Raw genomic sequence first — 111,142 nt, forward strand, 5'->3', positions numbered from 1 at the left:
CGAATGGGAGTTTCCTGTTCAACATGGCCTGGGGAGATGCGGTCATCGTTGCGCCGGAGAGCATTGATGGCATCAAGACCAACCCGGTCGGGACCGGGGCTTTCGCGTTTGGTGAATGGGTTCAGGGCGACAGCATCACGTTGAACCGGAACCCCAACTATTGGGGCAATGAGCCCGCGTTAGAGACTGCGACATTCAAGTTCATCTCGGATCCAACCGCTGCCTTTGCGGCCATGATGGCCGAGGATGTGGATGCGTTCGACAACTTCCCGGCGCCGGAAAACCTGCCTCAGTTCGAGGCTGACCCGCGTTTTAAAGTTCTTGTCGGTTCGACCGAGGGTGAGACGATTCTGTCCACCAACAACAAGCAGCCGCCATTTGACGACATTCGTGTACGTCAGGCGCTGGCCCATGCCATCGACCGGCAGGCAATCATTGATGGGGCGATGTTTGGGTATGGCACACCGATTGGATCCCATTTCGCACCACATAACCCGGCTTACGTCGATCTGACGGGCAATTCAGCCTACGACCTGGAAAAGGCCAAAGCGCTGCTGGCTGAGGCAGGTTTTGCCGATGGGTTCGAAACCACTCTGCATCTGCCGCCGCCGTCTTACGCCCGTCGTGGCGGAGAGATCATCGCCGCACAGCTGGCCGAGATTGGGATCACCGCCGAGATCATCAATGTCGAATGGGCGCAATGGCTGGAATCGGTATTCAACGGCAAAGACTTTGGACTGACCATCGTCAGCCATACCGAGCCGATGGATATCGGAATCTACGCCCGGCCTGAATATTATTTCCAGTATGAGAGTACGGACTTCCAAACCTTGATGGCGACGCTGAATTCGACCACGGCCCCTGAAGAACGGGCAAAGATTCTGGGAGAGGCGCAGCGATTGATCGCAAATGACTATGTAAACGGTTATCTCTTCCAACTGGCTAAACTGGGCGTCGCCAAGGCCGGTGTCCAAGGACTTTGGGAAAATGCCCCTACCGCTGCAATAGATTTGACGGCAATAAGCTGGAATGAATAAAAGCATCTAGCACTGAAGAGGGTCAGCGCATGTTTAGAATAGTTGTTGCTGCCCTTTTCATTGTGGCTCAGGCTGTGATCGGCTCAGCCGTTTCGGCGCAAACACCGCTTGAGAGGGCCGTTGCGCTTTGGCTGGATGGTGATGACGCAAGGGCTTTGCCGATGCTGGCTGAATTGGCGGCTAAGGGCGATGCCGAGGCCCGCTTGCTGTTGGCACGGATCGAAACCACGGATCTGGGTCCGTCACCGTTTCGGCTTGGGCTTGAGCCTGCGCAGTCTCGTGCGCTGTTCCGACAGAAGGATCTTTCGGCGTTCGGACGGTCCTGGTTGGTGGTCGAGGCGGCGGCCGGCAACGAATTGGCGCAAGCCTTGCTGCGCGCTAAACGCCCCGAACCAGATCTCGCTCTGATCTCTCGCCTGAATGCACTGGGCGAACACCAGGCGACGGACTATCCAACCAGGATAATAGCGCTGTACGGCAATGAAGACATGCGCCTTAGCCTGCTGGAAGATGATGGGCTTATGGATGACCTCAAACCGTATCTGTCCTACCTCACCCTTGATCCTGAACCGCGGGGAGACGGCCTTGCCGCCCTGCGTCACATTCAATCGGACGGCGTTGAGGCAGGTTCTGCACCTGCGCTGGGTATGGCTGGAACCTTGGCGCTTGGGCTGGGATACGGGGACCTTTCACCAGACAATCCATGGCGGCCTGCTGTAGAAAGCTGGCTGATGACCGCCCGGTCAACCGTGCCGATTGCGCAACTCTGCTCGACAAGCTGCGGAACCGAGGCACCTGCTTGCGCCTTTGCGTTCATGGCGTTGTCCGGCGGGTATTTTGAGGTCATCCGAACCGACAGCCCGCTTGAGACGGTTATTCCTCAGGACAGGTTTCTGAACAGCCCGCGCGCGCGACTAATGGTGCTGCGCCGGGCGGTTCTGGCCCGAACCGAGACCAATGTTGAATGGCTTGCCGAATCCGCACCCGTAGCAGAGTTGTCGGCCTGCGCCATAGGTCTGATCCAGGCAGAACGTCAGGCGTACCAGTAGCCGCTGGACCCGGGCGGCAAGCGCACTTAACCTGTTGCCAATGCTACGCTATGCCCTCAAACGTCTGCTCTCGCTTATCCTGAGTCTTGCCGTTGCCTCGGTTGTCATTTTCGCGGTGATCGAGATCGCGCCGGGGGATCCGGCGTCTTTCATGCTTGGGGTGAATGCGCAGGCTGACACGCTGGCCGCTTTGCGCGCCGAACTTGGCTTGGATGTGTCCAAGGTGCAGCGATACTTCAACTGGGTCAGCGGGATGCTGGTTGGCGATTTCGGCACGTCCTACACCTATCGCACCCCAGTGTCGCAGATGATTGCCGACCGTCTTTGGGTGTCGCTGCCGTTGGCCCTTTATGCGCTGACCCTGTCCACCCTGATTGCCTTTCCGGCGGGCATTTACGCGGCAGCACGTCGGGGCAAGCCCGGTGATTTGGCGGTGATGGGCGCCACCCAATTGGGTGTTGCTGTGCCCAACTTCTGGTTCGCAATGATGCTGGTGCTGATCTTTGCCATCAATCTGCGATGGTTCAATGCCGGCGGGTTTTCGGGTTGGGACACAGGGATTTTGGCAGGGCTGCATTCTCTTACGTTGCCGGCCATTGCGCTGGCCTTGCCACAAGCGGCAATTCTGGCACGTGTCATGCGGTCGGCCTTGCTAGACATTCTGGGCGAAGATTTCATGCGGACGGCGCGCGCCAAAGGGCTTAACCCCCGACAGGCGCTCTGGCGTCATGGGGTGAGGAATGCGCTGATCCCGGTTCTGACCATCATCGGGCTGCAGTTTTCCTTCCTTCTGGCCGGATCTATCATAATCGAGCAGGTCTTCTACCTGCCGGGTTTGGGGCGGTTGGTGTTCCAGGCGATTTCTGCCCGTGACCTGATCGTGGTCGAATCCGTCGTCATGCTGCTGGTTTTCGCGGTGATCACCGTGAACTTTCTTGTCGATCTCGCCTATGCCGCCGTTGACCCAAGGCTAAGGAGCAGGACATGAGCCGCAACCTGGTCCTTGGCGCATGTTTGTCTTCGCTGGTTCTTTTGGCGGCTTTGGTGTCTTTTGTCTGGACGCCATACAACTATGCTGCGCTGAACATTCCCGACAAACTGCAATCGCCCAATACGCAGCATTGGTTCGGCACGGATCATTTCGGGCGCGACATATTCTCGATGATCATGGTTGGGGCGCGGACGTCGATTGCCGTCGCGTTGGTCGCCGTCGGCATCGGTATGGCGCTGGGCGTGCCCCTTGGCTTGGCAGCGGCGGCGCGAAAGGGATCTTGGCTGGACGAAGTGATCATGCGCGGCAACGATTTGGTCTTTGCCTTCCCGTCTTTGGTGATCGCCATCCTGATCACAGCGGTGTTTGGCGCAGGCGCGGTCAATGCCATTATAGCGATCGGTATCTTCAACATCCCCGTTTTCGCGCGCATTACCCGCGGCGCCGCGTTGTCCTTGTGGGAGCGTGAGTTCATCCTTGCCGCCCGCGTCGCTGGCAAGGGCGCCGCGCGTATTTCAATCGAGCATATCCTACCAAATGTTGCCAACCTGCTGATCGTTCAGGGCACGATCCAGTTCAGCCTTGGTATTCTTGCCGAGGCGGGCTTGTCCTATGTTGGGTTGGGGGCACAACCTCCGACGCCCAGTTGGGGGCGGATGCTGGCCGATGCGCAGACAATGGTCAGTTTTGCCCCGCATTTGGCTCTAATTCCAGGGTTCGCCATCATCGTAACGGTGTTAGGCCTGAACCTGCTGGGGGATGGGTTGCGCGACTGGCTGGACCCTCGGATTCGGGTGGCGCGCGTATGACGTTGTTGCAGGTCAAAGATCTCACGCTGGGGATCCACGGGACGAACATCCTGAGCCATATCAACCTGTCCATTGCGCCAGGGGAAATCGTGGCGGTGACCGGCGAAAGTGGCTCGGGCAAGTCGATGACTGCTTTGGCTGTGATGCAATTGTTGCCAAATGGCGCCAGAGCCGAAGGGTCCATTTTGCTGGACGGGCAAGAGGTATTGAACCGTCCCGAACCAGAGATGTGTCAACTGCGCGGATCCTCCATCGGTATGGTGTTTCAGGAACCGATGACGGCCCTGAACCCGGTGAAAACAATCGGTGATCAGGTGATGGAAACCATCCTGATCCACAAAGCCATGCCCCCTGCTGGCGCGCGCGAACGGGCAAAGGAGGTTTTGAACCGGGTTGGTTTACCGCCCGATAAATTTCCCCTGTCGCGCTATCCGCACGAGCTATCCGGCGGCCAGCGGCAAAGGGTTGTGATCGCCATGGCCATCGCCTTGCGCCCCCGACTGCTGATTGCAGATGAACCGACAACAGCGCTGGATGTCACGACGCAAGCTCAAATTCTCGACCTGCTTAAGGGGTTGGTCAAGGAATACGATATGGGCCTACTGATGATCACCCACGATCTGGCCGTTGTCGCCGATCTGGCCGACCAGATTGTGGTGATGCGCCAGGGTAAGGTGGTGGAAACCGGTGCAACCGGGCATTTGTTAGAACACATGCAGCACCCGTATACCCGAATGCTGTTCGACGCGTCTGGCCATAAGGTGACGCTGCCTGAACCAGTGTCATCGACGCCGCTGCTTGAGGTTACAGATGTGGTTCGAGAATACCGTCTGCCACGGCATCATCTGTTCGCGGCTCCGGCGCAGCAGCGTGCTGTGGATCACGTGAGTTTCACGCTGAACAAAGGGGAGCGATTGGGGCTTGTAGGCGAATCCGGTTGCGGAAAATCGACCCTAACACGGGCGATTTTGGGTCTTGAACAGGTGCAACAGGGGCAAATTCTGCTAGATGGCCAACCTGTTTTTGCAGGCCACAAACCCAATTTGGCGGTGCGTCGGAAGATGCAGGTGGTGTTTCAGGACCCTTATGGCAGTTTCAATCCCCGTCACCGCGTCGCCCGATTGATCACGGAGCCGCTTCATTTACTGGATCATCCTCCTGCCGGATCCGAGCGGCAGGATCGTATTGCGGAGATCCTGACGGCCGTTGGCCTCGGCCCCGATGACGCAAACAAGTATGTACACGAGTTCTCTGGCGGCCAGCGACAGCGCATTGCGATTGCCCGAGCCTTGATCATCCGGCCCGCGCTGATCGTGTTTGACGAGGCTGTCTCGGCGCTCGACGTTTCGGTCCGGGCGCAGATTCTGGATCTTCTGGCCGAGCTTTGTGCGGCCTATGACCTGACCTATTTGTTCATCAGCCACGATCTGAGCGTCGTTCGGACAATCACAACTAGGGTGATGGTGATGCGTGCGGGTAAAATCGTGGAGCAGGGTGAGACAGAATCTGTCTTTGCGGATCCGCAGCATGGCTATACCCAAAAATTGATCGCGGCAGCACCGCGACTGCCTGAACTGAGTATCACATGAAGTCCCCTAGTTAGAGCCTAAATTGGAGTCCGACATGACCCTTCCCCTCTGGTTCGATCCCAGCCTTTGCCTGATTGGTGGGGTCTGGAGCACCCCAACGTCCCGAGATACTTTGCCTCTGATCAACCCATCGGATGGGTCCGAGATTTGCCGGATTGCGCGCGGGACGTCAGCAGACATTGATAAGGCTGTAATGGCTGCACGGACTGCGCGAGACGGGGCGTGGGGTCGGATGACAGCATTGGAGCGTGGCCGTATCCTAAACCGGTTGGGGCGACTGGTGTTGGACCGGGTCGAAGACCTGACTCTGCTCGAGGCCATGGATGTTGGCAAACCGCTGACTCAGGCACGCGCAGATGCGGTGGCTCTGGCACGATATTGCGAGTTCTATGGGGGCGCAGCAGACAAGGTGATGGGTGAGACCATCCCGTATCTGGATGGCTATACCGTATACACTTTGCGCGAACCGTACGGTGTCACAGGCCATATCGTGCCGTGGAACTACCCGATGCAGATCATCGGGCGATCTGTTGGCGCGGCATTGGCAATGGGCAATGCCTGTGTGCTGAAGCCAGCAGAAGAGGCCTGTTTGACCGCCCTGGCCTTTGCCCATTTGGCGCAAGAGGCAGGTTTGCCAGACGGGGCGCTGAATGTGGTTCCGGGGCTGGGCGCCGAGGCAGGTGCGGCTTTGTCGGAACATCCGGGCATCAATCACATCTCGTTCACCGGATCGGTGGCGACGGGCGCGTTGGTACAGCAGACGGCTGGGCGAAACGTTGTACCAGTCACACTGGAGCTGGGCGGGAAATCTCCGCAACTTGTCTTTGATGATGCTGATCTTGATGCGGCGCTGCCCTTTCTGGTGAACGCGGGCATTCAGAATGCGGGTCAGACCTGCTCGGCCTCGTCGCGTATTCTGGTACAGCGTGGCGTCTATAGTCAGGTGAAAGAACGCATGGCAGACGCCTATGCGCAGCTGAGTGTTGGCCCGGCGCAAGACGATTTGCGAGTCGGACCGTTGATCTCTGCGCGCCAGAAAGAGGTTGTGACCGGGTTTCTGGCCAAGGGCGCAGATCTTAGCATCGCGGCGCAAGGCAATATCGTCGATACGGCGCCGAAAGGCGGGGCTTATGTGCGACCCACCGTGTTCTCGGATGTGCCGCCTGACCACGTTCTGGCGCAGCAGGAAATTTTCGGTCCGGTTCAGGTTCTGATCCCGTTTGACACGGAGAGTGAGGCTCTAACTATAGCAAACAGTACCGATTATGGCCTTGTTGCCAGCGTCTGGACCCGCGATGGCGCGCGCCAGATGCGTCTGGCCAAGCGGCTAAACTCGGGGCAGGTGTTCATCAACAATTACGGGGCCGGAGGCGGGGTTGAGTTGCCCTTCGGAGGGGTCGGAAAATCGGGCCACGGCCGCGAAAAGGGGTTCGAAGCCCTGTATGGGTTTTCGCAGCTTAAGACGGTGGCGGCCTTTCACGGTTAGACGATCACCTCGATGGGCTGTTGAGCACCAACACCAAAAACGCGCTTGTAGCGGTCGATCTGATCCGCTGGGCCCATTGCCTTTTCCGGGTTGTCCGACAGCTTCACCGTCGGTCGACCATTGGCCGAGACCGCTTTGCAAACCAGCGAAAACGGGGCAAGCGCGTCATTGGGCACAAGCCCACGGAAGTCATTGGTCAGTAACGTTCCCCAGCCAAAGGACACCGTTGTGCGATGGGCAAACTGGCTGTGCAATTCCTGAATTTTGTCCACGTCCAGTCCGTCGGAGAATATGATGCGCTTTTCTTGTGGATCCTCACCCCGTGACTGCCACCAGTCTATTGCGATATCAGCGCCGGCCGCAGGGTCGCCGCTGTCAATGCGAATTCCGGTCCAGCCAGCCAGCCAGTCAGGCGCGCGATCCAGAAAGCCCTTGGTTCCATAGGTGTCCGGCAAGATGATGCGTAGGTTTCCATCATGTTCATCATGCCAATCGCTCAGCACGTCATACGGGGCCTGGGCCAGGTCGTCATCTGTGTCGGCCAAAGCGGAATACACCATCGGAAGTTCATGGGCGTTGGTCCCAATCGCCTCAACCTCGCGCCGCATTGCGATCAGACAGTTCGAGGTTCCGGTAAAGGAGTCGCCCAGTCCCTCCATCATTGCCTGAACACACCAATCCTGCCAAAGGAATGAATGCCTGCGGCGGGTTCCGAAATCTGCGATGCTCAGCCCGTTGATCGCGCTGAGCGGTTCGATCTTTTCCCAAACACGGGTCATTGCGCGAGCATAAAGCACCTGCAATTCAAACCGGCGCATGCTGTTCAGAACGGCGCGGGACCGCAGCTCCATCAACACGGCTAGCGCAGGGATTTCCCACAACATGACCTCGTGCCATTTGCCTTCGAAGGTCAGCTCGTATTGGTCGCCCTTGCGTTCCAGATGATAAGGCGGCAAGCGCAGGTTCTCGAACCATTCCATGAAATCCGAACGGAACATCTGGCGTTTGCCATAGAACATATTGCCCCGCAGCCATGTGCTTTCACCACGGCTAAGGCTAAGTGAGCGGATATGATCCAGCTGCTCGCGCAGCTCTCCTTCGTCGATCAGCCGGGCCAGCGGCACATGAAGCGATCGGTTGATCAGCGAGAACGTGACATCTGTTTGTGGTTTGTTACGAAATACGGATTGGCACATCAGAAGTTTGTAGAAATCCGTATCGATCAAAGACCGCACAATCGGGTCGATCTGCCATTTGTGATTGTAGACACGGGTCGCGATGTCGACCATGGGGAACTCCTGCGATTTCCGTTGTTAGATCAATCGTCACGCTGATTGGCAAGAGTCGCTGATTTGATGACAATGCCCGTATGACGTCACAATGCGGGCATATTCTGCGTTGTTTTCACCGATTAGTGAGGGGTCGAAACAAACTCAGAAGGCTGAACTTGGTGAATGGGTCTTAAGTACGACTTTGATATTGTCAAAAAGGCATCGGACGATTTTGATCCTGAACTGAACACCGCAGGCAGTAATCAAGGCGCCAAGGTGCGTGCGCTGTTTCGGGATATCAAAACGACAGATGCCTTGCGTGGCGCGTCCCCCAAGATCCGCGGCATGTTTTTGGACGCGGGGTTCGGGCTTGAAGCCCATGACAGCGGGATTGCGCCCGACGTTTACCCGCCTGCCGATGAGCTTGATCGGGAACGCATTCTGCGTGATCTGTTCGCAAACATCAAATCCAGAGGGATTCAGGGCGAGTATTCTGGGGAATTCGATTTCCGGCAGTTTCTGCATCATGTCAGACATGCACAACCGGTGAGCGGCGTCATCAGCGCCTCAGCTGTGTCGCAGGGCAAAGCGCATAATCCGCCTGCCGAAGTTCAAAGACGCAGTGTGCCGGGGCGAATTGGCCTGGCCCTTGGCCTGTCAGTAATTCTGATCGCTTTGTTAAAATACTTGGCCGCCGCTGGCGCGTCGCCCTAAGCCAGCACAACGCCCGACGCGCGCATTGCGTTCTCGGCCGCCGCCCGTGACCCGTCCATGTCTATTGCTTTGCAGGCTTTCATCAACACCGTGACGTCAAACCCCAGTTTCGCTGCATCCACTGCCGAGTAGTGAACGCAGAAATCTGTGGCGAGTCCCACCAGTGTCAGCCGGTCGATCCCGCGTGTGTCCAAATACCCTTTCAACCCCGTTGGCGTTTTGTGATCATTCTCAAAAAAGGCAGAATAGCTATCGATTGCAGGGCGGAACCCTTTGCGCAGGATCAGATCACCATCTGTCCGCAATGCGGGATGGAAGGCTGCGCCATGCGATCCCTGAATGCAATGATCGGGCCACAGAACCTGAGGGCCATAAGGCATCTCGATCATCTCGAACGGTGCTTTGCCCGTGTGCGAGCTTGCGAACGAAGAATGCGCGGCCGAGTGCCAGTCCTGTGTGAGGATCACGGCGTCAAATTCATCCATCATGGCATTGATCGGCGCGACGATCTCATCCCCTCCGGCCACAGCCAAAGCCCCGCCCGGGCAAAAGTCGTTCTGGACGTCTATTACGATCAGGGCATGGGTCATGGTGGCCTCCGTTGACTGCAATATGGGTAAGGGGCCATGTGCGGGGCGTCAATCCGATCCCTTGCGACTCCGGCCCAGCGGGTTTAGACCGCGCGCATGTACACGATCGCTGCCCTATACCACTTTACCCGTTTCGCTGATCACGCCGCTCTGCGTGACCCATTGGCAGAGCTGTGCCGTGCCAAATCGGTCAAAGGCACTCTGTTGCTGGCACGCGAAGGGATTAACGGCACCATCGCCGGACCCCGTGACGGCATCGACGCGGTGCTGGCCCACATCAAGGCTTTGCCGGGTTGCGCCGATCTGGAGTGGAAAGAGGCCGCTGCCGATCACCCGCCGTTTGGCAAAATGAAGGTGCGTCTTAAAAAGGAGATCGTCACCATGGGGCAGCCGGATGTGGACCCGCGCGCCCGCGTCGGTAACTATGTTGAACCAGACGAGTGGAACGATCTGATCCGTTCCGACGACGTGGTCGTGATCGACACCCGCAACGACTACGAAGTAGCGATTGGTACGTTTGAAGGAGCAATAGACCCTGAAACGACCAGTTTTCGTGAATTTCCAGCCTGGTGGGAAGAGAATAAGGAACGGTTCCACAACAAACGGGTCGCGATGTTCTGTACCGGCGGCATCCGCTGCGAGAAATCCACCAACTATCTGCTGGGTCAGGGGTTAGAGGATGTCTATCACCTGAAAGGTGGCATCCTGCGTTATCTTGAGGAAATGCCAGCGGAAGACAGTACCTGGCAGGGCGATTGTTTTGTTTTCGACAACCGTGTCTCAGTTGGGCACGGGCTGGTTGAAGGCCCACATAAATTGTGCCACGGGTGTCGGCGACCAATCCTGCCCGAAGACGTGAAACGCCCAGAATACGAGCACGGGGTGTCTTGCCATCGATGCATCAACGAGACGTCTGAGGCGGACAAGATGCGCTTTCGCGAGCGGCAAAAGCAGATTGGTTTGGCCCGAGCGCGCGGCGTTGAACATTTGGGTGCGGACTGAATTCGGGTTGCGTCGGCCGGTGTGACGCCGGATGGTTGTTTGACTGTCATCAAAGCGGAGTGGCTATGTCCCGCGAACCCAAAACTCTGGATGAATGGAAATCGACACTGTTTGCGGCGGCGGGGCTGGTGGTTGCAAGCTTTCTGGCCTGGTACGGGCTGTCCCGCCTCAGCGAATCTGCTGCGGGTGACACGATTGGTACATTTGCCTCGATAGGCCTTGTCATCTGGCTGATTTCGCAATCCTGGTTCTACATGACGCAGGTTAAATCGCCCCGCAGGCTTTTGTTTCTGATGGGCGTGTCGTTTATCCAGGTGGTGCCGTTCCTTTTTGCTGCCGTTTATGGCGCGTTTGGATACAGCGATCTATGCGTCGTCGGCGCCAAAGGACCTGCGGATGTGCTGTATTTCTCCTACGTGACCTTTACCACAGTCGGATACGGCGATCTGTCCCCGGCAGGGCTGTGCCGGGGTCTGGCTGCGGCCGAGGCCGTCACAGGGTATATCCTGTTGGGCCTGTTTGTCGCAGCAGCAGTCACCATATACTCACATAACCACAGCCGTAGTTGATCAACTTATTTGTTCTCGTCGATCCAGCGGGACATCCGGTGTTTATCGCGGAAACACTCGGATGGGATCGGGCGGCGTTTGCTGCGTGAAATCCGCTCGGCAAAGGCGACCTGCTTTCCGGTCGGGTAGTTGTCAAAAGGGGATGCAGCCCGGGGTTTATGTGTCGAGATCCAATCAGAAAGCATCCGCCGGTCGCGCTGCGCCTCAACAGGAATTTCAAGCGCCGATTGTTCGGCAATCGCGCGGGCGTAGCGCATCTGGCGGTCTGTTACCGGCAGCAGGTGGTAATCATTAGTCGGGCCGCTAGGCGCTAAAGTTCGAGCAGACTGTGCCATCGGTGTATCCTCTGACTGTGTAGAACATATATAGAACATTTGGTTAATTTTTCAAGCCTGCCCACACTGCCGAGCCCGCACTTCAGGCTGTTTGGTGAGGTTATTGACTGACCAATCAATAACCGGTAGGGGCGAATTAAGCTGCCCTTTGTGACCGAACCAGGGGCCGCGCTTGCAAAAAAGAGGACTCGGTTATGAAGTTTCAGCCCAAGGCCAGCCATTTCATCGACGGCGCCTATGTCGAAGATACCAGCGGCGCACCCATCGACGTGATCTATCCCGCAACCGGAGAAGTGATCGCACGGCTGCATTCGGCGACGCCTGCGATCGTTGATCAGGCTCTAAACAGCGCAAAAACTGCTCAGAAGGCCTGGGCTGCCATGTCTGGAACCGAGCGCGGCCGCATCCTGCGCCGTGCGTCAGACATCATGCGTGATCGCAATCGCGAGCTGTCGATCCTGGAAACCCATGACACCGGAAAACCCTTGCAGGAAACGCTGGTGGCAGACGCGACCAGCGGCGCGGACGCGTTGGAATACTTCGGAGGATTGGCCGCATCCCTGACCGGGGAACACATTCCTCTGGGCGGTGGCGATTTCGTCTATACCATCCGCGAGGCGTTGGGCGTGTGTGTTGGTATCGGTGCGTGGAACTACCCGACCCAGATCGCTTGCTGGAAAGGGGCCCCGGCGCTGGCCTGTGGCAATACGATGATCTTCAAGCCATCTGAAACCACGCCGTTGTCGGCGCTGCAGGTTGCCGAGATTCTTATCGAAGCCGGGGCGCCCAAGGGGGTCTACAATGTGATCCAAGGCTACGGTGACGTGGGCGCATCGTTGGTCACCGATCCGCGCGTTGCCAAAGTGTCGCTGACCGGATCGGTTCCGACGGGTCGTAAGGTCTATGCCGCGGCAGCAGATGGCATGAAGCACGTGACGATGGAATTGGGCGGCAAGTCCCCGATGATCGTGTTCGACGATGCTGACATTGAAAACGCGGTATCCGGTTCGATTTTGGGCAACTTCTATTCCTCGGGGCAGGTCTGTTCGAATGGCACCCGTGTTTTCGTTCAGAAAGGCATCAAAGAGGCGTTCTTGAACCGACTGTCTGAACGTCTGGCTACGACAAAAATCGGCGATCCACTGGATGAGCAAGTCAACTTTGGCCCGATGGTCAGCGAAAACCAAATGAACATCGCGTTGAGCTATGTCGAAAAAGGCAAATCCGAAGGCGCACGGCTGGTCTATGGCGGGGCACAGATTGAAGGCGACGGCTACTACATGCAGCCAACGGTCTTTGCCGATGTCACCGACGATATGGCCATCGCGCGCGAGGAAATCTTTGGCCCGGTCATGTCAGTTCTGGATTTCGACACCGAAGAAGAGGTTTTAGCGCGCGCCAATGACACCGAGTTCGGCTTGGCAGCGGGCGTGTTCACCAACGATCTGACCCGTGCCCATCGCATCGTCGCAGGGTTTGAAGCCGGTACGTGCTATATCAACACCTACAACCTTGCCCCGGTCGAAGCGCCCTTTGGTGGATCGAAAATGTCCGGTGTCGGGCGCGAGAATTCCAAGCTGGCGATCAACCATTTCAGCGAGATGAAGACGGTTTACGTTTCGATGAACGACGTCGACGCACCATACTGATTCAACTCTGGTTGAGAATTATTCGAGCCATGAGATATCTGTTCCCGACATTTCGCGTCGGGAACAGAGCATAAGCCCATCCCGACCTGTGGCTGACTTTCCTGCAACGGAGCCGATCTGGCGGCGCCCGAAACGCAGGAGACTATCCCATGAAAACCCACGCGCAGGCCGTCGTTATCGGAGGGGGCCTTGTCGGTTGTTCGATTCTTTACCATTTGGCCAAGCTCGGTTGGACCGACGTGGTCCTGCTGGAACGGGATGAGTTGACCAGCGGTTCAACCTGGCACGCGGCGGCGAATATTCACGGGCTGCACGACAACAACAATATCACCCGCATCCAGCATTATACGATGAATCTGTATAAAGAGCTGGAGAAGGAAACCGGGCAAGGCTGTGGTGTGTTCCAATCCGGGTCGCTCTACCTCGCGCAGACCGAAGACCGGGAACACCAATTGCGACTGCAAGAGGCCAAAGCCAAGTTCTACGGTCTGAATTTTCACGAAATCAGCCGCGAACAGGCGATGGAACTGCACCCGTTGGCGCAATTTGACGATGTTCGGTGCATCATGTTCGAACCCGATGGCGGCAATGTCGATCCCTCGGGCGTGACCCATGCCTATGCTGCTGGCGCGCGGGCAATGGGCGCTACGATCGAGCGGTTTTGCCCCGTAACAGGCACTGAACAGCAACCAGATGGGTCCTGGGTCGTGCGCACCAAAAAGGGTGATATCCATACACAATGGGTGGTCAATGCCGGTGGTCTTTGGGGGCGCGAAGTCGCAGCGCTTGCGGGTGTAGAGCTGCCCTTGCAACCGACTGAGCATCAGTATTTTGTAACCGAGGCGATTGATGAGGTTGCCGAGCTGGGCCGCCGCCTACCGTCCATCGCCGACCGGGATGGCGAGTATTACTTCCGTCAGGAAGGCAATGGCCTGCTGATCGGCGCCTATGAGAAAGACATGCGGTTCTGGGCGGAAGACGGCACGCCATTGGATTTTGCCCACGAGCTGTTCCCCGATGATCTGGACCGGATCATGGAGAATGTGATTCGCGCGACGGAACGTGTTCCCGTCGCCGCCACCGCAGGGGTCAAACGAGTAATCAACGGGCCAATGATTTGGTCTCCGGATGCCAATGCGATCTGGGGGCCGGTGCCCGAGTTGCAGAATTATTTCTGCTGTACCGGGATTATCCCTGGCTTCTCTCAGTCCGGCGGGCTGGGGCTGTTGTCCGCGCAATGGATGATCGACGGGGAGCCACAATACGACATGTTCGCCTGGGACTTGGCCCGTTTCGGCGATTGGGCGGACAAGACATTCACTAAAGCGCGGGTTGAGGACCAGTATTCGCATCGTTTCGCGATCCATTTCCCAAACGAAGAGCGCAGCGCCGGTCGTCCTGCCCGCACCCGTCCTGCGAATAAGATGCAACAAGAGATGGGCTGCTTCTTTGGCCTCAATTGTGGCTGGGAGCACCCGCTGTGGTTCGCGGATCAGCCGGGAGCCATCGAAACTAACGGCTTCACCCGTCAAAACTGGTGGGAGCCGGTCGGTCGCGAAGCGAGGATGCTACGTGAGACTGTCGGTGTGATCGATATCTCGAACTTCGCCAATTACGTGATCAAAGGTCCAGGGGCCTACGATTGGCTGGACCGCCTGGTGGCCAACCGGGTCCCGACTGACGTAGGGCGGTCGTGTCTGACTCCACTGATCTCGGTTCGGGGCGGCGTCGCTGGCGATTTCACAATCACAAAAGTCTCAGATGATGAGTACATGATGATCGGCTCTGGCATGGCCGAGCGCTACCACCAGCGTTTCTTCAACATGGTCGATCTGCCTGAGGGCACCACGCTCGAGGTTGCAACAGATCGTATCGCGGGTTTCAACGTGGCGGGACCAAAGTCGCGCGACATGCTGCAGCGCCTGACAAATGCGGATCTGTCAAACGAGGCCTTCCGGTTCATGCGCTCGCAGACCGTTGACGTGGCAGGGGTTACATGTCTGGCCATTCGCGTCAGCTTTACTGGCGATCTAGGGTGGGAGCTGCATTGCGCGGAAGAGGATCAAATCAGGCTCTATTCAGCGCTTTTGGAAATGGCAAAAGAAATGGATGGCGGCCCGGTGGGCGGCCGTGCGTTGGGCTCTCTGCGCATCGAAAAAGGTTATGGTTCGTGGGGTCGGGAGTATTCTCAGGAATACTGGCCACAAGAGGTCGGGCTGGCAGGGTTGATCAAGCTGGACAAGGAGTTTTTGCACAAAGACGCCTACCTGGCCGTCAAGGACAACGCCCCGCGTGAGGTGCTCTCGATTTTTGAGGTTGATGCGGTCGACGCCGACGCAGCGGGAGGTGAGCCGATCTTTACCCCCGATGGGAGACCAGTAGGTCGTGTGACGTCCGGCGCTTACGGCTATTCGGTCGGCAAATCACTGGCGCTCGGGTATGCCGATCCGAGTGTGGCGCGGCCCGGCGAAACGGTTGAGATCTTTATCCTCGGCAAACCTCATACTGCCCAGTTGTTGGCGAAACCGCCATTCGATCCCGACGGCCTGCGCCTGCGTGGTGATAGACCGCTCGTGATGGAAGCGGTCAAATGACAGACACCTTCGCCTGCGTTGCCAAATTTGCCCTGGGCCGTTCGGCACAGGACATGCCCATCAGCGCGCGCGAGGCTGCCGCGTTGTTGATGCTGGACACGATGGGCATTCTGATCGCATCGGGCCCAATGGAGGCTGGAGTGATCGCGCGCGATACGGCGGCGTTGCTCTATGCCAGTTCAGACCCGTCCTACAGCGCGCGCATGATGTTTGACGGGCGACAGGTCAGTATGGCCGGGGCCACCTATGCCGCTGCAACCCATACCGACAATCTGGACGGTCATGACGGCTATAACCCGGTCAAAGGCCATATAGGCGTCGTCGTTTTGCCTGCCCTCGCGGCCCTTGCGGAACACTGTCCAGATCTGACGGGACCCGAGGCTTTGGCCGCGGTGATTACCGGTTACGAGGTCGCGGGACGTGCCGGTTTGTCGCTGCACGCAAGTGTCAGCGACTATCACACCTCTGGGGCCTGGAATGCGCTGGGCGTAGCGGCAATGGCTGCGCGCTTGCGCAGGCATACACCCGAACAATTGCGACAAGCGATGGGGATCGCTGAATTCCACGGCCCCCGCAGCCAGATGATGCGCGAGATTGCAAACCCTACGATGTTACATGACGGATCAGGCTGGGGCGCGATGGTAGGAATGTCAGCAGCAATCCTGGCCGAGCGTGGCTTTACCGGCGCCCCTGCGATCACAATCGAAGCAGCCGTGGCCGCGCCGCATTGGGCGGATCTGGGCGCGTTCTGGGTGGTCGAAAATCAATACATAAAACCTTACCCGATCTGCCGATGGGCCCATGCCGCAATCGACGGGGTAAGAGCGATACTGTCCGAGCATGATCTGACCCATGAGCAAATCAAAAGGTTGGACATCCGTAGTTTCCACGAAGCGGTTTGCCTGTTTTCCGGCCTGCCTGAAACGACGTCACAGGCGCAGTATTCGCTGGCATTTGCAGTGGCTAGCTACGCGGTGCATGGTCAGATTGGAGTGGAACAGATCACAGGCACCAGTTTGTCCGATCCGGGTGTCGCCGCTTTGATGGCGCGTATTCATGTGGCCGAAAGCGATCATCACAACGCAGGTTTCCCGCAAGGTCGCAGCGCCGATGTCCGTATCACCACCACAGACGGGCGCGTCCTGATGTCAGGCCACATTGACGCCCGCGGAGGCACCGAAGCACCGCTGACCAAGACTGAAGTGATCGAAAAGTTCATGCAATTCGCCTCTCCCGTCGTTGGGCGTGCGCGTGCCGAGGCCATTCGCCAGGCTGTTTTGGGCTGGACCAACTCAGAGACTTCCTACGCGGATGTGGCGGACCTTATCTATGACCCGCCGACGACCTGAGACCAACTGTCGAGCGCGGCCATAGCCCCTCAGGCGAACAAACTGGTTGGGCCTAAGATGGCTGCCACAACCGACGCGCTATTCGTTCTTTACCGAGTCGAGAAGCTCAGCGATCTGCTGACGCGCCTTTGCGCTGTCATCCAGTAAATTGGCCGCATCCGCCAGTGGTCTGGCTGGCAATCTGATTGGCGGTTCGGACAATGCTGTTGCCGCTGCATTTATGTTCGCGAATTTCCCTGCCGGCTCTGAACCGACCGCGGGCGGTAGTCCGGCCAGCCACAAATAGCGGTTCGCCATCATTATTTCTCCGAGTTCCCGCGACATCTCGCCAGCTGCCGCATAGTCTTCAACGGCGCTCATGGCCTGAACCCGCAGCGCAACTGCATTTCTCGATGCATCACTTTCCAACTCTAGCATCGCCTGATGTGGGCGACCATCCATCAGGGCAGCGCGGGCCCGTAACCGCGCCCGTTCAGATCGTCTGATGCTGTCTTGTTGTCTGTTGGCCAAAGCAAAACTCTGTGCCGCAAACCCAAGCGAAGCGAGGCGATTCGATAGGATTATAGCGGTATCTGTCGACAACAGATCGGTGAACTCTGATGGCATAGCTAATGCTTGGCGCAGAAAAGTCACATCGTCCGATCGCTCTGCGAGCAATTGAAGGTGCCGATTCAAGGTGACTGGCACCTCTTCTCCATCTGGCAAAGTCTTGATCAGATCCAGTGCGCTGTCGAATTCATGGCTCAAGCCAAGAGCGACTGCATGAGTTCGCGCCATCATAGGTCCAATCTCGGATCGTCGGAATTCCATCGCATAAGACGCGGCAAGCCCAAGCTCTTGCGATGTTACCGCTCCCCGATCAACCCAGCGTTTGTCAACCAACCGGGCCAGTGCCAATGGTGCTTCCGTCAAAGCGCCCGGGCTGGAGGCGACCTCGCTGAGCAAGGTTTCAGCGCGCTCGTCGTCACCTGCTGCCTCGGCGACCTTGGCCTTTACTCGTGTCACGCTGGAGTGTTCGGTCAGTTCGATGCGATTAACCGAGCGCAACACGCGCCGCGCGGCCTCTAGCTCCTGAGCATCGAGCAAGATGGACGACACCCTTGGCCCGAGCGTGCGACGAAGATGTTCAGGCAGCCTGGCAAAGGCTTGTTCAATCGCCTCAACATCGGCTTCGGATGCCAGCTCACTTTCCGATAGAACCGCCCATAGCGCCGCGTCGCTGTCACATCGCTGTAGTTTTCTGAATGGGTTTGGTCCGGACATCTGTCGATCGTCCATGATATATGCGATGGCGGAAACCCTCGTCAGTTCGGGGGTTTGCGTCTCCATCAACCCCAATACTCTGATCGCCTCTGCCCCAAATCCATAAAACGCGTAGAGCTTGGCGAGACTGACAGCGCGCTCGTCGTCCAGATGATCAAACTCCTGATACAGCCCAACCCTTAGGTCCGCCAACTGGCTGTGGAATGGGCGCGCTTCAGACCAGTGATCAAAGCCCAATTCGGTGGTCGAGAAACAGGTCGGCCTATCCCCGATCTGCAGCAATTCTGCACCAAGCAACCCGTTCAGATCGTCAAGTACACTCGACAGATGAATATTCGAACTCAGACTGGGCGGCACTGCCGTTCTCGAAACACTGGACGAATTACGAGGCCCGACAGGTGCCAGGTTCAGGTCAAGCAGGCTCCTATCCGCGCCTTGCAGCAGACGCGCAGACAACTGGTCCCTAAACTCCTGCTCGTTCATGTTCAGAGGCGGCAGCTTCAAATCCACTTTCAGACCCAGTCTTTTGGGGTGAGATTCACGGTCTGGTTCGCGCGTCAAAACTGGCGGAGGGATGTAAGTGGTCAGCGGTGGCAATGAAATGCCAGGTGCGATGTCGACCACGATCATCGAGTTTCTAAACAAAAAGGCCGACGCGACGCAATCGCATCCGAACTCCATGTTCAATGCGGCCCCGGGCTGGGATTGCGACAGGGACGACAGACGATTGGTTGTCAGGCGTCCAAAGACCGATCTGGTTTGAAAGGTGACGTCATCCACCTCCACGGTCAGCGTTGCGCCATTTTTCTGCTGCGCCAAAACCCAACCGGTGTCTGGGGGCACGTTGAACACAAGGCGTGTGTACCCGTCATGCTCGCCAGATCGTACCGTCACTTCCTTCGACGCTGCGCCCGATGCGACCGCAATCAGGATGGAAACCACTGCACAAAATCGTGTCATGCCGCCGCCTGCTTAAGTTCCTTCAGCGCGTCCTCAAGCTCGGTAAAGCCGGGGCGGTTGTGGGTCGGTGTGTTTTGACGCCCGACTTCAATGCACATCGCCGCGTTGTGATTGTGCAGGTTGGCAACCAGAACCTCTTTGATCAGCTGGTAAAAGTGGTTGTCCTCCTCCACCACGGATTTCAACTTACCTGAAAATGGGCCGACCAACCCATACGCCAAAAAAACCCCCAGGAATGTACCGACCAAAGCGCCACCGATCAGTTTTCCCAAAACTTCGGGCGGCTGATCGATCGACCCCATTGTCTTGATCACACCCAGAACCGCGGCAACAATCCCCAGCGCAGGCAGGCCGTCTGCCACGGTCTGCAGCGCGTGGCTGGAGTGCATCGCATGGTGAAAATTAGCCTCCATCCGTTTCTCCAGAACCTCTTCGACCTGATGCGGATCGTCATAGTTCATCGAAGCCGATCGCATGGTGTCGCAAATAAGATCAACAGCTTCCTTATCAGCCTGTATCTTGGGGTACGCGGAAAAGATGCTGGAACTTTCGGGCTCTTCAATATGTTGTTCAACCTCTACCGGATTTGCACGCGCGATGCGGATTAACGAAAACAAAAGGCACAACAGGTCGCGATAATCCTCCGGTTTCCATTTTGGCCCTTTGAAGACTTTTCCCATGTCTTTGAGTGTGTGTTTTACGCCGCTCATATCGTTACTGATCAGGAACGCACCGATTGCGGCGCCGCCGATCATCATCATCTCAAACGGTAGGGACTTCATAATGATGGTCATCTTGCCGCCTGCGGCGAGATAACCGCCGAACACCATCACGAAAATGACGACAATTCCAACAATTCCAATCATTTGTGATCTCCAGCAATATCCAGTGCAGGGTTAGGGGACACGGGCAACTACTCCTGCGGGGCGTTGGCGTTGCGCCCGGCCATCACAACACTGATCGTATACGCCACTTCGGGGCTGAGACCGGCAAGGACTCCAGCTGCAGCGTCAGGCGGCATGCGCGACAGAAAACCAGCCGCAAAAGTCGGGTCCATGGTCTCGAACAGCGCAGCGACATCTTTGGGCTTCATGTTCTGGTACACGTCTGTCAGACGCGTCAGATCAGTTTCCGCAGCCTTGTCCGCCACGGCCAGCGTCGCGCGCAGGGAAGTTTCGGCCTCTTGCATCGCAATTAATCTGGTCTCAATTGCCTGGTCTGCTATCTCCAGCGCTTTTTCCCTTTCGACCAATGCATCTTCGCGCGCCTGCACGCGTTCCTCGCGACGCAAAAGTTCGGTCAATACAACCTGAACATCCCGTGTATCCGCCGAGGCAGACTTACTTTCGATAGGCTGAGGTTCTGTCGATTTGGCCAGGGCTGGCCCGGCTTCCAACCCCAACCGAATCGCAGCTGAGCCAATCATCAAAAAAGAAATCACCGCAAGAACACCACCTCGTGGATGCCCGCGCGTCTCATTTGCCGGGCGACTTCTCATTTTGGGGCCTCGTTCTGCTTGCGGTCATGCCGGAAAAACATCACGCCTTCAGGGACTTTTGCAGAGGCATCAAGGGCTGAGGCATCTCCGGATTCAGACGAGACAGCGAGCTCTTGCGCCGCGACCTTGATGTCCTGGGTCATTGAATCAGAAGGCAGGTCGTCTCTGGGGGAGGCATCCGATTTGGTAGCAGTGTCGACAGTCTCATCTGTGACAACGTCATGCATCGACGCCATCATGAGTTCCAGCCGCTGAGCCACTGTCTCCGCACGTTGAGTGAGGTCTTTAAGCACATCGCCCGATTGGTCAGAGGCCGCCCGCGCGCTCTCCAGCGATGTCCTCAGCTCATCCGCCTGAGAAGACAGTACGGCAACAGCGCCGCCTACGCCCTTTTCGAGATTTGTGAACCGCTTGAGCCGTCGTGACAGCACAAAGCAATAAAGGCCCGCGCCCAGCGCCCCCGCAACCAGCAAAATATCCGCAACCAGCTCCAATTTCGCCTCCTAATTCAGTACAAATTCCATGACCAGAACGTCACGCACCCGGCCTTCGCCGACGACAATTCCGAAGCGCCGCAGCAGGTGCCCGCGAATGCGTATCAGGGCTAGAGAATCCTCAAGATCCGAGATTTCAACGGCCCGCAGATACCCGTTCAGGACATCCATGATTCGTGGCTGCATTTTTTCCACATCAGCGATGTACGGTGCGTTAACTTCGAGCTGCGCATGAAATTTCAGATGGCGCGACTCGCCCGTATTCACAGATACGATGACAGGCGGAAGATCGACGAATCCCACATCTGCAAGTGCCTTAGCGGGCATGTCTTCCTGGGTTTTATCAATGGCGGCCTTTTCTGCCTTGGCGCCAAAGGGCAACACCCCGGACGAAGTCAGAAAATACCCAGCGGCCGCGCCTGAGATCGCCAGAATCAACCCGACAATCAACCCCATTTTCCCCTTTTTTACAGGGGCCTCCGCCTGTTCTGCAGTTGCGTCGGTCATGACGTCCTCATTCATCCAATCTGCAACTGTCATAACCCTATATGGACTAACCGATTGTTAAGGGCATTCGGCCAAACAAGAGGGGTGCCGGGCAGAATGTCGGCGAGTCGGAGGTGAGTGTGCAGCAGATCGGAACCGTCTGGGCGGGTTTGGACAGGCGAAAACAAATTGTCGTCGCTGGTGCGGTTGTGCTGGTCTTTCTTGGTGTATTGGGGATGTCACGGCTTGTGTCCGCGCCGTCGATGACACTGCTATATGCAGGGCTGGAAAGCGGTGCCGCAGGGGACATCGTCCGTTCGCTGGATCAGCGTGGTGTGCCATACGAGATTCGTGGCGGGTCCATCTATGTTCCAGGCGCAAAGCGGGACGAATTGCGCATGATGTTGGCCAGCGAAGGCTTGCCTGCAAACAGTAACCGTGGGTACGAACTGCTAGATACACTCAGCGGTTTTGGTACCACGTCGCAGATGTTCGATGCCGCCTATTGGCGCGCGAAAGAGGGTGAGTTGGCGCGCACCATTGTCGGCAGTCGCCATATCAGCCAAGCTCGGGTTCATATTGCAAATGCATCGGCGAACCCGTTTCAGCGAAGCGTCGCTCCAACCGCCTCGGTCTATCTGGTTCCATCGGGGTCAGATATAACTGGCGATCAGGCCAAGGCGGTTCGCTTTCTTGTGTCATCCGCCGTCAGTGGTCTGGCGCCCGAGAACGTGGCTGTTATTGATTCCAATGGATCCGTAATCGGAGGGCAGGAGACGGCGGTGGCCGCTGATACGGCCGATGATAAGTCCCGCCAATTGCGCGAACGGGTTTTGCGCCTAGTCGAGGCTCGGGTTGGCACTGGCAACGCTGTGGTCGAGGTTAGCGTCGATACCGTGACCAAAACGGAATCGATCCGCGAACGGCGCTTTGATCCCAAAGGTCGCGTTGCGATTAGCACGGATGTTGAAGAGAAATCGGATAGCGCCCGCAACCAGTCGTCTGATGTAACTGTTGCGTCGAACCTGCCTGATGGTGATGGTGCAGGGGGTGATGAATCGAATTCGACGGCGACGCAAACCCGCGAACGTGTGAACTATGAAGTGTCCGAGACCGAGCTTGAGGTCCATAATGCACCAGGGGCAATCAAACGGCTGACGGTTGCCGTATTGGTCAATGGCATGCGCGCAGTTGACGCCGCCGGTGCCGAAACCTTTACACCGCTGCCGCAGACCGAGCTCGACGCGTTGGAAGAGCTTGTTGCATCTGCCGTCGGGTTTGATCCCGAACGTGGGGATGTAATCACATTGAAATCTCTGGATCTGCCAGCTGTTGAACCTCAGGGGACACTGGTCTCGGCGTCGATGTGGCAGAAGATCCATCTGGATGCGATGTCTCTCATCCAAATGGCCGTTCTGGCGATTGTCTCTCTGGTTCTGGCGTTGTTTGTCATCCGACCGATCTTGATGAAACCCGCAATGGCCCAGGCCTTACTGCCAGCCGGCGCAGCACCTGTAGCGGACGATGCCCCGCTGCTAACGGGCGAAATTGCGGCGGCTGACGGATCGGACTTTTCGCAACTTCCGGCGCAAGCCAATGTACCGGCGCTCGGCTCCGCTGTGTCAGAAGATCCGGTGGATCGGCTTCGGTCCATGATCGGTGACAAGCAGGAGGAGACAGTGGAGATCCTTCGCAGTTGGCTTGAAGAAGGCGAGGAGCGTGCGTGATGTCCATTACCCATCTTCTTGAAGACTTCACGGTGCAGTCCGGCGGCGGCAAGATTCATTTGCTGGATGACGAAGCATTGGAAGAACAAAACCTTGCGGCCTTTGAAAAGGGGTATGGCGCTGGGTGGGAAGACGCGATGCAGGCGCAAGAACAAAGCCAAGGGCAGGTCTCGGCCGAGCTTGGCAATGCATTGCAGGACATGTCGTTCACCTACCACGAGGCAATCAACCGCATGACGCTGTCGCTGGAACCGATGTTCCAGAGCCTGACCCGCATCGTTCTGCCGGACACTATGGAGCGCGGCTTTGCGGCCCGGATGGTCGAGCAATTGTGTGGCATGGCTGGTGAACAGATTGAACAGCCGATGCAGATCAGGGTGCCCAAAGGGTGTGCCAAAGACGTCGAGGCGATGATTCCATCCGACTTATCGCCGACCCCGCGCGTGATTGAGGATGCGTCGCTGGACCCGGGCCAAGCGCGGTTGCAAGTAGGCGTTTCCCGACGCGAGATCGATTGCAGCGCTCTGCTGGCTTCGGTCGCGTACGCATTCGATTCCTATGTGTTTGAGGCAAGAGAGGCTTTGTCAAATGAGTGATACTCAGACCCCGAAATCAGATAAGCCGAACCCGTTTGATTCTGTTCCGATCGAAGTAACCGTGTCGGTTGGCCGTGCACGCCCTTTGATCAAGGACCTGTTGAACATGGGCGAGAACGCTGTGTTGACCTTGGACAAGCGGATTGAGGATCCGGTTGACCTGTATGTCGGAGACCAATTGGTTGCACGCGGTTTGCTCGAGGAAATGGAGGGCGATCAAGCCGGTCAACTGGCTGTGCGATTGACGGAAATTGCCGATCTGCAAAATGGGATCGGGTAATGCGCGCCCTGATCTGTTTGGTTTGTGCGGCTGTATTTCTAAGCCCGTCGCTTGCCGTGGCACAGGAGCTGACGCTTTCGCTGGGCGAGGGCGGGTCAATCTCGGCCCGGACCATCCAGCTGATTCTGCTGATCACCGTGCTGAGCCTTGCGCCTGGGTTAGCGATCATGATCACTTGTTTTCCGTTTTTGATCACCGTTCTGGCCATCCTGAGACAAGGTATCGGGCTGCAGCAATCACCACCAAACATGTTGATCGTAAGCCTGGCTCTGTTTCTGACTTACTTTATCATGGAGCCCGTGTTTACCGAGGCTTGGACCGATGGAATCCGCCCACTGGTTGAAGAAACGATGGGTGTTGAAACAGCATTAGAACGCGCATTGGAGCCATTCAGGGTATTTATGGCCAACCGTTTGGACGTGGACACGTTCTATGCCATGGCGGCATTACGACCCGGAGGCGACGCGCTGGAACTGTCAGCCCAGGCCCCGCTTTCGGTTCTGATGCCGTCTTTTATGCTTTCCGAGATTGCCCGGGCCTTTCAGATCGGCTTTCTGATCTTTCTGCCATTTTTGATCATCGATCTGGTGGTAGCCGCTGTTCTTATGTCCATGGGTATGATGATGGTGCCGCCCGCGATTGTTTCACTGCCGTTCAAACTGGCGTTCTTTGTGATCGCCGACGGATGGGCACTGATCGCCAGCGCCTTGGTGCGCAGTTACATGCCATGACACCTGTCAGGGTGTTCCATCAAAGGGCGCGTTTGCGGCATAACCGCCAGTTCTCAAGGACTGTGTTGAGGAACCGCAAAATAGGCAGGTTCGAACACACTCAGTCTTAACCCGTCCGGTCAAGGTCCTTGATCAGCTGGTTCAGGTTGCCTTTTCTTGCATCCAGCATTGCGCCGATTTCAGTTCGTTCGGTCAGCAGCAGGTTCACGCCTTCGATGAACATGTTGTAGAACTTGTCACGCCCCGATTTGTCGGACACAAGAAAAGTCACATCAAAAGGTGCTGAACCGCGCAGTTTCACCAGGGTTCTGACCTCGTACCCCGCTTTGATCTTTCGGGCGTTACGTACATTGACCTCACCCCCGATGAATTCCCGGAAGCGGCGGCCGTACTTGCGCGAGATATATCCCTGAAACGCTTTGGTGAACTTTTTCAGCTGCGACGGGCTGGCGGTGCGGGCATCCACACCCAAAGCATAGCGCGCCATGATCGGCACGTCGGCATATTGCACAAAGATCTTTTCGAAATCACGCAACATGGCGTTTTCCGATTTGCCCGATGCGATCACGCGATTGATTTCGGTTACCACGCTGTTCACCAGTGCCTTGGCGCTTGCCTCAGTCTGGGCAAATGCGGACACAGGTATCGCTGTCAGTGCTACACCCGTCAGGGTAGTCGCAATAAAATGGCGTCGGTTCAAGGCTTTACTCGGCATAGGGGTCCTCGTAAGGGTCTAAATAGGGGTCCCTGACTGGGTCGGTTCCGATGTCGGCATAGGGATCGGTGTAAAGGTCCAGATAGGCATCCTCGTCATCCCTTGCCAGTTCAAACCGGCGATTCTGCAAATAGATCAGACGCGCCTGCGCATAACTGTCGGCGCTGTCATACAAGATCGAATCGACCGTGTCCGAGAACCGACCCCGGTCGCCCATCCGTCGTACAACTTCGGCATAGACACCCAGATTGTCGGCCGGGCGCGTTGGCGTGAAATTGATGGGGTTCGAGAACAGGTTGACCACGACACCTACGGCATCGCGGGTGGTCGAGGGGCCGTAGAACGGCAGTTCGACATAAGCACCTTCGCCAAAGCCCCAGACATGCAGTGTCTCGCCGAAATCGGTATCAACCGGAGGCAGGTTCAGTTCGTCTGCAGGGGCGGATAACCCAAATCCGCCAACAGTCATGTTGATCACGAACCGCAAAAGTGCGTTACCCATCTGCTTGGGGTTGCCCTGCAGCAGATAGTCAACCGCCTGTCCAGGCAGAGAGATATTCTCGGCGAATGTACTAAAGCTGGTGACCATCGGGTCGGGAACGATTTTCACATAACCTTTCGAGGCTGGACGAAACAGGAACCGATCCAGGCCAAGGTTGAATTTGTGAACGGATCGGTTTGTGTCTTCATACGGGTCAAAAACCTGACCGCGGGCGGCTTGATCTGAAGGTTGTGAGGCGCACGCAGTCAATACGAACACCAGCGGAAGAACAACAAGATGTTTTAGGCGAAGTCTGCTTAACACGGTCTTTGTTACTCCAAAGCGGCCTAGCACCTTCGCGACCAGGCATTCAATCAACAATGTAGTGCTGTATCGGCACAAGTCGTTGTCACATAGATGTTTCGGGTCAAAATTGAAACACCTTGCGTTTAACCCGCCTGCCGGTCCGGGGTAAAGTGACACCGGTTCAACAGTTCGGAATAAGAGAAGTTATGCCAAGATTGCAGGCATTCCAGAAAATACTGGTTTCCGGCTTTCCCAATCCGATCTTCCCGGTTAGCGTCCGCCCGAGTCGAAAACAGGGAGGATCATAAATGAGCATCGCAGCCAAATTGGAAAGCCTGGGTGTGACCTTGCCCGATGCACCTGCACCAGCGGCAAACTATGTGCCTTTTGTGCGTGTCGGTAACATCGTCTACGTCTCAGGCCAGATATCAAAGGCAGATGACCTGATCACCGGCAAACTGGGGGATGACATGGATGTCGCAGCAGGCGCTGCGGCGGCAAAGGTTTGTGCCATCAATCTGCTTGCGCAGGTCAGGGCAGCCTGCGGTGGTGACATCGAAAAGCTGGTGCGTGTGATCAAGCTGACTGGCTTTGTGAATTCAACCGCAGATTTCACAGACCAACCACAGGTGATCAACGGGGCCTCAGATTTCCTTGTCGAGGCTTTGGGGGATGCAGGTCGTCATTCCCGTTCAGCTGTCAGCGCTGCATCATTGCCACTGGGTGTCGCTGTTGAAATCGAAGGTATTTTCGAGGTTCAATGACACCGTCTCTGCCAGCAGAGTTCCTGCAAACCCCGCTCGCACATCGGGCGCTGCATGACAAAACGCAGAGCCGTCCGGAAAACAGCCGGGCGGCCATTCGTGCTGCCGTCGAGGCCGGGTATGGGATTGAGGTCGATCTGCAACTGACCTCGGATGATCGCGCGATGGTGTTTCACGACTACGACATGGCCCGATTGACCGGGCAGTCTGGTCCAATCCGGCAGATCACCGCTACGCAGGCGTCATCCACCACGTTGCTGCACGCTGACGATGGCATTCCGACGCTGGATGAAGTGCTGGATCTGGTTGCTGGCAAGGTGCCGCTGTTGATCGAGCTCAAGGATCAGGACGGGGCGATGGGCACGGATGTTGGGGCTCTCGAACAGGATGCTGTTCGCGCGTTGCAAGGATATGATGGCCCGCTAGCGCTGATGTCTTTCAATCCAAACAGCGTGGCCGAACTGGCTCGTCTGGCGCCGGATTTGCCGCGCGGTCTGGTGACCAGTTCATATGATCCGCAGGATTGGCCCCTGTCTGAAGAAACTTGCAGCCATCTGCGCGCCATTCCCGATTTCGATCGGGTCGGCGCCAGTTTCATCAGCCACGAAGTCCACGATCTGGCCCGTCCCCGAGTAGCTGAACTCAAATCGAAGGGTGTACCGATACTGTGTTGGACGGTCCGGTCGCCCGAACAAGAGGCAGAAGCGCGCAAGGTTGCCGACAATGTGACCTTTGAGGGGTATTTGGCCGCACAACCGGGTTGATCCCGCCGCGTCCCACCACAAATATTGATCAGGTGCGGAGGGCATATGGATCAGGCACAGATCGAGGTTCAGATTCTGGGGTCGCTCTCGCAGATTGCTGCGGCAGAGTGGGACAGTTGTGCTTGTCCCGAGGCGGCAGATGGCGGGCGTCCGTTAGATCCGTTTACCACACATCGGTTCCTGCTTGCGCTTGAAGAAAGCGGTTCCGTCGGTCGTGGCACTGGCTGGCAACCGCAATACCTGACGGCATTTCTGGATGGCATGTTGATTGCGGCAGCACCGATGTATGCCAAATCCCACAGCCAGGGCGAGTATATCTTCGATCACAGCTGGGCGCATGCTTACGAAAGTGCTGGCGGACGCTATTACCCCAAATTGCAGATCACCGTGCCCTTTACGCCAGCTACCGGGCGGCGCTTTCTGGTGCGCCCCGGGTACGAAGGCATTGGCATGTCGGCGTTGGTGCAGGGCGCGGTGCAACTGGCGGCGGACAATCAGGTTTCTTCGCTGCATGCAACCTTCTGTACCCAGGATGAGGCGCTGGCGGGTGAGCAGATGGGGTTGATGGTGCGAAGCTCGCAGCAGTTTCACTGGCTCAACAACAACTATGCGGATTTCGCCGGTTTTCTCGCCGACTTGTCCTCGCGCAAACGCAAGAACATTCGCAAGGAACGCGCACAGGCGGGAGATTTCGGGGGCGAGATCCGCACCCTGACGGGATCTGATCTGAGGCCGGAGCATTGGGATGCATTCTGGGAGTTTTATCAGGACACTGGCGCACGCAAATGGGGATCGCCATATCTTACGCGCCAGTTTTTTGATATCGCGCAGGACACCATGGCCGATGATATGGCACTGGTTCTGGCCGAACGTAATGGCGTTCCGATCGCAGGTGCGCTTAATTTCATTGGTCGCGAAACACTTTTTGGTCGCTATTGGGGCTGTGTCGAACACCACGCCTGCCTGCATTTTGAGCTGTGCTACTATCAGGCAATCGACTTTGCCATTGCTAATGGGCTTGCCCGTGTCGAAGCCGGTGCGCAGGGTGAACACAAGCTGGCGCGCGGCTATTTGCCCACGCTCACCCACAGCCTGCATTGGATTGGCGATCCAGGATTTGCAGATGCGGTAAAAAAGTATCTAGACGCCGAAGGCCGCGCAGTGGGAGAAGAGATCGAGATTCTGACGGATTACGGCCCGTTTAGAAAATCGAACCCGGAGGAACAGCAATGACCGAACTTTTGTCTACTGAAACCCGCGGACCCCTGCTGGATCCGCTGTTCAACAACGGCTGGACCATGGTTGAAGGCCGGGACGCGATCACCAAGACCTTCATATTCGACAATTTCGTCGCTGCATTTGGCTGGATGACGCAAGTGGCAATCTGGGCCGAAAAGTGGAACCATCACCCCGAATGGTCGAATGTGTACCGCACAGTCGACGTGGTGCTGTCCACCCATGACGTGGGCGGTTTGTCGTCGCTGGATGCAAAGCTTGCGCGCAAAATGGACAGCTTGCTTTAGCCTCTGTCGCTGCCTGATCCAACGCCGCCAGCCAAAGACGCCACCACACCCATCTGTTTGAATTCGGACGGTGTTACCGTGCCATCGTTGACATTGATGTTAGACGGTATCCCGGTCGTGCGGTTGCCGATGGACCGAACGCTGCGTGCGGCCGGGTTTATGTCCAGGCACCGCGTATCATAGCAGGTCAGACCGCTGGTATTGATCTGAATACGGGGCTGGCCGTCCGGGCCGGTGACCATCGGGGCCTGAGGCACGTCACATGCCGCCAGCAGCGCAAGCGCGCTCAGGCCGATCCATTTGCTCATACCATGCTCCTGTCAGAGTTGGCCTAGTCCAACTGGCTATTTCCGTCCTGATCCGCCGCATTGAAATCTAGGTTCATCTGGGCGTCGTATTCAGCTCTGGAGATAAGGCTATCTTTGTTGCGGTCAACTTGCTGGAACTGCTTGATGTCCAGAAACGGCTTGGCTTCGTCCAGACCCAGCGTCCCGTTCTTGTCGTCATCCATTTCCTGAAACGCATAGTCGGAAAAGGCGTTGAACTCGTCCTTGGACAGAAACCCATCATTGTTGGTGTCAATCGCGTTCAACTCTTTTTCATGCAACTCAGCCACGGTTTCGGCGCTGACGGCATTCGCCAGAAACATGGCGGCGACAAGGATAACTGCGCGCTTCATTCCAAACCCCCTCAGCATGAGAACCTCTGACCTTCAATGCCCCCGGCAGCAGCGCCGGCCGCAGTCAAGATTGATTTTCCGGACCCACCACCAAACTGGTTGCCAATGGCGCCGCCGATCAACGCGCCCCCAAGGGTTCCGCTGAGACATGCGATTTCGTGTTGCCGTGCGGCTTGTTGTTGCGGCGTGGGTGCAGGGCCGCAGGCCGCCAACAGACCCGCCCCGCCCAAGATAACAGAATACAAACTAAGTTTCACAAATGAGCCCCCCAATAAGACGGGTCCAGTATTGGTCCATCGGGGGAGCGTATCAAGTTAAATACACTTCATGTGGCCCCAGCACAGCCGGGGCCAAACTGGATCAAATGACGTCCAGCAGTCCTTCGCCTGCCGAAGTTTCACAGACACCTGGGTTTTCTTCCAGGTTCAGGGCGACGACCTTGCCGTCTTCGACCAGCATGGCGTAGCGCTTGGACCGTGCAATCAGGCCCACGGGTGGTGCATCAAAATCCATTCCCAGTGCCTTGGTAAATTCCGATGAGGCATCGGACAGCATGGTCAGACCGGCCGCGCTGGCACCTGTGGATTCGCCCCAAGCGCTCATCACAAAGGGATCGTTGACCGAAATGCAGATGATCTCGTCTACACCCTTTGCGTCGAACTGATCTTTGGTCCGCATGAAGCTGGGCACATGCGCAGTTGTGCAGGTGCCGGTATATGCCCCAGGCACAGCAAAAATGACGACCTTCCGGCCTTTTGTCTTGTCTGAAACCTGAACGCCTTCGGGGCCTTCAGCGCCCATTTGGATCAGTGTGGCATCGGGCAGAGTATCACCGGTAGAAATCATTTTGTGCTCCTGTCGATTGGATTTGCAGAGTCAGTCCCTGCCGCAATATAGGTGGTCGGACGAAAGTGACCACGTGAATTCGACAGGGTGGGAGGAACATGAGCCATATTGTCGTGATAGGTGCCGGACAGGCGGGTGCATCGCTTGTTGCCAGGCTGCGAAAAGATGGGTTCGAAGGCGATATCACCCTGATTGGGGCCGAGCCGCATCTGCCATATCAGCGCCCGCCACTGTCCAAGGCCTACCTGCTGGGCGAGATGGAGCTGGAACGTTTATTCCTGCGCCCCGAGAGCTTTTATACCGATAACAACATCACCCTGCGTTTGGGTCAGCGCGTGACCGGCATCGATGCCAAGGCCAAGACTGTGACGTTGGGCGATGAGGTTATTTCCTATGACGAGCTTGCCCTGACCACCGGATCAGACCCGCGTCGGTTGCCCGCTGCGATAGGCGGTGATCTGGATGGTGTGCACGTGGTGCGCGATCTGGCGCATGTGGACGATATGAGCCCCTGGGTCACCGAAGGTGCGCGCGCACTGATCGTGGGCGGCGGCTATATCGGGCTTGAGGCCGCCGCCGTCTGCGCCAAGCGCGGGGTCAAGGTAACGCTGGTTGAAATGGCGGATCGTATCCTGCAACGTGTTGCTGCTCCTGAAACCAGCGACTATTTTCGCGCCTTGCACAGCGACTACGGCGCGGACATACGCGAAGGGGTTGGGCTGGATCGTCTGGTGGGCGAGAATGGCAAGGTGACGGGCGCCGTCTTGACCGATGGGTCCGAGCTTGAACTGGATTTCGTTATCGTCGGCGTCGGGATCGCGCCGGCAACCCAGCTGGCCGAGATGGCGGGGCTGACGTTGGACAACGGAATCAAGACAGATGCCCATGGCCGCACCTCTGATCCGTCAATCTGGGCGGCCGGTGATTGTGCGTCTTTCCCGCACAAGGGTGATCGCATCCGGTTGGAAAGCGTGCCCAACGCAATCGATCAGGCCGAGATCGTCGCCCAGAATATGCTCGGCGCGGCCAAGGATTATGTGGCGACGCCTTGGTTTTGGTCGGATCAATACGACGTCAAATTACAGATCGCGGGCCTGAACACCGGCTATGATCGCGTGGTGACGCGCAACGGCGAAGGGGCAACTGTTTCCTTCTGGTACTACAAGGGCGATCGGCTGATTGCCGTTGACGCAATGAACGATCCGCGTTCCTATATGGTCGGCAAGCGCTTGATCGAGATGGGGAAAACAGCCGATCCGACTGTGGTGGCTGACCCGGATGCGGACCTGAAGCCGTTGCTTAAAGCGTGAGGATTATTGCCGGAGCGTTCCGGGGTCGCGCCCTGACCTCGGTTGGCAAAGGAGATGTGGGCGCGCATCTGCGCCCCACCACCGACCGGGTGCGCGAAAGCCTGTTCAACGTTCTGAGCCATCAGATCGATTTTGACGGCTTGCGCGTACTGGACCTGTTCGCGGGCACTGGCGCTTTGGGGCTTGAGGCGCTGTCGCGCGGCGCGTCTTATGTGACTTTTGTCGACGATGGTCGCGCGGCGCAGGCTCTGATCCGCAAAAATATTGACTTGACCGGCGGCAAAACCTGCACCGAGCTGATCCGCCGGGACGCAACGCGGTTGGGGGACAATCCAGGCCCGGGGTACGATCTGGTCTTCCTCGATCCGCCTTATGGTAAGGCGCTGGGCGAAAAGGCTTTGGTCAAAATCACGCAGGGTGGTTGGCTGGCTGATGACGCCCTGATCGTCTGGGAGGAAAGGGCCCCTATGACAGCGCCCGAGGGTTTCGATCTGCACGATACGCGGAAATATGGAGACACCCATATCTCATTGATGTGGTGGAAGGGGGCGTGACATGCATGATCTGGTGATTTTCGATTGCGATGGCGTTCTGGTCGATAGCGAGGTTCTGTCCAATCAGGTCATAGTCGACAATCTTGCGGGCTATGGTGTGCATCTTTCCTTGAACGAATGCATGTCGCTTTTTGTCGGCGGAACCATGACTGGTGTCCGCGACAAAGCCCGGGCGCTGGGCGCGGATTTGCCCGAGGCGTGGACCGATCAGATTTACGCCCAGACCTACGAGGTTTTGCGCGCAGGGACGCCTCTGATCGAGGGTATCCCCGAACTGTTGGCACAGCTTGATGCGCAGGGAATCCCATTCTGCGTTGCTTAAAACGGGCGGCCTGAAAAGATGCAGATCACACTGGGTCAAAACGGCTTGTGGGACCGTTTTAGCAACGTCATGTTCTCGGCCTATGTTCTGGGGGTCGGCAAACCCGACCCCACCATGTTTCGGACCGCAGCCCGGCATTTTGACGCTAAATCGCCTGTCGTCATCGAAGACAGTGAAAATGGCGTTACCGCTGCCATCAAGGCGGACATGCGCTGCCTTGGGTACGCGGCCCATGACGACGGTGCCCGGTTGGCTGCACTGGGCGCCGAGGTCTTTTCCGATATGGCGCAAGCCCCACAGCTTTTGGGGCTTTGACGCGACTATGTTATGGTCTGCAGATGGACCGCGCCATTCCCCCGCCACTCTGGGCCTTTTTGCAGGACACCGATGCCGTCACCGGTCCGCCTCCAAAACCTATGCGCACACCGATCTTCATCCATGACGCGGTCACGCCATGGGGGCCAGAGACGATGCTGCTAAAGCTATTGCGCGAGCAGGTCGCCAATCAGGACGAATAAGTCGGGTGGTACTTGCCGCCCGGTGAGAGGGTGAAAATCTCGACCCCGTCCGCCGTGACACCCACCGAATGTTCAAACTGGGCTGACAGTGATTTGTCGCGCGTCACCGCAGTCCAATCATCGGCCAGCGTTTTGGTCTCGGGGCGGCCTAAATTCACCATTGGCTCAATGGTAAAGAACATGCCTTCTTCCAGCTTTGCACCGGTGCCCGGACGCCCATAATGCAGAACGTTCGGCGGCGCGTGGAACACCCGGCCCAACCCATGGCCGCAGAAGTCGCGCACAACGCTCATCCGGTGCGCCTCGACATAGGCCTGAATCGCGTGACCGATATCACCGAACGTGTTGCCCGGCTTGACCATCTCAATGCCTTTGAACAGCGCATCATGGGTCACCTGAATAAGTCGTTCGGCCTTGCGCGGCAGTTTTCCGGCCACATACATGCGCGAGGTGTCTCCGAACCAGCCATCGACAACAACGGTCACATCAACGTTCAGGATGTCGCCATCTTTCAGCTTTTTGTCGCCAGGAATACCATGGCAAACCACGTGATTGACGCTGATACAGCTGGCGTGTTGATAGCCCTTGTAGCCGATGGTCGCCGAGGTCGCGCCTGCATCCTCGACCATCCGTGTGATGATCCGATCAATCTCGCCAGTGGTTTGGCCAACAACGACATGGTCAGCGACATCATCCAGAATCCGCGCAGCCAGTTCCCCTGCCGCGTGCATTCCGGCAAAGTCACCCTGCTCATAGATGCGGATACCGTCCTTTGTCAGACGGCCACGATGTTCTTTCATCGACGCTAGGCTCCAAATGTTTCGCGCAGCACTCCTTTTACGCTGCTTGCGCAGAAAGTACCAGAGGGCGCGGCGTCGCATTGTAATGCTGTTGATCAAGTATCATATCGAAACAAATAGACCCTCGGAAATTTTTTGAGTGAACCGGGGCATGGTCTGTTCGAATTAATGAGACAGATAGGGCTTTGAAAATGATTAATAAATTCGACCCTGTGGGTGCCGAAGTGTCTGTTATTAGTGATTTGTTAAAAAATGGTCGTCCGGACAAAGCATACAAACGGGCAACCAAAGCCGCAAAAAAATGGCCGAAAGTGTCCGCTTTGCCCAAGCTCGCGGGATTGTGTGCAGTCCAGCAACAAAAATTCAAACTGGCGCAGACGAACTTTGAACGTGCGTGGCATTTGGATCCTGAAAACCAGGAATTGATCCAGAATTACGGGTTGAGTCTGGTACAGGGTGGAAACTCTGAAGACGCTTTGCGTTTCATAGATAAAGTTGGCACCCGGGCGGCTTTGACGCCATCCCAGCTTTACATTCAGGCTCTGGCGCTGCTGCGTGAAAACGAAGATGAATTGGCCCTGGTGGCCATCGACAAGGTGATAAAACAGCAACCGAAGAATTTGCAGGCTCTATGCCTGAAAGCCGATATCCTGGACGAGTTGCGCGAATGGACACGTGCGATTGACTTGCTGACCACACTTGTTGAACAAAACCCCAGATTTCACTTTGGCCGTTTGCGTCTGGCCAAGGCGCATGTCGGAATGGGGCAGATCGATGAAGCACTAACTCATGCTCGTGTGGCCCTTGATTTGATTCCGGACCATCCCGAAACGCTTGAATTCATGACGACACTGCCAAACCTGTCGCCGGATGATCGGTTGAAGCTGAAGGCCAATATATCCCAGACTCTTGAAGGCAAGCGGTCCTCTGGTCGCGAAGGGGCTGCGGTGGTTCATTTTGCAGCGGCGAGCCTGGCGCGTCACGACAAGGATACCGCAGTTGAGATGCAGCACCTGTCCGAGGCCCATGGATTTCTACGCGAGGGCCTGAAGGAGTGGGACTCGCGCAACGACAAGCAATGCCGCAAGATTCTGGCCGCATCTTTGCCAAACCCTACACCCGGACCACGAACCGATATTCCCCGACCGATATTTGTCGTTGGTCTGCCGCGATCCGGCACAACTCTGGTCGAGCGTATCTTGTCTGCCCATAGCGGTGTTCAGGGTCTGGGTGAACTTGCGTCAGTGCATCACTGGGCCCGAAAGGCCCATGCTCAGCCGTCCGAATGGCAAGCAGCGGATAAACTGGCCGATCATTATGCCGAAAACTTGCCAAACCTGACCGAAGGCGCGGTGGCTTTTGTGGATAAGGCACCGGGGAACTACGCGTATCTCGGGGCAATTGCCCAGGCCTTCCCCGATGCTGTTATCCTGAACGTCGAACGCGACCCCCGGGATGTTGCCCTGTCGATGTGGCGCACGCATTTTGGCGCGGCTGGGTTGTATTTCACACATGACCTGAAATGGATGGCGGCCGAGGCAAACCGATATCGCCGCTATGTTCTGCATTGGCAGCACCAGCTGCCGGGACGGATTCACAACATCGGGTATGAGCATCTGGTCAGCAATCTGAAAGACACGGTCGAAGACCTTGCCCGGATCTGCGATCTTCAGTTCCAAGAGGCTATGCTGTCGCCACATGACCTGTCTGATGCCGTCAAAACCGCAAGTAACTTGCAGGTCCGACAGCCCGTGAACACGTCTTCAGTCGGGCGTTGGCAATCTGTGGCAGACCATTTCAAACCCTTTGTCAAAGCCCTTGATGAGGATTTGTGGCCGGATGTTAAGGCTTTTTGAGGTAATATATTGAATTGACCTGTGTTGGGCGCTCGTTCAAAGAATCGTCGCTTCCAGCACAGGTCGATCAGAGACTATTTTGCAGGGACGGAACCCAAGCCAGCGCGCGCTTAGCCCGGAGTTCTTGATCGCGACCTTCAGCCGGTCAGAGAAGAAGACTCTGCTGAGAACGTTGCGATCCATCCAGAAATCCAGATCACTGGCGGCAGACGGGTTTACCGCCAGCTTGTTTTTCCCCTCGGGATTGGCTTGCCAGACGTCAGTGCTTTCGCCAACTTCCCGTAGTCCAGTGGACAGTTTTGGTACAAAAGTCTTCCGGTTTTCCAGAATATGCATCATGAACCAACGCCGTCCGGGATAGGGTGTTTGCTGGTCATACTCAAACAGCGGAACTTCGTGGAAGCGTGTGCGCCCAAGCTCGAACTTCATCAACAGATCACGCATTTCCGTTGACACGAAGATGAGGGCCATCGCTCCGGTGAAGATGTCCGGCAGGTTCTCTTTCTTTTTCTTTGGAAGATCATAGGATTCAAACCAAATGAATTTTGGATAGTCAGAGATCGAAATATCCTGAGCATCCTGATATCTGTCCTGAAATGCAACATAGCCCTCGGGACGTGGCGCATCCAGATGCACGTTTATTGGTTGGCTGTTTCGAGTGCTGTGGAGAAGGAGAGATTCCCAGACTTTTTTATGTGTCACTGTGGCCTCAGAATCTTTTGGTTAGAATTGGCAATATGCAGTCATAAAAGGGCTCAAGATTGAATTCACAGCAGTTTACCTGACATCAATCGGTCGTCTATCTTAATCCCTTCGGGCGAAACCCGAGTTCCATAGATCATCCGTTCTACGCCCTGTGCTTGTGCCGCATCAAATGCCGCCGCGTAGGTCGGGTCAATGTCTGCTGCCAGTGCAAATCGATGGCAATCCGTGCGTTGCACCAGATACAACATGATCGCGCGATGACCTTGCTGGGCCATCGCCTCCAGTTCCCCCAAATGCTTGGTGCCGCGGGCGGTGACGCTGTCGGGAAACTCGGCCAGACCGGGTTGGCGCGATAGGGTGACGCTTTTGACCTCAACATAGGCATCCGGCAGCCCTGGTTGGGTCAGCAGGAAATCAATGCGACTGTTTTCACCGTATTTCACCTCGGGCCGCACGGTTTGATAGGCGGCCAGTTCGGAAACCTCACCTGCTTCAAGCGCGGAACGCAGGGCTTTGTTGGGCACGGATGTGTCGACGCCGGTGAAATGCCCATTCTCATGATCCACCAGCCGCCAGCCGTATTTCAGCTTTTTCCTGGGGTCATCATTGGGCTCCAGCCAGATTTTCATACCCGGCTCGGCCAGTCCCAGCATTGAGCCTGGATTGGCGCAGTGGGCGGTGATCTCACGCCCGTCCTCCAGCGTGCAATCAGCCAGAAAGCGTTTGTAGCGGCGGATCAGGCGGGCGGGGACAAGAGGCGTCGGGAATCTCATACCCACCGCCATATCGCGCACCCGCCCGCAAGAAAAGGGTCAGACCAGACCCGCCATCACGCCGCCGTCAACATCCCAAACCGCCCCGGTGACCCAGGACGCGTCATCCGACAGCAGATGGGTGATTGTGTTGGCTACATCCTCGGGCCGACCGACGCGACCAATCGGGTGGAAGGCATCAAATCCGCTGGTCAGAGTGTCTTCGATCTGGTCCGGGTCGATGAACGCGCCGTAGATTGGCGTCACCACAACCGCAGGCGAAACAGCGTTGACGCGGATGCCGTGGGCCGCCAGCTCCATTGCAAGATGCTGGGTCAGTGAATGCAACCCAGCCTTGGCCATCGAATAGGCCGAGGACGGGGTCGCCCGAACCGCCTGCTTGGCCCACATAGAGCCTATGTTGACGATGCTGCCACTGCCGTTGGCCTTCATGTTCTCAGCCACGGCTTGGGTAATGAAAAACGTAGCGCGGTTTAAGTCCATGTAGCTGTCATAGTCTTCAAACCCATGCTCAAGGAACGGTTTGGGCGAGAATGTTCCAGCCGCGTTGATCAGACCCACGATGTGCTTGTCGCTTGTCTTGATCTCTTCAATCAAGGCTTCGACCTCGGCTGCATTGCGCAGGTTGACCTGCTGGGTTTCCGTAGAAGCGCCCAGCTCGGCCTTGGCGCCGTCCAGCTTGGCAGTTGACGAGCCGACCAGCGTGACATGCTGTCCCTTGGCCACGAGCTGCCTTGCTGCAGCCAGGCCCATTCCACTGGATCCACCGATGATAAGAGTTGTCGTTTGTGTCATGATCAGATTCCCTATCTACTGATAGGTAGATATATTGGAGTGGTGGTTTCCTTTTCAACCCCCTATCTAATGATAGATAGATTTCTTGGACGCGTGACCCATGGGAAAATCAGATAGACCCCTGACCGAGACGGCAACTCGTATCCTGGACGTGGCCGAGCGTATGGCACGGCTGGGCGGGTATAACGCCTTCAGTTTCCGCGATATCGCCAGCGAAATTGGCATCAAATCAGCCAGTATTCACTACCACTTCCCCACCAAGGAAGACTTGGGGGAGGTGCTGGTCAAGCGATACACCGAGCGGTTTCTGGACGCGTTGGGCCAGCCCGATGGGGCCTCTCCTACGGAACTACTCGCGCGGTATGTGCAGGTGTACCGGTCGGCCCTGATCGAACAAGACCTGATGTGCTTGTGCGGTATGTTTGGTGCAGAGATTGCAAAACTCCCCGACCCTGTGTCCAGGCAGACGCGGGATTTTTTTGAACGCAACCTTGCGTGGCTTGAAACCGTGTTCCAAGCGGCTGAGTCAAAGGATCCAAGAGCGCGTGCCGGTGAAACCATTGCCCAACTGGAGGGAGCGATGATCTTGGCACGGTCGCTGAATGACATGGACCTTTTCAACAGGATCACCGCAAATTTGCCGACGGAATCCTTGCGTCACTAACAATGGGACCTTGCGAGGCCGGTCAGGACGGATATCTTGCCCACACGTCGCAGCAAGAAAGGACAGGCCATGTCAAACCCAACCGCAGCCATGCTGGTGATCGGGGACGAAATCCTGTCGGGTCGTACGCGTGATGCCAATATGCACTATCTGGCCGGGGAACTGACCAAACAAGGCATCGATCTGAACGAAGTTCGCATCGTAAGTGACGATGCGCCCGCGATTGAGGCGGCGGCCAAAGCATTGTCTGAAACATATGACCACGTGTTTACCAGTGGTGGCATCGGTCCGACCCATGACGATATTACCGCCGATTGCATTGCCCGCGCCTTTGGGGCGCATATCGATGTGCGCGACGATGCCCGCGCGTTGCTGCAGGCCCACTATGACAACTCCGGTCTGGAATTGAATGCCGCGCGACTGCGGATGGCCCGTATTCCGGATGGAGCGGTTTTGATCGACAATCCGGTCTCGACCGCGCCTGGTTTCACCATAGAAAATGTGCATGTCATGGCCGGGGTCCCATTGGTGTTCCAGGCGATGGTTGCTAGTGTGCTGCCAACCCTGACCGGCGGTCGTCCCTTGTTGTCTCAAACTTTGCGCGTGAATCGGGGTGAGGGTGATATCGCCGCAACTCTGTCTGTGTTGGCCGGTGCGTTCGACGACCTTTCGATCGGGTGTTATCCGTTTCAGACCAACGGAGTGTTTGGGGCCAACGTGGTTGTCCGGGGTACCGATGGTGCGCGGATTGACGCGGCCATGACCCGGTTGGCGAAAGAGTTGCAGCTGTGATCCCTAACTGGGTCGACGTCGTCGACGGCACCTGGCCCGCTGCCCGATATGAAACGCTGGGTCCGTTTCAATTGCGCCAAGGGCAGGGCGGCGGCTCGCGCGTGTCAGCGGCCAATGCGCTGGGCGCCGCGACCGATGCAGACATCGACGCCGCCGAGGCAGCAATGCGAGCGATGGGACAGAGACGCATTTTCTGCCTGCATCCGGGTGACAAGATGCTGGATGCGCAGCTAGCCCGGCGGGGGTATGATATCCTTGATCCGGTCAATATCTATTCTTGCCCAGTGACCCGTCTGACCGACCAGCCCATCCCCCGTGTCACAGTATTTTCAATCTGGGAACCGCTTGTGATCATGCGCGAAATCTGGGCGTCAGGGGGTATAGGACCTGAACGAGTGGCGATTATGGAGCGTGCCAAAGGCCCTAAAACGGGCTTTCTTTTGCGTCACAACGATCAACCCTGTGGCACCGCGTTTGTCGCGATGCACGGCGATGTCGCAATGTTGCATGCACTGGAAATCTTGCCGGATCATCGACGTCAGGGATTGGGTCAATGGACCATGCGCGCTGCGGCCTTCTGGGCGATGGACAACGGCGCCCAGACCCTTAGCGTGATCTGCACCAAAGCCAATGACGGGGCCAATGGCCTCTACCGTGCGCTCGGGATGGAGATCGTCGGAGAATACCATTACCGTCAGCGTGTCGAAAGAGAGAGATCGTCGTGACAAAACAAGACATGCCCACCGCGTTGGACCTGCCCATGGTCGATCCGTTGCCGCCCGAGACGCAGAAGTATTTTGACATCTGTGTCGAGAAACTGGGCATGGTGCCAAATGTGCTGAAGGCCAATGCGTTTGACATCGAAAAGCTGAACGCTTTTGCGGCGATGTATAACGATCTGATGCTGTCAGGCAGTGGTCTGTCCAAGCTTGAACGAGAAATGATCGCGGTGGTCGTTTCGTCGATCAACAAGTGCTTCTATTGTCTTGTTGCCCACGGTGCAGCGGTACGGCAGTTGTCTGGAAATCCGCAATTGGGTGAGATGCTGGTGATGAATTACCGGGTCGCACCGCTGGATGGGCGTCAGCGCGCGATGCTGGACTTTGCAGCCAAGATGACCACAGCCAGTGCTGAAATCGAAGAACCGGACCGACAACGGCTGCGCGATGTAGGGTTCAGTGACCGCGACATCTGGGACGTTGCCAATGTGACTGGCTTTTTCAATATGTCGAACCGCGTGGCCAGCGCCACTGCGATGGTTCCAAACGAAGAGTATCACACGCAATTTCGATGATCCGATTTCTTGCCCTTTGCACCCTGATACTGGCCGGACCCGTTGCCGCGCAGGACCTGACGCTGCCCGCCAGTGCGCGCCAGATCAGCGAACGGATTTCACCATTGGACAGTTACGATCTGCCAACCGGTCCGTATGCCAATGGCTCGGTACCTGCCCGCACCGTAGAAGGTCACGTGGAACGGTTTTCCTGGCGCTTGCAAGCCGGATCCAGCACAACGCTTCAGCTTTTGGCGCCCTTACGTGACCAAATAGAGGCGCAGGGGTTTGACATCCTTTTCGAATGCGAAGCTCGCACCTGCGGAGGATTCGATTTTCGGTTCGGCACCGAGGTGATTCCGACCCCGGATATGTACGTCGCCATTCAGGACTATCGATTTCTTTCAGCCACCAAAGGGGCCGAGGTTCTGAGCCTTCTGGTCAGCCGCAACCCGCCAGATGGCTATGTCCAAATGATCCGCGTCACGCCCTTGGGGGCCCCAAGCCCGACCCCTGTTGTGATCGAGCAGACCGTTGACGGAACGGGTGGTCTTTTGGCCGAGTTTGAACGCACCGGTCACGTGATTCTGGATGATCTTCATTTTCGCACGGGTGAAGTGGCCTTGGGCGATGGCCCATTTGCTTCTTTGACCCTTCTGGCTGGCTTCTTAGCCGAAAACCCGGGCATGCGGCTCGCTTTGGTGGGTCACACAGATGATACCGGCGATCTGCAGGCAAATACTTCCGTCAGTACCCGCCGCGCACAAGCCGTGCGAACCCGGTTAATCAACGCGCACGGCGTAGCATCCGACCGGATCGAGGCGCAGGGTGTTGGCTATCTGGCCCCCATCACATCGAACGCAACCGCCGAAGGGCGGGATCTGAATCGCCGGGTCGAGGCGGTGTTGCTGTTGAACTGACATTTCTCAATACGTGCAGACAAAAAAAGACCCGCACCGAAGTGCGGGCCAGTCCACCGGGAGAAATTACCAATCCATCGGGCCCTTTTCGTTGAAGGACTCGACAAGAAAATCAATGAACGCCCTCACTTTGGGCTGCGTAAAGCGACCGGGCGGGTAAACCGCATAGACGCCCTGAACCTCATCAGGCAGGGATGGCATCGCATCCAGAACCTGTCCGGATTTCAGTGCATCCGCATATAAATAGCTGGGCAGATATGCGATTCCCAATCCGGAAATCGCCGCATTCAACAGCGACTGACCGTCATTTACGCTGAGCCAACCGGCTGTGCGAACCTGCCTCTTTTCGCCGGAGGGCGCGGTCAGTTTCCAGACATTGCCTGATGATTGGCTGGAGTAATGCAGCAGCTTATGCTCGTTCAGATCATCGATCTTTTGTGGGCGCCCAAATTTTTCGATGTAAGACGGGGCCGCAACCATTCGTTTGACGGTTTCGGTCAGCTTGCGTGCGCGCAGGGTGCTGTCTTCCAGCTCGCCAATGCGCACGGCTACGTCAAACCCTTCCGAAATCAGCTCAACGTAGCGGTTATTCAGCACCATGTTCACGGTGATATCGGGATAGGCCGACAGGAAATTCGACAGGACCGGAGACAGGTGATTGACGCCAAAATCGGTCGCAACACTAATCCGCAACAGGCCAGACGGCGCTGATTGCATCGAGGTCACCAGCGAGTCTGCCTCGCCAGCGTCATTCAATACGCGACGGGCGCGGTCGTAATAGGCCAGCCCGATCTCGGTCGGCGACACGCGGCGCGTCGTCCGGTTTAGCAGACGTGCGCCAAGACGTGCCTCAAGGCTTGAGACGTGCTTGGACACGGCCGATTTGGAGATGCCCATCTTTTTGGCCGCATCGGTGAAGCCACCCTGGTCCACCACATTGGCGAAGGCTTCCATTTCGGTCAGTCGGTCCATTCTCGTACCCCAGGTCTTGCTTTCGTGACTGAACTTGGCGCTCAATCTGGGCGGAAACGGGGCAGACATGGGATAATATCAGGGTTTTGAATCGGATCGTTTGCAGATGGGAAACGCGGAAACAGTGATTTCCAACCTGCCCGGAGGCCCCATTGATGCTGGTTTACTGGACTTTTTGCCAAACGTGCTATGCTGAGAGCGGCATTTTTGTGTCCAGGGAGGAAATCATGAAAGCCATTTTCGTCGCCGTTGCCTTATGTCTGTCCACCACCTTTGCCATGGCAGGTGGATCAACCCCATCCAACCCGGACGCGCAGGTTTATTTTGTGAATCTGTCGGATGGTGACACCGTTCAATCGCCTGTAACCGTTGTTTTTGGTCTAAATGGCATGGGGGTCGCACCGGCAGGAACCGAGAAGGAAAACACTGGGCACCACCACTTGTTGATCGACCGCCCACCGCTGGGCGAAGGGGAAGATGGCGCGGATGAGCTGGCTTATGGCTTGCCTGCAGATGACAATCACATCCATTTCGGCGGTGGTCAGACCGAGGTGACGCTGGATCTCACCCCTGGACCACACACGCTGCAGCTTGTGTTGGGCGATGCTGGCCACGTACCCCACGCAACACCGATCGTGTCAGAGGTAATCACAATCACGGTCGAGTAGTCGTCACACTCCGAATTGCTTGTCGAAAGCCTGAATGCCTGCGCGTGAAAACCGGATTATGCGGCTGTCTGGCTTTCGCGACACCCAACCGATGTCTTCCATGCGTGCCAGCATGGCACGTCCAAGCTTGCCAGCAAGATGGGTTTGCCGCTCGCTCCAGTCCAGGCACGGCCGGCATAGGGGCGCGCGGTTTTTGCTGAGCGTATCCAGATCGATTCCAAACGCGGAACAGAACTCAGATCCGGGAGCGGTCAGAATAACGCTGTCTGTGGAGACATCCAGAAACCCACGGGTTTGCATTGAGGTAAACAACTGTACACCCTTACTGCCTGCCAGATGGTTGTAACACACACGTGCTTCGCGCATTTCGGCGTCATTGGGTCCGGTCCGCGTGCGAAGATGCCCGCGTCCCGCGGCCAGCCCCATCAGATTCTCTAGCGTCTGCGCGACATCCTCACCGGACAGGCCGTAATATTTGTGGCGCCCCTGTCCCCGCAGGTGCAACAGCCCGCCTTCCAGCAGCTTTTTCAGATGCGAGCTTGCCGTTTGCGGGCTGATCCCCGCCTCGCGCGCCAACTCTCCGGCTGTCAGGGCTTTGCCCGACATCAAAGCCGTCAGCATGTTTGCGCGCGCGGGATCACCAATCAGCGCGGCCATCTGGGCAATATCTGGTCCGTCTTTCATAGTTCGACCATAGTCGAAGCATATAAGTCAGACAAGAGTGTATTCTGCGCTGGTCAACAATCGGAGCCTACAATGCTGACCTGTATCATTCGTTACCAGATCGACCCAACCAAGAAAGCGCAGTTCAAGACCTATGCCCAAAACTGGGGACAGGCGATTCCGCGCTGCGGCGCCGACCTGATCGGCTATTTCGCCCCGCACGAGGGGTCATTGACATTGGCCTACGGCATCTACAATGTTGCATGCCTCGCCGAATACGAAGCCTATCGCGCGCGCCTCAGCGCCGATCCGCTGGGGCAGGAGAACTACGCTTTTGCGCAAAAAGAACGGTTTATCCTGCGCGAGGATCGCACGTGGTTGAAGCTTGCTTCGGCCCCGCATGGGGAAGCCAAATGATTGCCGTCATATTCGAAGTCGAACCCGCGGATGGCGAAACCCAAACCTATCTGGACATAGCGGTAGATCTGCGACCGCTGTTGGATCAGATTGATGGGTTCATATCCGTCGAACGGTTTGAGAGTCTGGTGACCCCCGGCAAATACCTGTCATTGTCGTTCTGGCGGGATGAGGATGCGGTTGCCGAATGGCGACGCATGACACAACACCGCTTGGCCCAATCGCGGGGGCGATCGGGACTGTTTGCCGGATACCGGCTGAGGGTCGCTGCGGTTGTACGGGATTATGGGCTAGCTGATCGGGACCAAGCGCCGGAAACGCGCGGTGTTGGCTAACATGAGGGCACCTTAGACCAAATCAGAACTAGCCAGCGGGTCTGGTCCTGTCTGCCAAGACCACCTGTGCGCGTCTGATCCGGGTTATCCGAGATCAGCGTCTTGAACGACTCGCATAGGGGATTGGCCGCGTGCGCTGCATTCAGACACGCGGAGTTAAGTTACATGGCGGCCGCCAGACGTGTCCCCTGATTGATCGCGCGCTTGGCATCCAATTCGGCGGCCACGTCGGCGCCGCCAATCACATGCGGGGTAATCCCGCGTTCGATCAAATCATCGGCAAGGTTGCGATCCGAGACCTGACCCGCGCATAGAACAATCGTGTCCGCTTCGATGACGGTTGGATCTGTCCGCTCTTCTCCAAAGCTGACATGCAGGCCAGTGTCGTCGATCCGCTCGTAATTCACGCCGCCGACGAAATTGACATTCTTCATCTTCAGCGTTGCACGGTGAATCCAACCGGTGGTTTTTCCCAGACCCTTGCCATGTGCCTGCTTCTTGCGTTGCAGCAACGTAACCTGCCGCGCAGGTGCTTCGGGCTGAGGTCCTTCCGGGGCAAGGCCCGAACGGTGCTCGGCAGGGTCCGTGACGCCCCATTCCTTCATCCACAAAGGCAGATCGGTTGTTGGGCTATGGCCCTCTTCCAGCAGGAATTCGGACACGTCAAAGCCGATGCCACCTGCACCAACCACAGCGACCGACTTGCCCACCTTGGCTTTGCCGCGCAAGACGTCGATGTAGTCCAGAACATTGTCGCCATCCTGCCCCGGTATCTGCGGATCGCGCGGGGTGACACCGGTGGCGATTACAACCTCGTCAAAGCCCACCAAGTCGTCTGCGCCAACTTCGCGGCCCAGTTCGATCCTGACACCCAGATCGGTGATCATGGTGCGGTACCAGTCAACCAGCCCCCAGAATTCTTCTTTACCCGGCACTTGTTTGGCCATGTTCAACTGTCCGCCAACCTCATCGGCGCGGTCGAACAAGGTAACGTAGTGGCCGCGCTGGGCTGCGGTCATCGCGGTGGAAAGCCCGGCCGGACCGGCGCCGACAACGGCCACTTTTTTCGCGGTGTCCGCTGTGCCAATAACCAGCTCGGTCTCATGACAGGCGCGAGGGTTAACCAGGCACGAGGTCAGCTTGCCATTGAAGGTATGATCCAGACAGGCCTGATTGCAGGCAATACAAGGTGCAATCGTAGCGCCCGCTCCAGATATCGCTTTGTTGACGAATTCCGCGTCGGCCAGCATCGGGCGCGCCAGCGACACCATGTCGGCGCACCCCGTCGACAGAACCTCTTCTGCTACTTCCGGAGTATTGATCCGGTTGGACGTGATCACCGGGATCGACACCTTGCCCATCAGCTTTTTTGTCACCCAGGCGAAGGCCGCGCGTGGCACGCTGGTGGCAATCGTCGGGATCCGCGCCTCGTGCCAGCCGATGCCGGTATTGATGATGGTGGCGCCGGCGTTTTCGATCCGCTGCGCCAGTTCAACAACCTCGTCATGGGTTGACCCGTTGGGCACCAGATCGATCATCGACAGGCGGTAGATGATGATGAAATCCGTGCCCACAGCCTCGCGCGTGCGTCGTACAACGTCGATGGGCAAGCGCATCCGGTTTTCGTAAGACCCGCCCCAGCGATCGGTACGCTTATTGGTGTGGGTGACGAGAAACTGGTTGAGGAAATAACCCTCGGACCCCATGATCTCGACCCCGTCATAGCCGGCTTTCTGGGCCAGAACGGCTGCGTTGACGATATCGCTGATCTGCTTTTCGATGCCGTCTTCGTCCAGCTCATGAGGCGGGAACGGAGAAATAGGAGATTTCACCGGGCTGGGCGCAACGCATTTCGGGCCATAGGCGTAACGACCGGCATGCAGAATCTGCATGGCGATCTTGCCGCCCGCGTCGTGCACCCGCTGTGTAACGATGGAATGGTTCGCAACCTCTTTGTCGTTCGTCATCATAGAAGCGCCCGGCAGCACTGACCCTTCAAGGTTCGGGCCAATGCCCCCTGTCACCATCAGTGCGACACCCCCGCGCGCGCGATCGGCATAAAACTCGGCCACCCGGTTCCAGTCGCCAGTTTCCTCAAGGCCTGTATGCATTGAGCCCATCAGGACTCGGTTCTTCAACGTGGTAAAGCCCAAGTCCAGCGGGGCCAGCATATTTGGGTACTCAGTCAAGGCGAACTCTCCCTCCCGATTTGGGCCGTAGATTGACGCGAACGTAATCGTTGTCACGCGAAACCTAACGTCACACCCTTTGCGGGCGCTGCGGCTCTTGTTACAGGTTGACCAAACAACCCATGAGGCCGCGCATGACCCCGGAAGACATCGCCAAATTACCCTATCGTCCCTGCGTCGGGCTGATGTTGATGAACGCGGAGGGCAAGATTTTCGTCGGTCAGCGCAACGACCGCCACAAGGACGCCTGGCAAATGCCTCAGGGCGGCGTGGACAAGGGCGAAGCCCCGGGCGATGCCGCCTTGCGCGAGTTGTGGGAAGAGACCGGAGTGACCGCCGATCTGGTCGAGATCATCGCTGAGACTGAAGGGTGGTTGCCTTACGATCTGCCCCACGACATCGTTCCAAAGATCTGGAAAGGCCGTTATCGCGGTCAGGAGCAGAAATGGTATCTGCTCCGCTTTTCCGGCCGTGACGACCAGATCAACATTGAGACCGATCATCCGGAATTCACCCGCTGGAAATGGCAGGATCAGGATCGTTTAGTAGAAGAAATTGTGCCCTTCAAGCGGGACGTTTATACACGCGTGGTTGCCGAGTTCAGCGATTATCTGGGTTAGCAACGTTCCCTCACTCGCGTTGTCTGACGTGTCACTGACGCTCCGGAAACTGTGGACATCTAAGGTGTCAGCATTTAGCGCAAGACATCCCATTTAAGATTTCGCCATGACCCAAACGACCTACCCAAGCCCGGTTCTCTCCCATCGTCGCGCTGATATGGTTGTCCATGCGATTGGGCTGGTATTGATCCTGTCGGCTGGCGGTTTACTTGTCTCCAAATCCTACATCAACCTTCAAGGCGGGTTGGTGTTTGCGGTCGCTGTGTATGTCTTGTGCGCGCTCGCGTCCAACTTGGCCTCCTGCGCCTACCACTTCTCGGGGTTGCATCAAAATCGCAAATTGCTGCGCCGTATTGATCACGCCGCGATTTATCCCAGCATTTGTGGGACGTTCACACCATTTTTCGTGCTGGCCGGGACAACATGGACGATGACCTTGCTTTGGGTGTGTTGGGGTCTGACCGCAGTGGCCGTGTGGAACAAAATCACAAACGAAACGGTTAAATCCCGGTGGTCGACGGCTTCATATCTTGGGCTGGGGGCAATCGGATTGAGTGCGATACCCGATCTTACAAGCGTACCCATCGCCACATTGTGGTGTATCGTGGGTGGGGCGGCCTGTTATGTCATCGGCACGGTATTCTACGCCCAAAAGGCTTTACCTTTCCGGTATGCGATATGGCACACTTGGGTGAATTTTGGCGGAATAATGATGTTTGCTGGCATTTGGATGGCCCTGTTCACACAAGGATAGAGCCACCCAAGCGGAGAGAGCTTTGCGCCATCTCCAATGCGACGGGCTTTAAAGCAGCCCTTCGCCTCGCAACAGTTCAAGCATGTTTGCCTCGGGGCGTGGTCCGATGTGGCTGATGACTTCGCGGGCACAGACATTGCCGATGCGCGCGCAAGTCTCGTAGTCCCGGCCTGTGGCCATACCAAACAAAAACCCGGCGGCGAATTGATCACCGGCACCTGTTGCATCCACTGGCACAACTTTTTCTACTGGAACGTCGATACGGCTACCTTTGCTTAGAACGGTCACACCATCGCCTGAACGGGTGCACACGATCAGCGGACAAATCTCGGCCGTTTTGGCCAAGGCCTCTTCCAGGTCGTCGGTTTCAAACAGCGATTTGATCTCGGCCTCGTTGCCAATCACGAAATCCAATTCGTTTTCGATCAGCAGCAGGAAATCCACGCGGTGGCGTTCCACGCAAAACGGATCGGAAATGGCGATCCCGGCCTTGCCGCCGCCCTTATGGCAGTTGCGGGCCGCTTCAAGGAACGCGGCTTTGCCCTTTTCCTTGTCGAACAGATAGCCCTCAAGGAACATGATCTGGCTGTTGCCCGCTACGTCACTGGATACGTCTTTCGAGGAAAGCTCGGACGAAATCCCCAAATAGGTGTTCATCGAACGCTCACCATCGGGCGACACAAAGATCATCGACCGGGATGTGGGCAATTCTCCACCCGGTACCGGAGGGTTGACGAAATCCACGCCATCTTCGTTCATCGCGTCGGCGTAAAACCGGCCCAGCGCGTCATCATGCACTCGCCCGATAAACGCGGCGTCCAGACCCAATGCACCCGCACCTGCAATCGTATTGGCAACAGACCCACCGGGTGTCTGAACCCGGGTTTCCATCGCGGCATACAGAACTTCACCGCGATCCCGTTCGATCAGCTGCATGATGCCCTTTTCAATGCCCATCAATTCCAGAAAACTGTCATCGGCCTGAGAAATAACGTCCACAACGGCATTTCCGATGCCTGTCAGTTGGTAGGTTTTCATAGAGTTTTGTCCTCAAATTCGCAGAGATCGCGGATGATACAGGTGGGGCATTGCGGCTTGCGCGCTTTGCAGTGATAGCGGCCATGTAGGATCAGCCAGTGATGCGCGTGCAGTTGAAAATCGGCCGGGATGTTGTCTTCGATGGCCCGTTCGACGGTGTCAACGTCTTTGCCCGGGCAAATTCCGGTGCGATTGCCGACGCGGAAAATATGGGTGTCCACCGCCTGTGCCGGCTGTCGCCACCACATATTTAGAACCACATTCGCGGTTTTCCGTCCGACACCCGGTAATGATTGCAGTGCGGCGCGGGAATTGGGGACCTCGCCGCCGTAGTCTTCGACCAGAATACGGCTCAGCTTGATCACGTTTTTGGCCTTTTGGCGAAACAGGCCGATGGTCTTGATATGTTCGATCAGGCCCTCTTCGCCCAGGTCCAGCATCTTTTGCGGTGTATCGGCGACTTTGAACAGGTTGCGCGTGGCTTTGTTGACGCCTGCGTCCGTGGCCTGCGCCGACAAGGCAACGGCCACAACCAGCGTATACACATTCACATGCTCCAGCTCACCCTTGGGTTCCGGGTCTGCGTCGTGGAAACGTGTAAAGATCTCGCGGATCGTGTGGTAGTCGAGTTGTTTTGCCATCCGGCCCTTAATGCCGCCGGTCTGGCCTTGGCACAAGCCCAAAGGCTTTGCGCAAGTTCCGGGTCGCGAGGTCGTGGCCTGCGCGCTATTGTTGTTTCAACGAGTGAGGTAAGTCATGAACATTCAGAATCCCGAGACCGGCTATCACTACAACGTCATGCGGCGGGCGATCGAGTTGATCGATCAAGGGGGCGAAACCCTGAGCCTTGAAGATCTCGCCCGCCAGATGGATATGAGCCCTGCACATTTCCAGCGGCTATTCTCACGCTGGACCGGTGTGTCGCCAAAGCGGTATCAGCAATATCTGACGCTGGGCCACGCCAAGGCGTTGCTGCGTGAGAGATTCACAACGCTGGAAACGGCCCACAATGTTGGGCTGTCCGGCAGTGGGCGTTTGCACGATTTGTTCCTGAAATGGGAATCCATGAGCCCGGGCGAATATGCTCGCAAAGGTGCCGACCTGTCCATCTATTGGGGGTGGTTCGAAAGCCCGTTCGGTCCGGCTTTGGTCATGGGGACAGACAAGGGCATCTGCGGTGTGGCCTTTGGTGCAGAGACCGGCGAAGAAAACGCGATGGAGGACATGTTGTCCCGATGGCCAATGGCGGCATTTGTCGAAGACCCAATGCGTCTGCGGCCCTGGGCTCTCAGCGCCTTTGGCTCGGCCAGCGATCGGTTAGAACTCACGCCGCTTTATCTGATCGGCTCACCCTTGCAGATCAAAGTGTGGGAAGCCCTGATGCATATCCCGTCGGGTCAGGTCACGACATATTCCGAGATCGCACAACGGGTTGGATCGCCGCAGGCGGTTCGCGCTGTGGGTACGGCTGTTGGGCGAAACCCTGTGAGCTGGCTGATCCCCTGCCACCGCGCCCTGCGCAAATCCGGTGGATTGGGCGGGTACCATTGGGGTCTGCCGGTCAAACGCGCAATGCTGGCCTATGAAGCGGCGCAGGTTGACGCTTAGGGCGAGAAAAGGTTTGGGCTTTCTAGGTCGGTTCATGTGATACTCGGCTGTTAATGACGCAAGATTCCTGGCCGACACCCCAAACATTTGCCGCATGGACCATTCCGGTATCCGTTGCCGTTCTGACATTAAAGCTTCTGGCCTGGTGGTTGACCGGGTCCGTTGCTTTACTGTCGGATGCATTGGAATCAATCGTCAATGTTGCTGCGGCTTCACTGGCCTACTTCGCCGTTTGGATTTCATCGAAACCACCCGACAAGAAACACCCGTTTGGCCATAAAAAGGCTGAATATCTGTCCGCCGTCGTCGAAGGCGTCCTGATCGTTCTGGCCGCAGTTCTGATCATCCGCGAGGCCATTTCGGCGTTGCCCAATCCACATCTGGATGATTCCCCTTTTCTTGGGCTGGCGATCAACATGCTGGCCACTTGCCTGAATGGCGCCTGGGCCTTTGTTCTTCTTCGGGTCGGGCGACGCGAGAAATCGCCGGCTTTGCAAGCCAGTGCCCGTCATATCTTCACGGATATTCTGACTTCGGTTGGCGTTGTCGCTGGATTGTTGTTTGCCATGGCAAGTGGATGGCTGATCCTGGACCCGATCATCGCGATTCTGGTTGCCCTGAACATCCTGTGGGAGGGGTGGAAGGTCATCCGACACTCGGTCGACGGGTTGATGGATGTCTCTTTATCTGATGCTGAATTACAGGCTGTTCGCAATGGTATTGAGGCAAATCTCGGCCCGGCGCTGCAATATCACGACCTGCGCGGTCGCCGGTCTGCAAATATGATTTTTGCTGAGTTTCATCTGGTGGTCGACGGCAAAATGTCCGTCGCTGCGGCGCATGATATCTGCGACGATATCGAAGCCGCCCTTCTGAATGAGTTCCCGGGGTCGGTATTTGTTATCCATCTTGAGCCAGACAGTGAGCTGAAAAGCGCAGGCACTTGATTGACAGGACGTTCAACCGATGACAATACACCGCGCAGGTTCGGGTATCCTGCCGTTCGCGGTCAATTGGCCATGGTGAAACCCGAGTTTCCTGACATCTGTTGCCCAAGCTCCCGGCGCACGGATGGAAATGCGAACCCCGTCCAGAATTCGCGCCCGTTCAAGGAAACGAGGCAAGACATGAAGACATCAGACATCGCTCGGATTGACGAGCTGAAAGCCCAGGCGAAACGATTGCGGGAAGACCTGCGACATGAGGGCGTTGAGATTTCACATAGCAGGGCGCTGGAATTGCTGGCCCATCAGCACGGCGTTCGCGATTGGAACACGTTGCACGCAATGGCCGCAAACCGGATGCGTTTGCGCGTTGGCGACCGGGTTTCCGGGCTCTATCTAGGGCAGCCATTTACTGCGGAAATCCGTGGAATGACCATGCTGGGTGACGGAGGACATCGCCGCGTTACTCTGCATTTCGACGCGCCCGTGGACGTTGTGCAGTTCGACAGCTTTTCGGCCTTTCGGCAGCGCGTCACCGGAGAGATTGGATGGGATGGTCGATCCAAGCGACATACGTCAAACGGCGAGCCGCAGTTGGTGGTGCACCCGGTTTGATCGAATAAGGCGGGGGCGAAAGGCCCTGCGCCAACCAAACACTGACCATTCCGACCCGTTTCCTGCGCAATCTTAACTTCGCAATCGCTTCGAGCAGTATCCGGGTCGCGGGATCATCGGGCGGTGTTTTATCGGTTCTCCTGCCAATAAACAGGAGAGTTGGAATGGATTTTGCAGATCAGACACTCATTGTCACCGGAGCGAACAGCGGCATCGGCAAGGCCGCCGCTGAGGTGCTGGCGAAACAGGGCGCGCGACTTGTCCTTGGCGCCCGCCGATCCGAGCCGTTGGACAGCGTCGCACACGAGATTGAAAAAAAAGGTGGCCATGCGATCGCCGTGGCCGGGGATATCGGCGACCCAGACTACGCGGCAAAGCTGGTCAAGGCAGCTGAAGATCACTTCGGATCCCTGAACGGTGCCTTCAACAATGCGGGCATTGTTGGAGATCTGGCGGCGGCAGAAAACATGTCTTTGTCGACCTGGGAAGACGTCCTGCGCACCAACCTGACCAGCGCCTTTCTGGCAGCGAAGGTGCAAATCCCGGCCCTGAAACGCGCGGGCAGCGGCACATTGCTGTTTACGTCGTCATTCGTTGGTTATTCAAACGGTGGCTTGCCGGGAATGGGGGCCTATGCTGCGTCAAAGGCTGGCTTGATCGGTTTGGTACAGTCGTTGGCCGCGGATCATGGCAAAGACAACATCAGGGTCAACGCAATCCTGCCTGGTGGCACCATGACCCCTATGGCCGGAGATGACCCGGATATTCATACATATATCTCGGGCAAGCACGCGCTGGGGCGTTTGGCGCAGCCTGCAGAAATAGCGCGGACGGCGCTGTTCCTGTTATCTCAAAACGCCAGTTTCGTGACTGGCAGCGCGATGCTGGCCGATGGTGGCGTGTCCGTGCGTTTTGATTGAACAGTTTTGGCCGCCTGAATGAGGCGGCCAAAGCCCAACCTGTCGGTTATTCGGCGGCCCAGCCGCCAACTGCTTTGACCTCAAGAAAATCCTCTAGACCCCAGACGCCGCCTTCGCGGCCGTTGCCGGATTGCTTCATACCGCCAAAGGGCGAACCCGCACTGCGCGATTTGCCGTTCATCTCGACCATCCCGGATCTCAGCACGCGCGCCATACGATTGGCGCGGTCGCCGTCCTGCGTCTGGACATAGTTGGTCAGGCCGTAAGGCGTGTCGTTGGCGATCTCGACGGCCTCTTCTTCGGTGTCAAACGGGATCATGGTCAGCACTGGGCCAAAGATTTCCTCGCGGGCGATGGTCATCTGGTTGTTGGCGTCAGCAAAGACTGTGGGGCGCACGTAGTACCCCTTGTTCAGGCCCTCGGGCCGTCCAGTGCCACCAGCAACAAGGCGGGCACCTTCGTCGATGCCTTTCTGGATCAGGTCCTGGATCTTGCCCCACTGAAGCTCGTTCACAACCGGGCCGATATGGCGACCTTCTTCTGACGCCGGTCCAACTGAAACCTTGTTGGCCACCTCTGCTGCCGTCTCTACGGCCTGATCATAGATCGGGCGCTGCACCAACATCCGGCTGGGGGCGTTACAGCTTTGACCGGTGTTGTTCATCATATGCAAAACGCCGCGTTTGACGGCCTTTTCATCGGCATCCGCAAAGACCACATTCGCGCCTTTGCCACCCAGTTCCAGATGCACCTTTTTCAACGTATCGGCGGCGGCTTTGGAAATCGCCGTTCCCGCACGGGTCGAGCCGGTAAAGCTGACCATATCCACATCCGGATGCGCCGAGAGTTGCGAACCAACACCCGCACCGTCCCCGTTCACCAGATTGAACACACCGGGCGGGAAGCCTGCCTCATCCATCATCTCGGCGAAGATCATCGCGTTCAACGGGCTTTGTTCGGACGGCTTCAGAACCATCGTGCAGCCCGCAATCGCCGCCGCACCAACTTTTAGCGTGACTTGATTCATCGGCCAGTTCCATGGCGTGATCAACGCTGCGACTCCAACGGCCTCATAGATGATCCGGTCATTGGGGGCATGCTCGCCCAGTGGGCGTTCAAACTCAAACGCTTTGGCGGCACGAACAAAACCATCAAGATGCCAGGACCCGGCCCCGACCTGTTGACTGCGCGCCATGTCAATTGGCGCGCCCATCTCCTGCGACATGGCTTGTGCCAGATCCTCAGTGCGGGTCTGGTAAATGCTGATCAGTTTTTCAACCAACGCAATACGATCAGCGGCGGGGGTTGCCATCCAGCCAGGCAGGGCCGCCTTGGCTGCAGCAACGGCCGCGTTGGTATCTGCTTCGGACCCCAGTGAAATCACCGCACACGGATCTTCGGTCGATGGGTTAATCACCTCGAAGTCATTTGCCGCAGATGGGGCAGCCCACTGTCCGTTGATATAGAAATTGCGTTTTTCGATCATGGCACGTCCTCCTGACCATACAGCCACTGGGGCAGTTTCGCGGCCACTCTGTCATCGGTATGCAGGGCGGGCAAGAGGGAGAAATCGAAATTTGATCAAATTATTTTGGGCGAAACAGGGCTAAATAAATTCGGCGGTTCCAAACGGATGGTTTAACCTGCGCGCAAAGTGTTTAGGTTTACAGCAACCGACTCGGTTTTTAACAGGAAAGGAGATGCCCCATGGGTTTGCGCATCAACGATACGGTCCCGAATTTCACGGCAGAAACGGATCACGGCACTATTCAGTTTCATGACTGGATTGGCGACAGCTGGGCCATCCTGTTCTCACACCCGAAAGACTTCACGCCTGTCTGCACCACCGAGTTCTCGGCCGTTGCCCAGTTGAACGACGAGTGGGCCGCCCGGAACACCAAGGTGATCGGCGTGTCTGTGGATGGCGTTGAAGACCACAAAAAGTGGAAAAAGGACATCGAGGAATACGGCAAAGCCAATGCCGGATTCCCGATTATCGCCGACGACGGCCTGGCCGTGTCTAAAGCCTTCGATATGCTGCCCGCCGAAGCTTATCTACCCGACGGCCGCACGCCAGCCGACAGCGCCACGGTGCGCTCGGTTTTCATCATCGGGCCTGACAAGCAGCTGAAGCTTTCGATGACATATCCGATGACAGTTGGTCGGAACTTCGCCGAGATCCTGCGTGCGCTGGATGGTCTTCAGATGAGCTCAAAGGGTGTTGCGACGCCAGCAAATTGGGTGCCGGGTGAAGATGTCATTATCCCACCCAGCGTTTCGAACGAAGATGCCAAGGCGAAATTTGGCGAGTTCGAAACGATCTTCCCTTATCTGCGCAAAACCAAAGCGCCATCGTAATATGGAAGGGGGCCGCTGGCCCCCTGATCCTCGTTAGGCGCATTCCAAGTTTGGTGACATCGGCGGGAGTTGCGGATGTAGGTGCAGTTTTGTCCGGTACGCAGCACGTTTGAACTCGCGGGTCATCTTGTCACTGACAGGTGGATTCGATTGAATTGTCGAACCGCCGATTTCACCGCCACTTACTGATTTCCGCTGCCCGATGGGGTTTGTAGCGAAGTTTCGCGCTGTTTGACCGGTATCTGGACATAGTGATCGGGCGTTGCAATCGGCCGCAGAATCTTCAGAACCTGCTTTATGCTGTCCAGGTCTACGCGTAAGCCTGCTTTGGCGATGATCGCGAGGCCGATCCGCTCTTCCATCATTTTTTGCCATATCTGGCGGTGGCTTTGAAAGGCCCCGATTTCTGCAGGTCGCAAAGCGAACGGAGAGTGGCGACGGTGCAGTTTACCGCGATGGATGCGGATACCCGCGACCTGATCCGTGTCCCGCCCATCTACAGCCTACAAGAGCTTGGCATTGGGCAAGTTTCAGCAAAGCTGTTCGGCATTGGGCCGTCGCGCTGTGCCGGTAGACATATGGATGATAAAGGACCGCATGCCCACTGAGCTAGTTGGGGAAACGAAATCGGGGGTAAACACTGCCATTTGATTGGGCCAAAATCCATAGCGTCGGTTTAAACGGATACGGATCGTTCTAAGGTTGTTGTGGGCGAACCCGAGCGTCACGGTGACTGAGGTACCCTGTGCCCAGCGGAACAGAAAAATCGCGTTGCAACAAACGTGCCTCGTACGGTTTCATTACAGGCAAAGCCGTCTCCCCATACCCAGTGTCCTTGGTCATCAGTTTAGGAAACAGGTCGTATAGTTCGCGCTTGGTCTCTGCGGCCAGCGCGCTGAGCGTAACGGCGCCGGGGAAGAAAGATTCAGACCAGATGCCTTCGACATTCACCAACTCATGCTGGTCAAACAGGATGTGAATATATTGAACACCCCGGTCGGGCGGTTCTTGAGTGATTGTCGTACCATCAATCAGCCCCTTGGCCGGGGCGAGCATGACCGGATCCGCGTAGTAGAGCTCCATGCTAACGGACGAGACTGCAATCCGGTGTTGGGGTGAGACCAGAAGGTCGCGGCTTGGGCAGTCCTTTCCGAAACTGCCCTTCCTGATCCGAACGGGGCATAGATGTGGGTCCTGTTTCAACTCGGCAATCGAGAGGCGCCGCCGCCCGATCCAGCGGACCGGTTTCACGCTGCCGTCGCCAACATATACCGGATCACCGGGATGAAGCGTCTCAATCCGACGCATGCCTGTTGGCGTCTGGATCAGTGAGCCTGCGGTGAAGCAAACAAATGTCGGTAGTGTATCGTAGTCAACAGGTGGGGCGGTTATGATTGAATTGTTGGTGCCCGCAATGACGTTGCCCACCTGCACCTGGCCGGAGGTAACGACGATGTACTGTGGGTTAGAGAATTGCAGCAAAGTGAACGTGACCGGATTTCCGCCCACATTTCCACTATAGGTTTCGAAGGTCTGGAAGTTTGTGGAATTGCCGATAAATCCGGGAACGCCGCTGACATCAATCTGCTGGCCCCCGTCCGCATCAGGGTCTTCCAGCGCATCGTCACCGTCGACAATCGCAACCTGAAATGACTGCAGAACCGTGACGTTTGTACTGCTTAGCGGGTCGTTATTGATCTCGTAAATGGTAATGAACTTCATGGCTGAAATACGCCTCGGGAAAACTCAAAAGTTTAAATGCTCCTATATTTATACACGCGTAACGTGCAGATGCCTAGCGTTGTTCAGGACTATCAGCAGGTCAGGTGTTGTGCCGTCGCAAAAGACAAGGTGTCGTGCATTGAGCTTGCAACGCCCTCCGCCGTCATGCTTGACGTTTGAAATCTACTACGCGCAACAAAAAAAGACCCCGGTCAAAACCGGGGTCTTCCGCGTTTAAAAAGGAAGGACAGATTACTCTGCGCCTTCTTCTTTCTTTTCTTTCTTCTCAGGAGCGATCTCTTCGCCGGTTTCCTGATCAACGATTTTCATTGACAGGCGAACCTTGCCGCGATCGTCAAAGCCCAGCAGCTTGACTTTCACTTCCTGACCTTCCTTCAGAACATCCGACGGATGGTTCAGGCGGCGGTTTTCGATCTGGGACACGTGAACCAGACCGTCGCGTTTGCCAAAGAAGTTCACGAAGGCACCGAAGTCGACGATCTTGACCACTTTACCAGTGTAGATCTGACCTTCTTCCGGCTCGGCGACGATCGAATGGATCATCTCATAGGCCTTCTTGATCGATTCACCATCCGGCGAGGCGATCTTGATGACGCCGTCGTCATTGATGTCGACCTTGGCACCCGAAACCTCAACGATTTCGCGGATGACTTTACCGCCCGAACCGATCACTTCACGGATCTTGTCGGTTGGGATGTTCATGGTCTCGATGCGCGGGGCGTGGACCGAGAATTCGTTGGTCTCGGACAGGGCTTTGCCCATCTCGCCCAGGATGTGCATCCGGCCGTCCTTGGCTTGCGCCAGGGCTTTCTCCATGATCTCGGGCGTGATGCCCGCGACCTTGATGTCCATCTGCAGCGAAGTGATGCCGTTTTCGGTACCAGCAACCTTGAAGTCCATGTCGCCCAGGTGGTCTTCGTCACCCAGAATGTCCGACAGGATGGCATATTCGCCGTCATCTTCCAGGATCAGACCCATGGCCACACCGGCAACTGCCGATTTCAGCGGAACGCCTGCATCCATCATCGACAGCGAACCGCCGCAGACCGACGCCATCGAGCTGGAGCCGTTGGATTCAGTGATCTCCGACACGATACGGATTGTGTAGGGGAAGTCGGTTGCCGCAGGCAGAACCGCCTGCAGTGCGCGCCATGCCAGTTTGCCATGACCAATCTCACGACGTCCCGGAGGGCCCACACGACCAGCTTCACCAACCGAGTAGGGAGGGAAGTTGTAATGCAGCAGGAAGTTCGATTTAAAGTTGCCATGCAGCGCGTCGATGAACTGTTCATCGTCACCGGTGCCCAGCGTGGTCACGGCCAGTGCCTGCGTTTCACCGCGGGTGAACAGGGCAGAACCATGGGTCCGTGGCAGCATCGAGGTTTCTGCAACGATCGAACGGATGTCGGTGGTAGACCGACCGTCGATCCGCTTGCCGCCTTTGACGACGTCTCCGCGCAGAATGCCAGCTTCCAGCTTCTTCATTGCGGAACCGAGGTTGCCGTCTTCCAACTGCTCTTCGGTCAGGGCTGCCATGATTGCTTCACGGGCCGCGGCAACAGCGGCGGTGCGCTCTTGCTTGTCGGTGATCGCGAAGGCTGCACGCATCTGCTCTTCACCTGCGGCCTTAACGGCAGCGGACAGCTCAGAATAGTCGGGCGCCTGGAAGTCAAACGGCTCTTTCGCGGCGTCTTCGGCCAATGAGATGATCAGGTCGATCACCGGCTGAATCTGTTCGTGTGCGAATTTGACAGCACCCAGCATCTCGGCCTCGGACAACTCGTAAGCTTCCGATTCTACCATCATCACGGCGTCTTTGGTGCCGGCAACAACCAGATCCAGTCGCTGTTCAGGGTTGAGGCGCAGGTCCTGCATGTCGTCTACGGTCGGGTTCAGGATGTAATCGCCATCCTCGAAACCAACGCGGCAACCGGCGATCGGGCCCCTGAACGGTGCGCCGGAAATGGTCAGCGCGGCAGAGGCTGCGATCATCGCCACCATGTCGGGGTCGTTGACCAGATCGTGGCTCAGCACGGTGCACATCACCAGAACTTCGTTCTTGAAGCCGTCAACGAACAGCGGGCGGATCGGCCGGTCGATCAGACGCGCGGTCAGCGTCTCTTTTTCAGTCGGGCGCGCCTCGCGCTTGAAGAAGCCACCCGGAACTTTACCGGCGGCATAGTATTTCTCTTGGTAGTGGACGGTCAGCGGGAAAAAGTCCTGACCGGGTTTTTGTTTCCGCGCAAAGGTCACGTTTGCCATCACGCTGGTCTCGCCCAGCGTGGCAATCACGCTGCCGTCCGCCTGACGGGCAACCTTGCCGGTTTCCAGTGTCAGCGTCTCTTCGCCCCACTGAATTGATTTCTTTGTTACATCAAACATTTGCGTATCCTAGAAGGGAGCACTCCCGCCCCTGCGGGTCTCCCGTTTTGCATGGCGGCCCCATTGCCGCCGACCCCATTTTAGCTTTCGTCTGAGTGCCGGGGTCAGGGCACAACGTCTCAGATGCAGCGCGCATACATGAGAATGGGCCGGATTGAAAGAGGTGTCACTTTCGTTAGCGATCATTGGTCTGGTTAAGTCTGGCTTGAACCGCGAACGTCCCCAAGCTCAGAATGATCGCTCGCGAGATTTGCGTAGCCCCCGAATGTCGGTTGCCGTTTCCGTCTCGGGTAATGAGACCGGCGCGCGCGGGGTTTCATTGCCGTCTAATTTCAGCAGCGCGAGTGCGGCCACTGACCAAATCCACGAATTGAGCCAAAGCAGGGCAGCGCCTGAAGCTATCCCTTTCAGAATGGTGTCGAGATCGAAACTCGGCAACGACTGCGTGAGAACAAGAGACACAACCGACAGAATGAGGGGGAAGATTGCAAACAAAGAGGTAAGAACGTCGAAAAAAAACTGCAGGAAGATTGAAACGAAGAAGACGCAGAACAATGGAATGAAACTACGTCCGAACCCGTTGAAAAAGCCTTTGCTTGGCGCACCTTGGCCTGATCCTCGGGCTGCGCTTGCCATTGGTACGGCCATGACGGCATAGGCAACCGCCAACAGAATGTATGCCACGACAACTTTGACGCCCACAGCGAGAAATGCGAACGAAATCTTGATGGGTTCTGCAGCATCCCTGAGCGCAGTCAGGGATATCGGTTCGCCTAACGTCCATAGGGAAAACAGCACAGCTACGATATTTGCAAAAACGGCTAAGCCACCTAATGCGACCATAAAGAACACCCCGTACAGGAGTGAGTTCAATGCCAGCGTCGTTAGATCTGTGCGGCGTAAATCACCTTTGATTGCCAAGGCTACACGAATTCCGAACAGGCTGATGAACACCGCTGTGACCGGCCCGCTGATGTAACCCGCCAACCCAAGGGTGACGATATTCAGAATAACCGACACAACCATAGAGGCGACGCTGATTAGAATGACTGGGAAAATCATGCGCACAAAAACAGTGAATGAAAGGGGGATCGATTTGAGGATAATCGTCATGGAAAGAGCCTGTAGATATTGGGTTGTGTTTGCGCAAGGCGGGACGTTCGACCCGTCTGACAAAGTTCTGGGTCTAGGATAATACCTTGAGTCATTGAAAATTTTGCTTTGCAAGCATCTACCTACAGTAGATTTGTTTGCAAGAGGTCGGCGTAGGTGTTTAAGCCGTTTCCTGACGTCAGCTCTCGCTGGTGTAGATTAGCCTCTTGTCTGGAAAGAGAAGCGACCGCTGTCTGCGCGACTGATCGTCCTACAAGGATTGTGACTATTTTCTGGATGGACGCGCGCGTCATTCGACTTAGGATCGTTGCCTGTGTAACATGCGCTGATTGCCCGAGGACGCCATGACCTTCCGCCTGCAGTTCATTACTTGGACCTTACTGGCCCTTTGGGGAGTTACAGCGGTGAATGCGTCGCCCGTGTCAGTTGGATGGCCCGATCTGCCGGATCCGGCGATGCAGGAGTTCGACGATCCCTACCGTGATCTCAGCCCGGAACAGTTCGACGATGTCCTTTTTGTGGTTCGCCTGCGCGGCAGGTTGCAGCAGGATGTCGGCACCGAGGAAGAACGACAGACGTGGCAGGAACTGCTTTTGGAAACCGAGGATGCGCTGACGTCGGACGACATAGACGTCGACTGGCTTCTCGAACAGGTTCCGGTCGTCACCGAACGCCGGGAACGGGCTGGCGCGGCCGGCAATCCGCAATTCGATGGCCAGACTGTCACGCTGAGCGGCTTTGCCATTCCGGCACCACCGGAGGCAGATGGCCAGGAGGTTGCCTATTTGGTGCCCCAGTTTGGAATGTGCAGTCACATGCCTCCGCCGCCGCCAAACCAGATGATCCGCGTGCAGTTGGATGGCACCTGGACCCCGGATTACGCCCATGTTCCGGTTCGTGTAACCGGAACGCTGTCTATTGATCCGTCTGATCGTGAATTTGTCGTGGTAGATGGCTTGGTGCCGATGCGGGCGACGTTCAAACTGGACGTGACAGAGATTGAGGATTTGAGTGAGGCGGGCGATGCGCCCGGGGCGCAGCTCAGCCTGACGGACCGAATTCGGGCAGCGGCGCACAAAAAAACAGGAGGTGGAAAAGCAACCGAGTAGGGTTGTCAGCTAATGTGTTCGCCTCAGTCCGATTCACTTGGAACCGGGCCGAGGCATAGATGTCATAGGATCGCATGAGCCAGGATCATCACAACGCCGCAGCCCAACGCATAACCGGCATCGACCGTGATCGCGAAATTGCTTTTCTGCGCCCAAGCGCCAACCGAGACCGCCTGTGCTGCCACGGCAAGGATCGCCAGCAGGGCAACACTCAGACTGTTGGTGGTTTCGGTCACTGCAATCACCGCTGCCAGCAAGATCAGGAACACAATTTGCGCGGCCATTGCTGCCAGTGGTGGTGTGTCAGGCGGTGTTGGGTCAATCCGTGTGCCCTCGGCCCAGCGCTTTTGAAAACCGAGCGGTCCATAGACCAGATAACCCAACAGAAATGCCGCGATTACCCCTGTTGCAAGCGCTAACCAGTTGATCACAGCGCGTCCTCCAGCGCCACCAATATTGCGGTCCAGCCACCTTCGTGGTTGTCCCGGCTTTCCTGCGACGGGAACCGGATGTGATGCAGGCGCAACTGCGTACCTTTGTCAGTTGGGGTGAAATCCAGCGTCACGGTGGAATCGTCCTGACTGTAAGGAGAGTTCCAGGTAAATTGCAGCCGGTTCGGGCGGTCGATGACCTTGTATTCGCCCTCATGCGGCAGATCACCGGCCTCGGGGGCGCGCATGACGATTTTGAACCGACCGCCGACCTTGGCGTCGGATTGCGCCTCGGACACCGTCATTCCTGGCCCGGGCAACATGAATTTGGCCAGCATTTCCGGGTTCAGCCAGGCATCGAATACCTTGTCGGGCGGATGCGGGATGGCGCGTGTTATTTCAAGTGACAGATCCGTCATCTTCTGGGTCCTCCAATGCAGTTTCCAAGGCGTCCAGCCGAAGCGCCCAAATCGAACGCAACCCGGCAAACCAAGAATCAACGGCTGACAAGGGGGCCATCTGAACCTCGATCAGATGCTCACGCCATTCTGTCCTGCGCTGCACCAACTCGGCGTTTTCCAGCACCTTGATGTGCTTGGACACCGAATTGAGGCTCATATCAAACTGCCGCGCGATGTCCGTCACCCGCAAAGGTCCCTGTTGCGCAAGCATCGTCAGGATTGCGCGGCGGGTTGGGTCAGACGCGGACTTCAATATCGCGTTGAGGTCATATCGACTCTCTCGTTCAACCATTTGGATGAATTACAACCTTATTCTGCTTCAGTCAACCACTTGGGTGAATAACACATCACCCGAACGCCTGGCCAGTCAATGTTGCGAGTTGCTGCCACTGGATGTCGGTGGCAGGTTGGCCTTGCCCTGATTGGCGCTCGGCACAGGTGTTCTAGGTGACAGGCGACATGGTTACGATCAGTTTGACCACCCTTTCGGCGACCTGCTCGGCGAAGGTCTTGGGAACCCCCCAAACACAAACATCGCATCTATCAGCAGTGAGGCCAGGAAGGCATAGTCGCTTTCCACCTGCGGCATCGATCTGCCGACTTTCGAGCATCTCGATCAGGGCTTGCCGGTCGCTGAACACCATATTGCCGCGCGTTTGCGGTGAATCCTCCCATGCGCTCCGAAGTACCGGAGCGACAAGAGTTCGCGCCGTCAGGGACCCGAAACCGACATGCACCGCTTGTTCAGTTTCTGATCGAATGCGTTTGATCTGGCAGTGTTGGGCAGCAAACTCAGCCTGCGATTTCTGGGCAGCGGCCAGGGGCTTTTCGGATGACAGCTGTTGCTTCGCCGGGTTTGCACGGCTTGAAGATCCCCAAATAACCTCTCGTTGAACACTAGTAGTGAACTTGAGGGTTGGCTATCGCTAACATAACAAAAAATGAATGCGTTTTGTGAAATTTTGATGACAGTGTAGGCTGTTACCACTCAACCCGCGGTCGAAATGACGGAAACACGCCAAGGGGGTCACAATCTCATTCCCGTCCGTCGACCGAATACCTTGGCGCTTGCACTTAGCGAACAAAGGGCAGTCGAATGGTACAAACGAAGAAAATGTTGGATCCGGATCCACGGATTTACGACTTCGAGACGGAATACGAATTGGGGCAGGACAACGTCCGACCGTTCGGTCTGGACATCCACAATCCGGTCTTTTTGATCTCGAGCATCCTGATTTTTGCGTTCGTTCTGATCGCTCTGGCAAACCAGGAAGCCGCGGCCACCTTTTTTGGATGGCTCAGGCCCTGGCTCACCAGCACATTTGACTGGTTTTTGGTTCTGTCTGTTGATGCAATCACCTTGTTTTGCCTGGCTCTCATTATTCTGCCGGTGGGTAAGGTTCGTATCGGCGGAAAGGATGCTAAGCCAGACTATTCCTATGCTGGATGGATCGCGATGATGTTCGCGGCTGGCATTGGTATTGGTCTGCTGTTCTTTGGCGTGATGGAGCCGGTTTACTACAACTTTGCCGAAGATGGTGGTGCCAGCCCCTTGGGTATCGATATCGCGGTACCAGGCAATGAATATGCCGGTATCGTCGGAACGATCCACCATTGGGGCCTGGAAGGCTGGGCGATCTATGCTGCTGTGGGCCTGAGTTTGGCGATCTTCAGCTACAATCTCGGGTTGCCACTGACGCTGCGATCCGCCTTTTACCCGATCCTGGGCGAACGTGTCTGGGGCTGGTGGGGTCATATGATCGACACACTGGCGGTGTTTGCGACGTTGTTTGGCCTGACAACCTCTTTGGGTCTGGGCGCGCAACAAGTCGCGGCGGGTCTCAATGAGGTCTTTGGCATCGAACCCAGCCCGACAGTCACCGTATTGCTAATCATCGGTATCACACTGATCGCTTTGGGATCGGTTCTGATGGGCATGGACGCAGGCGTCAAACGGCTGAGCGAGATCAATATGGTCATGGCCGTAGGTCTGTTCCTCTTTGTCATCGCTGTTACAGGCATCGGCACCGCGTTTTCACGCTACTTCAGCGTGATGACGGACTATGTCACGCACTTGCCCGCCCTTTCGAACCCGTTCGGTCGAGAAGACACCAGTTACTTCCACGGATGGACAACCTTCTATTGGGCCTGGTGGATTGCATGGTCGCCTTTCGTGGGCATGTTCATCGCCCGCATCTCAAGGGGCCGTACGGTGCGTGAGTTCATCATTTGCGCCTTGCTGGCACCGACCGCAGTCTGTGCGCTGTGGATGTCCACCTTTGGTGGCGCAGCCATCGACATGCTGAACGCAGGTGGTGCAGAAGGTGTCCGCGCCACAGTGATCGACAGCTACGCCCCCGAAGGCGCGCTGTTCGGTTTCCTGAAGGAACTGCCGCTCTACAGCATCGTCGCCCCCATTTCGCTTGTCCTGATTGTGGTCTTCTTTGTCACATCGTCAGATTCCGGCTCGCTTGTGATCGATACGATCACCGCGGGTGGCAAGATGGACGCGCCGGTGGTGCAGCGGGTGTTCTGGTGCACACTCGAAGGGCTGGTGGCCATTGCACTCTTGCTTGGCGGTGGCCTGTCGGCGCTTCAGGGTGCAGCGGTGTCAACGGGCATACCGTTTACGTTGGTGGTTTTGATGATGTGCTACTGTTTGTGGCTGGCGCTGAAATCGGAACGCGCAAAGATCTAAACCGTAGTTTCGAAACACGTGAAAACGCCCGCCAATCCGGCGGGCGTTTTCACGTGTGGGTGCGTGTTGGTCAAAGGGTTGCTTGCTTTACAGAGCGATGGACCGACCTGTCAACGCCACCTTAAAAAGCGTGCCCTATTCGGCCGGAGCAAACCCCGTAATCAGCTGACGCAGCCCAATGGCGGCCCCTGCGAAGATTGCGATAAACGCAATTGGTGCGCTGAAGGCAAGCACCGAAAACGCCGAGATTCCCTGGCCTACGCTGCAGCCCACTGCAAGAATTGCGCCGGGGCCCATGATAGCGGCGCCTAGTAACTGGCGCCGCAATTCGCGGGGATCTTCACACGCTTCCCATCGGAAATGGCCCTTGGAATATGACCCCAAAACCGCCCCGATGACGACACCCAAGACCGATCCGACGCTAAACGACAAGGCATTGCCCGAAGCGGTCATCCCATAGATGATGGTGTCTCCGATCGGGGCTGCGAAGGTGTGTGTTTCAATTGGCTCGGCATCAAACCCGGTTGTGGCGATCCAATAGGTGCCCACCCAGCCAGATACCACGGCAAGCCCAACCACAGATGCCCAAAAGACTTGTTTGTACGATGGGCGTGTTTCGGCACGTGCGATGGCAAGCACAACAAGCCCGGTTCCGATGACGAGGCCGGTGACCAAAGGGGCCACACCGTAAACTTCAAACAACTGCGCGAACCCCTGAGGAGAAGTGGCACCCGTCACTTCGGGGAACAACCAAACGCGGGCATGGGCCAACGGCCCGGACATCACGAAATAGGCGGATAACGCCATCACGACGACGATGACAAAAGACCGCAAGTCGCCTCCCCCCAAACGCGCCAAAGCGCCGTAGCCGCAATTTCCGCTCAGCGCCATGCCATAGCCGAACATCAGACCCCCGATGATGGTGCCAAGTGGGTTCCATACGCGATCAAGATAAGCGGTTTCCGACCCGTCAAGCAGGCCGAACCCAATTGCCAGATGCGCCCCGACAATGGCGACACCGATGGCAATGGCCCACATTTTCAAGCGACGGTTGTCGGCCCCGTAAAGCGCGTCTTCGATTGCACCAAGCGTACAAAACCGCCCGATTCTGGCGGCAAGGCCAAGTGCGATCCCACCGATCAAACCGATCAGTGCGGCAGTGTTTGCTTCTCCGAGTGTCTCCAGCACCTGGGTCCTCCCCCGACCAAATACCAGTTACCTATCCGGTCAGTCTGTACGACAGAACAGATCGTACACGACTTCCATGATTTGTCTTGGTCGGTCGTCCGCCAGGCTGTAGAAGATGGCCTTGCCCTCGCGCCTTGGCACAACGAGCCCCTCATAGCGAAGGCGCGACAATTGCTGTGAAACAGCGGCTTGTCGGGCGGAGAGCAGCTCCTCAAGCTCAGTCACCGATTTTTCGCCCGACGCCAGATGGCACATAATCATCAACCGGCCTTCGTGGCTGATGGCCTTCAGAAAGTTGGATGCGCGTTGCGCATTTTCCATCATGCGCTGCATGTCTTCTGCACAGATGTTCTTGTCGAACACCGGCAGACGCGAAACAGTTTGAGGTGTGCTTTCAGTGTTGTAGGTCACAAAAAGGTTTCCTTTACCCGGTTTGTTTCAAGTCTATTCCTGCGCGTTCGAACATCATGGCCAGCAGGCCCCAGAAAAAGTCTTCCCCCGGGTATCCCTCAATTCGCCCGACTTCACGACCATTTTCAACCAGAATAAATGTTGGAGTAAAGTGAACCCTGCGATCGAACGCAACGTCGGGTGCTTCGCTGTGCACGTCATAACGCTGCAACGGGGCGGTGCGCCCTTCTGCGGTTTTCGGATAGATATGTGCGATTTCCTCGTTCCATTTGGCGCACCAATAGCACCCCTGTTCCTCTGCCATCAGCAGATAGGGGTCAGCTGTTGCCGAAACCGGCAACATCAGAGCTAAACAGGCGACCAACGCCTTTATCATTTTCAGACGTCCCAAATTGACGAGCACTGGTTCTTTCATCATAATTATATTTTTGAATATCTCAAGCTGTGAGGCCAGAGCGACATGTTTGACGTGACGATTATGGGTGCAATTGTCGCCGGGCTGCTGTCCTTTCTGTCGCCTTGTATCTTACCCATCGTGCCTTTCTACCTGAGCTATCTTGCCGGCGTTGGGATGAACCAGATTTCGGCAAAGGCTGAAATTTCGCAAGCGGTGCGGGTCAGGGCTGTTCTGGCCGCGTGTTGTTTCGCGTTGGGCGTCGTTACGGTTTTTGTGGGACTTGGTGCAACCGCGACCGTGTTCGGCGGCCTGCTGAGAGAGCATTTTGATGTACTGCGCTGGGTTGCGGCCGCCATCATCATTGCGATGGGCCTGCATTTCCTTGGGGTGATCAAGATCGGCTTTCTGTACCGCCAATTCCGCGCCGATGCTGGCGACACCTCGAATGTTGGCCTGTTGGGGGCTTACGTCATCGGGTTGGCATTTGCATTTGGTTGGACGCCCTGTGTTGGGCCGGTTCTGGCGGCAATCCTGTTTACGGCTGCGGGGCAAGACACTGCCGATCAGGGGGCGCTACTGCTATTGGCATATGGGCTGGGCATGACCTTGCCTTTTGTTGTTGCCGCCTTGTTCATCGGGCCATTCATGTCCTGGATGGGCCGGTTTCGAAAACACCTTGGCTTGATCGAGAAACTGATGGGGGCGTTCTTGATCCTCTTTGGCATTCTGATCGCTACCAACTCGATCAACTACATTGCTCAATGGATGCTGGAACATGTGCCTTGGTTCAGTGCGATTGGATAAATCCCAGGAGGAGATCATGAAAAGACTAGTCCTAACGTTGGTTTTGATGCTGATGGTTCCGGCGGCCGTTGCGGCCGAGCTTGGCGATGATGGCCTGCACAAGGCACCTTGGATGCGCGATACATTCATGGATTTGCGCGAAGACCTGGCCGAGGCTAATGCGGAAGATAAGCGCCTGATGATCATCATCGAGCAGCGCGGCTGCATCTATTGCAAGAAGATGCATGAAGAGGTGTTTGTCATCCCGGAAATCGAACAATTCATCGAAGACAACTATTTTGTTTTACAGATCAACATGTTCGGGGATGTTGAGATCACCGATTTCGATGGTACTGTGCTGCCCGAAAAGGACATGGTCAAACGCTGGGGCGCCTTGTTTACACCCAGCATCTATTTCTTTCCATCCGCGGTGGGCGATGACCTGACTGCTCCGCAAGCTGCAGTGGCAAACATGCCCGGTGCCTTTGGTCGGTGGACAACCTTCAATATGCTGAACTGGGTTGTCGAAGAAGGATATGAAGGGGATGAGCCGTTCCAAAAATATCATGCCCGCAAGTTTGAAGAGCAAAACGGCTGATGATCTGTTGGCTTTGAAATTTTAGTGCGAAATTTTCTGCATCAGCAAAGTAATTGAAAAATTCATCTAAATGAATTTATTGTTGCGAACTGCTGAATGTGTGCATTAGTGTACAGAAAACGACCGACAAGAATCGTCTTTGGGAGGAGGCATGAGAAACGCGTTGAAGCTAGGCTTTGCCATGATGCTATGTGCATCAACCGCCACAGCGGGTGAACTGAAACCGATGGACGTGTCCTTTACGGATGGCGCGGTTGAAACATCCTTGACCGGCGTCGCCGGTGATCCAGCAACGGGCAGGGCGGTTTTTGCAAACCGCAAAGAGGGTAACTGCCTCGCCTGCCATACCAACTCGGAAATACCCGAAGAAGGCTTCCACGGCGAAGTTGGCCCTCCAATGGACGGCGTAGCGGATCGTTGGACCGAAGCTGAACTCCGCGGGATCGTTTCGAACTCGAAGAATATGTTCGAAGGGACGATCATGCCCGCTTTCTACATCGACAGCGGCTATGAGCGGCCACTGGATGATTTCGCAGGCCAGAGCATTTTGACCGCGCAGCAGGTCGAAGACGTCGTGGCCTACCTGATGACGCTGAAAGAACAGTAATCCACGAAATTTGGAGCATGATATGGAACTGACACGGCGAAAAATCCTCGCGATCGGCTCCGGTACGCTTGCCCTGGCAAGCTTTACCGGTCTTCCGGCGTTTGCCAGCCTGACGGACGAAGCGATCGCAGCCCTGACCGGGGGCGCTGACATTGGCGAAGGTGTGGTTGTACTGACCGCGCCGGAAATCGCAGAGAACGGTAATACCGTACCCGTCAAGGTCGAAGCACCCGGTGCCGTTTCGATCACGCTGTTCGCAGATGGCAATCCGGTGCCGAACGTCGCAACGTTCAACTTTGGCCCGCTCAGCGCGTCACGCAGTGCATCAACGCGTATCCGCCTTGCCGCAACACAGAACGTTGTTGCCATCGCCAAGATGGAAGACGGTTCATTCCAGATGGCGAAAGCCAATGTCAAAGTAACAATCGGCGGTTGCGGCGGCTGAACTCACGAAACGCAAGGAGAGACACTATGGCATCTGGTGTAAAACCCCGGGTCAAAGTCCCAAAAACGGCGGCAGCAGGTGAGACGATCACCATCAAGACCCTGATCAGCCACAAGATGGAAAGCGGGCAGCGTAAAGACGATGATGGCAACATCATCCCACGCTCGATCATCAATCGCTTCACCGCTGAATTCAATGGCCAGAACGTGATCGATGTGACGTTGGAACCGGCGATTTCAACCAACCCCTATTTCCAGTTCGAAGCTGTTGTCCCGGAAACCGGTGAGTTCAAGTTCACCTGGTATGACGATGACGGGTCCGTCTACGAAGAAAGCAAAAAAATATCGGTCTCGTAAGAAGACAAGGGTGCAGAGCCAGGGAGGTAGCCACATGCGCGCGACATTATGGATTACGGCAGCAGCGATTGGGTTGGCCGGCGCCGCGACTGCTCAGGACAGCAATTCGCTGAGCATTGACGGTGAGGCAATGATCACTGAGGTGGCAGCGCCGGATCATTTGGAAAATATCGACACTATCTATTCCGGATGGCGGTTTCGTTCGCCGGAAACTCAGGCCCTGGAAGTGGACGACTTTGACAACCCGGCATTTGTGTTCGTTGAGCAAGCCGAGGATCTGTGGGAGCAGGTCGATGGGTCAGCCGAGAAATCATGCGCGTCCTGCCATGAGAGTGTTGAAGAGTTCGCAGGGCTACGAGCTCAGCTACCACGTGTTGAAAACGGCGAACTTGTTACGCTGGAGGATCTGATCAACCGCAGCCGCGTCGAACATATGGGTGCCGAGCCCTGGAAATGGTCGGGCGGCCAGATGACGGCGATGACCGCGCTTATTGGCGTGCAATCACGTGGTATGCCTGTCGAAGTTGCCATCGACGGCGATGCCGCGCCTTTCTGGGAAAAAGGAAAGGACCTGTACTATACGCGTGTCGGTCAGCTGGACATGGCCTGCTCGAATTGTCACGAAGACAATTATGGCGTCATGATCCGGGCGGACCACCTGTCCCAGGGCCAGGTCAATGGCTTTCCCACCTATCGTTTAAAGAACGCAAAGCTGAATTCCATCCACGGGCGCTTCAAAGGATGCATGAAGAACATTCGGGCCACACCCTTCAAAGAAGGCGGTGACGAGTTCAAAGCGCTGGAGCTTTACATAGCGTCGCGCGGCCAGGGCCTGTCGGTCGAGACGCCTTCTGTAAGAAACTGATGATCTGACTGGCCCCGTGTCATGCACGGGGCCATTGCACTTTTTTAAAATTCAAACATGCGCATGTGTTTAAGGGAGCAGGCAACTATGATTTCGCGTCGAGACTTTTTGCAGGTCGGGATGGCAGCTTCAGCCATTGTAGGCGCGTCCGGTTTCGGGAATTGGGCGCGGCTTGCAGCACAACAGTCTCTGACACAGGACCAGTTGTTAGAGTTCGACACGTTCGGCAATGTCTCCCTGATCCATGTCACGGATATTCACGGACAGCTGAAACCGATCTATTTCCGCGAGCCGTCAATAAATATTGGCGTCGGCGGCAACAAGGGCGTTGTACCACATGTGACGGGTGCTGACTTCCGGAAACTCTATGGCATCGCCGATGGCAGCCCCAGCCACTATGCGCTGAGTTCCGGGGATTTTTCATCTCTTGCACAGACCTATGGGCGTGTTGGCGGGCTTGATCGGGTTGCAACTGTGATCAAGGCGATCCGCGCAGATCGTCCAGACGCCATTCTTCTGGATGGCGGCGATACCTGGCACGGTTCTTACACCTGTCTGAAGACGCAGGGCCAGGATATGGTCAATGTAATGAACGCCCTGGCGCCGGACGCCATGACATTTCACTGGGAACTCACCTTAGGCAGTGATCGCGTCGCCGAGTTGGTTGAACAGCTGCCCTTTGCGGCCTTGGGGCAGAATATCTTTGACGCGGAATGGGACGAACCGACCGAGCTGTTCCCCCCCTACAAAATGTTTGAACGCGGCGGCACAAAGATCGCGGTCATTGGGCAGGCGTTTCCGTACATGCCCATCGCAAATCCCGGCTGGATGTTCCCTGAATATGCCTTTGGCATTCGTGACGAACACATGGCCGCGATGGTGGAAGAGGTGCGCGCCGCCGGGGCGGAATGTGTCGTCGTGCTGAGCCATAATGGTTTCGACGTTGATAAGAAGATGGCGAGCGTTGTCCCCGGAATCGACGTCATCCTGTCTGGCCATACGCACGACGCCCTGCCCGAGCCGGTACAGGTTGGTGAAACCATCATCGTGCCGTCAGGCTCGAACGGAAAATTCGTTAGCCGTGTTGATCTTGATATCCGTGACGGTCGGATGATGGGGTATCGGACGAAACTGATCCCAATCTTCTCGGATGTGATAACTCCGGACGCCGAAGTGGCCGCCCTGATCGACGAACAGCGCGCGCCCTATCTGGCCGAGATGTCCGAAGTCATCGGGCAGACCGACAGCCTTTTGTATCGGCGCGGGAATTTCAATGGCACCTGGGACGACCTGATCTGCGACGCACTGCTCAGCGAGCGTGACGCGGAAATCGCGCTCAGCCCCGGTGTACGCTGGGGCCCGTCGCTGGTGCCCGGTCAGGATATCACCCGCGAAGATATCTTTGGCGTGACTTCGATGTCTTATGGTCAAGCCTATCGCACCGAGATGACAGGGGATTTCCTGAAAGTCGTGCTTGAAGATGTTGCTGACAACATCTTCAACCCGGATCCCTATTACCAACAAGGCGGCGATATGGTGCGCACTGGTGGGCTTGGCTATCGGATCGACGTGTCCAAGCCGCAGGGCGAACGTATCTCGAACATGACGCTTGTGAACACGGGCGAGGCGATCGATCCGGCCAAATCCTATGTGGTTGCCGGATGGGCGTCGGTTAATGAAGACACCGAAGGTCCGCAGATCTGGGATGTCGTGGAAAGCCACATTCGCAAGCTGGGTACCGTGACGGTACAGGATAACACCAATGTCGACGTTGTCGGCGTTTAAATAAAACTGGAGACTTGAGACATGGATGAGATGTTCAAGCCGTCCCGCCGAGCCTTCCTGAGAGGCGGCGCCGCGATCGCGGCCGGCTCGGTTGCGGGCTCGGTTGCCGCCCAATCCGCTGACCCGTTGATCACCGAGCTGCAGGACTGGGCCTCGTACACCGGCGCAGGCGTTGACGAAACGCCCTATGGCCTTCCGATTCACTTCGAAAGCGATGTGATACGTCGGAACGTGGAATGGTTGACGGCTTCGCCGATATCATCGATCAACTTCACGCCGATTCATGCGCTTGACGGGACGATTACGCCTCAGGGATGCGCATTCGAACGGCACCATTCCGGCGCCATCGAACTGAGCAAAGGTGACTATCGCCTGATGATCAACGGGTTGGTCGATCAGCCGCTGGTCTTCACCTATGACGATCTTCAGCGGTTCCCGCGCGAAAACCATGTCTATTTCTGTGAATGCGCCGCCAATACCGGCATGGAATGGGCAGGTGCACAGCTGAATGGTGTGCAATTCACCCATGGCATGATTCACAACATGGAATATACCGGTGTGCCGCTGCGCCTGTTGCTGCAAGAGGCTGGTTTGGATGCGGCCGGGGACTTTGCGGACAAATGGGTCTATGTCGAAGGCGCGGATGCGTCGTCCAACGGCCGGTCGATCCCAATGGAAAAAGCGCTGGATGACGTTTTGGTCGCGTTCAAGGCCAACGGCGAGGCGCTGCGGATGGAGCATGGCTATCCTGTGCGTCTGGTCGTGCCCGGCTGGGAAGGCAACATGTGGGTCAAATGGCTCCGCCGGGTTGAGGTGACGGATGCAGCCGTGGAAAGCCGCGAAGAAACGTCGAAATACACGGATGTGTATGAAAACGGAGTTGCGCGGAAATGGACTTGGGTCATGGACGCGAAATCGGTCATTACCTCTCCCAGCCCTCAGATGCCGATCAAACATGGCCAAGGCCCGTTGATCATTTCCGGTCTTGCATGGTCCGGCCACGGTCAGATCACCAGGGTCGACGTCTCCAAAGACGGAGGCATTACCTGGGACACGGCGCGGCTGGGGAAACAGGGTGACACAAAGGCCCTGACTCGGTTCTATCTGGATACGGACTGGGACGGCGCGCCGATGCTGCTGCAAAGCCGGGCGATGGATGAAACCGGATATGTCCAACCGACCAAGGAACAGCTGCGTGAAAAGCGCGGCGAAAACTCTGTCTATCATAACAATTGTATCCAGACCTGGTACGTGAATGCAGAAGGGATCGCCGAGAATGTCGAAGTCTCTTAGTAGTATCTATCTTCCTGTATTTGGTGGCATCGCGCTGGTTTCCAGCCTTGCTGTGGCGGTTGCAAATCGCGGATATGGCGACAGCCAGATTAACACGCTGAAGACACGGCTGTCGCAGGTCGAGACCCATGAGGGCGTGGCGCGGGCATTGGCGGATGAAAATGCGGCGCGGGTTGCCGAACTGGAAACGCAATTGCAGGAGGTGCAGGCCAACATCAGCGCTGCCCCCGCCGGTATAGGCGTTTCAGAACAGGCGCCCGCACATGACGGGAAACTTGGGGTTGGACGCGAAGCTCTGCCCGCAGAGATCGCTGCATGGGATGTAGATGTTCTTCCGGATGGGCGTGGTCTGCCGGAAGGTTCAGGCGATGTGTTCACGGGGGAAGAGGTCTTTGCCGATAAGTGCGCCTCCTGCCACGGAGATTTTGCCGAAGGCGTCGACAATTGGCCGGTTCTTGCTGGCGGTTTTGACACGTTGGCCGACAAGGATCCGGTTAAAACCGTCGGCTCGTACTGGCCGCATTTATCTACGGTCTGGGACTACGTGAACCGCTCGATGCCTTTTGGCGAGGCCGGAACGCTAAGCGCTGACGAAACCTATGCAGTCGTTGCTTATATTCTGTATTCCAACGATTTGGTGGATGATGAGTTCGAGTTGACACAGGACAATTTCGCAGCGTTCGAGATGTACAATAAGGACGGCTTTGTGATCGATGATCGGCCTGATCTGGAATACGCCGAATGGTCCGTCGAACCCTGTATGGAGAACTGCAAAGACAGCGTGGAAATCACCATGCGGGCCACGTTCCTGGACGTCACGCCGGAAGAGGGCGGAGAGTCGGTGATGAACGACGCAACCACGTCCGATACGCCAACATTTACTGCGGCCTCGACGTCAGCCGCTGACACCGAAACACCCGCAGTTTCCGTAGATGGCACTGCCAGCACCGCCGGAATAGACCCTGAATTGGTCGCGGCGGGCAAAAAAGTCTACAAGAAGTGCAAGGCCTGCCATGCTGTCGGAGAAGGGGCCACCAACAAGGTAGGCCCGCAGTTGAACGCTTTGATCGGGCGGGAATTCGGTGCGGTTGATGGCTTCAGTTACTCGTCCGTCTTCAAAGCGGCACATGACGAAGGCCGTGTTTGGGACGAGGTTACGCTGGACGAATTCCTGGCAAAGCCAAAGGCCTATATGAAAGGCACCAAGATGAGCTTTGCTGGGTTGAAGAAAGAGCAAGACCGGGCCGCAATAACAGCGTATCTCAAATCAATCGGTGAATAGTAGATGGTGCCATTTTTGCGACTTTATTTCTCAGTTCTCGCCATGACGGTTTCTACCGTCGCGGCGGCGAATACGCTCGGGGATCCCGAGGCTGGAAAGAAGGTTTTCGCAAAATGCAAAGGCTGCCATCAGGTCGGCGAAGGGGCGCGGAACCGTATTGGACCGCATCTGAACGGCTTGTTCGGCCGCCCCGCCGCCGGGTTGAAAGAGTTTACCTATTCCAAAAGCATTCAGCGCGCTGGATCCAGTGGGCTGGAATGGCATGCTGAAACCCTGGATGCGTTCTTGGAAAACCCACGGTCCTACGCCTCTGGAACGCGGATGAGCTTTCGTGGGCTAAAAAGCCCTGAAGACCGGCACAATGTCATCGCGTATCTGCGGTTGTTTTCGGATGACCCCGCAAACATCCCCGAAGCGGACCCAACTGCCACGGCAACCGATCACGACATCGATCAGGCCATTTTGGCAATTCAGGGCGATCCCGAATATGGCGCGTATCTGAGCAGTGAATGCACAACCTGCCATCAGGCGGACGGAGGGGATGCGGGCATCCCGTCAATCGTACTATGGCCGGAAGACGAATTTGTTGTCGCCATGCATGCCTACAAGACCAAGCAACGCAACCATCCTGTCATGCAAATGATAGCAGGACGGCTCAACGATGAAGAAATCGCCGCCTTGGCGGCGTATTTCAACAGCCTCGACAACTGAGGCAAAACAGGGAGGAGACTGCAATGAAGATGAATAGGAGGATTTTTCTAGGCAAAACCGCCGTGGCGACGGCCGCCGTGGCTGCGCCAATGGTTTTGGCGGATGGCCATGCCAAACCACGCGTCGTCGTTGTCGGAGGGGGTGCAGGTGGTGCGACCGCAGCCCGCTATATCGCCAAAGACAGCAAAGGCGAGATCGACGTAACACTTATCGAGCCGACGCGGACCTATTACACCTGCTTCTTTTCAAACCTCTATCTTGGAGGCTTCAAAGAGATCGAGGATATCGGCCATTCTTATGGCGGCCTTGCAGCCGGTGGTGTCAACGTCGTGCATGACTGGGCCGTAGGTGTCGACCGCGATGCCAAGACAGTATCGCTTGCCGGTGGTGGCAATGTGAAATACGACAAGCTGATCCTCAGCCCCGGTATTGATTTCGTCGACATGGCCGTCCCCGGTTGGGACATCTCGGCACAAAATGCGATGCCCCACGCGTATAAGGCCGGATCACAAACCGAATTGCTGAAAGCGCAATTGATGGCGATGCCCGAAGGCGGCACATTTGCTATGGTGGCCCCGACAAACCCGTATCGTTGCCCGCCCGGCCCGTATGAGAGGGTCTCGATGGTCGCGCATTATTTGAAAGCCAATAACCCGACTGCCAAAATCATCGTTGCGGACCCCAAGCCAAAATTCTCGAAAATGGCGCTGTTCCAGGAAGGTTGGGCGAACCATTACGAAGGGATGATCGACTGGATCGGTGAGGATTTCGGTGGCGGCAATGTCAGTGTGGACCCGGCTGCAATGACTGTGACGATTGATGGTGAAGAAACCAAGGTTGATGTCTGCAATGTTATCCCGGCCATGAAAGCCGGTCGTATTGCCGAGATTGCGGGTGTGACCGATGGCAACTGGGCTCCGGTCAACGCGGCGGACATGTCCACCAAGGCCGATCCCGACATCTATGTCCTGGGGGATGCCTCGCAACAAGGGGACATGCCCAAATCGGGGTTCTCGGCCAACAGCCAGGCCAAGGTGTGCGCCAATGCCGTGCGTGGTGCGTTGACCGGATCCAAAGTGTTCCCGGCCAAGTTCTCGAACACCTGCTGGTCCCTCATCGAAACCAATGATGGCGTCAAAGTTGGCGCTACTTACGAGGCGACACCCGAAAAGATCGCTAAGGTGGATGGTTTCATTTCCCAAACAGGCGAAAGCGCTGATCTGCGCAAAGCCACCTACGAAGAATCTGAGGGTTGGTATTCAGGAATTACCGCCGACATGTTCGGTTGAGGCGATTGGACGTCCTTTTTGCGCATCAGGCATCAAGGGCGTCTCTTTGAACTCTCCGCATAACGTTTAAAGGCCCCGGCCGCAGATCTTACGGCGCTGAACGAAGAAGGAGCTGCAATATGAAGACGACACTTTTGGCACTTGCCATGACCGCTGGTGCAGCCGCCGCCGAGCCAATACTGGTGCCATTTGATGGCAGCTTCGATGACGCAACCTTTGCCGTCGAAAGCGCGATTGTCGGCAAAGGGCTGGTGATCGATTCCGTCAGCCATGTTGGTGACATGCTGAACCGCACAGGTCAGGATGTGGGCAGCGAAGTGACGATTTTCGACGATGCCGATATCTTCCTGTTCTGCTCGGCCGTCATCTCGCGCGAGGTGATGGAAGCGGACCCGATGAATATCGAGTTTTGTCCTTATGGTATCTTTGTCACAGATCGGGAAGGCCAGGTCATGGTAGGGTATCGATCATACCCAGATGGGCCGATGCAGAAAGTGCAGGCCCTTCTCACTGACATTGCTGCTGAGGCAGCGGGGAACTAATGAACTACCAAGGCTTCTTCCGATCCAAACTGACGCGCTTGCGTGATGAAGGCAATTATCGCGAGTTTGCCGAGCTTGAACGCCACAGGGGGCAATTCCCCAGCGCGACCTGTCACAATGGGCCGGGCGAGGTCACTATATGGTGTTCGAACGACTATCTGGGCATGGGACAATCCCCCAAGGTGCTGCAAGCCATGCATGACGCGCTGGATCGCACCGGAGCCGGTGCAGGAGGAACGCGCAACATCTCCGGCACCACGCATGATCACGTGTTGCTCGAAGATGAGCTGGCTGATCTTCATGGCAAGGAAGCCGCGCTTTTGTTCACCTCGGGATATGTGTCCAACTGGGCTGCCCTGGGTACTCTGGCCTCAAGCATTCCGGACTGTGTCGTCCTGTCTGACGCGCTGAATCACGCGTCGATGATCGAAGGGATTCGTCATTCCCGCGCCCAAAAGGTGATCTGGAAACACAACGATCTGGCCGATCTGGAATCGAAGCTGGCCGCACTGCCGATTGACCAGCCGAAACTGATCGCGTTTGAAAGCGTCTACTCGATGGACGGAGACATCGCCCCGATCAAAGAGATCTGCGATCTGGCCGAGCGCTACAATGCAATGACCTATCTTGATGAGGTCCACGCCGTTGGTCTTTATGGTCCAAGGGGTGGCGGTATTGCCGAACGCGAGGGTCTTATGGACCGGCTGACGGTCATTGAAGGCACGTTGGGTAAGGCCTTCGGCGTCATGGGCGGTTACATTGCGGCCTCGGCCGAGGTTTGTGATTTTGTGCGTTCATTCGCCAGTGGATTCATATTTACCACCGCGCTGCCACCCGCCATTGCGGCCGGGGCGGCGGCCTCGATCCGGCATCTGAAGGACAGCGATCAGGAACGCGCGATGCAACAACAGCGGGTGGCCGAAGTGCGGGCCAAGCTGGATGCGATAGGTTTGCCCCATATCGACAACCCCAGCCATATCATTCCCGTGATGGTGGGCGACCCGATGAAGTGCAAGTTCATCTCGGACACGCTGCTGAAGGACTACGGCATCTACATACAGCCCATCAATTACCCGACTGTGCCGAAAGGGACCGAGCGTCTGAGGATCACGCCGTCCCCTGTTCACACGCAGCAGGACATTGATCGATTGGTCACAGCACTTGAAGACCTTTGGTCCCAGTGCCAGTTGGCCCGGCAGCCTTTGGCGGCGCAATAACCATCTAGATCTGACTACGAATTGACCGATCTGGCGTCTTGTCCCAAGGCCATCAGGACATGGGTTCCAATCGCACCGATCCACATGCAAAAGACCGCAACCCATGCCGTCAGTGCAAGAATGGCGCCGCCCGACATACCGGCCCCAACGGCGCATCCGCCTGCCAGCATGCTGCCAAACCCCATCAGAACACCTCCGGCCAGGTAACTCTCCATCGGTGTGTCGGCCTCGAACCGTTGGATCTTGGCCTCACCGGTGACAAGCGCGACGCTCAGGGCACCCGTAAAGACGCCGGGAACCAGCCCCAGTCCGAAACTCATGGGCAACACGCGTTCATTGACCAATGCCATCAGGGTGTCGGCGGACGGTCCTGTGAAGGTGATGGATTGAACGGGAACCACCTCGAAGGAAACCGCAGCGACCCGGTAAGTCAGGAACCAGCCCGCAAAAACCGCCGTGCCCACAAGCGCTGCTGAGAGCAGTTCTGATTTTCGCAGGTTCTGCGACATGCCAAATGCTAGGGCTCCCAGCAAGGCCAGCCCACAAGCGATCCCGACAACAGGCGTGGTTTCGAGCAGCAACCTTTCTGACCCGCCGGAAACTGTCCAGATCCCGGCCAGTTTTTCGCGCACCGGGGCCAGAACGCCGCGATACGATGCCTGCGCCGTCAAGGTCAGAACAAGGCCTGTCACAATTGTCCGAAGGTTGCCTGAGGCAGACAGAACCAGGAGTCGGCTGGCACAGCCCCGCGCCAGAACCATGCCGATTCCGAACAACAGACCCCCTATTACGGCGCCAGACAGGCTGCCGGTTCCGGCAAGTTGCCGCGCGGTGCTGACATCCAGATGACCTGACAGAATTGCGATTTGAACCATTGCCAGCCCGGCAGCAAACGCCACAAGCCAGATCGCCAGTTTTGGCCCAAACGAAAGTTGCGCAACCTCTACCGTCGCAGCCCGTAAGCAAAACCGCGAATGGTAGGCGGCCGCGCCGAAGACAAGCCCGACACCAGCGCCTGACGCCATCAGGAGCTTTGGTTCGCCGAACTGATCAATGAGTTGTTCCATTCAAACCGCTGGTTCGTGGTCAGTTGAACCACCATGCATCGGCTGTTTCAGAGCGTCCTTGACTTCGCGCAATTGTGGCGGGTCTAACCGGCAGTCGAAATATCAATCTCGGGGTGTTCAATTTGGAGACACCCGGTGGCACCCGCCTACTCAAACTCCATCTGCTCGTACACGCGTCCGGCATTGCGGGTCGCCAGTTCTTCGAACGTATCCAAATTTGCGTAGGGGCTTTGGTCAACATAGTAGGCCTCGGCCAGATCCCCGCCATTGTCCAGATGTTCGCCGACTTTCTCGCGCAGATAGACAAGATAGTCGTGCGTGTATCGACGGACCTGATCCATGTTGGTCGGATGGCCGTGCCCCGGAATGACATAGGTGGCATTCAAGGGCTCGAAGGCTGTTTCCCAGGTTTCGATCCAGTCCAGCACGATCGTGTTCTCAAAAATGGGTAGCATACGCTCGTGAAAGGCCATGTCCCCGGCAATGACCAGACCCTGATCGGGCAGCCACACCTGGGTATCACCCGGCCCGTGCGCGGGGCCCAGATGCAGCACGTCAATCCGGAACCCTCCCATTTCGATGATTTTCTTGTCTTCGAACGTCTCGGTCGGGGCGGCAATGAACGTGCCTTCGGCCTTGTCCCGGTTGTAGCCCTTCATTTGCTCAAGCAACCGGTTTCCCTGTTCCTCGACCTCATGCGCCGCGTCGACATGTGCCAGGATCGGTACACCCTGTTCGGCCCAGTACGAATTGCCCAACACAGCATGACCCTGACCGTTCTCGTCGATGACCAGTTTCACGGGTTGGTCCGTGATGGCCTTGATTTCTTCGTGCAATGCCCGTGCCAGAATATAGGCCGCCCCGCCATTGATCACGATGACGCCGTCCCCCGTCACTATGAAGCTGAGGTTATTGTTGTGACCACTGTTGTCGTAGGTTGGCGGGGCAGTTGCACCTATCGCGGACCATACATGTGGAATGACTTCGACCGGTTTGGAGTACAGCGGGGATCCCGGATACTGATCTGCAATATCTTCGCTGGCAAAAGCCGGCGACGCCAGAAGGATCAGAGAGATAGTTTTGTGCATGATCAACCCTCGATAAACCGATAACCGTCACCGTCTGCAACGGCGCGACCAATGCCTCCGTTGGGCAGGTGAAATCCAACAAGGCTCAGGTCTTCGTGCGTCAGGCGATCAAACAGCATCTGCCGGGTTGTCGCAGCCAGTTCTGCGTTCTGATCAGACCCGCTGAGCCAGCTTGGTTTGCGAAACGCCACGTGGTGATTGCCAATCGCATCGCCTGCAATCATCGCGGCTGAATTTCCCTGCCTGATCTCAAAGGACATGTGCCCCGGCGTATGTCCGGGCGTCGAGACGGAAGCGATCCCTGGCAGTATCTCTTGATCGGTATCGAACAGTTGAACGCTGTCTTCGATCGCTTCCATTCGACGCTTGGCACCGACGGCAAAGGCCGCGCGGGCCTCACCGATGTCAGACACGGTTTCCGGGTTCCACCAGTAATCCCACTCGGCTCGTCCCATCATATAGGTCGCGTTGTAGAACACAGGCTCGTCAAACTCATCCAGAAGGCCCCAGATGTGATCGGGATGGGCATGGGTGAACACGACATGTGTGATGTCTTCCGGTGCCAACCCAGCAGCGTCCAGACTGTCCAGCACCGTCCCGGCGGAAGGCATGAAATCCGCGCCGGATCCCACATCAAAAAGAACCGTCTTCTTCCCATCGCGATAAAGGGTCAGGTTGCACTCGGGCAGGAGCGTTTCGCCCGACACATCATACTCTGCCAGGATCGGCGCAAGGTCGTCTTGCGGCATGGGCGCAAACAGGAAGCTGCCGGGCAATGTAAGGTAGCCATCGCTTATGGTTGTAAGGGTTGCGGACCCAATTGAAACTTCGGCTTTCGAAAGAGTTGGAAGGGCGCTTACCAACGGCGCAACCGTGGTGGCCTGCAGAAACCTGCGGCGCGAAAATGACATCACATCCCTCCATTGAATTCTCTTATACGAATATGAATGAATATCAATTGGATCGCAAGAAAACTATATCGCTTTGGGACTGGATGTCCGGGCTAAGTGCCGGGCTGTTCGGCGTTTAAATCATCAGACGGATGGCAAAAGCGACGATTGCCAAGACAGCGACCCCGGCTAGCCAAAGCCCGGCAAACCAAAGCCACTTGGACAACGAAGACCGCTTGCCATTAATGGTACCCCTCATTTGGGTCCATCTTGCCGCGGAACACCCAATAGGCATAGGCCGTGTAGGCTAGGATAATCGGGATCAGGATCACGGTTCCAACCAATGCAAACGCAAGGCTTTCATCCGGTGCGGCCGCTTGCCAGATTGTCAAGGATGGCGGGATGATCATCGGGTAGAAGCTGATACCAATCCCGATGAAACTCAGTACGAAAAAGCCAAGCGCCGACAGGAAGGGTTGCAGATCCTTCCGGTCATTGAGCCCGGCAAAAAACGTCCAAGTCAGGGCCAGCATAAGCAATGGGACCACCATCGAAATCAGGCTGCCCGGAAGGTTGAACCAGCGCTGGAAATAGACTGCGTCCTGAAACGGGGTCAGGATGCTGACCAGTCCGATCAGTGCCAGCGTCATTGCTCCCAGCCACCACGAATAGCCGCGCATTTGGAGCTGCAAGTCGCCTTCGGTCTTCAGAACCAGCCATGTCGCGCCCAGCAGGGCATAGCCAATGACAACGGCCAGCCCGGTCAGGATTGAAAACGCCGTCAGCCAATCAAACCAGCCACCCGCATAGGCGCGGTCGGCGATATCGATGCCTTGCACCAAAGCACCAAGTGCAACGCCCTGACAAAACGCGGCCAGCACCGAGCCGCCAAAAAAGGCCATGTCCCACACACCCTTCCAGCGTTTGGTACGCCAGCGGTATTCAAAGGACACACCGCGAAAGATCAGGCCTAACAGCATCAGGGTGATCGGGATGTAGAGCGCTGGCATCAAGACGGCATAGGCCAGCGGGAAGACGGCAAAAAGCCCGCCGCCGCCCATCACAAGCCAGGTCTCATTGCCGTCCCAGACTGGCGCGACCGAATTCATCATCAGATCTCTGTCGTGGTCGGATTTCCCAAACGGGAACAGAATGCCGATACCCAGATCAAAGCCGTCAAGCACCAGATAGGTAAGAACGGCAAAAGCGATGATACCGGCCCAGATAAAGGCAAGATCGAATGGCATGATCAATTCTCCTTGGGCTGAGCGCCGGGAATGAAATTGGGATCAATCTGTGCTGCAGGTGTAATACCTGCGGCGCGGACTGGCCCGTCGTGAAGACCAGTCTTCGGGGTCGCTGGGCGTTGGTTCATCATGCGCAGGATGTAGAACACGCCCGCCCCGAAGACGAAGAAATAGACCACCGCAAAAGCCACTAGCGATGTGGCAACAGCGGGGGCGTCCACAGGGGCCAAACTGTCCGATGTGCGCAGCAGGCCATAAACTGTATAAGGTTGTCGGCCGACCTCGGTCGTGATCCATCCCGCAAGCACGGCGACGAACCCGCTTGGCCCCATCACAAGCGCTGCGCGATGCAACCATGGCCAGTCATACAACCCGTTGCGCCAGCGTGCCCAAATGCTCCACAGGCCCAGGCCCAGCATCGCAAAGCCGATCGCGACCATCACCCGGAAGCTGAAGAACACAATCGCGACCGGTGGCCACTCTTCCCGGGCGAACTCGTTCAAACCCTTGATCTGCTCGTCAATGGTATGGGTCAGGATCAGAGAGCCGAGATACGGAATCTCGATCGCATGATCCAGCCGACCGTCTTTTTCGTTTGGGATGCCAAACAAGGCAAAGGGCTGATGATCGCCTTCCCGGTCAAAATGACCTTCCATCGCGGCAACTTTGATAGGCTGATGTTCCAGCGTGTTCAGGCCGTGAAGATCGCCCGCCATGATCTGCATCGGCGTGACCACAACCGCCATCCACATGGCCATCGAAAAGGCGCGGCGGGATTCTCGATCCGCCCGGTCGCGCAGCAAATGCAGCGCACTGACAGCGCCGACCACAAAGGCGACAGTCAGAAAGGCGGCCAGCACCATATGTACCAACCTGTAAGGGAATGAGGGGTTGAATGTGATGGCCCACCAATCCAGCGGAATGAACTGCCCGTTTTCGCCGATACCAAAGCCAGCAGGTGTCTGCATCCAACTGTTCACAGCCAAAATCCAGGTGGCCGACATCAACGTGCCAACCGCCACCATGGCTGTCGCGAACATGTGCAGCCTGTCGCCTACGCGGTCCCGGCCAAACAGCATAATGCCTAGAAACCCAGCCTCGAGGAAAAAGGCTGACAGCACTTCATACGCCATGAGCGGCCCAACAACCGGCCCGGCTTTGTCGGAAAACACCGACCAGTTTGTGCCGAACTGATAGGACATCACAATGCCCGAAACGACGCCCATGCCAAACGCCATGGCAAAGATTTTTTTCCAGTAGTTGAACAAGTTCAAATAGGTTTCGTCCCGCTTTCGCAGCCACAATCCGTTCAACACTGCCAAATAGCTGGCCAGTCCAATTGAAAACGCCGGGAAGATAATGTGGAACGAGACTGTGAACGCAAATTGCACCCGCGCCAGGGTCTCTGCACTAAAACTTTCAAGCATTAGATCGGTTCCTTTTCGACAAGGCGAATGGCCGCCATCGCAGAGGACAGGCGCCGCAGCGCCCACTTGGAGCATGTTGAGATTTCAGATGAGACGATCAGAGCAACATCACCAGGAATTCGTGACATGAGTCTTCCTTTCCGATCTTGTCGTTTGCAATCCACATAGGTGGGTTCAGCATCGTCTTCAGTGACAAAATCACTGGGCTTGTAGAAAAGTTATATTCTTTTTAGAGTTTTGTTCGAGAGGACAAAATGAAGCTGACATCTTATTCGAATTATGCGCTGCGATCCTTGCAACTTGCGGCACTGAAGGCCCCCGATCGTATTCGGGTAGACGATGTCGTTCGCGTCCACGGGTTGGCCCGAACTCACATAGTGAAAATCGTGCACGAGCTTGGGCGCGCCGGATACCTTAAGACCTTGCGCGGTCGGGGCGGCGGGTTTTTGCTGGCCAAGCCACCGGGTGAAATTGTCATCGGCGATGTCATCAGATTGACCGAGGGCCCGCTGGATGTTGTCGAGTGTTTCAACCCGGAGAAAAACACATGCCCATTGATCGGCATTTGCAAGCTGTCACTTGCGATGCAGAAGGCAACACATGCATTCATGGCGGTGCTGGATGATCTGACCCTGGCGGATATCGCTTCGAACAAAGGTGAACTGCTGGCGCGCATTGCTCCGATTGAGGACGGCATAGTGGCACCCATCGGGAAAGCGCGATGACAATCACGGACTGGACCGAACGTTTTCAAGGTACAAGCAGGCTGCCTCGGTCCGTCCGCGATCGCCTTGTTTCGGCTGCGCGCATCGTGCGGTTTTCCAAAGGTAGTCAGGTTTTTGGTCCGGATAACGTGCCGGACAGCCTGTTTTTCCTCTACGAAGGCAGGATCCGGGTGTCGCAAAGCTCGGAATCAGGGCGTGAGATAGTGCTTTACCGGGTCGAGGCTGGTGAAAGCTGCGTTCTGACCACCGCCTGCATGTTGGCAGAAGAAGCGTATAATGCAGAGGGCGTCGCCGAAACAGATGTGACGGCGATTGTGCTGCCAAAACCCGCCTTCGACCGGCTGGCTGCCGAAGAGGACGCGTTTCGCAATTTCGTGTTTGCGGCCTATTCCCGTCGTCTGATCGACCTGCTGCGGGTCGTGGACGACGTTGCCTTCGGGCGCATCGATGTCAGGCTGGCCGAACGTCTTCTGTCCCTTGCCGGCGACAAGGCCGAAATTCTAGCCACACATCAGCAGCTTGCCAGCGAGTTGGGGACCGCCCGTGAAGTGGTGTCGAGGGTCTTGCATGATTTTCAAAAGCGCGACTTGGTCGCTCAGTCGCGTGGTCAAATCTCATTGATCGACAAGCCCGCATTACGTGCGCTGGCGCAAAGCGATTGAGGTATCGTGGAATATTTCTGAGTTTGGGTGACATTGTCACTGAAGATCTGTTCTCAAAGTTATATTTTCAGACGAGCTTTAGAAATAGGAGAACGAGATGACCGCCAATGTCGGAGCAATCGACCGAGTGCTGCGCGCCGCGCTGGGTCTGGCCCTGCTGTACCTTGCCTTCTTCAGTGCCCAGCCTTTGTTTGCCGAACCGCTGTACAAATATGGCACGGCGGTCATCGGGGGCGTCGTTTTGTTGACCTCGGCCATGAAAATCTGCCCGCTGTATTCGCTGCTCGGCATCAAGACCTGCAAGGCCTGCTGATATGGAAACCGCATTCACCCCATTTGCGTCTCTGAGCGGCGGCTTGCTGATTGGGTTTGGGGCCGTGTTGCTGATGCTGGGCCTTGGGCGCATCATGGGGGCCACCGGCATCATGTCCGGGCTGGTCTTTGCTAAAAACACGGCCGAGCTTTCCTGGCGGGCGGTACTGGCGGCAGGGATGATCCTTGCGCCGGGCCTGATCTATGCAGTGACTGGCAACATGCCTGCAATTGACGTTCCGATCAGTCCCCTGATGATCGTCATCGGCGGTGTGATTGTTGGGCTGGGCGCGAGCCTTGGGTCCGGATGTACATCCGGTCACGGTGTATGTGGCCTGTCGCGCATGTCCGTGCGCTCGCTTGTGGCCGTGCCGACCTTCATGGTGACTGCTGCAATCACCGTCTTTGTGATCCGCCACATGTTCGGAGGGTAGGGGATGCGACTGATCTTTGTATTTCTGACCGGCCTTGTGTTCGGCCTCGGGATTGCGATCTCGGGCATGATGAACCCGGCCAAGGTGCTCAACTTCTTCGATCTGGCCGGAACTTGGGATCCCAGCCTGGCCTTTGTGATGGGGGGTGCCTTGGTGGTTACCTTTGTCGGCTACCGCCTTGTCTGGCGCCGCGATGCGCCGTTGTTTGCAAGCCTGTTTCAGATCCCGACCTCGAAGGTTATCGACACAAAACTGATCGGTGGGTCGGCACTGTTCGGAATCGGCTGGGGGATCGCAGGGTTCTGTCCCGGCGCCGCCATTCCAGCGATAGGAACAGGCCGGTGGGAGGTCTTGTTGTTTCTGGGCGCGGTCGCTGTGGGCCTGGCTTTGGCCCGTATCCTGCAAGGCCAACCGTTGTTTTCCCGCTCGGCCAACGCCTGAACAGCGATCAGCAGGGCGACAGCCAGCACTCAGACTCCAAGCCGCAGCCGCTGTACCGGCGCCTTTAACCGGGCGCGGCAGGCCGCCATGCGCATTGCACGAATTGATTATGGATCAGGGCCGAGGTCACCGATCCGCCCTGACCAATAACAGGAGAACTGAAATGATTGACTACCCCATTGATATGAATGTCAAACCCGACGTTCAGGCGTTTTTCGATGAGGCCACGAATACAATCAGTTACATCGTGAAAGACCCGACATCCAATGCTTGCGCCATTGTCGACAGTGTGATGGACATTGATTATGCCGCCGGTCGCGTCACCTATGATCACGCGGATGAACTGATCCGTCAGGTCAAAGCACAAGGGTTGGTTCTGGAGTGGATCATCGAAACCCATGTGCATGCCGACCACCTTTCGGCGGCGCCCTATATCCAGCAGCAACTGGGCGGCAAAATCGGAATCGGCGACAAGATCATGGTCGTTCAAAACACGTTCGGTAAAGTGTTCAACGAAGGCACCGAGTTTCAACGTGATGGCAGCCAATTTGATGCGCTGTTCAAGGATGGTGATACCTACATGATCGGCAACATGCGCGCGTTTGCCATGTACACCCCCGGCCATACCCCCGCCTGCATGGTCCATGTCATGGGGGATGCAGCCTTCGCCGGGGACACGTTGTTCATGCCTGATGGTGGATCGGCGCGGGCGGACTTTCCGGGAGGCGACGCCGGTACGCTATACGACTCGATCCAGAAAGTGCTGAGCCTGCCGGACGAAACACGTTTGTTCATGTGCCACGACTACGGCCCCAACGGGCGCGATATCAGATGGGAAACTACAGTTGCCGAGGAGAAAACACATAATATCCATGTAGGCGGTGGCAAAACAAAGGAAGAGTTCGTCAAGTTTCGGACTGAACGCGACGCGACGCTGGCCATGCCGAAACTGATCATTCCGTCTTTGCAGGTGAACATGCGGGCTGGTGAAGTTCCGACCGACAAGGACGGAAACCCGATGCTCAAAGTGCCTGTGAATGCGCTGTGAAGAGGATACGAGCATGGAGATGAAGAAGATATCTGATACGCTCTCGGTTTCCCCTCAGATCGTGCAGGATGATATCGCGGCTATCAAAGCGGCTGGGTTTCGCGCAATCATCTGCAACCGACCCGATGGTGAAGGGGCCGATCAACCCACGTTTGAAGAGATCGAAGCTGCGGCCGAGCGCGTCGGTATCGAGGCGCGCTATGCCCCGGTGCAAACTGGGTTGGTCAAGGATGAAGATGCCAAAACGTTTGGTATCGCGATGACGGAATTGCCGGGGCCGGTTCTGGCCTATTGCCGAACCGGGACACGGTCGGCGACGCTGTGGTCGCTGAACGAGGCGGCACACAAGCGTCCGGTCTCTGAAGTTCTGGCCGCAACAAAAGCCGCCGGTTATGACATGAGCGGCGTGGCCCGCCGTATCGCAAATGGTGGCCGCACCCCGACGGATACTGGCGATGCGTCTTTCGATGTGGTCATCGTGGGTGGAGGCGCCGGAGGGATCGCGACAGCGGCCAGCTTGCATGCACGCAAATCCGACCTTTCGATCGCCATCATCGATCCTTCGGATGTGCACTATTACCAACCCGGCTGGACCTTGGTCGGGGGCGGTGTTTTTTCACCGGAACAGACAGCAAAGACCATGGGGTCTCTGATCCCGCGCGGTGTCAAATGGATCAAGGCCGCTGTGGCCGCCTTTGAGCCGCAGAACAACGCGGTCATTCTGGACGGCTGCCGGGTGGTGAAATACGGTCGTCTGGTTGTTTCACCGGGGCTCAAGCTTGACTGGGGTGCGGTTGAGGGGCTTGAGGAAACACTGGGTCGTAACGGAGTGACGTCCAACTATCGCTACGACCTGGCGCCTTATACCTGGCAATTGGTAAAAGAGATGAAAGAAGGTCGCGCGCTGTTCACGCAACCGCCAATGCCCATCAAATGCGCTGGCGCGCCGCAAAAGGCGATGTATCTGTCCGGTGACGCCTGGTTCCGAAGCGGCGTTCTGAGGGATGTTGACATTCAGTTCATGAATGCGGGCGGCGTTTTGTTTGGCGTCAAAGACTACGTTCCGGCCTTGATGGAATATGTTCAGAAATACGACGCGACGCTGAACTTTTTCCACAACCTGACCGCCGTGGATGGTGCCGCAAAAAAGGCGACATTCACTGTGGGCACGCCGGACACTAAACCACAGCAGGTCACCGTCGATTTCGACATGATGCATGTTTGCCCGCCGCAGGTTGCACCCGATTTTATCCGCGTCTCGCCCCTGGCGGATGCTGTGGGGTGGGTCGATGTGGATCAGGCAACGCTGCGCCACAAAAGCTTTGAGAACATCTGGTCGCTCGGCGATGTTATGAATGCGCCAAATGCCAAAACGGCCGCCGCTGCGCGCAAGCAGGCCCCAACCGTGGCGGACAATATCGTGGCTGACATCAATGGCGGTTCGCCTGTTTCAGCCTATGATGGCTACGGGTCCTGCCCCTTGACGGTCGAGCGCGGCAAGATCGTATTGGCCGAGTTCGGCTATGGCGGTGTGCTCAAGCCCAGCTTTCCAAAGTTTTTTGTCGACGGGACCAAGCCGACACGGGCGGCCTGGATCTTGAAGGAAAAGCTCCTGCCGCCGATCTATTGGTCGGCCATGCTGAAGGGGAAAGAGTGGATGGCGAAACCTGAACCTTTGAACGTGGCGGCCGAGTAGCCCGACGCCTGGCCAAAACAGCGCCGAAATCCAGAACGGCTGATCTATTCGGGCCCATCCCCATTTTGTCCAACCATTGTCAGGTGGTCAGAGCTGTAAGGCTCTGACGGCCGCCGTTTCAGGGCGTTGATCCGATGCAAAGTTTTCTTCGATACCTCCCCATCCTTGACTGGGGCCGTCAGTATGATCGGGCAGCGCTGTCCAACGATCTGATTGCGGCAGTGATCGTCACGATCATGCTCATCCCGCAATCGCTGGCCTATGCGTTGCTGGCCGGGCTGCCGCCCGAAGCGGGGATTTACGCGTCGATCGCGCCGATCATTCTATACGCGATATTTGGCACCAGCCGGGCGTTGGCGGTCGGACCGGTGGCTGTCGTGTCCTTGCTGACAGCATCAGCAGTGGGGCAGGTGGCGGAACAGGGCACGGCGGGTTACGCGGTGGCTGCGCTGACGCTGGCCTTTCTATCGGGGGGGTTTCTGATGTTGCTTGGTGTGTTTCGCCTTGGTTTTCTGGCCAACTTCCTCAGCCATCCGGTCATCGCCGGGTTTATTACTGCGTCCGGTATTCTGATCGCAACCAGCCAGCTTAAGCACATTCTGGGCGTCGAGGCGCACGGGCATACTCTGCCCGAAATGCTGGGCTCAATCCTGGGCCATCTTGATCAGGTCAACGGCATTACGGTGATCATTGGTGTCTTGGCCACGGGGTTCCTGTTCTGGGTTCGTAAGAACCTAAAGCCAATACTGCTCCGTCTAGGCATCCCACCCCTTTTAGCGGATGTGATGACCAAGGCCGGCCCTGTGGCGGCCGTCGTTGCAACAACAGTTGCCGTCTGGGCAATGGGGCTGGCAGGCCATGGCGTCAAGATTGTGGGCGAGGTTCCGCAAAGTCTGCCACCGCTGACAATGCCCGGGTTTTCGCCCGATCTGGTCAGTGCATTGCTGATGCCCGCGATCCTGATCTCGATCATCGGCTTCGTCGAAAGCATTTCGGTCGCGCAAACGCTGGCTGCAAAAAAGCGGCACAGGATCGATCCAGATCAGGAACTGATCGGGTTGGGCGTGGCCAATCTGGGCGCCGCCTTTACCGGTGGTTATCCTGTCACGGGCGGGTTCGCGCGATCCGTTGTCAATTTCGACGCAGGCGCCGAAACCCCCGCTGCCGGAGCCTACACCGCGATCGGTCTTGCGTTCGCGGCCGTGTTCCTGACGCCGCTTGTCCACTTTCTGCCCAAAGCCACGTTAGCCGCAACGATCATCGTGGCCGTGCTCAGCCTGGTGGATATGTCGATCCTAAAAAAGACCTGGCGGTATTCCCGAGCCGATTTCACCGCTGTTGCTGCAACCATCGTGCTGACTCTTGTGATGGGGGTCGAGGTTGGTGTGGCCAGTGGCGTCGCCACCTCGATCCTGCTGCATCTCTACAAAACGTCGCGACCTCACGTGGCCGAGGTTGGACTGGTGCCCGGTACTCAGCATTTCCGCAACATCCTACGCCACAAGGTAGAAACCGACCCTACACTAGTGACGCTGCGGGTGGATGAAAGCCTGTATTTCGTCAACGCACGGTTCCTTGAGGATCTGACCCAATCGCGTGTGACCGACGGGTGTGAGATCCGGAATGTCGTGCTGATGTTTTCGGCCGTGAACGAGGTTGACTACTCGGCGCTGGAAAGCCTTGAGGCAATCAATCACCGGCTGCGCGACATGGGTGTCGGACTGCACCTGAGTGAGGTCAAAGGGCCGGTCATGGATCGGCTTAAGACCTCGCATTTTCTGGATGAGCTGCACGGTCAGGTGTTTCTGTCGCAATATGATGCGTGGAAAACCCTGGCGTCCAGAATTTAGTTTGCGACAACCAGATCGATGTCACGATCCCGAAGCATTGTGGCGATCTCGGCAGGGGGGTCTTGATCTGTCACCAGAACATCCAGTTGCACCGAGTTATCCAACGCAATCGGCGCGCGTTTGTTGAACTTTTCACCATCGGCGACGGCAATGCGAATCTGGGCGTTCTTCGCCGCGATTTTGGTCAGGTTGGCCTCTTGCAGGTCGTGCAGCATAAAGCCCATTTCAGCACTGATTGCGCCGATCGAAAGTATCGCAAACTGAACATTCAGTTTTTGCACAAGCTCAATCGCCTCGGCGCCAAATGCGCCCCCATCGTGCTGACGCAGCTCGCCGCCCGCCAAAAAGACTCGATTGCTGTTATGTGAGCTGAGGGTATACGCGACAAAAACCGAGTTGGTCACGATCAGCAAATTTGATCTGACTTTGAGTGCAGTTGCCACATATGCCGTCGTCGATCCGATATCCAGAAACACAGAATCTCCATCGCTGATCATTTCAACGACAGAAGCGGCCAATCTGGCCTTTTCCTGTGCATGCGTGTCCATCCGGCTTTGAAAAGGTTGCTCTGTGACAGATTCAACAAGATGAACACCACCATGAACCTTGCGAACGGCCTGCGCATCCTCGAGCGTTCGGATGTTCCGGCGGATCGTCTCGTTCGAAACATCCAGTCGATTTGCCAAATAGCTGACGCGGCACGAACCACCAGCGCGCTGCAATTCCCGCAGAATCTCTTCCTCACGCTGGTTCGTGGTTTTTCTTGGTCTCGTCATGGTGCCTCCGCACGGTGTGATAAGAAGCGCTGTGATGAAACGCAACAAAAAGCCTAGTTTCCGGCGCCAAACTCCAGAATATTGAGGCTTTTAGGTGATAATTTGTGACATTATGTGGTTTTAATTGACTGATATGCAAATTTTCCGCAGTCTGTTTTCAATAAGAAGAACAATACTCACAAAAAGCCACAACCGGGAGCAAGAGATGACACGAAAAATCAGTGCCTTGGGCGCATTCGCCTTCGCAGCAACGACATCGATATCCGCAGTTTGGGCGGCAGAATCATCCGATCCGATCAAGCTGACGCTGCACGACTGGTCGGGCCAATTGATCAACACCAAGATCATGGGCTCGATCCTGCAACAGGCGGGATACAACGTTGAATATGTGCAAGCCGACTACATCGCACAGTTTGCGGGTCTTAAGACCGGCGACCTGCACCTGGCAATGGAAATCTGGGAAACCACTGGTCGCGAAGCGTTGGACGAAGCCACCGCCACCGGCAATGTGGTCAATGTGGGTGAGACCGGGCTGATGGCGATCGAAGAGTGGTGGTACCCCTCGTACATGAAAGACCGCTGCCCCGGCCTGCCGAATTGGGAGGCGCTGAAAGACTGCGCAGAAGAATTCGCCACAGCTGAAACTGACCCGATGGGACGCTACGTAGGTGGCCCCGTAACCTGGGGTGGCTTTGACGAAGAACGTGTTGAGGCGTTGGAGCTTGAATTCGAAGTTGTCCATGCAGGCACCGATGCCGCCTTGTTTGCCGAGTTGGAATCTGCCTACCAGCGCGAAGATCCAATCATGCTTTGGGTCTATGTCCCGCATTGGGCTCCGGCAAAATACGATGGCGAATTCGTCGAATTCCCACCGTTCTCAGCGGAATGCTATTCGGACCCATCGGTCGGCGTGAACCCAAATATGGCCTATGATTGCGGCAAGCCCCGAGGCCCGATTTGGAAAGCGGCCTGGTCGGGTCTGCAGGAAAAATGGCCCGGCGCTTATGACATCATCGAAGCCTACACCATCGAAAATGACGAAATGAGCGCCATGGTCGGCAAGGCAGACCTGGAGGGGGTCGAAATCGACACTGTGGTTGCGGATTGGATGCAGACCAACAAAGATCGCTGGTCTGGTTGGGTCTCGAAGTAATCCGTATGGCCGGGGCAGCCTCCTCTCTCTCGCCCCGGTCCTTTTCCAGCCTTTCGACCGGAACGCAAAATGACTCCGAAGCCGAAATTGTCCTGCCGTAATGTTTGGAAACTCTACGGTGCCAACGCTGCGTCTTTGTTGCAGCGATCCGCTAATCCGACTGAGCAGGATATCCGCTCGGCCGGTGTCATAGGCGCGGTACGCAACGCGAATATCGAAATTGCCGAGGGTGAGATTTTTGTCATCATGGGCCTGTCCGGGTCTGGCAAATCCACCCTTGTGCGATGCCTGTCGCGCCTGATCGAACCCACTGGTGGTGAGGTGCTGTTCGACGGGATTGATCTGCTGCGCGCCAGCGATGCCGAGCTGATCGAAATCCGACGCCACAAGATGGGCATGGTATTTCAGCATTTTGCACTGCTGCCACATCTGACTGTTCTGCAAAATGTTATGTTCCCTTTGACGATACAGGCCGTTCCGAAACCGGACGCCGAATCAAAAGCGCGCGAGGTAGTCGAGCTAGTCGGCCTCGAAGGGCGTGAGGACAATTACCCGCGTGAACTGTCCGGCGGGCAACAGCAACGCGTGGGCATCGCCCGCTCATTAGTCACTGAGCCGGACATTTGGTTTCTGGATGAACCCTTTTCCGCACTTGATCCGTTGATCCGACGTGAAATGCAGGATGAGTTTCTGCGTCTTCAGGAACGACTGCATAAGACAATTGTCTTTATCACCCATGATTTCGAAGAGGCCGTCCGCCTCGCTGATCGCATCGCGATCATGAAAGATGGTGAAGTGATCCAGATCGCCACCCCCGAACAATTGGTGATGAACCCTGCCACAGATTACGTGGCCGAATTCACCCATCACATTCCGCGATCCAAGGTCCTGACCGTGGGCGGCGTGATGAGTGGCGAATTGCGTGGCGAAGGCGATCCCATCCCGCTGAATGCAAAAGTGTCTGATGTCGCCGAACAGATCATCGCCGCAGACGCGCCCCTGCCGGTATCAGACGGGGCAGGGCAAGTGGTTGGGTCAATCGACCGCAAAGCAGTTGCACGTGTGCTGTTCGGCAAGGGCGATCGCGCATGATCGGTCTGACTCGAAAACAGACGGTCATTCTGGGACTGGTGATCTTTACGATCCTGCTTGGGTACTTCGGGCGCGACCTGTCCAAGACGCTGGATGCCCGATGGCTGACAAAGTTCCCATCGGCTTGGGTGATCCCGTTCAAAACGTATATCTCGTCGGCGATGGCGTGGTTGATCGAAGATGCCGCCGTCGGGCCGGTGTCTTTCACCGATGTGACGCGGACCATCGCTTGGGTCATTGAGCAGCCCTACAACCTTGTTCTGTCCCTCTTGGCGGACGGGTTTGCCCGTGGTCAGGGGAATGACGCGCAGGTCCTATTGCCCGCCATCAGCTGGATCGTAGTGACGACCGCCGTTGTTGCGTTGGGCCAGTATTGCCGCGATTGGGGATTGGCCATACTTGTCGGCGCGTGTTTCCTGTATCTGGCGATCTTTGGCCAATGGGACAGCGCCATGGTCACGTTGGCATCGGTTTTGATTGCGGTGCCGATTGGCGCGGGTGGCGGGTTGATGCTGGGCATTCTGGCCTATCGCCACCCGGTGTTCGAACGCATCATCTCGCCTATCCTCGACCTGATGCAAACAATCCCGATCTTTGCCTACCTTGTGCCTATTCTGTTCATGTTTGGGTTTGGCCCAATCTCGGCACTGGTTGCGACAATCATCTATGCCACACCACCCATGGTGCGCATCACCACCTTGTCGCTGAAAGCTGTTGACCCGGAAATTCTGGATTTTGGCCGCATGGCGGGTTCCACCAAGCGGCAATTGATGTGGAGGATTCTTGTGCCTTCTGCCCGTCATAGCCTGATGGTCGGCGTGAACCAGGTGATCATGCTGACACTGAACATGGTCATCATCGCCTCAATGATCGGTGCGGGCGGGTTGGGGTTTGACGTGCTGGCTGCATTGCGTCGGCTTGATATTGGCGCCGGGTTCGAGGCTGGCATCGCCATCGTTGTTCTGGCCATCGCCGTAGACAGGCTAAGCCAGGCCTTTGCCGAGCGTATGGGTCAGGTCCATAAACCTGCCGCTGGCCCGTGGGTGCACAGGCACCGCCGCACAACGCTGGTTCTGATCCTGCTGGTTCTGACCTGGGTGCTTGGCCAATTCTCGCCCCTGTTGCTGGAATACCCCGAGAGCCAGACAATCACCACTGGTGCCTTCTGGGATGACACGGTCGAATACCTGAATGTGAACTATTTCGACACGTTCGAAGCGATCAAAGTCTTTTTCCTGAACTGGTTTATGATCCCGATCAAAAAGGTTCTGCTGGGTATCCCGTGGCTTTGGGCAATTGCCATGCTGACCTTGCTGGGCTGGCATGCGGGGGGCTGGCGGCTGGCACTGCTGTGTTGCGGCATGGCTTCGTTGATCCTGCTGTCGGGCCTATGGGCCAAGGCAATGGTCACGGTCTATCTGTGCGGCGCGTCGGTGATCCTGGCGACGTTGATCGGGGTTCCGATGGGTGTCCTGGCGGCGTTGAACAAACGTGCGGGTACGGTGATCAACCTGCTGATCGACACGCTGCAAACCCTGCCCAGCTTTGTCTATCTGATCCCGGTGGTGATGCTGTTCCGCGTTGGGGATTTCACAGCGCTGATCGCCATCGTGCTATACGCGCTGGCCCCGGCGGTGCGCTATGCCGCCCACGGGGTGCGATCAGTTAGCGAGGATCTGATCGAGGCCGGGCTTGTCTCGGGCTGCACACCCGGACAGCTGTTGCGTCATATCCGTTTGCCAATGGCTCTGCCCGAGATCCTTCTGGGTATCAACCAGACGATCATGCTGGCCCTGTCCATGCTGGTGATAACCGCTCTGGTGGGCACGCGCGATCTGGGTCAGGAGGTCTATATTGCCCTGACCAAGGCAGATACCGGCCGGGGGCTGGTTGCAGGGCTGTCCATCGCATTCATTGCAATTATCGCCGACAGGTTGATCAATGCCGGTGCACGTCAGGCCCGGATCCGCTTTGGACTGGAGAGTTGAGATGAATCAACCCGATCTGATGACCCGCATCCGCGCGTTGCCCATCTGGCAGGGTGACATCACAGCCCAGCCTCTGGTTGGTGGCATCACCAACGTCAATTATCTGGTTCAGGACAGGGCAGGCAAATTTGTCGTGCGTGTGGGCGCAGATATTCCTTTGCATCAGGTCATGCGCTTTAACGAATTAGCGGCAAACAAGGCAGCGCATGCCGCAGGGCTTTCACCGGCGGTGGTTTATGCTGCGGGCGATCTGACGGTTCTGGATTATGTCGAAAGCCGCACGTTGACCGAAGAGGATGTGCGCCAGCCCGATATGCTGCCCCGTATTCTGGAGTTGGTGAAATCTTGCCATCGCGATGTTCCCAAATATCTACGCGGCCCATCGCTGGTGTTCTGGGTGTTTCATGTCATCCGGGACTATGCCGCAACGCTGAAAGACCGAGGAAGTTCGCATCTGTCACTGGTGCCCGAGCTTGTCGAGACGGGCAATCACCTTGAACAGGAGGCCGGGCCCTATGACATTGTGTTCGGCCATAATGACCTGCTGAGCGGCAATTTTCTAGACGATGGGAGCCGTCTGTGGTTGATCGATTTCGACTATGCCGGGTTCAACTCACCGCTGTTCGATCTGGGTGGTCTGGCCTCGAACAACGGCCTGTCTCCACAACAGGAAGACTGGATGCTGCAGACCTATTTTGAGGCTCCGGTGACGGCTGATCTGCGCCGCCGTTACAGCGCAATGAAATGCGCGTCTTTGTTGCGGGAAACCATGTGGAGCATGGTTTCCGAACTGACATCTGACATCGACTTTGACTACGCGGCGTACACAGCCGAAAACCTCGTGCGGTTCCGCACGGCCCTGGCAGATTTCAAAAATACCTGAGGACAGATATGACAGAACTCCCCTCTTCTGCAAAAGCGGTCATTATTGGTGGCGGTATCATCGGTTGCTCGACTGCTTACCATCTGGCCAAACTGGGCTGGACCGACACCGTTCTGCTGGAACGTAAAAAGCTGACCTCGGGCACGACATTTCACGCGGCGGGGCTGGTGGGCCAGCTACGCTCGAATGCCAATATCACCCAGTTGCTGGGATATTCGGTGGATCTGTACAAGAAGCTCGAAGAAGAAACCGGGCTTGGCACGGGGTGGAAGATGAATGGCGGGCTGCGTTTGGCCTGCAATCAGGAACGCTGGACCGAAGTAAAGCGACAGGCCACGACGGCCCATAGTTTTGGTCTGGACATGCAGTTGCTGACGCCGAAAGAGGCACAGGATTTGTGGCCGCTGATGGACATCTCTGACGTCATTGGCGCGGCCTTCCTGCCAACCGATGGGCAGGCGAACCCTTCTGATATCACGCAGGCTTTGGCCAAAGGGGCCCGCATGGCGGGTGCCAAGATGTTCGAGGATACCAAAGTCACGGATTTGGAGGTCGAGAACGGCAAGATCCGTGCGGTTGTCACCGAGAATGGGCGCATCGAATGCGAAAAGGTCATTGTCTGCGCCGGTCAATGGACTCGCGATTTTGCATCGCGATTTGGTGTCAACGTGCCGCTGGTGCCGATGGAGCACCAATACATGGTGACTGAACCCTTTGGCGTTCCCGGTGACCTGCCAACCCTGCGCGACCCCGACCGGCTGACCTACTACAAGGAAGAGGTCGGCGGGCTGGTCATGGGCGGGTATGAGCCCAACCCGATCCCCTGGGCGAAGGACGGCATTCCAATGGGCTTTCACTACACTTTACTCGATAGCAATTTCGATCACTTTGAACAGATCATGGAGCTATCACTTGGCCGCGTGCCAGCGCTGGAGACGGCTGGGATCAAAACCCTGACCAACGGACCCGAAAGCTTTACTCCGGATGGCAATTTCATCGTCGGCGAAGCGCCCGAGCTCAAGAATTTTTTCGTGGGCGCGGGGTTTAACGCCTTTGGTATCGCGGCAGGTGGCGGGGCTGGCATGGTGCTGGCGGAATGGGCTGCAAAGGGTGAACCTCCGTTCGATCTTTGGTCTGCGGATATCCGTCGCTTTGGGCGCCCGCATTTCGACACGGATTGGGTACGCACCCGCACCGTCGAGGCCTATGGGAAGCACTACACCATGGCGTGGCCGCATGAGGAACATGACTCGGGCCGGCCCTGCCGAAAATCTCCTTTGTATGACGCGCTGAAACAGCAAGGCGCGTGTTTTGGCGAGAAGCTGGGCTGGGAACGGCCCAACTGGTTCGCGGATACAGCTGCGGGTGAGGTCGCCAAAGACGATTACAGCTTTGGCCGTCAAAATTGGTTCGCCGCCGTGGGTCGTGAACACAAGGCTGCACGCGAGGCTGCGGTGCTGTTCGACCAGACCTCATTCGCCAAGTTTTCTTTGAAGGGTCCAGATGCGCTAGCGGCTATGAACTGGATTTGCGCCAATGACGTGGACAAGCCGGTGGGCGCACTGATCTATACACAGATGCTGAACGACAAAGGCGGGATCGAATGCGATCTGACCGTCGGTCGTGTGGCGCATGACGAGTTCTACATTGTCACCGGCACCGGCTTTGCCACCCATGATTTTGACTGGATCAGCCGCAACATCCCCGACGGCCTGAATTGCCAGCTGTTCGACATCACCTCGTCCAATGCAGTTTTGTCCCTGATGGGGCCCACGGCGCGGGATATTCTGACGGCTGTAACACGCGACGATGTCTCGAATGACGGGTTCAAATTTGGCACCATCCGCACCATTGGCATCGCCGGATGCCCGGTCAAAGCGCTGCGCGTAACTTACGTGGGTGAGCTGGGGTGGGAATTGCACTTGCCGGTTGAATACGCCCACACCGTCTATGATGCGTTGATGCAAGCAGGCAAACCGCACGGATTGGTGAATGCTGGCTACCGCGCCATTGAAAGCCTGCGCCTCGAGAAAGGCTATCGCGCATGGGGGTCGGATATCGGCCCCGACCATACCCCGTTTGAGGCTGGTCTCGGATGGGCGGTCAAGCTGCGCAAGAACACAGATTTCAAAGGTCGTGCAGCGTCCGAGCGGCAAAAAAACGAGGGCGTCAAGAAGATGCTGGCCTGCTTTACCGTCGATCCCGACGTCGTTCTGCTGGGTCGCGAGACGATCTATCGCAATGGCGAGCGGGTTGGGTGGCTGACCTCGGGTGGCTACGGATACACAGTTGGCAAATCGATTGGCTATGGCTATGTGCGCGATGCGGATGGCGTGACATCCAACGACGTTCTGTCCGGAGCTTATGAACTGGAGGTTGCAACAGAACGTGTCGCGGCCAACGTGCAGTTGGAGCCCCTATATGACCCCAAAATGCAGCGGGTCAAACTATGACAAGACTGTCTTCGCACGGCAGGCATGCTTTGCCTTTTTCTGATCCGAACAAGGTTACGCATCTGGGGCCGCTTGCCGGGTTTGGCGCGCATGCCAAACAGATCACCCAAATTGCTTCAGAGATTGTGATGGACCACTTTCGCAATACTCTGGATGTGTCCTTCAAGTCTGATGAAAGCCCGGTGACACAGGCAGATAAGGCTGTCGAAGCGGCTGTGCTTGCCTATCTGGAAGGTCATTTCCCTGACCACGGAGTCTATGGCGAAGAATACGGGCAAAAGAGGCTGAACAGTGAATACCTGTGGGTTGTCGATCCGATTGACGGCACGCGATCTTTTTTGTCCGGCCATCCCCTGTTCGGCTTTTTGCTGGCGTTGTTGCAGAACAGCGAACCTCAGATTGGTGTCGTCGCGATGCCAGCCTTGAACGAGGTCTATATGGGCGTGAAAGGGAAAGGTGCGTGGCTAAACGCTGACCCGATATCCGTTTCAAATACCACCCGGATGGACCGCTCGATCCTTTACGTCAACGAAGGCGATAAGATTTTTCAGAGTGAACCGCAGCTGTTCAATCGGTTGATGCAATCCGGGCAGACCCGCCGCTTCGCATATGATTGTTATCCGCATGCACTGTTGGCGGCGGGTCACATCGATTTGGTGTTCGACTATGACCTTCAGCCCTATGATTTCATGGCGGTTTCTGCGTTGGTTCACGCCGCCGGTGGTGTGGTGACTGACTGGGAAGGTAACCCGGTGGATTTATCCTCGGACGGTCGGATCATTTCCGCTTCAACACCAGAATTGCACCAGCAAGCGCTTGCGTTGGTCAACGCGTAAGGGGCGCTGGGTCTGCTCAACCATTGCCTATGGACCGAACTGGTGCCTTTGTCGGGGTCGGCACTTCTTGTAAGACTTTAGAACTCCAACCGAAACGTGGCGCCGGTTTCGACCGACAATGCTTCGATCCGCGCGCCAGCCTGATCAAGTATCGCCGCGACGATGGCCAGCCCCATTCCGGTCCCACCTGCATCCCGTCTGGTTGTGAAGAAAGGTTCCGCAATGCGCGCACGGTTTTTCTGGGAAATCCCGCTGCCATTGTCCGCTATCAGCAGGCTGTTTGAGATGATATCAAAGGTCATTGTCACTTCGGTCGCGCCATGTTGCAGCGCATTCTGGAAAAGATGATGCAAAACGATCTGACCTTGGTCTTTCGATAGCGGAAGGCATGTATCCGGATCAACCTGCAGATTAACCTCTAGCTCGGAAAACTCGATTGAGGCTGCCGCAACCATGTCGCTGAGCAGCGTAGGTGTCCGGTCAGTCTGAACACTTACCCTGGCCAATTCACGCATCCTGCCAAGAAGCGCATTCATGCGCTGACCTTCTTCCTGAATGTTGGACACCAGCTTTTTGTACCTGTCGCCCGCCATATCCGGATTACTGTCGGCCAGCAGTTCCGCCGCGCCGATGATGGCGGTGACGGGGGATTTCAGCTCGTGTGTGACATGGGTTGTGTAGGTTTCGATTGCCGCGGACCGCTCGGACAAAGTTGACGCCATGGATACAACGTTGTCACCCAAATCTGCCAGTTCCTGAACGCCGTAATGGGGCACTGGGCTCGGGACTTGTTTCACCCCGCTTGCAACATCTCTGCTCTGTCTGCTGAGGTCATGGATCGGGCGCGAAATAAGGCGCCACAGAAGCGCGCCAACCAATGCGGCTGACAGCACCATAAAAATCGCCAACAACCCCAGCGTATATCGTTCCTGAAACAGGAATTTCCGCAGGTCCATTGGTGTTCGCGACAGGTAAACGGCGCCGATAACGCGGTTCTCCAATACAACGGGGTGGGCCACAAAAACCCGGTACGAGGTGTCCCGGCTTAGGGAATTCATCACATGTCGTTTGGTCTGATCGTCCCGGTATCGCAGCAGCGTCCCGGTATCGCCGCGCAAAGCTTGCGCAACCTCGGGGACATGCGCGAAGGACCCTGCCATGGATCCGCTGCCGGCAATGATCTGACCGGAGTGATCCAGGAAAAGATAACCTGAAAGCGTGGTTTTCTTGGCCTTCGCGGCCAGATGCGACAGCTCGTCGGATATTTTGGCATAAGGCCGATCAACCTCGTCCGACGCGGTCACCGGGTCTGGGCGGGGGGGTGATACCTGTCCGTGGAACAAATCTAACTTGGGCGGAATCGGGTGATAGTCCTGCGCAAGAAACGCGATGTGTTCTGGGGACATCTCGTGCCCAACCTGCGGTGAGGGCTGATGTTCAGCAAAGGCTTTGGCATAAACCTCGGCGAATACAGCGGCCTGCGCCAGCAGACTTCTCTCGGTTTCCCGCGCGAATTGATTGCTGGACAACCGGGCCCCTAACACGCCGACAATTGGCAAAGCCACGAGGCACAGGCAAACCATCGAGATCACCAAGGCCAGTGATGGGCGCCATTTTCGCGTGACCTTCAGCACTGACAGTTGCCTAGCTTTACCCCAACCCCATGAACGGTCTGGATTAGTTCTGGATAGCCAAGCATGCGTGCTTTTTGACGGATGTTGCGGATGTGGCTGTCTACCGTGCGACCAGAGAGATATGTGTTTTGCCCATAAACCAGCTCAATCAGCTGCGACCGCGAAAAGACCCGGTCAGGCGCTTTTGTCAGGATCGCCAACACCGCGAATTCGATACCGGTCAATTGAACCTCGGCATCTGCAAGGGTGCAACGATGGGCGGTCTCGTCCAGACGCAAATCCTGATAGATCGTTGATGTGTCTTTCGGGGTTGGTAGAGCCGCTCGCGCCAGAATGGCTTTGATCCGCAGCACCAGCTCGCGCGGACTGAACGGTTTGGTGACATAGTCATCCCCACCGGTTTGAAAGCCCAGAATGCGGTCAATCTCCTCATCGCGGGCCGTTAGAAACAGGACGGGCACCGACGATGTCCGACGTAATTCCCGACACGTATCCAGCCCGTCCATATCCGGCATACCGATATCCAGCACAATCAGATCGGCGGGGTGATCTGAAAAACGCTCCAGCGCGTCCAACCCGGTTGCGGCTTCTGTCGTTTGAAACCCCGAGTCCTCCAACGCAAAGCGTACGACATCGCGAATGCGGGCATCGTCATCTACGATAAGGATGTGGTTCGCCATGGGTGTCTGCCGTTGAATTTGCTCTGTTGTGTCGATCACAGATCACACTGCCGTCGGCCCGGTCAAGTGAGACGACGGGCTGATGTTGCTGCCGTGGCACGCGCCAGTTGATATCACCATCCAGCCACCACGCGTCAGTTTGCAGTTTGTACGGAACCCCCCTCATGCCGGTTTCCTCCGCAGACCGGTCAGGCGCAGGGTCGCAAGGGCCAGAAGGGTCAATATGCCAAACAGTGTTTGCGGCTCAGGGGTCGAGGACCCGCTGAACCCGGTCTTGGGGTAGGCTGCAGCACTAACACCCGCGACCTGAGGCAAAGGCACGGCAGTTTTCTGGGCTGGCAAGCCGCTTTCGTTAACGATGGTTTTCGAGACGGCGACAAAGGATGTGTACCGCGTTTGCAGGTTGAATCGCATCCCCAGATCGGCAATTTGCGTCTTCAATGTGTCCTTGTCACCAGCTTGCACCGCGATAGCGCGCTCCAGATCCGCAATGCGTGACCGGGCCCAGGTTAGCGGGATAGAGGCACCTTCCGACTGATCGTCTTCAGAGTCGGATTCCGCCGGTAACTTCAGCGACAAGGGCATCGCAGCCTTGCGCCCTTGTACCAGACCGTTGATCTGCACATTTGCCGGTCCGCCGCCGTTGTAGCGGGCCAACACACGTACCGATCCGCCATCAAATAGGTCGGGGACGCGCTGCGGGACCACGTCGGTGACTTGCAGTTCTCCCCAGTCGATCGAGATATCCGTCAGAACCGGCGATATAAGATCGCGGGCAAGGGTTTCGGCCACATCGTCAGCGCGATCTGTCGGATCGACATAGCGCGCATAGCCGCGTCCTTCGTCGGCCATGGCATCAAGCAGATAGCGGTTGACCGCTGTCCCCACACCAAAGGCATAGACGCGGGCGTCGCCGATCTGCCTGCGGATCGTGCGCAACACTGTCGCTTCGTCGCCGATATAGCCGTCGCTCAGGAAAACAACGACACGCAAGGTATTGTCCGGTCGCCGTGTTGCGAATGCGGTGCGGATGGCATTGTCAATCTCGGTCCCGCCCGAGGCGCGCAGATTTCGCACAAACCGAAGCCCCGCCTTTGTATTGCGCTCAGTTGCAGGAACCGCATCGGTGGAGAACTCAGATGCGTCCGAGGAAAACCGGATCACGCGGAAGTAGTCCTCGGGCCGAAGTCCCTTGAGGGCGGCTTGCATGAACCGTTTGCTGGCATCCAGCGGCGCACCGCCCATGGACCCGGATGTATCCAGAACAAAAACAAGCTCGCGCGCGGTGATCTGATCAGGGTCGGGGATGTTCGAGGGTTCAATCATCAAGGATACAAAACCACCACGCGCATCATGATGGGACAGGACGCCCGCAGTCACATCTTCACCACCCAGTTCATAGCGCAGGATCACATCTCGGTTGTCGATGACACGTCCGGACAGAAAGCTTGCCTGAATCGAGTTCTCTGCCTGCTCGGTTTTAAGATCATGGGTGGGGCTGGTCAGGCTAGATACCGGAATGGCGGCTTCAAGGGTTACGTCTAGCGACACGCGGTCCATGTCGATCTCATCCGGGATCGTCAGACCCACAACTGGTGGATAGTCCGGCACTTTGGCGACCTGCCAACCACCACTCGAGACATTTGCATCAATCACCAGATCGTCGGACCCATAGAATTCTTCGGCGGATGGGGATCCCGGGGTGCTGCCTTCGTAGCGGGGCCCGACGACTAGCGGCAGAACAAGTTCATAAGCGCCATCGATTTTAGGAACCGCCTGAACGTAGCTCAGGGTTACGGTGATGGGCTGCCCGGGCATCAGATTGGCGATGTTCTGCGTGAACATATTGGGACGGTGCTGGGTCAAAAGCGCTGCGGCCTTACCAGATTCTTCCGCATTTTTGAACGTCTCTTCCGCCTCGGCCGTGTGTTGGATCTGGGCCTCAACCATCTCCTCGCCCACCTGCATCTGCATGGCATAGATCGCGGCTTTTTGGTTCAGTGGAAACAGGTATTCCGCCGACATCGGTGCATCTGACGGGTTGGCAAAAACCTGACGAACCTGAACAGTTGCCAGATCCCCCTGAATGTCCACACTCAGGTCCGATTTCAGCAGGGGCATGTCCATTTGCCCGGAAGCGCTCGTCCCGATGACACGACCAGCAATCTCATCCGCGGTCTGAGCGTGAAGGTGTGATGCCCAAATCTCGGGCAACATGAGAAACGAGAGCGACACAATCTGACGTATCATAAGTCGGTTCCTTTGATGTTTTGAATGTCGAGCGCAGCAAGCGCCGCTGCGTCCAGGTCGCGGCGTAGTTTGGCGTCCAAAGCCCATGGCGTGATCCGTTGAATGCTGCTCCAGGTTCCGTTGGATCCGTTCATCCAGCGCCAGATCGCTTCGCCAACGCTGGGTGTGACCTGCCCGGACTGCGCCACGTAGCTGAAGGCGACCAACCACTGGTCCCCCTCAGGTCCGGTGGCCTGGTAGTAGGCGCTGGGAACGCCCTCGTAGCGGGTGCCGAGGAAACGAACCGCGTAGCCCAGACCGCGCAGGCAAATTTCCGGGGCATGCAGATGCCGCAGCGGTGCGCGGGTGCTGACCACGTTCAAGCCCAAGGGACCGAACTGAACTTTCCGCGCCTGTCCGCCGTAGGTTTGGAAGTAAGACGTCTCGATACTTGTCAGCGGGACGTCGTCGGCCACAAACCCCTGAACCTGACTGGGAAGGATCGGCGGCGTGACCGATGCCGAAACGTCCACCGGATCAGCTTTTGTTGATATGATACCCAAGCTGCCCGCAAGACAGGCCAGGCAGGCTGACGCTCGGATCCATTTCGGCACAGCCGGTGTTTTGGGCCTTTGCGGTTGGGGGCGGACAGGATTGGAGCTGTAGGGGCGGTAGAATAGGGCAAAAGGCAGAACTGTTAGCCCAAGCGTCAGCAACCCGATGGCCGAATGCATTGGCTCGGACATGACATCCAGATCATGCGCAAGACCAACAGCCAAAAGCGAAATCCGCAAACTGTTGCCGATCGTTGCGCTTACAAGCACGGCAAAAAGGCTGAGGATGCCCACATGCCAACACGGACGCATCACTGCGTTCTGTGCCACCACAAAGGCCAGCGACAGCAACAAACCTGACGCGCCGGAACATGGAAGGTCCACCAGAATGTCGCGTTGTTCCAACGTGATCCGAACACCATCACAGATCACTTCGGAGAACAGAGGTTTAAGTATTTTGCAGGATAGGTCCGCCGACACCATTTGCAGCGGAAATCCCATCGTGCGCTGCAAAACCATCTCGGTGGGCAAGGAAAACAGAAAGAGCGCCGCCATCCAGAAAGGTGACGGCGCAAAGGGTCTATGGTTTAGCCGCAAAAGGCCAACCAGCGCAAACACATCAACTGCAAGGGCCAGTGCGCTTAGGATGTTGATGGCCAGAACCTGCCCAAGCAACCGGACCAACGCCGCCAGAAACAGAAGCAGTAAAACGGGCGCTTTTGCACCAGCTGCGACGGGCTTGCCACTCAGTAAACTGGCGACGCCAAGACCAAGGATCAGAACGACGTAAACATAGCCGTAAGATCCGTAGGCCGGGCTGACCCAACTTTGGAAAAGCCATTGCAGCGGTTGTGCCGCCAGAATGAGTGATGCTGCGGCTAACGCGGACCAGGCAAGGGTATCAACGCTCAAATATCTCATGTCGTCTGGTGTGACGACCAGATGCGCACTTCCCCGGTCCGAGTCGTGCAGATTTTGATGAGAAACGCGTTATCTCGCGTGTTTTGAGTTTGCTCACCGACCCCGTGAAATCGGTCGGGCCGCGCGGAAGTTGGTGCGTTTGGAGGAGTAAAAGAATACGCCCGCCAAAATGGCGGGCGTACAGATTCTACAAAGCGGGGCTCAGATCTTGTACAATTCGTACAAAACGCGCTTAGCGGCGGATGCCCAGCTTTTTAATCAGGTCCTGATAGCGTGCTTCTTCTTTGCCCTTCAGGTAGTCCAGCAGCTTACGACGCTGGGCAACCATCTTCAGCAGACCGCGACGACCGTGGTTGTCTTTCTTGTGGGTCTTGAAGTGCTCGGTCAGGGTGGTGATGCGCGAGGTCAGGATGGCAACCTGGACTTCTGGCGAACCGGTGTCGCCGTCCTTGGTGCCGAATTCTTTCATAACGCGTGCTTTTTCGTCGGCAGTAATCGACATCGGGGTCTCCTTTAAAGGTTAGCGTGAATGGCGCAGGCCGGGATGTCGTCCAGCACAGGCCCATGGAGAAAACCGCACCGATTCCGATGCGGATGGGCGCGTATAGGCGCTTTTACAGGGAATAGCAAAAGGATTCTGCGGGCTCAGCCGGTCTGTCCGTATTGCGTTAGTTCAGCCTCTGATATCAGCTGAATATCAGTGCTTGTTATGCCTTCCGCGCCGTACAGATGCGCCACTTCCTGACCGTTGACCAGGACACGTGTCAAATTGGCATTCTCGTTATCGGTTTCAATCTCGATATCCGGGTCAATCGGATCGTCCCATGTGATCAAAAGCTTGTCCTGACCCGGTTGGAACCCCATGACCGCGACCTCTTCGTCATCCTCATCAGTGTCCAATATGATATGGTCACTGCCCTCGCCACCGGTTGCGACATCGCCGCCTTGGGCCAGAATCGTATCATCGCCCGCGCCACCATTCAGGAAATCGACCTGCGGCGCGCCGTTCGCATCATCGCCGTACAAAACGTCGTTTCCATCACCGCCAAAAACTACATCTGCGCCCGCGCCACCGGCCAAGGTGTCATCGCCGAAACCTCCATGCAGCGCGTCATCCCCCGCACCGCCAGCCAAACTGTCGTTGCCCTGTCCGCCATAAAGCGCATCTGCGCCTTCGCCGCCGTCCAACTCATCTTCGCCAAGGTGACCATACAGACTGTCATCACCGTCATTGCCGACCAACAGATCATCACCCGCGTCGCCATGCAGGACATCGTCGCCGTGCCCGCCTGACATCAGGTCAGCGCCCTCGCCTCCATGCAATACGTCGTCACCACAGCTGCCGGAAATGTCGTCATCGCCCCCATATCCATTGATCTGATCGTCGCCATCCCGCCCGGTCAGGACATCCACACCATCCGTCCCGGCAATGACAAGATCGCCTTCAAATTCTGAGATTACAGCGCCAGTCGAGGGGTCTTCTGGTTCGGATGTTTCGGGTTCCTCAACGTTCTCACCGGCCTCAAGCAAGTTCCCTTCGGAAACGTCTCCTGATAAATCATCTTCGTGTGAGTCCTCTGCCCCATCTTCGTCGGCGAGAAACATATCGCTCATCGCGTAAGCCGCGCCACCTACAGCGGCCAATCCAAGCAATCCGGCCAGAAACATTTGAACCCTCCGAAAGCGTGCTGCCCCGAGGGTGAAATATCCCATGTCTTCAGGCCTTTGGTCAAAGACTGGCTGAGGTTGTGGTTAACTCTTTGTCACCACTCCCAGGGCTCGGGTTGCTGCGTGTACGCTATGTATAAAGGGTGTTTGGGGTGCCCGTCCTTGGTCAGGCCCAGATGAAACAAGGGCTGTTTGGTGCCGCGAAGCAACTGTTCAACTGATGGGCCGCGCTCAAGATGTGCGCCATGGGTGCCCCAAGCGGCAATGACCTGATCGGCCCAGTGCACACCGTCCAGAATAGCCGTATCATTTTCCGGTCCCACCGGATCGGCTGCGGCGCGCATTTTGCGCGGATCGGTATCGCGCCAAGCAAAGATATTGGTGACCTGAAACGCCCCGAATCCAAGCGCCCGCGCCCGCCGTTCGCAGCGTTCCACTGTCGGGTCATTCTGCACCTCGGTTGCCGTGGATGGGTTTAGCATCACGAACAACGCTCTGCGACCTTGCGGGTCCCAAACTCGGGTCAGGCTATAGCGGTATTTCTCGCAATCGGAATAGACAGCGGTTGAGGGCGCATCGCCCTTGGTATGGGTGCGGGTAATCATGAGATTCGCCTAGCACGGCTGTCAGCTGACGAACACCCGGCTGGGATGCAATTCGCCTGATTTGTAGATACCCACCGCCACGGCCTGACCGTCCAGCGAGGCCCAGGCTTCGTCGCCATATTCCACGTCCGAGGCCAGAACCATGCCTGGGTTGCCATTGCGCAGACGGGTGGCGCCCTCGGGCGTGCACTTCAATTCGGGTAGGTCGGTCAGGCCTGTTTCCAGCGGATGAAGATACTCGTCCAGCGCGGTGGTTTTGGCCATCTCGTCGATCTGCTCGATGTTCAGACCATCTTTGGCCTCGAACGGGCCGGACCAGATACGGCGGAGCTCGCGGACGTGGCCGTGGCATCCCAGCGCAGCGCCCAGATCACGGGCGATGGACCGGACGTAACCGCCTTTGCCGCAGGTCATTTCCAGAACGACATGATCGTCATCAAGGCGGTCGACCAGCACCAGTTCTTCGACCCACAAGGGGCGGGCGGTCAGTTCCACGTCTTCTCCGTCACGGGCCAGCTTGTAAGCGCGCTGGCCGTCAATCTTTACG

At 56.7% G+C, this 111,142-nt stretch carries 117 protein-coding genes and 1 pseudogene (2 of these 118 only partly in view); 69 read left to right on the top strand and 49 right to left on the bottom strand.

The window, feature by feature from the left end; all coding sequences use genetic code 11:
• The 6 genes in view from Q1B21_RS11185 to Q1B21_RS11210 are tightly spaced (at most 40 nt apart) and all read left to right on the top strand, a layout consistent with a single transcriptional unit that may run on beyond the window.
• On the top strand, positions 1–1,037 hold the 3' portion of the coding sequence (locus tag Q1B21_RS11185) for an ABC transporter substrate-binding protein (protein WP_299889385.1). 451 nt of this gene lie to the left of the window's left edge; 1,037 of the gene's 1,488 nt are visible here — the last part of the coding sequence; the start codon falls outside the window, past its left edge; the stop codon is at positions 1,035–1,037.
• Between the two features lie 29 nt (positions 1,038–1,066).
• On the top strand, positions 1,067–2,086 hold the full coding sequence (locus Q1B21_RS11190; protein ID WP_299889387.1) for a hypothetical protein: 1,020 nt from the start codon (positions 1,067–1,069) through the stop codon (positions 2,084–2,086).
• 40 nt (positions 2,087–2,126) lie between these two features.
• A complete protein-coding gene (locus tag Q1B21_RS11195; RefSeq protein ID WP_298934236.1) occupies positions 2,127–3,074 on the top strand; it encodes an ABC transporter permease in 948 nt (315 codons plus the stop codon).
• Positions 3,071–3,886, top strand: coding sequence for an ABC transporter permease (locus Q1B21_RS11200; RefSeq protein WP_299889389.1), 816 nt, complete (start codon positions 3,071–3,073; stop codon positions 3,884–3,886). The genes Q1B21_RS11195 and Q1B21_RS11200 overlap by 4 nt, the downstream gene beginning before the upstream one ends.
• Complete coding sequence (locus tag Q1B21_RS11205; protein ID WP_299889391.1) at positions 3,883–5,475, top strand: ABC transporter ATP-binding protein; 1,593 nt, start codon at positions 3,883–3,885, stop codon at positions 5,473–5,475. Before Q1B21_RS11200 ends, Q1B21_RS11205 begins: the two co-directional genes overlap by 4 nt.
• Positions 5,476–5,509: 34 nt before the next feature.
• Positions 5,510–6,961, top strand: a complete 1,452-nt coding sequence (locus tag Q1B21_RS11210) for an aldehyde dehydrogenase family protein (RefSeq protein WP_299889393.1) — start codon at positions 5,510–5,512, stop codon at positions 6,959–6,961.
• On the opposite strand, the gene pncB is transcribed toward Q1B21_RS11210, so the two are convergent.
• Positions 6,958–8,250, bottom strand: coding sequence for a nicotinate phosphoribosyltransferase (gene pncB, locus Q1B21_RS11215; RefSeq protein ID WP_299889394.1), 1,293 nt, complete (start codon positions 8,248–8,250; stop codon positions 6,958–6,960). The two genes, Q1B21_RS11210 and pncB, sit on opposite strands and share 4 nt — an antisense overlap.
• A 165-nt stretch (positions 8,251–8,415) precedes the next feature.
• On the opposite strand from pncB, the gene Q1B21_RS11220 reads away from it, so the two are divergent.
• Positions 8,416–8,946, top strand: coding sequence for a hypothetical protein (locus Q1B21_RS11220; RefSeq protein ID WP_298934244.1), 531 nt, complete (start codon positions 8,416–8,418; stop codon positions 8,944–8,946).
• Here Q1B21_RS11220 and pncA read toward each other — a convergent pair.
• Positions 8,943–9,536, bottom strand: a complete 594-nt coding sequence (pncA, locus tag Q1B21_RS11225) for a bifunctional nicotinamidase/pyrazinamidase (RefSeq protein WP_299889396.1) — start codon at positions 9,534–9,536, stop codon at positions 8,943–8,945. The two genes, Q1B21_RS11220 and pncA, sit on opposite strands and share 4 nt — an antisense overlap.
• A 96-nt stretch (positions 9,537–9,632) precedes the next feature.
• Between pncA and Q1B21_RS11230 the strand changes: the two genes are divergently transcribed.
• Both Q1B21_RS11230 and Q1B21_RS11235 read left to right on the top strand, forming a co-directional pair.
• On the top strand, positions 9,633–10,538 hold the full coding sequence (locus Q1B21_RS11230) for a rhodanese-related sulfurtransferase (RefSeq protein ID WP_299889398.1): 906 nt from the start codon (positions 9,633–9,635) through the stop codon (positions 10,536–10,538).
• Positions 10,539–10,603: 65 nt separating this feature from the next.
• Complete coding sequence (locus tag Q1B21_RS11235; RefSeq protein WP_299079266.1) at positions 10,604–11,107, top strand: potassium channel family protein; 504 nt, start codon at positions 10,604–10,606, stop codon at positions 11,105–11,107.
• Between the two features lie 5 nt (positions 11,108–11,112).
• On the opposite strand, the gene Q1B21_RS11240 is transcribed toward Q1B21_RS11235, so the two are convergent.
• Positions 11,113–11,442 carry a hypothetical protein gene (locus Q1B21_RS11240; protein WP_298934251.1) on the bottom strand — a complete coding sequence of 110 codons (330 nt, stop codon included), beginning with the start codon at positions 11,440–11,442 and terminating at the stop codon, positions 11,113–11,115.
• Between the two features lie 194 nt (positions 11,443–11,636).
• On the opposite strand from Q1B21_RS11240, the gene betB reads away from it, so the two are divergent.
• The 3 genes from betB to Q1B21_RS11255 all read left to right on the top strand — a co-directional run bounded on the left by betB (position 11,637) and on the right by Q1B21_RS11255 (position 17,034).
• Positions 11,637–13,091, top strand: coding sequence for a betaine-aldehyde dehydrogenase (betB, locus tag Q1B21_RS11245; RefSeq protein ID WP_299889401.1), 1,455 nt, complete (start codon positions 11,637–11,639; stop codon positions 13,089–13,091).
• 149 nt (positions 13,092–13,240) lie between these two features.
• Positions 13,241–15,685 (top strand): FAD-dependent oxidoreductase, encoded by a 2,445-nt coding sequence (locus Q1B21_RS11250; RefSeq protein WP_299889403.1) that lies wholly within the window; start codon positions 13,241–13,243, stop codon positions 15,683–15,685.
• Positions 15,682–17,034, top strand: coding sequence for an MmgE/PrpD family protein (locus Q1B21_RS11255; protein WP_299889405.1), 1,353 nt, complete (start codon positions 15,682–15,684; stop codon positions 17,032–17,034). Before Q1B21_RS11250 ends, Q1B21_RS11255 begins: the two co-directional genes overlap by 4 nt.
• Positions 17,035–17,112: 78 nt before the next feature.
• On the opposite strand, the gene Q1B21_RS11260 is transcribed toward Q1B21_RS11255, so the two are convergent.
• From Q1B21_RS11260 to fliL, 5 genes are read right to left on the bottom strand one after another with little or no spacing between them, the layout of a single operon-like run.
• Entirely contained in the window at positions 17,113–19,257 is a 2,145-nt protein-coding gene (locus Q1B21_RS11260; protein WP_299889407.1) for a hypothetical protein, read from the bottom strand.
• Positions 19,254–20,123, bottom strand: coding sequence for a flagellar motor stator protein MotA (gene motA / locus Q1B21_RS11265; protein WP_299079248.1), 870 nt, complete (start codon positions 20,121–20,123; stop codon positions 19,254–19,256). The genes Q1B21_RS11260 and motA overlap by 4 nt, the downstream gene beginning before the upstream one ends.
• Positions 20,124–20,170: 47 nt before the next feature.
• The gene (locus Q1B21_RS11270; RefSeq protein ID WP_299889409.1) at positions 20,171–20,755 is read right to left on the bottom strand and encodes a hypothetical protein; all 585 of its coding nucleotides are present in this window, start codon (positions 20,753–20,755) and stop codon (positions 20,171–20,173) included.
• The gene (locus Q1B21_RS11275) at positions 20,752–21,249 is read right to left on the bottom strand and encodes a hypothetical protein (RefSeq protein WP_299889411.1); all 498 of its coding nucleotides are present in this window, start codon (positions 21,247–21,249) and stop codon (positions 20,752–20,754) included. Before Q1B21_RS11275 ends, Q1B21_RS11270 begins: the two co-directional genes overlap by 4 nt.
• Before the next feature lie 9 nt (positions 21,250–21,258).
• Positions 21,259–21,756 (bottom strand): flagellar basal body-associated FliL family protein, encoded by a 498-nt coding sequence (fliL, locus tag Q1B21_RS11280; RefSeq protein WP_299889413.1) that lies wholly within the window; start codon positions 21,754–21,756, stop codon positions 21,259–21,261.
• Between the two features lie 119 nt (positions 21,757–21,875).
• Between fliL and fliF the strand changes: the two genes are divergently transcribed.
• Genes fliF through fliP form a run of 4 tightly spaced genes read left to right on the top strand, consistent with a single transcriptional unit; the run spans position 21,876 to position 25,069 of the window.
• On the top strand, positions 21,876–23,462 hold the full coding sequence (gene fliF / locus Q1B21_RS11285) for a flagellar basal-body MS-ring/collar protein FliF (protein WP_299889415.1): 1,587 nt from the start codon (positions 21,876–21,878) through the stop codon (positions 23,460–23,462).
• Positions 23,462–24,058 (top strand): ABC transporter ATP-binding protein, encoded by a 597-nt coding sequence (locus Q1B21_RS11290; protein ID WP_299889417.1) that lies wholly within the window; start codon positions 23,462–23,464, stop codon positions 24,056–24,058. Before fliF ends, Q1B21_RS11290 begins: the two co-directional genes overlap by 1 nt.
• A complete protein-coding gene (locus tag Q1B21_RS11295; RefSeq protein WP_298934270.1) occupies positions 24,051–24,338 on the top strand; it encodes a FliM/FliN family flagellar motor C-terminal domain-containing protein in 288 nt (95 codons plus the stop codon). Before Q1B21_RS11290 ends, Q1B21_RS11295 begins: the two co-directional genes overlap by 8 nt.
• Positions 24,338–25,069 (top strand): flagellar type III secretion system pore protein FliP, encoded by a 732-nt coding sequence (fliP, locus tag Q1B21_RS11300; RefSeq protein ID WP_299079230.1) that lies wholly within the window; start codon positions 24,338–24,340, stop codon positions 25,067–25,069. Before Q1B21_RS11295 ends, fliP begins: the two co-directional genes overlap by 1 nt.
• Positions 25,070–25,175: 106 nt before the next feature.
• On the opposite strand, the gene Q1B21_RS11305 is transcribed toward fliP, so the two are convergent.
• Positions 25,176–25,784, bottom strand: coding sequence for a phospholipid-binding protein MlaC (locus Q1B21_RS11305; RefSeq protein WP_299889420.1), 609 nt, complete (start codon positions 25,782–25,784; stop codon positions 25,176–25,178).
• Complete coding sequence (locus Q1B21_RS11310; RefSeq protein WP_299079224.1) at positions 25,774–26,589, bottom strand: VacJ family lipoprotein; 816 nt, start codon at positions 26,587–26,589, stop codon at positions 25,774–25,776. The genes Q1B21_RS11305 and Q1B21_RS11310 overlap by 11 nt, the downstream gene beginning before the upstream one ends.
• A gap of 290 nt (positions 26,590–26,879) precedes the next feature.
• On the opposite strand from Q1B21_RS11310, the gene Q1B21_RS11315 reads away from it, so the two are divergent.
• Genes Q1B21_RS11315 through Q1B21_RS11330 form a run of 4 tightly spaced genes read left to right on the top strand, consistent with a single transcriptional unit; the run spans position 26,880 to position 29,622 of the window.
• Entirely contained in the window at positions 26,880–27,335 is a 456-nt protein-coding gene (locus Q1B21_RS11315) for a RidA family protein (protein WP_298934279.1), read from the top strand.
• The gene (locus Q1B21_RS11320) at positions 27,332–28,099 is read left to right on the top strand and encodes a glycerophosphodiester phosphodiesterase family protein (protein WP_299889422.1); all 768 of its coding nucleotides are present in this window, start codon (positions 27,332–27,334) and stop codon (positions 28,097–28,099) included. The genes Q1B21_RS11315 and Q1B21_RS11320 overlap by 4 nt, the downstream gene beginning before the upstream one ends.
• A 45-nt stretch (positions 28,100–28,144) precedes the next feature.
• A complete protein-coding gene (locus Q1B21_RS11325) occupies positions 28,145–29,332 on the top strand; it encodes a GNAT family N-acetyltransferase (RefSeq protein WP_299889424.1) in 1,188 nt (395 codons plus the stop codon).
• A complete protein-coding gene (locus tag Q1B21_RS11330; RefSeq protein WP_120634715.1) occupies positions 29,329–29,622 on the top strand; it encodes a 4a-hydroxytetrahydrobiopterin dehydratase in 294 nt (97 codons plus the stop codon). Before Q1B21_RS11325 ends, Q1B21_RS11330 begins: the two co-directional genes overlap by 4 nt.
• Here Q1B21_RS11330 and Q1B21_RS11335 read toward each other — a convergent pair.
• From Q1B21_RS11335 to Q1B21_RS11350, 4 genes are all read right to left on the bottom strand, one after another.
• Complete coding sequence (locus Q1B21_RS11335) at positions 29,619–29,930, bottom strand: hypothetical protein (protein ID WP_299889427.1); 312 nt, start codon at positions 29,928–29,930, stop codon at positions 29,619–29,621. The two genes, Q1B21_RS11330 and Q1B21_RS11335, sit on opposite strands and share 4 nt — an antisense overlap.
• A gap of 23 nt (positions 29,931–29,953) precedes the next feature.
• Complete coding sequence (locus Q1B21_RS11340; RefSeq protein ID WP_298934288.1) at positions 29,954–30,301, bottom strand: hypothetical protein; 348 nt, start codon at positions 30,299–30,301, stop codon at positions 29,954–29,956.
• Between the two features lie 11 nt (positions 30,302–30,312).
• On the bottom strand, positions 30,313–30,558 hold the full coding sequence (locus Q1B21_RS11345) for a glycine zipper 2TM domain-containing protein (RefSeq protein ID WP_299889429.1): 246 nt from the start codon (positions 30,556–30,558) through the stop codon (positions 30,313–30,315).
• A 103-nt stretch (positions 30,559–30,661) separates the two neighbouring features.
• Positions 30,662–31,147, bottom strand: coding sequence for a peroxiredoxin (locus Q1B21_RS11350; RefSeq protein ID WP_298934290.1), 486 nt, complete (start codon positions 31,145–31,147; stop codon positions 30,662–30,664).
• Between the two features lie 98 nt (positions 31,148–31,245).
• Here Q1B21_RS11350 and Q1B21_RS11355 point away from each other — a divergent pair, with 98 nt between their 5' ends.
• From Q1B21_RS11355 to Q1B21_RS11370, 4 genes and pseudogenes are all read left to right on the top strand, one after another.
• Positions 31,246–32,457, top strand: a complete 1,212-nt coding sequence (locus Q1B21_RS11355; RefSeq protein WP_299889431.1) for an FAD-dependent oxidoreductase — start codon at positions 31,246–31,248, stop codon at positions 32,455–32,457.
• The gene (rsmD, locus tag Q1B21_RS11360; RefSeq protein WP_299889433.1) at positions 32,454–33,011 is read left to right on the top strand and encodes a 16S rRNA (guanine(966)-N(2))-methyltransferase RsmD; all 558 of its coding nucleotides are present in this window, start codon (positions 32,454–32,456) and stop codon (positions 33,009–33,011) included. Before Q1B21_RS11355 ends, rsmD begins: the two co-directional genes overlap by 4 nt.
• Position 33,012: 1 nt before the next feature.
• Positions 33,013–33,648, top strand: a pseudogene (locus Q1B21_RS11365) (HAD family hydrolase).
• A gap of 23 nt (positions 33,649–33,671) precedes the next feature.
• Entirely contained in the window at positions 33,672–33,851 is a 180-nt protein-coding gene (locus Q1B21_RS11370; protein WP_299889435.1) for a hypothetical protein, read from the top strand.
• Here Q1B21_RS11370 and map read toward each other — a convergent pair.
• Entirely contained in the window at positions 33,839–34,651 is an 813-nt protein-coding gene (gene map / locus Q1B21_RS11375) for a type I methionyl aminopeptidase (RefSeq protein WP_299889437.1), read from the bottom strand. The genes Q1B21_RS11370 and map overlap by 13 nt on opposite strands.
• Positions 34,652–34,842: 191 nt before the next feature.
• Between map and Q1B21_RS11380 the strand changes: the two genes are divergently transcribed.
• Positions 34,843–36,507 (top strand): tetratricopeptide repeat-containing sulfotransferase family protein, encoded by a 1,665-nt coding sequence (locus Q1B21_RS11380; RefSeq protein ID WP_299889439.1) that lies wholly within the window; start codon positions 34,843–34,845, stop codon positions 36,505–36,507.
• Between the two features lie 36 nt (positions 36,508–36,543).
• Here the strand turns inward: Q1B21_RS11380 and Q1B21_RS11385 are convergent, their stop codons facing one another.
• From Q1B21_RS11385 to Q1B21_RS11395, 3 genes are all read right to left on the bottom strand, one after another.
• On the bottom strand, positions 36,544–37,209 hold the full coding sequence (locus Q1B21_RS11385) for a hypothetical protein (protein WP_299889441.1): 666 nt from the start codon (positions 37,207–37,209) through the stop codon (positions 36,544–36,546).
• A 65-nt stretch (positions 37,210–37,274) separates the two neighbouring features.
• A complete protein-coding gene (sfsA, locus tag Q1B21_RS11390) occupies positions 37,275–37,985 on the bottom strand; it encodes a DNA/RNA nuclease SfsA (protein WP_299889443.1) in 711 nt (236 codons plus the stop codon).
• A gap of 39 nt (positions 37,986–38,024) precedes the next feature.
• Positions 38,025–38,780, bottom strand: a complete 756-nt coding sequence (locus Q1B21_RS11395) for an SDR family NAD(P)-dependent oxidoreductase (RefSeq protein WP_299889445.1) — start codon at positions 38,778–38,780, stop codon at positions 38,025–38,027.
• Positions 38,781–38,880: 100 nt separating this feature from the next.
• On the opposite strand from Q1B21_RS11395, the gene Q1B21_RS11400 reads away from it, so the two are divergent.
• The 5 genes from Q1B21_RS11400 (at position 38,881) to Q1B21_RS11420 (ending at position 42,429) form a co-directional block, all read left to right on the top strand.
• The gene (locus tag Q1B21_RS11400) at positions 38,881–39,444 is read left to right on the top strand and encodes a TetR/AcrR family transcriptional regulator (protein WP_299889447.1); all 564 of its coding nucleotides are present in this window, start codon (positions 38,881–38,883) and stop codon (positions 39,442–39,444) included.
• 69 nt (positions 39,445–39,513) lie between these two features.
• Entirely contained in the window at positions 39,514–40,236 is a 723-nt protein-coding gene (locus Q1B21_RS11405; protein ID WP_299079191.1) for a molybdopterin-binding protein, read from the top strand.
• Entirely contained in the window at positions 40,233–40,961 is a 729-nt protein-coding gene (locus Q1B21_RS11410; RefSeq protein WP_299889449.1) for a GNAT family N-acetyltransferase, read from the top strand. The genes Q1B21_RS11405 and Q1B21_RS11410 overlap by 4 nt, the downstream gene beginning before the upstream one ends.
• A complete protein-coding gene (locus tag Q1B21_RS11415; RefSeq protein ID WP_299889451.1) occupies positions 40,958–41,530 on the top strand; it encodes a peroxidase-related enzyme in 573 nt (190 codons plus the stop codon). Before Q1B21_RS11410 ends, Q1B21_RS11415 begins: the two co-directional genes overlap by 4 nt.
• Entirely contained in the window at positions 41,527–42,429 is a 903-nt protein-coding gene (locus Q1B21_RS11420; RefSeq protein ID WP_299889453.1) for an OmpA family protein, read from the top strand. The genes Q1B21_RS11415 and Q1B21_RS11420 overlap by 4 nt, the downstream gene beginning before the upstream one ends.
• A 66-nt stretch (positions 42,430–42,495) precedes the next feature.
• On the opposite strand, the gene Q1B21_RS11425 is transcribed toward Q1B21_RS11420, so the two are convergent.
• Entirely contained in the window at positions 42,496–43,401 is a 906-nt protein-coding gene (locus Q1B21_RS11425; protein WP_120634856.1) for a LysR family transcriptional regulator, read from the bottom strand.
• A 227-nt stretch (positions 43,402–43,628) separates the two neighbouring features.
• On the opposite strand from Q1B21_RS11425, the gene Q1B21_RS11430 reads away from it, so the two are divergent.
• Positions 43,629–44,069 (top strand): DUF4399 domain-containing protein, encoded by a 441-nt coding sequence (locus Q1B21_RS11430; protein WP_299889455.1) that lies wholly within the window; start codon positions 43,629–43,631, stop codon positions 44,067–44,069.
• A gap of 3 nt (positions 44,070–44,072) precedes the next feature.
• Here Q1B21_RS11430 and Q1B21_RS11435 read toward each other — a convergent pair whose 3' ends face one another.
• A complete protein-coding gene (locus Q1B21_RS11435; RefSeq protein WP_299889457.1) occupies positions 44,073–44,753 on the bottom strand; it encodes a helix-turn-helix transcriptional regulator in 681 nt (226 codons plus the stop codon).
• A 72-nt stretch (positions 44,754–44,825) separates the two neighbouring features.
• Between Q1B21_RS11435 and Q1B21_RS11440 the strand changes: the two genes are divergently transcribed.
• Both Q1B21_RS11440 and Q1B21_RS11445 read left to right on the top strand, forming a co-directional pair.
• Positions 44,826–45,149, top strand: a complete 324-nt coding sequence (locus Q1B21_RS11440) for an NIPSNAP family protein (RefSeq protein ID WP_299889459.1) — start codon at positions 44,826–44,828, stop codon at positions 45,147–45,149.
• Positions 45,146–45,484, top strand: a complete 339-nt coding sequence (locus tag Q1B21_RS11445; RefSeq protein ID WP_299889461.1) for an antibiotic biosynthesis monooxygenase — start codon at positions 45,146–45,148, stop codon at positions 45,482–45,484. The genes Q1B21_RS11440 and Q1B21_RS11445 overlap by 4 nt, the downstream gene beginning before the upstream one ends.
• A 161-nt stretch (positions 45,485–45,645) precedes the next feature.
• Here Q1B21_RS11445 and Q1B21_RS11450 read toward each other — a convergent pair whose 3' ends face one another.
• The gene (locus tag Q1B21_RS11450; RefSeq protein ID WP_299889463.1) at positions 45,646–47,673 is read right to left on the bottom strand and encodes an NADPH-dependent 2,4-dienoyl-CoA reductase; all 2,028 of its coding nucleotides are present in this window, start codon (positions 47,671–47,673) and stop codon (positions 45,646–45,648) included.
• Positions 47,674–47,807: 134 nt separating this feature from the next.
• Here Q1B21_RS11450 and Q1B21_RS11455 point away from each other — a divergent pair, with 134 nt between their 5' ends.
• Positions 47,808–48,293 carry an RNA pyrophosphohydrolase gene (locus Q1B21_RS11455; protein WP_299079180.1) on the top strand — a complete coding sequence of 162 codons (486 nt, stop codon included), beginning with the start codon at positions 47,808–47,810 and terminating at the stop codon, positions 48,291–48,293.
• Between the two features lie 106 nt (positions 48,294–48,399).
• Positions 48,400–49,047, top strand: a complete 648-nt coding sequence (locus Q1B21_RS11460) for a hemolysin III family protein (protein ID WP_299889465.1) — start codon at positions 48,400–48,402, stop codon at positions 49,045–49,047.
• A gap of 48 nt (positions 49,048–49,095) precedes the next feature.
• Here the strand turns inward: Q1B21_RS11460 and Q1B21_RS11465 are convergent, their stop codons facing one another.
• Together Q1B21_RS11465 and nth are read right to left on the bottom strand one after the other, a co-directional pair.
• The gene (locus Q1B21_RS11465) at positions 49,096–50,085 is read right to left on the bottom strand and encodes an adenosine kinase (RefSeq protein ID WP_298934336.1); all 990 of its coding nucleotides are present in this window, start codon (positions 50,083–50,085) and stop codon (positions 49,096–49,098) included.
• Complete coding sequence (gene nth, locus Q1B21_RS11470) at positions 50,082–50,726, bottom strand: endonuclease III (RefSeq protein WP_299889468.1); 645 nt, start codon at positions 50,724–50,726, stop codon at positions 50,082–50,084. The genes Q1B21_RS11465 and nth overlap by 4 nt, the downstream gene beginning before the upstream one ends.
• A gap of 115 nt (positions 50,727–50,841) precedes the next feature.
• Here nth and Q1B21_RS11475 point away from each other — a divergent pair, with 115 nt between their 5' ends.
• The 4 genes from Q1B21_RS11475 (at position 50,842) to Q1B21_RS11490 (ending at position 54,172) form a co-directional block, all read left to right on the top strand.
• Positions 50,842–51,693: a bifunctional helix-turn-helix domain-containing protein/methylated-DNA--[protein]-cysteine S-methyltransferase gene (locus tag Q1B21_RS11475; RefSeq protein WP_299889470.1), complete on the top strand. Its 852-nt coding sequence runs from the start codon at positions 50,842–50,844 to the stop codon at positions 51,691–51,693.
• A gap of 53 nt (positions 51,694–51,746) precedes the next feature.
• Positions 51,747–52,640, top strand: a complete 894-nt coding sequence (locus tag Q1B21_RS11480; protein ID WP_299889472.1) for a cation diffusion facilitator family transporter — start codon at positions 51,747–51,749, stop codon at positions 52,638–52,640.
• 180 nt (positions 52,641–52,820) lie between these two features.
• Positions 52,821–53,252: a glyoxalase superfamily protein gene (locus tag Q1B21_RS11485; RefSeq protein WP_299889474.1), complete on the top strand. Its 432-nt coding sequence runs from the start codon at positions 52,821–52,823 to the stop codon at positions 53,250–53,252.
• Positions 53,253–53,416: 164 nt separating this feature from the next.
• Positions 53,417–54,172, top strand: coding sequence for an SDR family oxidoreductase (locus Q1B21_RS11490; protein WP_299889476.1), 756 nt, complete (start codon positions 53,417–53,419; stop codon positions 54,170–54,172).
• A 46-nt stretch (positions 54,173–54,218) separates the two neighbouring features.
• Here the strand turns inward: Q1B21_RS11490 and Q1B21_RS11495 are convergent, their stop codons facing one another.
• Positions 54,219–55,658 carry an aldehyde dehydrogenase family protein gene (locus Q1B21_RS11495; RefSeq protein WP_299889478.1) on the bottom strand — a complete coding sequence of 480 codons (1,440 nt, stop codon included), beginning with the start codon at positions 55,656–55,658 and terminating at the stop codon, positions 54,219–54,221.
• Between the two features lie 221 nt (positions 55,659–55,879).
• Between Q1B21_RS11495 and Q1B21_RS11500 the strand changes: the two genes are divergently transcribed.
• Positions 55,880–56,530, top strand: a complete 651-nt coding sequence (locus Q1B21_RS11500) for a peroxiredoxin (protein WP_298934350.1) — start codon at positions 55,880–55,882, stop codon at positions 56,528–56,530.
• 182 nt (positions 56,531–56,712) lie between these two features.
• Here the strand turns inward: Q1B21_RS11500 and Q1B21_RS11505 are convergent, their stop codons facing one another.
• The 4 genes from Q1B21_RS11505 to Q1B21_RS11520 all read right to left on the bottom strand — a co-directional run bounded on the left by Q1B21_RS11505 (position 56,713) and on the right by Q1B21_RS11520 (position 61,768).
• A complete protein-coding gene (locus Q1B21_RS11505) occupies positions 56,713–56,892 on the bottom strand; it encodes a hypothetical protein (protein WP_299889480.1) in 180 nt (59 codons plus the stop codon).
• 334 nt (positions 56,893–57,226) lie between these two features.
• Positions 57,227–58,252 (bottom strand): Hint domain-containing protein, encoded by a 1,026-nt coding sequence (locus tag Q1B21_RS11510; RefSeq protein ID WP_299889481.1) that lies wholly within the window; start codon positions 58,250–58,252, stop codon positions 57,227–57,229.
• A 252-nt stretch (positions 58,253–58,504) separates the two neighbouring features.
• Positions 58,505–60,655 (bottom strand): polyribonucleotide nucleotidyltransferase, encoded by a 2,151-nt coding sequence (gene pnp, locus Q1B21_RS11515; RefSeq protein ID WP_299889483.1) that lies wholly within the window; start codon positions 60,653–60,655, stop codon positions 58,505–58,507.
• A gap of 228 nt (positions 60,656–60,883) precedes the next feature.
• Positions 60,884–61,768: a hypothetical protein gene (locus tag Q1B21_RS11520; protein WP_299889486.1), complete on the bottom strand. Its 885-nt coding sequence runs from the start codon at positions 61,766–61,768 to the stop codon at positions 60,884–60,886.
• A 344-nt stretch (positions 61,769–62,112) separates the two neighbouring features.
• Here Q1B21_RS11520 and Q1B21_RS11525 point away from each other — a divergent pair, with 344 nt between their 5' ends.
• Entirely contained in the window at positions 62,113–62,877 is a 765-nt protein-coding gene (locus Q1B21_RS11525; protein ID WP_299889488.1) for a DUF3299 domain-containing protein, read from the top strand.
• A gap of 62 nt (positions 62,878–62,939) precedes the next feature.
• Here the strand turns inward: Q1B21_RS11525 and Q1B21_RS11530 are convergent, their stop codons facing one another.
• From Q1B21_RS11530 to Q1B21_RS11540, 3 genes are read right to left on the bottom strand one after another with little or no spacing between them, the layout of a single operon-like run.
• Complete coding sequence (locus Q1B21_RS11530) at positions 62,940–63,308, bottom strand: DUF1761 family protein (protein ID WP_299889490.1); 369 nt, start codon at positions 63,306–63,308, stop codon at positions 62,940–62,942.
• On the bottom strand, positions 63,305–63,727 hold the full coding sequence (locus tag Q1B21_RS11535; RefSeq protein ID WP_299079159.1) for an SRPBCC domain-containing protein: 423 nt from the start codon (positions 63,725–63,727) through the stop codon (positions 63,305–63,307). The genes Q1B21_RS11530 and Q1B21_RS11535 overlap by 4 nt, the downstream gene beginning before the upstream one ends.
• Positions 63,708–64,061, bottom strand: coding sequence for a helix-turn-helix transcriptional regulator (locus tag Q1B21_RS11540; RefSeq protein WP_299889492.1), 354 nt, complete (start codon positions 64,059–64,061; stop codon positions 63,708–63,710). Before Q1B21_RS11540 ends, Q1B21_RS11535 begins: the two co-directional genes overlap by 20 nt.
• Before the next feature lie 804 nt (positions 64,062–64,865).
• On the opposite strand from Q1B21_RS11540, the gene Q1B21_RS11545 reads away from it, so the two are divergent.
• Complete coding sequence (locus tag Q1B21_RS11545; RefSeq protein ID WP_299889494.1) at positions 64,866–66,467, top strand: BCCT family transporter; 1,602 nt, start codon at positions 64,866–64,868, stop codon at positions 66,465–66,467.
• 135 nt (positions 66,468–66,602) lie between these two features.
• On the opposite strand, the gene Q1B21_RS11550 is transcribed toward Q1B21_RS11545, so the two are convergent.
• The 3 genes from Q1B21_RS11550 to Q1B21_RS11560 form a co-directional block, all read right to left on the bottom strand.
• On the bottom strand, positions 66,603–67,655 hold the full coding sequence (locus Q1B21_RS11550; RefSeq protein ID WP_299889496.1) for a YeeE/YedE family protein: 1,053 nt from the start codon (positions 67,653–67,655) through the stop codon (positions 66,603–66,605).
• 39 nt (positions 67,656–67,694) lie between these two features.
• Positions 67,695–67,988: a helix-turn-helix transcriptional regulator gene (locus Q1B21_RS11555; protein WP_298934550.1), complete on the bottom strand. Its 294-nt coding sequence runs from the start codon at positions 67,986–67,988 to the stop codon at positions 67,695–67,697.
• Between the two features lie 91 nt (positions 67,989–68,079).
• Complete coding sequence (locus Q1B21_RS11560; protein WP_299079151.1) at positions 68,080–68,442, bottom strand: hypothetical protein; 363 nt, start codon at positions 68,440–68,442, stop codon at positions 68,080–68,082.
• A gap of 84 nt (positions 68,443–68,526) precedes the next feature.
• Here Q1B21_RS11560 and Q1B21_RS11565 point away from each other — a divergent pair, with 84 nt between their 5' ends.
• The 13 genes from Q1B21_RS11565 to hemA all read left to right on the top strand — a co-directional run bounded on the left by Q1B21_RS11565 (position 68,527) and on the right by hemA (position 80,236).
• Positions 68,527–69,267: a cytochrome c biogenesis CcdA family protein gene (locus Q1B21_RS11565; protein ID WP_299889498.1), complete on the top strand. Its 741-nt coding sequence runs from the start codon at positions 68,527–68,529 to the stop codon at positions 69,265–69,267.
• Positions 69,268–69,283: 16 nt separating this feature from the next.
• Positions 69,284–69,844 (top strand): thioredoxin family protein, encoded by a 561-nt coding sequence (locus Q1B21_RS11570; protein WP_299889499.1) that lies wholly within the window; start codon positions 69,284–69,286, stop codon positions 69,842–69,844.
• A gap of 151 nt (positions 69,845–69,995) precedes the next feature.
• Positions 69,996–70,451, top strand: coding sequence for a sulfur oxidation c-type cytochrome SoxX (gene soxX, locus Q1B21_RS11575; RefSeq protein ID WP_299079145.1), 456 nt, complete (start codon positions 69,996–69,998; stop codon positions 70,449–70,451).
• Positions 70,452–70,473: 22 nt separating this feature from the next.
• Positions 70,474–70,896 carry a thiosulfate oxidation carrier protein SoxY gene (gene soxY, locus Q1B21_RS11580; protein ID WP_299889502.1) on the top strand — a complete coding sequence of 141 codons (423 nt, stop codon included), beginning with the start codon at positions 70,474–70,476 and terminating at the stop codon, positions 70,894–70,896.
• A 26-nt stretch (positions 70,897–70,922) separates the two neighbouring features.
• Positions 70,923–71,252, top strand: coding sequence for a thiosulfate oxidation carrier complex protein SoxZ (gene soxZ, locus Q1B21_RS11585; protein WP_298934382.1), 330 nt, complete (start codon positions 70,923–70,925; stop codon positions 71,250–71,252).
• Positions 71,253–71,286: 34 nt separating this feature from the next.
• A complete protein-coding gene (gene soxA, locus Q1B21_RS11590) occupies positions 71,287–72,117 on the top strand; it encodes a sulfur oxidation c-type cytochrome SoxA (protein ID WP_298934384.1) in 831 nt (276 codons plus the stop codon).
• A gap of 87 nt (positions 72,118–72,204) precedes the next feature.
• Positions 72,205–73,902 carry a thiosulfohydrolase SoxB gene (gene soxB / locus Q1B21_RS11595; protein WP_299889505.1) on the top strand — a complete coding sequence of 566 codons (1,698 nt, stop codon included), beginning with the start codon at positions 72,205–72,207 and terminating at the stop codon, positions 73,900–73,902.
• Between the two features lie 21 nt (positions 73,903–73,923).
• Positions 73,924–75,195, top strand: coding sequence for a sulfite dehydrogenase (soxC, locus tag Q1B21_RS11600; protein ID WP_299889507.1), 1,272 nt, complete (start codon positions 73,924–73,926; stop codon positions 75,193–75,195).
• On the top strand, positions 75,179–76,477 hold the full coding sequence (locus tag Q1B21_RS11605) for a c-type cytochrome (RefSeq protein ID WP_299889509.1): 1,299 nt from the start codon (positions 75,179–75,181) through the stop codon (positions 76,475–76,477). The genes soxC and Q1B21_RS11605 overlap by 17 nt, the downstream gene beginning before the upstream one ends.
• A 42-nt stretch (positions 76,478–76,519) precedes the next feature.
• Positions 76,520–77,188 (top strand): c-type cytochrome, encoded by a 669-nt coding sequence (locus Q1B21_RS11610; protein ID WP_299889511.1) that lies wholly within the window; start codon positions 76,520–76,522, stop codon positions 77,186–77,188.
• 23 nt (positions 77,189–77,211) lie between these two features.
• Positions 77,212–78,477 carry an NAD(P)/FAD-dependent oxidoreductase gene (locus Q1B21_RS11615; RefSeq protein WP_299889513.1) on the top strand — a complete coding sequence of 422 codons (1,266 nt, stop codon included), beginning with the start codon at positions 77,212–77,214 and terminating at the stop codon, positions 78,475–78,477.
• A 119-nt stretch (positions 78,478–78,596) separates the two neighbouring features.
• Positions 78,597–79,019: a DUF302 domain-containing protein gene (locus tag Q1B21_RS11620; RefSeq protein WP_299889515.1), complete on the top strand. Its 423-nt coding sequence runs from the start codon at positions 78,597–78,599 to the stop codon at positions 79,017–79,019.
• On the top strand, positions 79,019–80,236 hold the full coding sequence (gene hemA, locus Q1B21_RS11625) for a 5-aminolevulinate synthase (RefSeq protein WP_299889517.1): 1,218 nt from the start codon (positions 79,019–79,021) through the stop codon (positions 80,234–80,236). The genes Q1B21_RS11620 and hemA overlap by 1 nt, the downstream gene beginning before the upstream one ends.
• 14 nt (positions 80,237–80,250) lie before the next feature.
• On the opposite strand, the gene Q1B21_RS11630 is transcribed toward hemA, so the two are convergent.
• From Q1B21_RS11630 to Q1B21_RS11655, 6 genes are all read right to left on the bottom strand, one after another.
• Positions 80,251–81,303: a YeeE/YedE family protein gene (locus Q1B21_RS11630; RefSeq protein ID WP_299889519.1), complete on the bottom strand. Its 1,053-nt coding sequence runs from the start codon at positions 81,301–81,303 to the stop codon at positions 80,251–80,253.
• Between the two features lie 146 nt (positions 81,304–81,449).
• Positions 81,450–82,391, bottom strand: a complete 942-nt coding sequence (locus Q1B21_RS11635) for an MBL fold metallo-hydrolase (protein WP_299889521.1) — start codon at positions 82,389–82,391, stop codon at positions 81,450–81,452.
• Between the two features lie 2 nt (positions 82,392–82,393).
• Positions 82,394–83,302 (bottom strand): MBL fold metallo-hydrolase, encoded by a 909-nt coding sequence (locus Q1B21_RS11640; RefSeq protein ID WP_299889523.1) that lies wholly within the window; start codon positions 83,300–83,302, stop codon positions 82,394–82,396.
• 221 nt (positions 83,303–83,523) lie between these two features.
• Positions 83,524–84,528: a cytochrome d ubiquinol oxidase subunit II gene (cydB, locus tag Q1B21_RS11645; RefSeq protein ID WP_299889525.1), complete on the bottom strand. Its 1,005-nt coding sequence runs from the start codon at positions 84,526–84,528 to the stop codon at positions 83,524–83,526.
• A 2-nt stretch (positions 84,529–84,530) separates the two neighbouring features.
• Positions 84,531–85,955, bottom strand: coding sequence for a cytochrome ubiquinol oxidase subunit I (locus Q1B21_RS11650; protein ID WP_299889527.1), 1,425 nt, complete (start codon positions 85,953–85,955; stop codon positions 84,531–84,533).
• Positions 85,955–86,083: a hypothetical protein gene (locus Q1B21_RS11655; RefSeq protein WP_299079108.1), complete on the bottom strand. Its 129-nt coding sequence runs from the start codon at positions 86,081–86,083 to the stop codon at positions 85,955–85,957. The genes Q1B21_RS11650 and Q1B21_RS11655 overlap by 1 nt, the downstream gene beginning before the upstream one ends.
• Positions 86,084–86,209: 126 nt before the next feature.
• On the opposite strand from Q1B21_RS11655, the gene Q1B21_RS11660 reads away from it, so the two are divergent.
• The 8 genes from Q1B21_RS11660 to Q1B21_RS11695 all read left to right on the top strand — a co-directional run bounded on the left by Q1B21_RS11660 (position 86,210) and on the right by Q1B21_RS11695 (position 93,123).
• On the top strand, positions 86,210–86,680 hold the full coding sequence (locus tag Q1B21_RS11660; protein WP_299889529.1) for an Rrf2 family transcriptional regulator: 471 nt from the start codon (positions 86,210–86,212) through the stop codon (positions 86,678–86,680).
• On the top strand, positions 86,677–87,342 hold the full coding sequence (locus tag Q1B21_RS11665) for a Crp/Fnr family transcriptional regulator (RefSeq protein WP_299889531.1): 666 nt from the start codon (positions 86,677–86,679) through the stop codon (positions 87,340–87,342). Before Q1B21_RS11660 ends, Q1B21_RS11665 begins: the two co-directional genes overlap by 4 nt.
• 97 nt (positions 87,343–87,439) lie before the next feature.
• On the top strand, positions 87,440–87,655 hold the full coding sequence (locus Q1B21_RS11670) for a DUF2892 domain-containing protein (RefSeq protein WP_299889533.1): 216 nt from the start codon (positions 87,440–87,442) through the stop codon (positions 87,653–87,655).
• Between the two features lies 1 nt (position 87,656).
• Positions 87,657–88,088, top strand: coding sequence for a YeeE/YedE thiosulfate transporter family protein (locus Q1B21_RS11675; RefSeq protein ID WP_299889535.1), 432 nt, complete (start codon positions 87,657–87,659; stop codon positions 88,086–88,088).
• A 3-nt stretch (positions 88,089–88,091) separates the two neighbouring features.
• The gene (locus tag Q1B21_RS11680; protein WP_299889537.1) at positions 88,092–88,529 is read left to right on the top strand and encodes a DUF6691 family protein; all 438 of its coding nucleotides are present in this window, start codon (positions 88,092–88,094) and stop codon (positions 88,527–88,529) included.
• A gap of 163 nt (positions 88,530–88,692) precedes the next feature.
• On the top strand, positions 88,693–89,577 hold the full coding sequence (locus Q1B21_RS11685) for an MBL fold metallo-hydrolase (RefSeq protein ID WP_299889539.1): 885 nt from the start codon (positions 88,693–88,695) through the stop codon (positions 89,575–89,577).
• Positions 89,578–89,590: 13 nt separating this feature from the next.
• A complete protein-coding gene (locus Q1B21_RS11690; RefSeq protein WP_299889541.1) occupies positions 89,591–91,273 on the top strand; it encodes a bifunctional protein tyrosine phosphatase family protein/NAD(P)/FAD-dependent oxidoreductase in 1,683 nt (560 codons plus the stop codon).
• A gap of 134 nt (positions 91,274–91,407) precedes the next feature.
• Positions 91,408–93,123 (top strand): SulP family inorganic anion transporter, encoded by a 1,716-nt coding sequence (locus Q1B21_RS11695; RefSeq protein WP_299889543.1) that lies wholly within the window; start codon positions 91,408–91,410, stop codon positions 93,121–93,123.
• Here the strand turns inward: Q1B21_RS11695 and Q1B21_RS11700 are convergent.
• The gene (locus tag Q1B21_RS11700; RefSeq protein WP_298934427.1) at positions 93,120–93,899 is read right to left on the bottom strand and encodes a DeoR/GlpR family DNA-binding transcription regulator; all 780 of its coding nucleotides are present in this window, start codon (positions 93,897–93,899) and stop codon (positions 93,120–93,122) included. The two genes, Q1B21_RS11695 and Q1B21_RS11700, sit on opposite strands and share 4 nt — an antisense overlap.
• Positions 93,900–94,104: 205 nt before the next feature.
• Between Q1B21_RS11700 and Q1B21_RS11705 the strand changes: the two genes are divergently transcribed.
• The 6 genes from Q1B21_RS11705 (at position 94,105) to Q1B21_RS11730 (ending at position 102,304) form a co-directional block, all read left to right on the top strand.
• Positions 94,105–95,052 (top strand): ABC transporter substrate-binding protein, encoded by a 948-nt coding sequence (locus Q1B21_RS11705; RefSeq protein ID WP_299889546.1) that lies wholly within the window; start codon positions 94,105–94,107, stop codon positions 95,050–95,052.
• A gap of 69 nt (positions 95,053–95,121) precedes the next feature.
• Complete coding sequence (locus Q1B21_RS11710) at positions 95,122–96,144, top strand: glycine betaine/L-proline ABC transporter ATP-binding protein (protein ID WP_299889548.1); 1,023 nt, start codon at positions 95,122–95,124, stop codon at positions 96,142–96,144.
• Complete coding sequence (locus Q1B21_RS11715; protein ID WP_299889551.1) at positions 96,141–98,132, top strand: proline/glycine betaine ABC transporter permease; 1,992 nt, start codon at positions 96,141–96,143, stop codon at positions 98,130–98,132. The genes Q1B21_RS11710 and Q1B21_RS11715 overlap by 4 nt, the downstream gene beginning before the upstream one ends.
• A gap of 1 nt (position 98,133) precedes the next feature.
• Positions 98,134–99,015, top strand: coding sequence for a phosphotransferase (locus tag Q1B21_RS11720; RefSeq protein ID WP_299889553.1), 882 nt, complete (start codon positions 98,134–98,136; stop codon positions 99,013–99,015).
• Positions 99,016–99,023: 8 nt separating this feature from the next.
• Positions 99,024–101,468, top strand: a complete 2,445-nt coding sequence (locus Q1B21_RS11725; protein WP_299889555.1) for an FAD-dependent oxidoreductase — start codon at positions 99,024–99,026, stop codon at positions 101,466–101,468.
• Complete coding sequence (locus Q1B21_RS11730; protein ID WP_299889557.1) at positions 101,465–102,304, top strand: inositol monophosphatase family protein; 840 nt, start codon at positions 101,465–101,467, stop codon at positions 102,302–102,304. The genes Q1B21_RS11725 and Q1B21_RS11730 overlap by 4 nt, the downstream gene beginning before the upstream one ends.
• 77 nt (positions 102,305–102,381) lie before the next feature.
• On the opposite strand, the gene Q1B21_RS11735 is transcribed toward Q1B21_RS11730, so the two are convergent.
• The 8 genes from Q1B21_RS11735 to truB all read right to left on the bottom strand — a co-directional run.
• Positions 102,382–103,938: an ATP-binding protein gene (locus tag Q1B21_RS11735; protein WP_299889559.1), complete on the bottom strand. Its 1,557-nt coding sequence runs from the start codon at positions 103,936–103,938 to the stop codon at positions 102,382–102,384.
• Positions 103,932–104,618 carry a response regulator transcription factor gene (locus Q1B21_RS11740; protein WP_299889561.1) on the bottom strand — a complete coding sequence of 229 codons (687 nt, stop codon included), beginning with the start codon at positions 104,616–104,618 and terminating at the stop codon, positions 103,932–103,934. The genes Q1B21_RS11735 and Q1B21_RS11740 overlap by 7 nt, the downstream gene beginning before the upstream one ends.
• A gap of 162 nt (positions 104,619–104,780) precedes the next feature.
• Positions 104,781–106,868: a VIT and VWA domain-containing protein gene (locus Q1B21_RS11745; RefSeq protein ID WP_299889562.1), complete on the bottom strand. Its 2,088-nt coding sequence runs from the start codon at positions 106,866–106,868 to the stop codon at positions 104,781–104,783.
• The gene (gene xrtT / locus Q1B21_RS11750; RefSeq protein ID WP_299889564.1) at positions 106,865–108,322 is read right to left on the bottom strand and encodes an exosortase T; all 1,458 of its coding nucleotides are present in this window, start codon (positions 108,320–108,322) and stop codon (positions 106,865–106,867) included. Before xrtT ends, Q1B21_RS11745 begins: the two co-directional genes overlap by 4 nt.
• A gap of 232 nt (positions 108,323–108,554) precedes the next feature.
• On the bottom strand, positions 108,555–108,824 hold the full coding sequence (gene rpsO / locus Q1B21_RS11755; RefSeq protein WP_120634641.1) for a 30S ribosomal protein S15: 270 nt from the start codon (positions 108,822–108,824) through the stop codon (positions 108,555–108,557).
• A gap of 143 nt (positions 108,825–108,967) precedes the next feature.
• Positions 108,968–109,990: a calcium-binding protein gene (locus tag Q1B21_RS11760; RefSeq protein WP_299889566.1), complete on the bottom strand. Its 1,023-nt coding sequence runs from the start codon at positions 109,988–109,990 to the stop codon at positions 108,968–108,970.
• 95 nt (positions 109,991–110,085) lie between these two features.
• Positions 110,086–110,595 (bottom strand): DUF1643 domain-containing protein, encoded by a 510-nt coding sequence (locus tag Q1B21_RS11765; RefSeq protein ID WP_299889568.1) that lies wholly within the window; start codon positions 110,593–110,595, stop codon positions 110,086–110,088.
• A 21-nt stretch (positions 110,596–110,616) separates the two neighbouring features.
• Positions 110,617–111,142, bottom strand: the 3' portion of a protein-coding gene (truB, locus tag Q1B21_RS11770; protein WP_299079045.1) for a tRNA pseudouridine(55) synthase TruB. 380 nt of this gene lie beyond the right edge of the window; the window shows 526 of its 906 coding nt (coding positions 381–906); its start codon lies beyond the right edge, outside the window; its stop codon occupies positions 110,617–110,619.

It is taken from the genome of uncultured Ruegeria sp., from assembly GCF_947504215.1.
In the GTDB taxonomy this organism is placed as follows: Bacteria; Pseudomonadota; Alphaproteobacteria; order Rhodobacterales; family Rhodobacteraceae; genus Ruegeria.

What these genes read in the sequence shown, in the direction of transcription:
- Q1B21_RS11655 (WP_299079108.1), bottom strand. Translation starts at nt 86,083, where the DNA reads ATGTCACGAATTCCTGGTGATGTTGCTCTGATCGTCTCATCTGAAATC.
- Q1B21_RS11295 (WP_298934270.1), top strand. Translation starts at nt 24,051, where the DNA reads ATGAGTGATACTCAGACCCCGAAATCAGATAAGCCGAACCCGTTTGAT.
- Q1B21_RS11485 (WP_299889474.1), top strand. Translation starts at nt 52,821, where the DNA reads ATGAAGACATCAGACATCGCTCGGATTGACGAGCTGAAAGCCCAGGCG.
- Q1B21_RS11665 (WP_299889531.1), top strand. Translation starts at nt 86,677, where the DNA reads ATGACAATCACGGACTGGACCGAACGTTTTCAAGGTACAAGCAGGCTG.
- motA (WP_299079248.1), bottom strand. Translation starts at nt 20,123, where the DNA reads ATGATTGGAATTGTTGGAATTGTCGTCATTTTCGTGATGGTGTTCGGC.
- Q1B21_RS11335 (WP_299889427.1), bottom strand. Translation starts at nt 29,930, where the DNA reads ATGAGCAAATGGATCGGCCTGAGCGCGCTTGCGCTGCTGGCGGCATGT.
- Q1B21_RS11320 (WP_299889422.1), top strand. Translation starts at nt 27,332, where the DNA reads ATGACACCGTCTCTGCCAGCAGAGTTCCTGCAAACCCCGCTCGCACAT.
- Q1B21_RS11635 (WP_299889521.1), bottom strand. Translation starts at nt 82,391, where the DNA reads ATGCACAAAACTATCTCTCTGATCCTTCTGGCGTCGCCGGCTTTTGCC.
- Q1B21_RS11330 (WP_120634715.1), top strand. Translation starts at nt 29,329, where the DNA reads ATGACCGAACTTTTGTCTACTGAAACCCGCGGACCCCTGCTGGATCCG.
- Q1B21_RS11220 (WP_298934244.1), top strand. Translation starts at nt 8,416, where the DNA reads ATGGGTCTTAAGTACGACTTTGATATTGTCAAAAAGGCATCGGACGAT.
- pnp (WP_299889483.1), bottom strand. Translation starts at nt 60,655, where the DNA reads ATGTTTGATGTAACAAAGAAATCAATTCAGTGGGGCGAAGAGACGCTG.
- betB (WP_299889401.1), top strand. Translation starts at nt 11,637, where the DNA reads ATGAAGTTTCAGCCCAAGGCCAGCCATTTCATCGACGGCGCCTATGTC.
- rpsO (WP_120634641.1), bottom strand. Translation starts at nt 108,824, where the DNA reads ATGTCGATTACTGCCGACGAAAAAGCACGCGTTATGAAAGAATTCGGC.
- Q1B21_RS11305 (WP_299889420.1), bottom strand. Translation starts at nt 25,784, where the DNA reads ATGCCGAGTAAAGCCTTGAACCGACGCCATTTTATTGCGACTACCCTG.
- map (WP_299889437.1), bottom strand. Translation starts at nt 34,651, where the DNA reads ATGAAAGAACATCGTGGCCGTCTGACAAAGGACGGTATCCGCATCTAT.
- nth (WP_299889468.1), bottom strand. Translation starts at nt 50,726, where the DNA reads ATGGCAAAACAACTCGACTACCACACGATCCGCGAGATCTTTACACGT.
- fliL (WP_299889413.1), bottom strand. Translation starts at nt 21,756, where the DNA reads ATGACCGACGCAACTGCAGAACAGGCGGAGGCCCCTGTAAAAAAGGGG.
- soxZ (WP_298934382.1), top strand. Translation starts at nt 70,923, where the DNA reads ATGGCATCTGGTGTAAAACCCCGGGTCAAAGTCCCAAAAACGGCGGCA.
- Q1B21_RS11440 (WP_299889459.1), top strand. Translation starts at nt 44,826, where the DNA reads ATGCTGACCTGTATCATTCGTTACCAGATCGACCCAACCAAGAAAGCG.
- Q1B21_RS11555 (WP_298934550.1), bottom strand. Translation starts at nt 67,988, where the DNA reads ATGCAGCGCATGATGGAAAATGCGCAACGCGCATCCAACTTTCTGAAG.
- Q1B21_RS11705 (WP_299889546.1), top strand. Translation starts at nt 94,105, where the DNA reads ATGACACGAAAAATCAGTGCCTTGGGCGCATTCGCCTTCGCAGCAACG.
- Q1B21_RS11445 (WP_299889461.1), top strand. Translation starts at nt 45,146, where the DNA reads ATGATTGCCGTCATATTCGAAGTCGAACCCGCGGATGGCGAAACCCAA.
- Q1B21_RS11205 (WP_299889391.1), top strand. Translation starts at nt 3,883, where the DNA reads ATGACGTTGTTGCAGGTCAAAGATCTCACGCTGGGGATCCACGGGACG.
- Q1B21_RS11680 (WP_299889537.1), top strand. Translation starts at nt 88,092, where the DNA reads ATGCGACTGATCTTTGTATTTCTGACCGGCCTTGTGTTCGGCCTCGGG.
- Q1B21_RS11270 (WP_299889409.1), bottom strand. Translation starts at nt 20,755, where the DNA reads ATGAGAAGTCGCCCGGCAAATGAGACGCGCGGGCATCCACGAGGTGGT.
- Q1B21_RS11740 (WP_299889561.1), bottom strand. Translation starts at nt 104,618, where the DNA reads ATGGCGAACCACATCCTTATCGTAGATGACGATGCCCGCATTCGCGAT.
- Q1B21_RS11465 (WP_298934336.1), bottom strand. Translation starts at nt 50,085, where the DNA reads ATGAAAACCTACCAACTGACAGGCATCGGAAATGCCGTTGTGGACGTT.
- sfsA (WP_299889443.1), bottom strand. Translation starts at nt 37,985, where the DNA reads ATGAGATTCCCGACGCCTCTTGTCCCCGCCCGCCTGATCCGCCGCTAC.
- Q1B21_RS11650 (WP_299889527.1), bottom strand. Translation starts at nt 85,955, where the DNA reads ATGCTTGAAAGTTTTAGTGCAGAGACCCTGGCGCGGGTGCAATTTGCG.
- xrtT (WP_299889564.1), bottom strand. Translation starts at nt 108,322, where the DNA reads ATGAGATATTTGAGCGTTGATACCCTTGCCTGGTCCGCGTTAGCCGCA.
- Q1B21_RS11495 (WP_299889478.1), bottom strand. Translation starts at nt 55,658, where the DNA reads ATGATCGAAAAACGCAATTTCTATATCAACGGACAGTGGGCTGCCCCA.
- Q1B21_RS11540 (WP_299889492.1), bottom strand. Translation starts at nt 64,061, where the DNA reads ATGGTTGAACGAGAGAGTCGATATGACCTCAACGCGATATTGAAGTCC.
- Q1B21_RS11235 (WP_299079266.1), top strand. Translation starts at nt 10,604, where the DNA reads ATGTCCCGCGAACCCAAAACTCTGGATGAATGGAAATCGACACTGTTT.
- Q1B21_RS11720 (WP_299889553.1), top strand. Translation starts at nt 98,134, where the DNA reads ATGAATCAACCCGATCTGATGACCCGCATCCGCGCGTTGCCCATCTGG.
- Q1B21_RS11240 (WP_298934251.1), bottom strand. Translation starts at nt 11,442, where the DNA reads ATGGCACAGTCTGCTCGAACTTTAGCGCCTAGCGGCCCGACTAATGAT.
- Q1B21_RS11510 (WP_299889481.1), bottom strand. Translation starts at nt 58,252, where the DNA reads ATGAAGTTCATTACCATTTACGAGATCAATAACGACCCGCTAAGCAGT.
- Q1B21_RS11460 (WP_299889465.1), top strand. Translation starts at nt 48,400, where the DNA reads ATGACCCAAACGACCTACCCAAGCCCGGTTCTCTCCCATCGTCGCGCT.
- Q1B21_RS11500 (WP_298934350.1), top strand. Translation starts at nt 55,880, where the DNA reads ATGGGTTTGCGCATCAACGATACGGTCCCGAATTTCACGGCAGAAACG.
- Q1B21_RS11395 (WP_299889445.1), bottom strand. Translation starts at nt 38,780, where the DNA reads ATGACACAAACGACAACTCTTATCATCGGTGGATCCAGTGGAATGGGC.
- Q1B21_RS11200 (WP_299889389.1), top strand. Translation starts at nt 3,071, where the DNA reads ATGAGCCGCAACCTGGTCCTTGGCGCATGTTTGTCTTCGCTGGTTCTT.
- Q1B21_RS11405 (WP_299079191.1), top strand. Translation starts at nt 39,514, where the DNA reads ATGTCAAACCCAACCGCAGCCATGCTGGTGATCGGGGACGAAATCCTG.
- Q1B21_RS11695 (WP_299889543.1), top strand. Translation starts at nt 91,408, where the DNA reads ATGCAAAGTTTTCTTCGATACCTCCCCATCCTTGACTGGGGCCGTCAG.
- Q1B21_RS11700 (WP_298934427.1), bottom strand. Translation starts at nt 93,899, where the DNA reads ATGACGAGACCAAGAAAAACCACGAACCAGCGTGAGGAAGAGATTCTG.
- Q1B21_RS11480 (WP_299889472.1), top strand. Translation starts at nt 51,747, where the DNA reads ATGACGCAAGATTCCTGGCCGACACCCCAAACATTTGCCGCATGGACC.
- Q1B21_RS11490 (WP_299889476.1), top strand. Translation starts at nt 53,417, where the DNA reads ATGGATTTTGCAGATCAGACACTCATTGTCACCGGAGCGAACAGCGGC.
- Q1B21_RS11380 (WP_299889439.1), top strand. Translation starts at nt 34,843, where the DNA reads ATGATTAATAAATTCGACCCTGTGGGTGCCGAAGTGTCTGTTATTAGT.
- soxB (WP_299889505.1), top strand. Translation starts at nt 72,205, where the DNA reads ATGATTTCGCGTCGAGACTTTTTGCAGGTCGGGATGGCAGCTTCAGCC.
- Q1B21_RS11400 (WP_299889447.1), top strand. Translation starts at nt 38,881, where the DNA reads ATGGGAAAATCAGATAGACCCCTGACCGAGACGGCAACTCGTATCCTG.
- Q1B21_RS11455 (WP_299079180.1), top strand. Translation starts at nt 47,808, where the DNA reads ATGACCCCGGAAGACATCGCCAAATTACCCTATCGTCCCTGCGTCGGG.
- Q1B21_RS11630 (WP_299889519.1), bottom strand. Translation starts at nt 81,303, where the DNA reads ATGGAACAACTCATTGATCAGTTCGGCGAACCAAAGCTCCTGATGGCG.
- Q1B21_RS11560 (WP_299079151.1), bottom strand. Translation starts at nt 68,442, where the DNA reads ATGATAAAGGCGTTGGTCGCCTGTTTAGCTCTGATGTTGCCGGTTTCG.
- Q1B21_RS11605 (WP_299889509.1), top strand. Translation starts at nt 75,179, where the DNA reads ATGTCGAAGTCTCTTAGTAGTATCTATCTTCCTGTATTTGGTGGCATC.
- Q1B21_RS11570 (WP_299889499.1), top strand. Translation starts at nt 69,284, where the DNA reads ATGAAAAGACTAGTCCTAACGTTGGTTTTGATGCTGATGGTTCCGGCG.
- pncB (WP_299889394.1), bottom strand. Translation starts at nt 8,250, where the DNA reads ATGGTCGACATCGCGACCCGTGTCTACAATCACAAATGGCAGATCGAC.
- Q1B21_RS11315 (WP_298934279.1), top strand. Translation starts at nt 26,880, where the DNA reads ATGAGCATCGCAGCCAAATTGGAAAGCCTGGGTGTGACCTTGCCCGAT.
- Q1B21_RS11260 (WP_299889407.1), bottom strand. Translation starts at nt 19,257, where the DNA reads ATGACACGATTTTGTGCAGTGGTTTCCATCCTGATTGCGGTCGCATCG.
- Q1B21_RS11505 (WP_299889480.1), bottom strand. Translation starts at nt 56,892, where the DNA reads ATGGAAGAGCGGATCGGCCTCGCGATCATCGCCAAAGCAGGCTTACGC.
- Q1B21_RS11620 (WP_299889515.1), top strand. Translation starts at nt 78,597, where the DNA reads ATGAAGACGACACTTTTGGCACTTGCCATGACCGCTGGTGCAGCCGCC.
- Q1B21_RS11435 (WP_299889457.1), bottom strand. Translation starts at nt 44,753, where the DNA reads ATGAAAGACGGACCAGATATTGCCCAGATGGCCGCGCTGATTGGTGAT.
- Q1B21_RS11745 (WP_299889562.1), bottom strand. Translation starts at nt 106,868, where the DNA reads ATGATACGTCAGATTGTGTCGCTCTCGTTTCTCATGTTGCCCGAGATT.
- pncA (WP_299889396.1), bottom strand. Translation starts at nt 9,536, where the DNA reads ATGACCCATGCCCTGATCGTAATAGACGTCCAGAACGACTTTTGCCCG.
- Q1B21_RS11250 (WP_299889403.1), top strand. Translation starts at nt 13,241, where the DNA reads ATGAAAACCCACGCGCAGGCCGTCGTTATCGGAGGGGGCCTTGTCGGT.
- Q1B21_RS11210 (WP_299889393.1), top strand. Translation starts at nt 5,510, where the DNA reads ATGACCCTTCCCCTCTGGTTCGATCCCAGCCTTTGCCTGATTGGTGGG.
- Q1B21_RS11545 (WP_299889494.1), top strand. Translation starts at nt 64,866, where the DNA reads ATGGTACAAACGAAGAAAATGTTGGATCCGGATCCACGGATTTACGAC.
- soxX (WP_299079145.1), top strand. Translation starts at nt 69,996, where the DNA reads ATGAGAAACGCGTTGAAGCTAGGCTTTGCCATGATGCTATGTGCATCA.
- Q1B21_RS11425 (WP_120634856.1), bottom strand. Translation starts at nt 43,401, where the DNA reads ATGGACCGACTGACCGAAATGGAAGCCTTCGCCAATGTGGTGGACCAG.
- Q1B21_RS11640 (WP_299889523.1), bottom strand. Translation starts at nt 83,302, where the DNA reads ATGTCATTTTCGCGCCGCAGGTTTCTGCAGGCCACCACGGTTGCGCCG.
- fliP (WP_299079230.1), top strand. Translation starts at nt 24,338, where the DNA reads ATGCGCGCCCTGATCTGTTTGGTTTGTGCGGCTGTATTTCTAAGCCCG.
- Q1B21_RS11690 (WP_299889541.1), top strand. Translation starts at nt 89,591, where the DNA reads ATGGAGATGAAGAAGATATCTGATACGCTCTCGGTTTCCCCTCAGATC.
- Q1B21_RS11190 (WP_299889387.1), top strand. Translation starts at nt 1,067, where the DNA reads ATGTTTAGAATAGTTGTTGCTGCCCTTTTCATTGTGGCTCAGGCTGTG.
- Q1B21_RS11430 (WP_299889455.1), top strand. Translation starts at nt 43,629, where the DNA reads ATGAAAGCCATTTTCGTCGCCGTTGCCTTATGTCTGTCCACCACCTTT.
- Q1B21_RS11715 (WP_299889551.1), top strand. Translation starts at nt 96,141, where the DNA reads ATGATCGGTCTGACTCGAAAACAGACGGTCATTCTGGGACTGGTGATC.
- Q1B21_RS11615 (WP_299889513.1), top strand. Translation starts at nt 77,212, where the DNA reads ATGAAGATGAATAGGAGGATTTTTCTAGGCAAAACCGCCGTGGCGACG.
- Q1B21_RS11685 (WP_299889539.1), top strand. Translation starts at nt 88,693, where the DNA reads ATGATTGACTACCCCATTGATATGAATGTCAAACCCGACGTTCAGGCG.
- soxA (WP_298934384.1), top strand. Translation starts at nt 71,287, where the DNA reads ATGCGCGCGACATTATGGATTACGGCAGCAGCGATTGGGTTGGCCGGC.
- hemA (WP_299889517.1), top strand. Translation starts at nt 79,019, where the DNA reads ATGAACTACCAAGGCTTCTTCCGATCCAAACTGACGCGCTTGCGTGAT.
- Q1B21_RS11255 (WP_299889405.1), top strand. Translation starts at nt 15,682, where the DNA reads ATGACAGACACCTTCGCCTGCGTTGCCAAATTTGCCCTGGGCCGTTCG.
- Q1B21_RS11610 (WP_299889511.1), top strand. Translation starts at nt 76,520, where the DNA reads ATGACGGTTTCTACCGTCGCGGCGGCGAATACGCTCGGGGATCCCGAG.
- Q1B21_RS11230 (WP_299889398.1), top strand. Translation starts at nt 9,633, where the DNA reads ATGTACACGATCGCTGCCCTATACCACTTTACCCGTTTCGCTGATCAC.
- cydB (WP_299889525.1), bottom strand. Translation starts at nt 84,528, where the DNA reads ATGCCATTCGATCTTGCCTTTATCTGGGCCGGTATCATCGCTTTTGCC.
- Q1B21_RS11675 (WP_299889535.1), top strand. Translation starts at nt 87,657, where the DNA reads ATGGAAACCGCATTCACCCCATTTGCGTCTCTGAGCGGCGGCTTGCTG.
- Q1B21_RS11290 (WP_299889417.1), top strand. Translation starts at nt 23,462, where the DNA reads ATGTCCATTACCCATCTTCTTGAAGACTTCACGGTGCAGTCCGGCGGC.
- Q1B21_RS11525 (WP_299889488.1), top strand. Translation starts at nt 62,113, where the DNA reads ATGACCTTCCGCCTGCAGTTCATTACTTGGACCTTACTGGCCCTTTGG.
- Q1B21_RS11670 (WP_299889533.1), top strand. Translation starts at nt 87,440, where the DNA reads ATGACCGCCAATGTCGGAGCAATCGACCGAGTGCTGCGCGCCGCGCTG.
- Q1B21_RS11350 (WP_298934290.1), bottom strand. Translation starts at nt 31,147, where the DNA reads ATGATTTCTACCGGTGATACTCTGCCCGATGCCACACTGATCCAAATG.
- Q1B21_RS11325 (WP_299889424.1), top strand. Translation starts at nt 28,145, where the DNA reads ATGGATCAGGCACAGATCGAGGTTCAGATTCTGGGGTCGCTCTCGCAG.
- Q1B21_RS11355 (WP_299889431.1), top strand. Translation starts at nt 31,246, where the DNA reads ATGAGCCATATTGTCGTGATAGGTGCCGGACAGGCGGGTGCATCGCTT.
- Q1B21_RS11195 (WP_298934236.1), top strand. Translation starts at nt 2,127, where the DNA reads ATGCTACGCTATGCCCTCAAACGTCTGCTCTCGCTTATCCTGAGTCTT.
- Q1B21_RS11420 (WP_299889453.1), top strand. Translation starts at nt 41,527, where the DNA reads ATGATCCGATTTCTTGCCCTTTGCACCCTGATACTGGCCGGACCCGTT.
- Q1B21_RS11765 (WP_299889568.1), bottom strand. Translation starts at nt 110,595, where the DNA reads ATGATTACCCGCACCCATACCAAGGGCGATGCGCCCTCAACCGCTGTC.
- Q1B21_RS11475 (WP_299889470.1), top strand. Translation starts at nt 50,842, where the DNA reads ATGAACATTCAGAATCCCGAGACCGGCTATCACTACAACGTCATGCGG.
- soxY (WP_299889502.1), top strand. Translation starts at nt 70,474, where the DNA reads ATGGAACTGACACGGCGAAAAATCCTCGCGATCGGCTCCGGTACGCTT.
- Q1B21_RS11565 (WP_299889498.1), top strand. Translation starts at nt 68,527, where the DNA reads ATGTTTGACGTGACGATTATGGGTGCAATTGTCGCCGGGCTGCTGTCC.
- Q1B21_RS11520 (WP_299889486.1), bottom strand. Translation starts at nt 61,768, where the DNA reads ATGACGATTATCCTCAAATCGATCCCCCTTTCATTCACTGTTTTTGTG.
- Q1B21_RS11340 (WP_298934288.1), bottom strand. Translation starts at nt 30,301, where the DNA reads ATGAAGCGCGCAGTTATCCTTGTCGCCGCCATGTTTCTGGCGAATGCC.
- Q1B21_RS11660 (WP_299889529.1), top strand. Translation starts at nt 86,210, where the DNA reads ATGAAGCTGACATCTTATTCGAATTATGCGCTGCGATCCTTGCAACTT.
- Q1B21_RS11730 (WP_299889557.1), top strand. Translation starts at nt 101,465, where the DNA reads ATGACAAGACTGTCTTCGCACGGCAGGCATGCTTTGCCTTTTTCTGAT.
- Q1B21_RS11725 (WP_299889555.1), top strand. Translation starts at nt 99,024, where the DNA reads ATGACAGAACTCCCCTCTTCTGCAAAAGCGGTCATTATTGGTGGCGGT.
- Q1B21_RS11370 (WP_299889435.1), top strand. Translation starts at nt 33,672, where the DNA reads ATGGACCGCGCCATTCCCCCGCCACTCTGGGCCTTTTTGCAGGACACC.
- Q1B21_RS11710 (WP_299889548.1), top strand. Translation starts at nt 95,122, where the DNA reads ATGACTCCGAAGCCGAAATTGTCCTGCCGTAATGTTTGGAAACTCTAC.
- Q1B21_RS11760 (WP_299889566.1), bottom strand. Translation starts at nt 109,990, where the DNA reads ATGTTTCTGGCCGGATTGCTTGGATTGGCCGCTGTAGGTGGCGCGGCT.
- soxC (WP_299889507.1), top strand. Translation starts at nt 73,924, where the DNA reads ATGGATGAGATGTTCAAGCCGTCCCGCCGAGCCTTCCTGAGAGGCGGC.
- Q1B21_RS11535 (WP_299079159.1), bottom strand. Translation starts at nt 63,727, where the DNA reads ATGACGGATCTGTCACTTGAAATAACACGCGCCATCCCGCATCCGCCC.